Source organism: Microbispora sp. NPDC046973, from assembly GCF_040644495.1.
Classification (GTDB): Bacteria; Actinomycetota; Actinomycetes; order Streptosporangiales; family Streptosporangiaceae; genus Microbispora.
Window position 1 is genome coordinate 57,672 of sequence record NZ_JBEYWQ010000013.1, and the last position, 114,777, is coordinate 172,448.

The following is a 114,777-nucleotide window of genomic DNA, read 5'->3' on the forward strand; positions in this document are numbered from 1 at the left end:
CCGCGCCGGATACCTCGGAGTGGAGTTCTTCTTCGTCCTCAGCGGCTTCGTGCTGACCTGGTCGGCCCCCGCGGGCGACACCCCACGGCGGTTCCTGCGCCGGAGGTTCGTCAAGATCTACCCGAACCACTTCGTGACGTGGTTCGCCGGACTGCTGCTGATGCTCTGGTACGGCCGGCAGGTCTCCGCGGGCAACACGGTGCCCAGCCTGCTGCTCGTGCAGAGCTGGTCGCCGGACCTCAACGTGCTCGGCGGCACCAACGGCCCGAGCTGGACCCTCGCCTGCGAGCTGCTGTTCTACCTGTCGTTCCCCTGGCTGCATCCGCTGCTGAAGCGGATCCCGGCGGCCCGCCTCTGGGTCGCGGCCGGGCTCGTCACGGCGGCCGTCGGCGCGGTGCCGCTGCTGGCGCAACTGCTGCCGGACACCCCGATGTCGCCGTTCCAGCCGGTCTCGTGGTGGAAGCAGTGGTTCGTGTACTTCCTGCCCGCCCCACGGCTGCTGGAGTTCGTGCTCGGCATCCTCATGGCGTTGATCGTACGCAACGACCGGTGGATCGGGCTGGGCCGGGTGCCGGCGCTCGCGCTGGTCGCCGCCGGCTACGCGCTGATGGTGCTACTGCCCGACGCGTACGGCCTCGTCGCCCCGGCGGCGCTGCCCCTGGCCCTGATGATCGCCGCCTGGGCCCACGGCGACACGCACGGCCGGCGGTCGCTGCTGGCCGGCCGGCTCATGGTGTGGCTCGGCGAGGTGTCCTTCGCCTTCTACATCGTGCACTTCCTCGTGTTCGAGTACGGCCCGATGGGCCTGTCGACCCAACCGGCCGCGGCCCGCGCCGGCACCGTCCCGCACACCCTCGGGGTCGTCGCCGTGACGTTCGCGCTGAGCCTGGCGTTCGGCTGGCTGCTGTACACCCTGGTCGAACGTCCCGCCATGCGGCGCTGGCGCAGCCCCCGGCGGGCCGGCGCCCCGGCCGCGGCACCCGATCCGACCGAACCCGCTGCCGTCACCACGACCCTCGGGAGCACCCCATGACCGCGATCCCCGGAGCCCGCGCGGTGCACCACGTCGCGTACACCGTGCCCGACCTCGAGCAGGCCGTCCGCTTCTTCGTCGACGTCATCGGCGCCGAGCTCGTCTACCGGCTCGGCCCGGTCGAGGATCCCGGCGGCGACTGGATGACCCGCAAGCTCGGCGTGCACCGCGACGCGTCGCTGCGCATCGCGATGCTGCGGCTCGGCCCGGTGACGAATCTGGAGCTGTTCGAGTACAGCTCCCCGGACCAGCGCAGGGAACTGCCCCGCAACAGCGACTGGGGTGGCCATCACCTGGCGATCTTCGTCGACGACGTGGACAAGGCGGTCGAGCACCTGCGGCGACACCCTGGCGTGACGATCCTCGGCGAGCCGGAGACGATCACGGAGGGTCCCATCGCCGGCGACCGCTGGGTGTACTTCACCACCCCGTGGGGCATGAGCATGGAGCTGATCAACATGCCGCCCGGCATGCCGTACGAGCGGGAGACCGAGGCACGGCTGTACCGGCCCGACGGGCGCTGGGACGACCGATGACGTACAACGAGCGCGTCATCGAGGAGTTCCGCGGCAACGGCGGGGTGGTGGCCGACTTCGCGGGCATCCCGCTGCTGTTGCTGACCACGACGGGTGCGCGGACCGGCAGGAGCCGCACGACCCCCCTGGTGTACCTGCCGGACGGCGACCGGCTGGTGGTGTTCGCCGCCAACGGCGGCGCCGACAGATCCCCAGCCTGGTACCACAACCTCATGCGGGCGGGCACCGCGGTCGTCGAGGTCCCCGGCAGGCGCTACCGGGTCCACCCCGCGCTCGTCGGCCCGCCGGAACGCGACGACCTGTGGCGACGCCAGATCGAGCGCGTTCCCCAGTTCGCGGAGTTCCGGGCGGCCACGACCCGCGACATCCCCGTGATCGCCCTGGAACCGGCGGACGACTGAGCCGGCCCCGCGGGGCGAGGCTCGGCTCCCGGCCTGCCCGCCGCACCTTCAGGCGGGCAGGCCGAGTTCGCGGGCGATGAGCATGCGCTGCACCTCGCTGGTGCCCTCGCCGATCTCCAGGATCTTCGCATCCCGGTAGAAGCGGCCGACGGGGAACTCGTTCATGAAGCCGTAGCCGCCGAAGATCTGGGTGGCGTCGCGGGCGTTGTCCATCGCGGCGTTGGACGACACCAGCTTGGCGATCGCCGCCTCCTTCTTGAACGGCATACCGGCCAGCATGCGCTCGGCGGCGTGGTAGTAGGCCAGACGGGCCGTGTGCACCCTGGCCTCCATATCGGCGATCTTGAACTGCAGCGCCTGGTAGCGGCCGATCTCCTGACCGAAGGCCCGGCGCTCCCGCACGTACCGGAGGGACTCGTCCACGCAGCCCTGGGCGAGGCCCACCGACAGCGCGGCGATGGCCACCCGGCCCTCGTCGAGAGTCTGGAGAAACTGCGCGTAGCCCCGGCCGCGCTCGCCCAGCAGATTCTCCTCCGGCACCCGGCAGTCGGCGAACGACAGCTCCCGGGTGTCCGAGGCCGACCAGCCGACCTTGGAGTACTTCTTCGACACCGTGAAGCCGGGCGTGCCCGACGGCACGAGGATCGTGGAGATCTCCGGTCTGCCGTCCTCCCTGCGGCCGGTGATCGCCGCCACCGCGACGACGCCGGTGATGTCGGTGCCCGAGTTGGTGATGAACGCCTTCGAGCCGTCGATCACCCATTCGCCGCCGTCGAGGACGGCCGTGGTGCGCATGCCGCCCGGCACGTCGGACCCTCCGCCGGGCTCGGTCAGGCCGAACGCCCCGAGGATCTCCCCCGCCGCCATCTTCGGCAGCCACCGCTGCTTCTGCGCGTCCGTGCCGAACCGCAGGATCGGCATCTCGCCCAGCGAGACCGCCGCCTCCAGGGTGATCGCCACCGAGGAGTCGACCCTGGCCAGTTCCTCCAAGGCCAGGCACAGCGCGAAGTAGTCGCCGCCCATGCCGCCGTACTCCTCCGGGACGGGCAGGCCGAACAGGCCCATCGCACCCATCTTGCGGACGATGTCGTACGGGAACTCGCACCGCTCGTAGTAGTCCCCGATGACGGGGGCCACCACCTCGCGGGCGAACTCCTCGACCGACTTGCGCAGTTCGACGTGCTCGTCGTTGAGCATCTAGATCTCCTTGGCGAGAGCCTGGACGACGCGGGAGGGACTCGGCCGGCCCAGGATGCCGGCGAGCCAGAGGCTGGTGGCGGCCAGCGACCTGACGTCCACCCCGGTCTCGACGCCGAGACCGTCGAGCATCCAGACCAGGTCCTCGGTCGCGAGGTTGCCGGTGGCGCTCTTGGCGTACGGGCAGCCGCCGATGCCGCCGGCGGAGGAGTCCACGACCGTGATCCCCCGCCTGATCGCGGTGAGCGTGTTGGCGAGGGCCTGGCCGTAGGTGTCGTGGAAGTGGACGGCCAGCCGGTCGGGCCCGACGCCGGCCTCGGCGAAGGCGTCGAGCAGCGCCTCGACGTGCCGGGGCGTGCCGACGCCGATCGTGTCGCCGAGCGACAGCTCGTAGCAGCCGAGGTCGAGCAGCCTGCGCCCGACCCTGGCGACCTGCTCGGGCGCGACCGGCCCCTCCCAGGGGTCGGCGAAGCACATCGACACGTACGCCCTGACCCGCATGCCGTGGGCGAGGGCCCGTTCGACGACGGGGGCGAACATCTCGAACTGCGACTCGACGGTCCGGTTCAGGTTGCGTTGCGCGAACGACTCGGTGGCGCTGCCGAAGATCGCGATGTCGGTCACCCCCTGCTCGAGCGCGCGGTCGAGACCCCGCTCGTTCGGGACGAGCACCGGGTAACGGACTCCCGGCACCCGCGGCAGGCTCTCTAGCAGTTCGCCCGCGTCCGCGAGCTGGGGGACCCACTTGGGGTGGACGAAGCTCGTCGCCTCGATGGTCGTCAGCCCGGCCTCGGCCAGCCGCCCGATGAACTCGCGCTTGACCTCGACGGGCACGACGGCGGACTCGTTCTGCAGGCCGTCGCGCGGGCCGACCTCGTAGATCGTCACTCGCACGGCGTCACCCTCGCCACGACCGCGTCCAGCTCCACCGTCTGCCCCGGCCGGGCCCGCAGCTCGGCGAGCACGCCGTCGGCCGGCGCCGTCAGGGTGTGTTCCATCTTCATCGCCTCCACGACGACCAGCGGCTGCCCCGCGGTGACCCGATCGCCCTCCGCCGCCTTGACGAGCAGCACCGTTCCCGGCATCGGGCTGCGTACGACCCCGTCGCCGGCGAGCGCCCCGCCCTGCCGGTCCTCCGGGTCGCCGGGTTCGTGCCGGGTGACGGGCCATGCGCGGCCGCCCTCGGCGAGCCACACGGTGTCGCGGTTCCGGACCACCGCGTACCTCCGGGTGACGCCGCCGAGGGTGACCGCCACCCCGTCGGCGCCGGTCCACTCAAGCCGCGCACGGCCGAGTGAACGATCGTTAACTTCGATCTCCGCGTCGCCCGCGGCGCCCCGCACCCGTACGGGCACGCCGAGCCGGTGCACGGTCCAGGCGGGCTCCCCGACGCGCCAGCCGTCCGCCACGTCCCACGGGTCGCCCGTCGCGCGTCCGGAGCCGCCGAACCCGGCGTGGAAGACGAGCCCGGCCGCCGCCAGCACCTCGTCCGGCGTCTCGCCGCTCACCAGGTCGCCGAGCCGCCGCTCGACCAGTCCGGTGTCGAGCCGCCCGGCCGCGACCTCGGGGTCGGCCAGCAGCGCGCGCAGGAACCCGATGTTCGTGGTGACCCCGAGGATCACGGTCGAGGCCAGCGCCCGGTCGAGGGCCGCGAGCGCGCCCGCCCGGTCGGGAGCCCAGGCGACCGCCTTGGCCAGCATGGGGTCGTAGTCGCTGCCCACGGCCATGCCGCCGGTCAGCCCGGAGTCGAACCGCACGCCCTCCCCCGCGGGCTCGCGCAGGGCCAGGATCCGGCCGCCGGTCGGCAGGAAGTCGCGGGCGGGGTCCTCGGCGTAGACGCGGGCCTCGACGGCGTGGCCGCGCGGGCGCACCTCGTCCTGCCCGAACGGCAGCAGTTCCCCCGCGGCGATCCGCAGTTGCAGTTCGACCAGGTCGAGGCCCGTGACCATCTCGGTGACCGGGTGCTCGACCTGCAGCCGGGTGTTCATCTCCATGAAGAAGAAGTCGCCGGGGCGGGAGCCGGGGACGATGAACTCGACCGTCCCCGCGCCGACGTAGCCGACCGACCGGGCGGCCTGCACCGCCGCCGCCCCCATGCGGGCCCGCGTCTCGTCGTCGAGCAGCGGCGAGGGCGCCTCCTCGACGATCTTCTGGTGGCGCCGCTGCAGGCTGCACTCGCGCTCGCCGAGGTGGACGACGTTCCCGTGGCCGTCGGCCATGATCTGGATCTCGATGTGCCGGGGACGGTCGACGAACCGCTCGATCAGCAGGGTGCCGTCCCCGAAGGCCGCCGTCGCCGTACGGCGGGCCGACTCGACCGCCGCGGCCAGGCCGTCGGCGGACTCGACCCGCAGCATGCCCTTGCCGCCCCCGCCCGCGGACGGCTTGATCAGCACGGGGAAGCCGATGCGCTCGGCGACCTCGGCCAGGTCGTCGTGCGGTTCGGCGCCGCCGGGCACGACCGGCACGCCCGCGCGGGCGACGGTCTCCTTGGCCCGGATCTTGTCGCCCATGGCCTCGATGGCCCCGGCCGGCGGGCCGACGAACACCAGGCCCTCGGCCGCGCAGCGCTGGGCGAACTCGGCGTTCTCGGCGAGGAAGCCGTAGCCGGGGTGGACGGCCTCGGCGCCGCTCGCCCGGGCCGCCTCGATGATCGCGTCGATGTCGAGGTAGCCGCGCGGGAGCCGTACGGCGAGGTCGGCCTCGCGCACGTGGCGCGCGTCGCGGTCGGCGTCGCTGTGGACGGCGACGGCCCGCACGCCCAGGGCGCGCAGCGTACGGATGATCCGGACGGCGATCTCGCCCCGGTTGGCGATCAGGACACTGGAGAACATCACGAGAGAACCCGACGCAGTGAGCGGAGTGAGCGGCGAGGAACGAGCCGCTCGCGAAGCGAACGAGGAGCTGGTGAACGAGTCATCGACACTGCCTCACATCCGGAAGACGCCGTAGCCGACGGGTTCGAGGGGGGCGTTCGCGGCGGCGCCGAGCGCCAGGCCGAGGACGGTCCTGGTGTCCGCCGGGTCGATCACCCCGTCGTCCCACAGGCGCGCGGTCGAGTAGTAGGGGTTGCCCTGGTGCTCGTACTGGGCCCGGATCTCGTCCGGGTCGGCGTCGCCGACCATGGTGAGCACGGTGGCCGCCTGCTCGCCGCCCATGACGGAGATGCGGGCGTTCGGCCACATCCACAGGAAGCGGGGCGAGTAGGCGCGGCCGGCCATCGCGTAGTTGCCGGCGCCGAACGAGCCGCCGATGATCACGGTGAACTTCGGCACCCGGGCGCAGGCGACCGCCGTCACCATCTTCGCGCCGTGCTTGGCGATGCCCCCGGCCTCGTACGCCTTGCCGACCATGAAGCCGCTGATGTTCTGCAGGAACACCAGCGGGATCGACCGCCGGTCGCACAGCTCGATGAAGTGCGCCCCCTTGAGCGCCGACTCGCCGAACAGGATGCCGTTGTTGGCCACGATCCCCACGGGGTGCCCGTGGATCCTGGCGAATCCGGTGACCAGGGTCGGGCCGTACTCTGCCTTGAACTCCAGGAACCGGCTGCCGTCGACCACCCGGGCGATCACCTCGCGCACGTCGTACGGCTGGCGGGTGTCCTGGGGGACGATGCCGTACAGGTCGCGGGGGTCCCACAGCGGCGGCTCGGCGGGCGCGACCTCCCAGGGGCGGGGGCTCTTCGGTGCGAGCGTCGACACGATGTCCCGCACGATCTTCAGGGCGTGCGCGTCGTCCTCGGCGAGGTGGTCGGTGACGCCGCTGACGCGGGCGTGGACCTCGCCGCCGCCCAGTTCCTCGGCCGTGACGGTCTCGCCGGTGGCGGCCTTCACCAGCGGCGGCCCGCCCAGGAAGATCGTGCCCTGGTTGCGGACGATCACGGCCTCGTCGCTCATCGCCGGGACGTACGCGCCGCCCGCGGTGCAGGAGCCGAGCACGGCCGCGATCTGCGGGATGCCCCGCGCCGACATGGTGGCCTGGTTGTAGAAGATGCGGCCGAAGTGCTCGCGGTCGGGGAAGACCTCGTCCTGCTTCGGCAGGAAGGCGCCGCCCGAGTCGACCAGGTACACGCACGGCAGGTTGTTGTGGAGGGCGACCTCCTGGGCGCGCAGGTGCTTCTTGACCGTGATCGGGTAGTAGGTGCCGCCCTTGACGGTGGCGTCGTTGGCCACGATCACGACTTCGCGCCCGGCGACGCGTCCCACGCCGGTGATGATCCCGGCGGCCGGGGCCTGGTCGTCGTACATGCCGGTGGCCGCGAGCGGGGACAGCTCCAGGAAGCGCCCGCCGGGGTCGAGGAGCGTGTCGACGCGGTCCCTGGGCAGCAGCTTGCCGCGCTGGACGTGCCTGGCCCTGGCCCGCTCGGGGCCGCCGCGCGCCGCCGTGGCGAGCCGTTCCCGCAGGTCCGCCACCAGGCGTTCGTTCGCCTCCGCGTTGCGCTTGTACGGCTCGCCGCCCGGGTCGCACCGGCTCTCCAGCACCGGCCAGTCACTCGTGCTCATGCTCGGATGTTAATCATCGTTAACAGACTCCGTCTACTATGGTGCCGTGAAGACCGGGAGGACCGTGAAGACCCCTACCCGCAATCGGCGGGCCGAGATCCTGGAGGCGGCCGCGGACCTCTTCGCGGCGCGCGGCTTCCACGGCGTGTCCATCGAGGACATCGGCGCGGCCGTGGGCGTGTCGGGGCCGGCGCTCTACCGGCACTTCAGCGGCAAGGAGGCCCTGCTCACCGAGATGCTGCTCGACATCAGCGAGCGGCTGCGCGAGCAGGGGGCGCGGCTGGCCACCACCGCCGACCCGGACACCGCGGAGGCCGCGCTCGACGCGCTGCTGTCCGGGCACATCGAGTTCGCGCTGACTCACCCCGCGCTCATCCGGGTCCACGAGCGCGAGCTCGACAACGTGCCGGAGCAGGCCCGGCGGGCCATCCGGCGGCTGCAGCGGCTCTACGTCGAGGAGTGGGTAACCGTGCTGTCCGAACTGCACCCCGCGTGCCCGCCCGCGCGGCTGCGCGCCGCGACGCATGCGGTCTTCGGCCTGCTCAACTCCACCCCGCGCAGCGCCCGTGAGCTCGCCCCCGAGGCCATGGCCGACCTGCTCCGCACCATGGCCCGCGCCGCGCTGGCGCGGCTTTGACCGCCTGACCGGTCAGGCGAGCAGCCGGCGGGCGGCGCGTTCGATGTCGGACTCCGACAGCAGGACGGTGTCGGCGGCGGGGCCGAGCGGCACGAAGCTGTCCTGTGAGGTCACCCGGGCGATCGGGCCCCGGAAGCCGTTGTCGACGAGCGCCGCGATCACGCTCTCGGAGACGCCGCCGCTGCGGCGGGTCTCGTCGGCGATCAGCACGCGGCCGGTCAGTTCGGCCGCGCGCACGAGGTCGTCGACCGGCAGCGGCGACAGCCACCGCAGATCGAGCACCCGGCAGCCCATGTCCTCCGCTGTGAGCTTGACCGCCGCCCGCAGGCTCATCCGCAGGCCGTTGCCGTAGGTGACGATGGTCAGGTCGCGGCCGTCTCCGTAGGAGCGGGCGCGGCCGACCGGGACGTGCGTCTCGGCCCAGCGCGCCGGCGGCGCGTACGGCGCGAGCCAGCCGCCGTCGCCCTCCTCGAAGAGATCACGGGTGTGGTACAGCGCGATCGGTTCGAGGAACACGCAGACGCTGCCGTCCGCGCGGGCGGCGGCCAGGCAGGTGCGCAGCATCGCGGCCGCGTCGTCGGGCCGCGCCGGAGACGCGACGATCACGCCGGGAATATCGCGCAACGCGGCAATTGAGTTGTCATTATGGAAATGTCCCCCAAAGCCCTTTTGATAGGCATATGAGGCGACTCGAACGACCAGGGGATTGCGATACGCGCCCTGCGAGAAGAACTGCATGGTCGACGCCTCGCCGCGAATCTGGTCAAGCGCGTTGTGCAGGTAGGCCAGATATTGGATCTCCGGCACCGGCAGCAGCCCCGACACCCCGGCCCCGAGCGCGAGGCCGAGGATCGCCTGCTCGTCCAGGAGCATGTCGAAGACCCGCTCGGCCCCGAACCTGCGCAGCAGCCCGCGCGTCACGCCGTACACGCCGCCCTTGCGGGCCACGTCCTCGCCGAACACCAGGACCCCGGGGTCCAGCGCCATCTCGTCGGCCAGCGCGCGGTTGACCGCCTGGGCGACCGTCAGCCTGCCCTCCTGCTCCGGCAGCGTGGCGAAGGCCCTCTCGCGCGCCTCGGCGGGCGCGGACCGCACGGCCTCGGCGGCCACCGCCTCGGGACGGCGCGGCGCGAGCGGGGCCATCACCTCCGCCGCCGTCGCCAGCCGGGGCCGCCGCGCGCACTCCGACGCCAGCTTCAGCACGTGGTCGCGCTCGGCCTCGTAGCGTGCGAGCAGTTCCTCGGGCTCGGCCAGGCCCGTTTCCACCAGCAGCCGCGCCGTACGGACGAGGGGGTCGCGGTCCAGGTCGGCGGCGATCTCCCGGCGGGTGCGGTAGCCGATCTCCACGTCGGAGCCCGCGTGGCCCATCAGGCGCACGGTGCGCAGGTGCAGGAACGCCGGGGCGCGGTTGACGCGCACGTGCTCGACGGCGCGCAGCGCCACGTCGTAGGTCTCGGCCACGTCGCAGCCGTCGGCCTGGAAGTACTCCAGCAGAGGGTGCCTGGCCTGCGCGACCCATTCCGGCGGCGTCTTCACGCTGATGCCGAGTCCGTTGTCCTCGCACACGAACAGCACCGGGATCTGCAGCCCGCGGAAGCGGCCGTACGCGGCGGTGTTCAGCCCGGTCAGCGCGGAGGCGTGGTTCATCGACGCGTCGCCGAAGCTGCAGACGGCGACGGCGTCCCCGGGCCAGGGCGAGGGCAGGCCGAGCACGCGGGCCCGCTCGATCGCGAAGCCGACGCCGACGGCGCGCGGCAGGTGGCTGGCGATCGTGGAGGTCTGCGGGATGACGGCGAGACCGGAGTGGCCGAACACCTTGTGCCGGCCGCCCGCGATCGGCTCCTCGGCCGACGCCGTGACCCCCAGCAGCACGTCGCGCAGGCCCTCCTCGGCCAGCCGCCCCGCCTGGGCCGAACGGGTCAGGTAGAAGGCGCCGGACCGGTAGTGCAGGAGCGCGGGGTCGTCCACGCGGAGCGCGGCGGCCACGGCGGCGTTGCCCTCGTGCCCCGACGACCCGATCGTGTAGAAGCCCTCGTCGCGCTCACGCATGAGGCGGGCGGCGACGTCGAGGAGCCGGCTGCCGAGCTGCACGGCGAACAGTTCACGGCACCGCGTGCCCGTCAGGCCCGTGCCCGGCCGCACCGGCAGGTCCGGGTCCCGGGAGGGTCCGGGGGTCAGCGCCCCGACGGCCTCGGCGAAATGCGTCTCCACAGCGTCCCGCACCACACGGCCGATTATGTCGCACGATGCACGCTCCGTCCCGCGCAGTGGCAACTCCGTACACGATCGGTTATGGATCTTGCCTTTGACACAAATCGATGACGATAAGTCAGCGGGCTCAACCGTCGCCGGTGTTCGCCCGTCTACTCGTTATGAATGACGTGGCACCCTCAGGCCGCGTTCAACCACCGGGAAGGATGGTTCACCGGAATGTTGAAACGCATTCATGCCGCGATAGCGGCAGTGGCTCTGGGAGGGGCGGCCCTCGTCGCGCTCCCGGCCACCGCCGGCGCGGCGACGGCGGCGGGTCCCGGCGACCTGACCGTCTCCCCCAGTCCCGTCGTCGTCGCCGGCGGCGCGGGCACCACGGCGACCTTCACCTACACGGCGTCCGAGGAGGGCGCGGCGAGGCTGGTCGACCGCGACGGCCGCACCGTCAGCCTGGATCCCGACCCCACGGGTCCCGGCGCCTACACGGCCAAGTACGGCTTCACCTTCAGGGACGAGCCCGGCGCCTGGAAGCTGGAGGTGCGGGCCGGCGGCGGCACCGCGAGCAAGGAGTTCCAGGTCCACTGGACCACCGACCTCGACTTCGACGCGGCGCCGGACGTCGTCGACCGGGGCGACCCGATCAGGCTGACCGGCGCGCTGACCTACCGGGACGGCGGCGGCCGGCAGGCCTACGACGGGCAGCGGGTGTACATCGCCTTCAAGCCCGCCGGCGGCTCCTACAGCCGGGTCGGATCGGTCACGACCGACCGGCACGGCCGCTTCTCGGTCGAGCGCAGGGCGGACGGGACCGGCTGGTGGCGCGCCGAGTTCGAGGGCGCCTCCGACGCCGAGCCCGCGACGAGCGACAGCGACCGGGTCGACGTCAGGGCCCAGGCCAGCCGCACCCGGATCACCGGATTCGACGCCTCCCCCGAGCCCGTCGACGCCGGTGACACGCTGCGCCTGCGCGGCCGGCTGGAGATCTCCGGCTTCGCCGGCTGGAGCGGCTACCCGGGCCGGCAGGTGAAGATCCTGTTCAAGCCGGCCGGCGGTTACCGCTGGCAGTACGTCACCTCCGACTGGACCGACTCCTACGGCCGCTTCTCGGCGGACGTCACGGCCAGGACCTCCGGCTGGTGGCGGGCCGAGTTCGAGGGCGCCGGCGGGGCGGGCTACTCGGCGAGCGCGACCGACTACGTGACGGTCCGCGCGCCCCGGCCGACGCCTCCGCCGCCCACGCCCAAGGCCGACACCCGGGTCGTCCAGTTCAACGCCGCTCCGGAGCCGGTCCGGTATCACCGGTACCTGACCTTCCGGGGCAAGCTCCAGGCGTGGGACGACGGCTGGGAGGGCTACGGTCACCAGCGGGTGACCGTGTGGTTCAAGAAGGCCGGCGGCTCCTGGCACTACGTCAAGACGCTGTGGACGAACAGCACCGGCAAGTTCTGGGGCACGACCAAGGCGTCGGCGTCCGGCTACTGGAAGGTGGTCTTCGCCGGGAACGGCGAGGCCGATCGCTCCACCAGCCGGAGCGACTGGGTGCGCGTGAAGCGCTAGAGGATTATTGAGCCGGCCCGGGGCGTGCCGCACGCCCCGGGCCGGTTCACGCCCGCGATCGCCGGACGGGCGCGACGGCTAGAGTTTCGGCGATCACGGCGAGCGCTGCATCGGGGGCGACGGTTGGACGCGTTGATATTGATCGCCTTCGTGGTGACGGCCGTCGTGATGGTCGCGGCCTTCGCACTGGCCGCCCGGCGGCTTCTCGGACTGCGTTTCGGGACGGTCCGCACGCTGCTCGGCGCCGCCCTCGCCGTCCTGCTGGTCGGCCCGGTCTCGCAGGCCCTGGTCGGCCCGGTGGTGGGGAACCAGGCCGGAATCACCCCGCTGTGGTTCATCATCCTCGCGTTCGCCTGCGCGCTGCTGGCCTCGATGGTGTTCCTGGCGATCGCCGAGGCCCTCGTGCCGACGGGATCGATCCCGGGCCCCCTGGAGGCGGTGACCGCGATCCGGCGGCGAGCAGGACGATCACGACGCTACCTGCGCATCACCCGGATTCTCGTCCGCCACGGCCTCGGCCCCTATCTGCGCGGCCGCGACCCCGACCTGGGCGCCCCCTCCAGCCGCTTACGGCTGGCCCGCTCGCTGCGCGAGGCGCTCGACGAGGGCGGGGTCACGTTCGTGAAGCTGGGGCAGATCCTGTCCACCCGCGGCGACCTGCTGCCGCCCGAGTTCGTCGAGGAACTGCGCCTGCTGCAGGACCGGGTCGAGCCCGCGCCCTGGGAGGAGATCGAGCGCGTCGTCACCGGCGAGCTGGGCGGGCCGGTGGAGGAGGTCTTCGCCTCGTTCGAGCGCACGCCGCTGGCGGCGGCGTCGATCGCGCAGGTCCACCTCGCGCGGCTGCGGTCGGGAGAGGAAGTGGTGGTCAAGGTCCAGCGCCCCGGGATCGCCCCCGTGGTGGAGAGGGATCTGGACATCGTGGCCCGCCTCGCCCGCACGGCGGAGCGGCGCACGCGCTGGGCCCGCGGAGTGGGGCTCGGCGACCTCGCCCGAGGCTTCGCCGAGGCGCTGCGCGAGGAGCTCGACTTCCGGGTCGAGGCGGCGAACATGGCCGCCGTAGCCGCGACGTCGAAGGACGCGGCCGTACGGTCGCCCGTGCCCCATCCGCGGCTGAGCGGCCGCCGCCTCCTCGTGATGGAACGGCTGGACGGCGTTCCGCTCGCCAGCGGCCGGGACGGCCTCGGCCCCTCCGAACGCGAGGAGGTCGCCAGGACCGTGCTGCACGCGCTGCTGGAGCAGATCCTGCTGAACGGGGTGTTCCACGCCGACCCGCACCCCGGGAACATCATGCTGCTGTCCGGCGGGGGCGTCGCCCTGCTGGACTACGGGTCTGTCGGACGTCTCGACGGCACCCTGCGGGCCGCGCTCCAGCGCCTGCTCGCCGCGCTGGACCTCGCCGACCCCGCGGGCGTCGGCGACGCCCTGCTTGAGCTGGTGCCCCGCCCGGACGAGATCGACGAGCGCGAGCTGGAGCGCGAGATCGGCCGCTTCATGGCCCGCCACCTGGTGCCCGGCATCGCCCCGGACTCCCGGATGTTCGCCGACCTGTTCCGCCTGGTCTTCGCCCACAAGCTGTCAGTGCCGCCGGAGGTGGCGGCGGTGTTCCGGGCGCTCGGGACGATCGAGGGCACGCTCACCGGCCTCGCGCCCGGGTTCGACATTGTGAAGGAGGCGCGGGACTTCGCCGGCCGCCGCCTGTCCCCGCCCGGCAGCCGGGAGGAGATCCGCACCGCGGTGGTCCAGGAGGCGGTGCGCCTGCTGCCCCTCCTGCGGCGGCTGCCCCGAAGCGTGGACCGCATCGTCGGAGCGGCGGAGAGCGGCAGGTTCAGCGTCAACGTGCGGCTGTTCGCCGACGCCCGGGACCGGCGGCACATGACCGGCCTGCTGCACCAGGCCCTCCTGACGGTGCTGGCCGCCACCGCGGGCATCATGGCCGTGCTGCTGCTCGACTCCGAGCGCGGGCCACGGGTGACCCCCGCCGTCACCCTCTACCAGCTCATCGGCTACAACCTGCTGGTGGTGAGCGCCGTCCTCGCGCTGCGCGTGCTCGTGGCGATCTTCCGTGAGCGCCGGGAGGAGTGAACCCGTCAGCGGGTCGAACGTATGCGCATCAGAGCCAGTCGCGGCGTTTGAAGACCAGGTAGAGCGTGAGACAGACGACCCCCATGAGCATGATCGCCACGGGGTAACCGAGCAGCCAGTGCAGCTCGGGCATGTGGTCGAAGTTCATCCCGTAGATCGTGCCGACCAGCGTCGGGGCGAACAGGATGGCCGCCCACGCCGAGATCTTCTTGACCTCGTCGCCCTGGGCGATGCTCGCGGCCGTGAGCTTGGTCATCTCCTCGTTCTGCTGCTGGCTGACGAGTGTGGAGTTGACGACGAGGATGTCCTGGAGCATCTGCCGGAAGCCCGCCACGCGCTCGGTGACCGTGATGGCGTGGTCGGACACGTCGCGCAGGTAGCGCTGCAGCTCCTCGTTCACACCGTACTTCGGCGAGCCCGCGATGAAGCCGTCGAGCATCGGGACCAGGGGGCTGGCCGCCCGCTGGAACTCGATGACCTCCCGCGACAGGCTGTAGATGCGCCGGGGCGCGGCGGGGTCGCCGCCGAAGACCTGCACCTCGATCTCGTCGATGTCGTTCTGCAGCCCGGCGACCACCGGCGCGTAGCCGTCCACCACCGCGTCGAGGATCGCGTACAGCACGGCCTGCGGCCCCTGGCGGAGCAGGTCGGGGTCCGACTCCATGCGCCGGCGCACCTTGGACAGGTCGGGCGCCTCGCTGTGCCGTACGGTCAGCACGAAGTCGGGGCCCACGAAGACGTGCAGCTCGCCGAAGGCGACCTTCTCGGGCTGGTCGAGGTACTGCGCCGCCCGCAGCACCACGAACAGCGTGTCGCCGTACCGGTCGGCCTTGGGCCGCTGGTGGGCGACGATGGCGTCCTCGATGGCGAGCTCGTGCAGGCCGAACTCCTCGGCCGCCTTGATCAGCTCGGCCTCCTCCGGCCGGTAGAGGCCGATCCACGCCATCGCCTTCGGCCGCGAGCGCAGCGAGGCGATCGCGTCGCCCAGGGAAAGCGGCGAGTCCACGCGCTCACCGTCGACGTACACCGCGTTGTCGATCACGCTCTGCCTGAACGTCTCCCCCTCGTTCGCACGGGGGTCCATGGAGTGCTCGGGAGCCTGCTCCGGTTTCGCCCTCATCAGCCCACTCAATCCGCGCAGTCCACGCATACGCCGCTCAGCCACACCTAGAAGGTAACCGCCCTCGTACGGGGCGCCGGCCCCCGCCATCCGGCGTGGGCACGCTCCGGGCACCCGCGCGTCCCGTCCGTTTCCGGCTAACCGAAAATCCAGGCCACGCCGTCACCGCCGGAGAAAGGCGGGAAGAAAAGCCGACCGTTGAAACTCGAACCAAAAAAGGCTCTTGACCGATTTCTCATCGGCTTCGTACCATCCCTACAGGGCTGGGACGGGGGACGTCGACAGCCGAAAACGGGGCCTTACCCCTTCTCCTGCATCGCGAGAGGAGGTGTGTCATGAAGTCCTACGTGAAGCCGGTCGTCATCGAACTCCGCCGGATGGTGGTCGACGGCGGCCACTGATGTGAAACGTACGCACCACTCGCTCTCGCCATCGGAGAGGAGGTGTGTCATGAAGTCCTACGTGAAGCCGGTCGTGATCGAGCTGCGCCGCATGGTCGTCGACGGCGGCCACTGATTCGCTGACCCCGACTCTTTATCCGGCATACTTCCGTCGCAGGATATGCCGCAGTGAAACCCCCGTCCCAGCCCATCCAAGAGGACCAAGTGATCACTGCAGCCGAATGCAAGACCTATGCCGAGTTCGTCGAGAAGTACCAGTGGTATGTCTACCCGGTCCTCTCCGCCCGCATTTCGCGGATTCACGGCCTCGGCTCGCGGGCCGAGGTGGCGATCGACATGGGCACCGGCCCCGGTCACCTGACCGCGTACCTCGCCAGGGACCACGCCGACGTCGTCCACGCGGTCGACGTCAACCCCGCGATGCACGAGATCGCCAGGGCCACGTGCGAGCGGCTCGACCCTCCCGGCAAGGTCTTCTTCGACCTCGCCGACGTGCATGACCTGCCCTATCCGGACGGGCACGCGGATCTCGTGGTCTCCTACTCCTGCTTCCACCACTGGGCCGACCCCGTACGGGGCCTGGAAGAGTGCCTGCGCGTCCTGCGGCCCGGCGGACTCCTCTACCTGACCGACACCGACGGAGCCCGGCGCGACGCCGGCTCGATCATCAAGGAGACGGTCGTCGAACCGGAGTATTTCCGATTCGTGGCCGAGGCGTTCGAGGAGAGCGTCGACCGCTCCGCCGTGGCCGCACTCGTCCAATCCGCAGGAGTGTCGGAATTCACGCTGCGGGATTTCGTCCTGGAGGAGGAGGACGTCATGGCGGCCATCGACGACTTCCCGCCCGGCCGGCCACTCCCGGCGGTGAGCGAAAAGGAGCTGGGAGCAGTTTCCTGGGAACTCGTCATCAGAAAGACCCGCTGATCGCCGTCCACAATGAAAGGACCGTTCCGTGGCCATCACCGCCGACACGATCGTCGCTCCGGCACCCGGCGTCGAACCCCGGAGATATCTCAAGGGAATGGTGATCGACCCGGGTATCTCCCTCAACGAGGTGGCCTCTTTCATCTTCAGTCAGTTCGACGGTGAAAGGTCGCTCAAGCAGGTGGCCGAAGCCGTTACCCGCGAATATCAGATAAGCCTCGACGACTGCCTTCCGGACGTGATCGGCACCGCCTCGGAGCTCGTCGAGTTCAACGTCGTGAAAATCGTGTCGCCGTGACGGCCGGCGGCATCGACTATCAGTCTCTCGCCCGTTCGCGCGCGAACGGAATGGTCAACTACATCGCCTTGCTGATCGCGCTCGCGAGGGACACGGGCCGAAGCGCGGAGGACCTGGCCCAGTGGGTTCAGCGGCCGTACGAGGAGCTGGGCCTGTACGCGGAGCTGGCGCGGCTCCCGGCGGAGGAACGGCTCAAGCTCGCGGCCGAGCGCTTCGCCACCGGCCGCCGGCTCCTCTACGACGAGGTCGACGTGACGGAGCTCGCGGACAGGCCGGGGTACCGGATCCGCAGTCTCGTCTGGTACGCCGACCGGCAGCTCGAGACCGCCGCGTTGTTCGGCGTCGCGATCGAGGAGATTCGTTCCTACGCGGCGCTGCTGGCCACGCGGCAGCTCTCGCTGCAGGGCATCCGCGCGGTGGTCACCCCGGCCGGCTCCTACGAGATCGCCGAACTCACGCCGGACGACACGGAAGGGGCGTAGATGAGCGCCCGGACAGGACAGGAAGCCGGGATGCGAACGCCCCGCCCGGCCCGTCTCATCGTGCTGGCGACCTCGGCGGCCGTGATCGCCAGCGTGATGAGCACGTCCATGCTGAACCTCGCCCAGCCGGACCTCGTCCGGACCTTCGGGGTGGGATACGAGTCGCTGCAGTGGCGGCACGTCGTCTTCTGGACCGCCCTGGGGGTCGGCATGCCGACCCTTGGCCGGCTCTGCCGATCCGTACGGCCCCGCACGCTCATCCTCACGGGACTCGCGTTGTTCCTGGTCTCGGCCGTCGGCAGTGCGACCACCCGCACCTTCGGCCTGTGGCTCGGCTGGCAGGCGCTGCAAGGGCTGGCGGACGCGTTCATCGTCCCCGCGCAGTCGGTGATCATCCGCCAGGTCCTGCCCGAGGAACGGCGCGGATGGGCCTTCGGCATCATGGCGTCGGTGATCGCGGCGGCCAACGTCGTGGGCCCGGGGATCGGCGGGCTCATCCTCCAGTTCGGCGCCTGGCCGATGATCTTCTGGTTCATGTGCGCCGTCGGGATCCTAGCGGCGATCGCCTCGCTCGTCCTGATCCCCGCGAGCCCTCCCGAGGGCGGCGGCACCGCGCGGCTCCCGCTGGCCGCGGCCGTGCTGTTCGCCGCGATGGTCGTCGGCGTGCAGGCGCTGCTGATGCCCGGCGAATGGGCGTCCGGCCGCGGGTACGCGTGGCTGTCGGTGCTGGCGGTGGCGACCGCGTGTTTCCGCCTGCTGGAGAGCCGCGCCGCCGACGACCGGCGCTTCGCCCCGCGTTCCCTGTTCCGGCACCGGGACTTCCTGGTCGCGATGGCGCGCGGGTTCGTCGTCTTCACCGCGGTCAACGCCGTCTTCTTCTTCCTGCCCAGCCACCTGCGGGAGTCGGGGCGGCTTCCGGCGGCGCTGGCCGGGTCGCTGCTGCTCGCCTCGGCGATCATCCGGGTGTCGCTCGGCGGGTGGGGCGGACGCCGGTCCGACGCCGACCTGTCCAGGTCCCTGAGCGTGGGAGTCGTGCTGGTCATCGCGGCGATCCTGCTGTTTCTGCCCGGCGGGCCGGGCACGATGCTCTACCTGGCGGTCCCCGCGCTCGTCCTGTCGTCGGTGGGCTCCGTCCTCCTCACGCCCGGCCTCAACAAGCTCGGGATGCGCGCGATGCCGGAGGGCGACACGGGAACCTTCGCCGGGTTCTTTCAGCTCGCCCAGTTCCTCCCGGGCGGGCTGGCGGGAGCGGCCTTCGGGCGGCTCGTCGAGGACGGCCGGACGGGCGGCTTCGACACCGCGGGATATCGATGGGTGCTCGTCATCTCGGCGCTGCTTCTCCTGCTGGCCCTGCTGCTGGCGCGCCGCGCGGAGCGCCGGTCGGATCAGCGGCCCGCCGGAGCGCTCGCGGCACGGCCGTTGGCGGTCCAGGAGGTGGAGTGATGTGCGGCATCGCGGCCGTGTTCGCCATCGGCCGGAGTGTCCTGGACGACGAGGACCGGGCGGCGGCCGACCGGATGATCCGTGCCATGGCGCACCGCGGACCCGACGGCGACCACGCGGCCGACGGCGCGGGGCACGCGCTGCGGTTCGCGCGGCTGGCCGTCTTCGGGCTGGCCGACGGGCGGCAGCCGTTCGCCTCCCCGGACGGCCGGCTGCTCACCATGGTCAACGGGGAGATCTACAACCATGCCGAGCTGCGCGCGCGTGATCCCGGGCGGCCGGTCACCGGCACGTCGGACTGCGCCGTCGTCCACGACCTGTTCCCCGAGCACCGGGAGAAGGTCTTCCCGATGCTGCGGGGGATGTACGCCGCGTGCCTGCTCGACCGGGAGCGTCACGAGCTGCACCTGGTCCGGGACCCCTTCGGCGTCAAGCCCCTCTACTACTCCCGGCTGGGCGACCGGATCCACGTCGCGTCCGAGCTGAAGGGGCTGTTCGCCGGCGGCACCCCGGCCACCCCCGACTGGGGCCGGGCGCTGCGCGACTCCTCGTTCACCATCACCGGCGGCGTCTCCACGCAGACCGACCAGACGTACTTCCTGCACGCGCGCACGGTGCCCGCCGGCGGCGGGGTGACGATCGACCTCCGTACGGGTGAGGAGCGCGCGTGGGAGCACTGGCGGCCCCCGGTCGAGGTCGTCCCCTCGCCGGTCGCGACGAGCGAGCCGGAGGCGTACACGCGTGAGTACCGCCGGCTGTTCGAGCAGGCGGTGCGGCGCTCCTGCATGACGGAGACGCCGATGTCCGTCTTCCTCAGCGGTGGGGTGGACTCCGTCGCCGTGGCCGCGCTGGCGGCCAGGGAACGGGAGCTCACGGCGTGGACCGTGCTCAGCCCGAGCACCGTCGAGAGCGGCGACTTCGCCGCGGCCGTGGACACCTCGCGCAAGCTCGGGATCGACCTGCACTGGGTCGACACCTGCGACGTCGAACGCGGCCTGACCGCGCAGGACTGGCTGTGGGTCCTGCGGTGCGCCGAGACGCCGCTCGCGGGACCCGAGCAGTTCTACAAACTGCTGATGCTGGCGTCGGCCAGGGCCGCCGGGATGGATTTCAAGGCGATACTCACCGGCCAGGGCAGCGACGAGTTCAACGGGGGCTACTCCACGGTCGTCAACCTCGCCGGGGACGGCTCGTGGGCGGGATTCGAGGCGGCGCTCACCTCCCGCGTGCGGCGTTCCCTGCTCGACGCGCTCCCCGGCTCGTACGGCTCGCTGGAGGAGGCCGTGGGCCCCTGCCTGCGCACGGAATGGCTGGCCGAGCGGCTCGGCGGGCGGGCGGGCGATCCCTACGACGGCTACATCCTGGGAAAGGCGGCCGATCTCCAGCGGTTCAACTGCTGGCACGAGGACCGCGTGGCCTCGGCGTACGCCGCGGAAAGCAGGCCGGTCTTCCTCGACGTCGACCTGGTGGAGTTCTCGATCCGCCTCCCGGCCCGCCTGCGCCCGGTTCTCCTCGACGACAAGCGGATACTCCGCGACGCCGTACGCGGCCTCGTGCCGCCCGAGATCGCCGAGCGTAAGAAGGCCCCGTTCTTCTACGCCGCCGACCGCACCGTCGCCCTCGCCATGCTGCGCAACCTGCTGGCCCGGCACGGGGACACCCTGGTCGAGGCGGCGACGGCCGGAGCCGTCTCCGGGACGGTCCTCGACCCGGACGCGCTGCGGTCGGCGATCCGGCACGCCCTCGACCATCCGCTGGGGGCGGGCCTGGAGCAGGTCCTGCGCCTGATCTCCCTCGGCGCCCTGGAGACGGTGCTCGCCTCCCCCGAGGGGCACGCGCGGCCGGCCGGCGGCACGCTCTCGGCCCCCGCGTCGTCCCTGTCCGCCTCCCCCGGCGTGGACGAGGAGACCTCACGGGCCCGGGTGCGGGAGTCACGGCCGCGGATCGGCGCGGACACCGTCGTCGGCCTCCTCGGGGACGTCGTCCTGCTGACCCCCCACGGCCCGGGACAGGACGCGCAGGAGACGCTCCTGATCGCGCGGGCCGGCACGATCGAGTACGAGGTCACGCGGGACGCCGATCCGGCGCTCTTCGACGTGCTGCGCGCTTTGACCGCGCCCCGGACGATCGCCGAACTGGCCGGCTCGACCGGCTTCCCTCAGGAACAGGTCGAGACGGCGGCCGAATCGCTGCTGCGCTACGCACTCGCCGAACTCACAGAAAGCTGAGAGGCCATGAACGACAGCACCGAGGCGCTCGACCTCCTCTTCGAACCGGTCGGCGGCATCGAGAAGTTCCGGCAGGAGTACTGGCCGGACAGGTTCGTCACGGCGGAGGGCTCCCCCGAGCGCCTGGCCGCCCTCACCGGAGGACGGGCCATGACCAGCCTGGAAGACGTGCTCGCGGTGTACGACAACCCGGTCATGGTGGTGGGTGCCTGCGTCGTCGACGCCACCGGCGGGATCACCGACCGATTCCTGGTCCCCCCCGGCGAGGCGCTCGCGTGGTACGAGCAGGGGGCCGCCCTGGAGATGGACTTCGCGCACTTCTTCCTGCCCGGCATGTCCCACCTGGTGTCCGCCGCGCGGAAGTTCTTCGGCCTGCCGGGGGGCACTGTCGCCAAGGGCATCGTCTACGCGGCCAAGCACGGCGGCGGCTTCCCCGTCCACTTCGACGCGTACGTCAACTTCGTCTTCCAGGTGGCCGGCGAGAAGGTGTGGCGGGTCCGGGAGAACGAGAACACCACACTGCCGATCCAGCACTACGACCTGGCCCAGTATCCGTACCTGCCCGAGGGCGTCCAGCGTGTCTGGACCGGTGAGCCGCCCGCCGAAGGGCTGCCCGACGGCCGGGAGGTCGTGCTGCGCCCCGGCTCGATGCTCTTCCTCCCGCGTGGCCTGTGGCACTGCACCGCCTCGGGCGAGGCGACGCTCTCGATCAACATCACGCTCGGGCAGCCGACCTGGCTCGATCTCGTCCAGCACGCCGTCCGGCGCAGTCTGCTCGACCTCGACGAGTGGCGCGAGCTGGTCTGGACGGACGCGGACGGCGAGCTGACTCCCGGCGCCCGCGCCACAGTGGAACGCGCGCTGCGCGAGGCCGGGTCGCGGCTGTCCCGCCTCACCCCGGAGGACCTGCTGCGGGAACGCGACCAGGCGCTCGATCCCTACCAGGAGACCCAGGGCTCGTTCCGCCGCTCCCTCGGGTTCGCGCGCATGCTGAACGCGGTGCCGCCCGCGGCACCGTCTCAGCCGTCACGTCAGAGGAGCAGTTCGAGTTCGAGTTCGTGACGGATCGGGATGCCGTCGGCGTGGGTGGGAATGGAGGGCTTCAGCCCGCGCGCGGCCTCGACCGCGTCGCGGTGGACCGCCACCAGGTCGAACCCGTACCGCTGGTAGAAGCGCAGGGCGTGGGTGTTCTCGTTCGTGGTGATCAGCCAGAGCCGCCTGACGCCCTCGCGCACCGCCTCGGCGCGCACCCCGTCCAGCAGGGCCCGCCCGACACCCCGCCCGGCCTCCACCGCGTCGAGCGTCACGATCTCCCATTCGGCGTCCGACACCGCCCGGTACGTCAGCAGTCCCACGGGCCGCCCCTCCATCTTGGCGAGGAACGCTCGCTGCGCGGATGCGTCGATGAGCTCGCCGTGAACGGCGACGTGGGGGCCGCCCCACGACTCGGCGAGGATGCTCCTGACGGACTCCGCATCCGCGGGCTCCGCTGGACCGACGCTGACGGCTCGCTCGGCGGTGGGCATGCCCGGAGTGTACCGATCAACGCCGGCCGGGTGGTGCGCGCGTCCGCGGCCAGGGGGCGGCGGGCCGTACGATCTCCGGGTGAACCCCCTGAAGGCCGTGTGGAACCACCTGACCGCCACCCAGATCGCGCCCCCGCTCTGGCTGGTCGTCCTGTCCGGGTTCGCCGCTCTCGCCGTCGTCGCCTACCCGGCGTCGTGGCACATCTCCCGCGGCATGATCACGATCGCGCACGAGGGGGGCCACGCGCTGGTCGCGGTGCTGACCCGGCGCAAGCTGCGGGGCATCCGCCTCCACTCGGACACCTCGGGCGTGACGCTCACCCGGGGCAGGCCGACGGGGCCCGGCATGATCGCCACAGCCGCGGCGGGGTACGTCGCGCCCTCCCTGATCGGGCTCGGATCGGCCTGGCTGGTGTCCGGCGGGCGGATCACCATGCTGCTGTGGGCCGTGCTCGCGCTGCTGACGTGCATGCTGCTGATGATCAGGAACTTCTTCGGCGCCGTGTCGCTGCTCGCCGTGGGCGGCGCGGTCTTCGCACTGTCGTGGTTCGCCCCGCCCCACGTCCAGTCGGCCTGCGCGTACGTCGCCGCGTGGTTCCTGCTGCTCGGCGGCGTACGGCCGATCCTGGAGCTGCAGACCAAGCGCCGCCGCGGCCGCGCCCCCGACTCCGACGCCGACCAGCTCGCCCGGCTGACCCGCGTGCCCGGCACGCTCTGGGTGCTGCTGTTCCTGGTCGTCTCCGCCGCCGCGCTCGTCTACGGCGGCTATCTCCTCACCGCCCGCTGGCTGCCTCTCTGAGCTGCCGGCCACCGCGACGGCTTCCCTGCTGCAGGGTCGCGCGAAGGCGATCGAGTCACCTCGCCTGGGACGATGCGGTGGACCTGTTCGAGCGGCGCCGGCTGCCGAGGGGAACGTACGAGAACCTGTACGAGGAGGAGTACATCCGGGTGCCGGGTCCCGCCGTGCCGGCCTCCCGCTCACCACGACCCGCAACGCCAGATCCAGCCGCCGAACTCCAGCCGGCCGTCGCCCTTCTCCTGCCCCGTCAGCCAGCCGACGGCGCGGGGCGGATCGAGCACCTCGACCTTGTTGACCACCTGGTAGTCACCGTGTGGATGGTCGGCGTGATGCATGTCCATCCGGAAGAGCTGCCCCACCTCGGTCAGCGGCGCCTGGTTGACGGCTTCCCGAACCCAGCCGGTGCCGTCGATCGCGGAATGGGTCGTCGGGTCGGCCAGCACCGCGAACACCTTCTCGGCGGGCGCGGCGACAGTCAGGGTGGCGCTCACGTTCTCCTGGTCCACGGTGTGCACGCTCCTCGTCAGCTCGGTCATCTCGGCTCGGTCCTCTCATCTCCGGCTTCCTGCTCCAGACGTGCCTGTCGCGTCCGCAGACCTCCGGGCGCAGTCCGGCCTCTCATCGTGACCACGAACCGGCGCGGCGCCATTCGACACCACCCGGAAAAAATCAGGCGACGTCATCGCCCCGGCCGCCTGCGAGGACGGACGCGAGCGCGGCGGCGGTGATGTTGCGGCCCGAGACCACCGCCACGACCCGTCCGTACGCGGTGACCTTTCCGGCGAGCAGGGCGGCGACCGGCGCCGCTCCCGCCCCCTCGGCCACGTGTCCACGCTCGGCGGCCAGGTAACGCAGTGCGGCGCGGATCTCGTCCTCGGTCACCGTGACCAGTCGATGCACATGTCGCGCGACGAGATCGACGGTGACCGATCCCGGCTCGATGTTCCCGGCCAGTCCGTCGGCGAGGGTCGGGCCGGCCTCGACGGGCACGCGACGGCCCGCGGCGACCGCCGAGGACACGGCGGTGGAGGCCGCGGCCTCCACCCCGACGACACGTACGTCCCCGCGGCCCGCCGCCCACAGCCCCAGTCCGGAGGCGAGCCCTCCGCCGCCGACCGGGCACACCACGGTCAGCGGCCCGTCGAGCTGCTCGTCCAGCTCGTGCCCGATCGTGCCCTGACCCGCGATGACGTACGGATCGTTGTAGGCCGATACGTAATAGCACCCCGGCGCCTCGGCGAGTGCGAGCGCGTGTTCCTCCGCCTCGTCGAAGCTCTCGCCGGTGCACACCAGGTCGACGTTCAGGCGGCGCAGCCGGTCTGTCTTCGCGGCCGAGGCGGTGCGCGCGACCACCACCGTGGCCTGGCGGCCGAGTGCGTTCGCGGCGAAGGCGACGCCGAGCCCGTGGTTGCCGGCCGACGCCGTCACCACACGCGATGCGGGGGCGGCGGCCACGGCGCTGAGCGCGCCGCGGACCTTGAACGACCCCGTGGGCTGCAGGCCCTCCAGCTTCAGCGTGGGGTCGCCGGGCGTGCCCGCGCCCAGGTCCAGCGGGGTGGGGCGCAGGTGGGCCCGGACCACCTGCCTTGCGTTCTCCAGGTCGTCACGCCGGGGGATGACGACGTCTCGTACCGATCGGTTCTGGCCCATGTGCCGATCATGTGCGCGGTCCGCTCATCGCCGCAGCCCGCTAGGTCCTTTACATCGTAGATTCGTCCGCTGTGTCGCGGATGAGGGCGATGTCGTCGGGGTCGGCCGACCGGCCGCTTTCGGCGGCGGCCTGGGCCACGAGAAGCTCGCCGGTGTGGGCCACGTGGGCGCGCATCGCCGCGGCGGCGGCGTCCGGGTCGCCCCCGAGGACGGCGGCGAGGATCGGCTCGTGCTCCGCGGCGACGTCCGCCAGCGAGCGGGAGCGGTCGACGGTGGAGGCGCCCAGCGTCGCCGTGGCGTCCCTGAGCCCGGCGACGACCTCGGCGAGGCGCCGGTTGGCCCCCGCGGCCAGGATCGCGTCGTGGAAGGCCCGGTCGTGCCGCATGAAGCACGGCTCGTCGTGGTCGGCCGCCGCGGCGCGCATGGCCTCCAGCTCCTCGCGCAGCGTGCGGGCCAGGCCGGAACCGGCGTGGCGGGCCGCCCTCCTGGTCGCCGGCACCTCGAGCAGCAGCCGCAGGTGGAAGACCTCGGCGATCTCCCGGGGATCGCGGCGCAGCACGCGGAAACCCCGGCTCCGCTCGAACCGCACCAGGCCGGCCTCCGCCAGCCGGAGCATCGCCTCGCGTACGGGGGTGCGGGAGACGTCGAGCTGCTCGGCCAGCCGGTACACCGAATAGAGCTCTCCGGGCCGCAGCTCCCCCGAGTGGATGGCCTCCCTGACCGCCTCGATGACCTGCTCGGTGAGACTGGACGTGCCGGCGACCGCTCGCACCGTCTGACCACCCTCCGGAGGGTCGGGCCCGCCCGCGTACGGCGGCGCATTGACATGCAGCATGCTACATGTCAGGTTGCCCATCGGATATCCCGCGCGTAGGCCCCCGGACTGTGTGCCCTCATGACCCTCTCGAGTGAAAGGCCCAGCGATCTTGATCGTCCCGAGCAATCCCGAGTCCGTCTTCACCTACGGCGCGCCGGCCCTGAAGTTCGGCCTCGGCGCGTCCGCCGAGATCGGCTTCGACCTCGGGCAGTACGGCGTGCGCCGCGTGCTGGTGGTGACCGACGCGGGCGTGGCGGCGACGGGCGCTCCGGCGCGGATCGCCGAGCAGATCGCCGGTTTCGGCATACACGCGGAGGTGTACGACGGCGTACACGTCGAGCCCACCGACGAGAGCGTGCTCGCGGCGATCGGGCACGCCCGTGCGAGCGGCCCGTGGGACGCCTTCGTGGCGGTCGGCGGCGGGTCGAGCATCGACACGGCCAAGGCCGTCAACCTGCTGACGACGAACCCGGGCGAGCTGATGGACTACGTCAACGCGCCGATCGGCGCCGGGCGCGCCCCCTCTGTTCCGCTCAAGCCGCTGGTCGCGGTGCCCACGACCACGGGCACCGGCTCGGAGAGCACCACGATCTGCGTGCTCGACGTGCTCGGCCTGAAGGTCAAGACGGGGATCAGCCACGCCCGCCTCCGTCCCGTGCTGGCCGTCGTCGACCCGGACCTCACGATGACGCAGCCTCCCGAGGTGACCGCCGCGGCGGGAATGGACATCCTCTGTCACGCCCTGGAGAGCTACACCGCCCGGCCGTACACCTCCTACGAGCGCAGGCGGCCGGAGGAGCGCGTGCCCTACTGCGGGTCGAACCCGGTGGCGGACATGTGGTCGGAGCAGGCGATCCGGCTGCTCGCGGGCTCGTTCCGCACCGCCGTACAACACGGCGACGACGCGGACGCGAGGGGCGCGATGGCGCTGGCGGCGACGTTCGCGGGGCTCGGGTTCGGCAACGCGGGCGTGCACATCCCGCACGCCAACGCCTATCCGATCGCGGGCCGGGTGAAGGACTTCCACCCGCGCGGCTATCCCGGCGGCGAGCCGATGGTGCCGCACGGCATGGCCGTGGCGCTGACCGCTCCGGAGGCGTTCCGGTTCACCTATGAGGCGGACCCGGCGCGGCACCTGCGCGCGGCCGAGCTGCTCGATCCCTCGGCGGCGAAGCCGGACGAGCCGGCGGAGTTCCTGCCCGGCGTGCTGACCGCGCTCATGCGCGACATCGGCATCCCGAACGGCATCGGCGGCGTGGGATACGCGGAGGCCGACGTACCGGCGCTGGTGGAGGGGGCCATGAAGCAGCAGCGCCTGCTCACCACCTCCCCCAGGCCGGTGCGGGAGGAGGACCTCGCCGGCATCCTGACCCGTTCGCTCGCCCTCTGGTGAGCCCGGCGCGTCCGGCCCTCTCCCTCACCCGCCGCTCCGGCGGGTCCTCGGCGGTGACCGGCGCTCAGCAGTGCTTGCTCAGCGACATGCGCTCGATCAGGGGGTACAAGCTGGGGTCGAAGCGGCCCTCGGCCAGCCACCGATACTTCCGCGGGTAGGCGAGGGGCAGGTTCTTGACGAACTTGGTGCTGGTGCTGCCGGGTACGTGGATGTCGGCGAGCAGTGCGCCGTTCTCGTCCTTGAGATGCGCCCACATCAGCCAGGCGTCGTCGCCTGACAGACTGGTGAGCGTAGCGTCGAAACGGGCCGTGCCGTCCGGATAGAGGGTCCACGTCGGGGCCGTCCAGCCGGCGCCGCCACTGTACATCTGGCATTCGCCCGCGATCGAGCCGTTCTTCCAGGTGAACGTCTTGTAGGCGGGGGACGCGCCGGCCGGGCCGGCGGGGAGCGCCAGACCGAGGGCGAGGGCGCCCACGGTTACAGCCATGACCGTGCTCCTGCGGATGCTCTTCATCACGTCTCACCTCTCGTCGGCGGCTGTGCCGCCCGGGCTGTCAGGCGGAGCCCCGTGGTGGGTTCCGCGGGCCTCGCACGCCATTGATAGGGCCGGGCGGTTGCAGAGTGCTTGACCTTCTCTTACCGGTGACCGCTCCTGCCCCTGACCCGGGCCGTCGGACTGCAGGAGCGCGGGCGGGGAGGTCAGCCGGCGGGTTGCGGTCCTCGAGATGAGGGCGTCGTGCCGGTTGTGCGCCTCACGGCCGACGGCAGGCGGGACCGCCGGAACCGATGGGAGAGGCGCGGAAGGTCAGCGGTGCGACAGGGTGGAGCCGGAGCGGCCCTTGACCACGCGCAGCTGCGCGGGGATGCGCACCCGAAGCTCGGCGACGTGGCTGACCACCCCGACGGCCCGGCCACCCTCGCGCAGACCGTCGAGGATGTCGAGCACATCGTCGAGCGTCTCGTCGTCGAGCGTGCCGAAGCCCTCGTCCACGAAGAGGCTGCCGATCTCCGCGCCGCCCGCCTCGGCGGTCACCACGTCGGCCAGGCCCAGCGCCAGGGCGAGCGAGGTGATGAAGCTCTCGCCGCCCGAGAGCGTGGCCGGGTCGCGTTCCACGCCGGTCCAGGCGTCGAGCACCCGCAGACCCAGCCCGCCGCCCGACCGGCCCCGGTCGCCCGCGGACCGGCTCAGGTCGTGCCGCAGCAGGTAGCGCCCGCTCGACATGCGGTCGAGGCGCTCGTTCGCCGCGTCGACGACCTGGCGGAGGCGCTCGCCCAGCACGTACGCCGACAACCTCATGTGCCACCGGTTGTCGCCGGACGTGCCGGTCGCCAGCTCGGCGAGCCGGCGCGCAAGGCGGTGCCGCTCCTCGGCCGGCCGGTAGGCGCGCAGCGCGGCGTCCAGCTCGCCGGCGAGCCCTGTGAGCTGGTCGAGCCTGCCCCTCGCCCGGTCGCGCGCCGAGGCGCGGGCGGTGTGGTCCCGTTCGGCCCGCTCGTGGCCGGCTTCCAGCTCCGGCAGGTCCGCGGCGGGCCGGGCCGCCGCCGCGACCAGTTCGGGGTCGGCGAGCAGTCCCTCGACCGTGGCCCGCTCGGCGTCCAGGTGTCCCAGGCGCTCGGACATCGCCTCCCGGTCCTCCGGCGTGCGCACGGCGGCCGTCGCGTGCTCCACGCTCGCGAACCCCTCGCCGGTGGCCGCCCTGGACGCCTCGGCCAGCGCCGTCTCGCTCTCGCGGTCCGCGGCCGCCGCCTCGGCCGCCGCCTCGGCGGCCTCCCTCAGCAGGTCCGCCTCCTCACGCAGCCGGTCGAGCCGCGCGGCGAGCGAGGGGTCCTCGCCCCGGGCGGCGTCGATCACCTCGGCCAGCCTGCGCTCGTCGGCCTCCAGCCTGTCCCGGTGCGCGCGCGCCTCGGCGAGCGCCGCACCGGTGCGCGCGGCCCGCGCGCCCAGCTCATCCAGCTCGGCCGCGAGCCGGGCGGCGCGGGCGCTCAGTTCCTCCTCGGCCGCGGCCAGGGAGCGGGCGCGTTCCAGGTCCGCCTCCGCCGTCGCGAGGTCGCCCTCCAGGGCGGCGGCGAGCCGCTCGCCCTCCGCGAGCAGGGCGTCCCGCCTGGTCCTGGTCTCGGTCAGCAGCCCGGTCAGCTCCGCCGCCCGGTCGCGGGCCGACTCCAGCTCCGCCGCGAGCCGCCCGGCCTCCGCCTCGGCCGCCGCGATCGCCGTCTCGGCCGCCTGCAGCCGCGCCAGCTCCTCACGGGCGTCCGCGAGGGCGGCGGACGCGTCCACCTGGGACAGGTCCGCGGCGCGTGCCGTCGCGTCGCCGAGCCGCGACGACAGGGCGGCGACGGTCGTCTCCGCCTCTTCGCGGGCCCGCTGCGCGGTCTCGAACGCCTCCTGCGCCTCCTGCTCGTCGTCCGCGGTCGCGGCCCGTCCGGCGGGTGCGGCGGGACGGGGGTGCTCGGTGGCGCCGCAGACGGCGCAGGGCGCCCCGGCCACGAGCCCGGCCGCCAGTTCTGCGGCCATGCCGTCGATCCTGGCCTGCCGGACCTCCTGGAGCCGGTCGCGACGCTCCTGGGCCAGGTCGACGGCCGCACGCCGGTCGTGCTCGGCCACCTCAAGCTCGGCGGTCAGGGCGTCGCGCAACCGCGCGGCCTCCAGCCGCTCCCCCGCCATCTGGGCGGCGGCCTCCAGCGCGGGGACGCGCGCGGCCATGTCGCGTAGGCCCCTGAGCCGCTCCTCGGCGCCGCCCAGCAGCTCCGGCAGCTCGGCCTGCGCGGCCAGTGCCCGCGCCTCGTCCTCGGCGAGCCGCGCCAGGTCGGCGTCCAGCAGCGCGGCCTGCCCGGTGACCTCCCGCAGCCGGAGCGCGGCGTCCCTGGCGGCCGTCAGGCCCGGCAGGCTCGCCGCCGCCGTACGTGCCCGGGCGAGCCGTTCATCGACGTCGAGCCGCTCGGCGGGCAGGGCCGCCAGCCGCCGCGTCAGCTCCGACTCCTCCCGGGCCAGCTCCGCCAGCCCGCGTTCGGCGTCCGCGCGCTCGCTTCGCACCTGCCGCAGGCGCGCCTCCTCCGGGAGGATCTGGCGCACCCGGGCGACCTCGTCGCGGCGCTCCCGCTCCAGCACGGCCAGCCGCTCCGGATCCGGCCGCTCGGTGTCCATCCGCTCGGTGTCCATCCGCTCGGTGTCCATCCGCTCGGTGTCCGGCCCGTGCGGGCCGGACCCGGCGACGCCCTCGGCTCCCGGCCACACGACGCCCGGGCGCGTGACACCGGGCCGCGTGACACCGGGGCGCGTGACACCCGGCCGCTCCGCGCCCGGCTCCCCGTCGGGCCCCGGCCCGAGGCCGGGAAGCGCGCGGAGCACGGCGTCGGCGGCCACCCGCCTCGCCTTGGCGGCGGCCTCCGCCCGCTGGGCGGCCTGCCGGATCAGCGGCGCCACCCGGTCGGCCCGCGCGGCCTCGTCGAGCATCGCCTCCAGGTCCGACCGCTCGTCCGCCGCCGCGTCGAGTTCCTGCCGCCGGGCGAGGGCGGCGGCGTGCCTGCGCTGCCGGTCGGCCAGGGCCCGGCCCTCCTCCAGCCGGGCGCGCGCCGACAACAGCGCCTCCTGGCTCGCCGCGCCGGCCGCGACCGCGCCGGCGAGCGCGCCGCGGGCGAGGTCGAGCACCTCCTCCGCCCAGGCGGCCGGGTCGTCGGCGTCCTCGGGCAGCGGCAGGCCGTCGCCCGCCGCACCGCGCATGCGATCGAGCACCGACTCGACCCGCTGGCCCAGCTCCTGCGCCTCCCGCCACGTGCGCGTGCGGTGGTCGGCCAGCCACCGCTCCACGTCGCTGAACACGCGCACCGAGAAGAGCCGCTCCAGCAGCTCCCGCCGCTCCTCGCCGCCGGCCCGCAGGAACTTCGCGAACTCGCCCTGCGGCAGCATCGCGACCTGGCAGAACTGGGCCGCGGTCATGCCCGTCAGCGTGTTCACGAAGTCGCCGGCCTCGTCGCTGCGGGTGCTGCGGACGATCCACTGCCCGCCGGGCTCGGTCAGCTCCTCGATCCGGGCCTTGGCCTTCTCCTCGACCTGGCCGGAACCCCGCAGCTTCGGCCGCATCCAGGCGGGCGAACGGGTGATCCGCAGCCGCCTGCCCCGGATCGTCAGCTCCAGCGTGACCGACGGCCCGCGGTCGGGCGGCGCGTGGTCGCAGCGCAGGCTCCTGGCGCTCTCCCGCTGGCCCGGCACCCTGCCGTACAGGGCGTAGCAGACGGCGTCGAGCACGGTCGTCTTGCCGGCGCCGGTCGGCCCGTGGATCAGGAACAGGCCCGCCTCGCCGAGCGCGTCGAAGTCGACCTCCTCCGTCCCGGGGAACGACCCGAAGGCGACCAGGCGCAGCCGATGCAGCCTCACCGGACCTCCTCACTCGTCCAGGTCCGGGCGGTCCGCCGGCGCCCACCGATTCGCCCGATTCGCTCGCTCATGCGCTCTCCTTGATGCGGCACGCCTCGACCGCCTCCTGCAGCAGGCGCCGTTCGTCGTCGTCCGCGGGCTCACCGCGGACCTCGCGGACGAAGTCGAGCGCCACCTCGATCTCGGCCCGGCCGGCGATCCTCGCCCGGCCCGCCGGTCCCTCCGCCACGCCGTCCGGCTGGAAGGCGAGCGCCAGCGTGTGCGGGAAGCGCCGGCGCAGGCGCTCCATGGCCTCGCGGGGTCGCACCGGATCGGTCAGCGTCACCTGTAGCCAGTGGTCCTCGTACCGCTCGAAGCGGCCGTCGGTCAGCAGGTCGTCGATGCGGCCCCGCACCGTGCTCACCGGCCGGGGCACCGGGGCGGGGACGAACTCCGTCCGGCCGGTGCCGAGGTCGGCCAGCCAGGAACCCTTGGTGTGGCCGGCCTCGGAGAAGGAGTAGGCGATCGGCGAGCCGCTGTAGCGGACCGTCTCGCTCATCACCTGACGGCCGTGCAGGTGCCCCAGCGCGGCGTAGTCGACCCCGGAGAACGCGCTCAACGGCACGTGCGCGACCCCGCCGACGCTGATGTCCCGCTCGCTGTCGCTGGCCTGTCCCCCGGTGACGAACGCGTGGGCGAGCACGACCTTGCGCGCCGCAGGATGCGCCCGCACCCGGTCCATCGCGTACGTGACGGCGGCGGTGTGGCTGCGCTCGGCCAGCTCCCACGGCCCCCTGACCAGCTCGGGCTCGAGGTAGGGGATGCCGAAGAACGCCACCTCGCCGATCACGACCGGTTCCCAGGCCCGTGCGGGGTCGGTGCGCAGATGCACCCGCTCCATGAGGTCGGCGCCGAAGCCCAGCCGTACGGCGGAGTCGTGGTTGCCGCTGATCAGCACGGTGTGCACGCCGAGGGCCTTGAGCCTGGCCAGCGCCTCGTTGCACAGCGCGACCGCGTCGACCGGAGGCAGGGCGCGGTCGTACACGTCGCCGGAGACCACCACGACGTCCACGTGCTCGGCACGCACGGTCTCGACCAGGTGGTCGACGAACGCGGCCTGGGCGCCGAGCAGGCTCTCGCGGTGGAACGACCGGCCGAGGTGCCAGTCGGAGCTGTGCAGGACACGCATGTCGCAGGAAGCTAACAGGTCCCGCCGACAAACGCGGCCACAACCGCCCCTCTGGTGCATGCCGCAAAGGAGGAGTAATGACTTAACCTGGGTTCGGTATCACGAGTACGCATGGGGGAGCGGCCTCATGAACGTCGGCCGGGGCACTCTCGGGGTGATCGCCGGTGTGCTGATGGTGATGCTCGCCGCCGTCGGCCACCTGCTCTCCCCACCGGCCTTCGATCCCCCACCCCTGTCCACTTCGCCCCAGTTTCGCGACATACCTCCTCAGCCCGCCGCCGAAATCCGGCCGGTCGCACGCACCGACCGGTTCCGTACGGAGACGCTGCTGGTGCCGGCGAAGAACGAGACGCTGAAGGCGACGATCAGGGCGCCGCTGTCCCCGGGACGCCACCCCGCGATGGTGTTCGTGCAGGGCTCGGGGTCGGGCGACGGCGGGGAGTTCACCCAGCAGGCCGAGTGGCTGGCCCAGGCGGGCATCGTCACGCTGGCCTACGACAAGCGGACGGTGGGCTACTCCTTCCGCAGCCGCGACTTCGGCCTGCTCGCCGACGACGCCCTGCGCATGCTGCGGCTGCTGCGCGGCCGGCCCGACGTCGACCCCGCGCGAGCCGGCCTGTGGGGCGTCAGCGAGGGCGGCTGGGTCGTCCCGATCGCCGCCGCGCGCGATCCGCAGGCCGCCTTCGTGGTCCTGGTCTCCTCTCCGAACGTCTCGCCGCTGCGCCAGGTCGCCTGGGCGCTCAACGAGCAACTGCTGCGCCTGCACGCCCCGACCGGCGTACGCGACCTGCTCACCCGGGCGATGGGCGGGGTCGGCTTCGACTTCCTGCGGTACGACGGGGTGCCCGCCCTGCGCGGGATCACCCAGCCCGTCCTCGCGCTGTACGGCACCGACGACCCGTCCATCCCCTTCGTGGAGAGCACCGAGACGCTCACCGGCGCCCTGGCCGAGGGCGGCAACACCGACTACACCATCCGCTTCCTCGCCGGGGCCGACCACGCGATGCGGATCCGCGGCGGGCCGTTCGCGGCGGACTACCTGCCCACGCTGGCCAACTGGATGAAGGACCTGCCGCGTACTGCCAGGCCCTCGGTGGCGATCGCGGGGGCGACCCCGGTGCAGCGCTTCGAGGCGGCCGACGTGCCGGCCGCGCCGTGGTGGGGGGACAGCACGATCCTGTGGCTCACGCTCTGCCTCGCCGCGGTCGGGTACGTCGCGGCGCCGGTCACCGAGATGGTCGTCCGGCTGCGCGGGCGCGACCTGCGGTTGCAGGCGAGGGTGCAGCTGTGGCCGGCCATCCGGCGGCGGCTGCACCGGATGGCCTGGACCGGCCTCGGGGAGCTCGTCGCCGTCCTGGCGTTCATCACGCTCATCGTGCTGTTCTCGGTCAACCAGGCCGGCGCCTGGCCCGCCGTGCAGGCCGGATGGCTGGTCGTACGCCTGCTCGCCCTCCTGATGCTCGTGCAGACGGTCACGACGTTCGTGGCGGTGCTCGGCGGCCTGCGGGACGGCTGGGAGCCGACGCCCTGGCAGAAGAGCGTCCTCGCCGGCGTGCTCGGCGGGACCGCGCTGCTGCTGCTGACCGCCGCCTACTACGGCCTGTTCGCCTTCCCCTGGTAGGTCGAGCCCCGGGTCGAGCCTCGGTCAAATGCCGGTATGGACTGCTCCGGCTCGGGCAGGTCACGGGTTTTCCGCGGCCGGTGTCGCTTCAATTGACGCGTGGTCACCCCTGATCTGGCACCCAGGAACGGCGCCCCGCCGGCGCCGCGGCGCAGCGGGCCGGCGTTCAAAGCCGCCGCGCTCATCGGCTGGGTGGCGCTGTCGGCGGTGCTGCCCGGCGCGGCGCACCTGCGAGCGGGCCGGTGGCGCACCGGGCTGCTCCTGCTCGGCGGCTACCTGACCGTGGTCGTCGCCGTCGCGTGCGTGGCCGTCGGCGCGGACGCGGGCCTGGCCGGACGCGCGCTGGGCTGGCTGGGCCAGATCTCACTGGTGTTCGCGGCCTGTGCCGTCGCCTGGTTCTGGCTGGTCGTCCGTTCGTACGTCGTCCTGCGTCCCGGGCGGCTGCCCCGCAGGGAACAGATCCTCACCGGGCTGGTCGCGGGCGTGCTCGCGGTCGTCGTCGCGGTGCCGTTCGCGATCGCCGCCCGGTACGTCCGCGTCTCCGAGCAGACCCTCGACTCGCTGTTCGCCGCGCCGGGCGGGGCCGGCATGACGGGCGGCGCCGTACGCAGGGACGACCCGTGGGCGGGCCGCGACCGGGTCAACGTGCTGCTGCTCGGCGGCGACTGGGGCGAGAACCGGATCGGGATGCGCACCGACAGCATCAACGTCGCCAGCGTGGACGTGCGGACCGGCAACACCGTGCTGCTCGGCCTGCCGCGCAACCTGGAGCACGTCCGCTTCCCCCCGGGCAGCGCCATGGCCGCCCGGTTCCCCTTCGGTTTCCAGCTCCCGGAGTATCACCCCGGCTGGCGTGAGGACCTGCTGTTCTCCGTGTGGCAGTACGCCGACGACCACCCCGAGCTGTTCGGCGGGCGGCGGCACATGGGCGCCGAGGTGCTCAAGGAGACGGTCGGCCACATCCTGGGCCTGCGGATCGACTGGTACGCCCTGGTCAACATCTGGGGCTTCGCGAAGATGATCGACGCCCTCGGCGGGCTCGTGGTGACGGTGGACCGCGACATCGTGTACGGCCTGCACAACGAGGGCACCGTCAGGGCGGGCACCCGGCGGCTGAACGGCGCCGAGGCGCTGTGGTACGCCCGCTCCCGCACCTTCAGCGACGACTTCGACCGGATGCACCGGCAGCGATGCGTCCTCGGGGCCCTGCTCTCCCAGGCCGACCCGGCCACGGTGCTGACGCGGTTCACCGAGATCGCGGCGGCCACGCGCAGGATAATCGGCACCGACGTGCCCCGGCCCATGCTGGAACACCTGGTGCCGCTGGCCTGGAAGGTCAAGCACGCCGCGATCACCAGCCTGCAGTTCGTGCCGCCCCTGATCAATACCGCCTATCCCGACTGGGACCGGATCCGGCTGCTGACGGCAAAGGCGATCCGCGCCTCGGTCCACGCCCAGGCCGGCCCTTCCGCCACGCCGTCCGGCTCTGCGCCCGTTCTGGGGCCGCACCGGCACCGGCACTTCCCGCCGCCCTCCCCCACTCCGGTGCTCTCGCCTCCGGGGACGCCGAGCCCCATCGACGACGGCTGCGGGGCGCCGCACACGGCGATGGGGCGCTGAGCGCCCGGCGGCGTACGGGCGGGGACACGCCTCCCGCCGGACACGCGGCTCAGCTCGCAGGTCGGGCAGGCTCCTCGTCGCGGCGTTCCGCGGCGCCCGTCTCGTACGACCCGATCAGGCGGGCCAGCTGACGGCCCGGACAGGACCCGCGCGGGGGCCCGCTGGGTCGCCGAGCACGGCGCAATCCACATCACCGGTGGCGTCACCGTGCCGCCGTCGGGCATCGGCAAGCCCGGATCGTCCACCTTCTACAGCGGCTCCCGGGCGCCTTTCGAAGCCGCCCGCCCCACCCTCGAAGTCCTGACCCGCACCGACTTCCGGGGTGAGGACCCCGGACTGGCCGCGCTGTTCTACCAGATCGGCATGGTGATGTTCTGGACGTCCATGCTCAGCTACTGGCAGGCCGTCGCGCTCGCCGACGCCAACGGCCTCACCGCAGCCGACATCCTGCCGCACGCCACCGAGACCATGGCGTCGTTGCCGGGCTTCCTGGCCTTCTACGCGGCACGCATCGACGCCGGCAGGCATGACGGCGACGTGGACCGCCTGGCCATGGGCACCGCCAGCGTCGAACACGTTCTGCACACCAACGCCGACGCGGGCGTCGACACGACCCTTCCGGCCGCCGTCGCCGACCTGTTCCGGCGCGGAATGGACGCCGGACACGCGACCGGCAGCTTCTCCAGCCTGGTGGAGCTGATGAAGAAGCCGGCGGCGTGACCGGTGAGAGGGAGGTTGCTGTGAGGTCACCCGTTCGGTGAGGGCCGGTGGGCGGCTGCGAGTCGGGGCCGGCGGGCTCCGCTGAGGGCCCGACGCCGGCCGGCTCGCGGATCAGACGCGGAACGACTCGCGGGCCATGCGGCGCACCCGGTCCTCGTCCACCGTGTGCCCGAGACCGGGCTGGGTGAGCGGCACGGCGACGACCCCGCCGGACGCGCCGACCGGCGGGAGCACCACCTGGGCGCTTCGCGGCGGCTCGGCCACGTCGCTGGGCAGGGAGCAGCCGGGCAGGCTGGCGACGGCGACCGTCGCGGCCCGGGCCAGCCCCGCGCCGAGGCCGCCGGCGCAGACGATGTCCCACCCGGCCTCCACCGCGTGGTCGTGCGCGAGCCGTACGGCGCCGAGCGAGCCGAACTTCGCGGGGCGCAGCAGCAGTGCCCGGCCCGCGTTGAGGCTCACCGCCTCGTCGAGCTCGGACACGGAGGTCACCTCGACCGCGACCGCGGCCGACACCCGGTCCTGCAGGTCGGCGCTGGTCAGCAGGTCCTTGAAGGGGCGTTCGATGGCCACCACGCCGTAGGCGTCCAGCGCCTCCAGCTGCGCGATCTCCGTGTAGGCGCCGCGCCCGTCCACGGCGATGGCCAGGCCGGGGTAGGCGGCGCGCACGGCGCGCAGCGGCTCGACGTCCCAGCCGGGGTGGACGTCCAGCGTCACGTGGCCGTAGCCCGCGCAGACGTGCCGGTTCACCCGGGCGACCATGCTCTCCAGGGAGCGGTCCGCCGACAGCCTGACGGTCGCGATCAGCGACGTGCGGGTGCCGCCGAGGGCGTGGGCGAGCGGGACGCCGTTCATGCGGCCCCACAGGTCCCAGCAGGCCATGTCGCCGGCCGCGCCGCCGGGGATCTCCCCCAGCTCCGACGGGTGCTCCCAGTCGATTCCGACGAGCGCGGGCAGGGCCCGCTCCAGCGGGCCGGCCTCGGCGGGATCGACGGCCTCGCCCCAGCCGACCATGCCGCCGTAGTCCGTGATCTTCACCAGGACGGTCTCCGGACGCCTGCCGTACGGCAGCGTCATCCTGAAGACCTCCAGCTCCCGGACACGCGGCACTCGGATCCCCTCGCTTCTTCCCCCGGATCCCGCCGAAGGCCGTCCCGGCGGCGCCTCGGGTGCGCTACGTCCGGCCGGCCTGCTCTGCGGCGGGATTTCCGGGATTCCCTAGACCTCCATGGTGCCCGCTTCGCGGCGGTGCTCGAAACGGCCGCCGACGAGAGTGGCCGTGCCCGCCATGACGACGAGCAGGCCCAGGCACGTCACGTAGACCCAGGGCCGGCCTCCGTACGCGGCGAACAGGGCCCCCGTGATCGCGACGGCGACGACGGAGAAGACCGACTCGCCGATGCTCAGCGACGCGCTGTTGCGGCCCTCCTCCCCCGGCGCGGACAGCTCCAGCACCAGCACCGACAGCGTCGGGAACACCATCCCGATGCCCAGGCCCGCCACCACCCAGCCCGCGAAGACCACGACGGCAGGCGTGGCGGGGATGACGATCAGAGCGGTGACGCAGATGCCGGCGGCGATCAGCGTCGCCCCGAGGCGGATGGTCAGCGCCCGCGCGTGGGGCCTGCGGCCCTGGATCCACGAGCCGAGCGACCAGGCGAGGGCCCCTCCGGTGAGCGCGAGCCCGGCCTCGGCCGTGTTGAGGTGCCGCTCCTGCACCAGCATCAGCGGGACGAACACCTCGGCGGCGAAGAACGACCCGGCGGCCAGGCCGCGCAGCGCGATCACGGTGGGCAGCCCGCGGGCCGCGCGCAGCGTCCCCTTGGGCAGCAGTTTCGGCAGCGCCAGCGCGAGGACCGCCAGCCCGGCGGCCGCAAGGACGACCCCCGCGCCCGCCGCGCCGCTGCCGTACTGCAGCAGGGCCGCGCCGATCGCGGCGCACACGCCCCAGGCGAACCGGGGCAGGAAGGCCCGGCCCATCGGCTCCCTCGGCTGCCCGTCCGTGGCGGGCAGCCCCCGCCACATGATCAGCGCGGCGGGGACCGACAGCACCGCCACGCCCAGGAAGATCAAGCGCCAGCTCCAGGTCTCCGCCACGAAGCCGGTGACGGCCGGGCCGACCACGGACGGCAGCACCCACGCCGCGGCCAGCGTGGAGAACACCCTCGGGTGCATGGCGGAGGGGTACGCCTGGGCGACGAGGACGTACAGCGCCACGTTGAACAGGCCGCCGCCGAGCCCCTGGAGGAAGCGCCCGACGAGGAAGACCTCCATGGCGGGCGCGAACCCGGACACGGCCAGCCCGGCGACGAATCCCGCCACTCCCGTCCACAGGGCGGGGAACGGCCCTCGTGCGTCGCTCCACCGCCCGCCGACCACCGTGGCGATGACGTTGGCCGCCATGCCGCCGCTGAACGCGAGGCCGTACAGGTGGTAGCCGTTCAGCTCACGGCCGATCAGGGGCATCGCGGTGGCCACCGCGAGATACTCGAACGCCACGAGCATCACCAGGGCCACGATCCCGACGCTCAGGGAGCGGTAGCGCTGGCTGAAGACGGCTGGGGCGGTCATTACCGAAGACATGATACGGACATTACAAATCACCGTCCTGGCGCGGAAATGCGACCTTGGTCGTAGGACCGGCGCTCGATGGCGGCCGCCATGAGGCCGGGGAAGGCGTCCGGCGTGCAGGCGAAGGCCGGCACGCCCAGCGCGGCCAGCGCCGCCGCGTTGTCGTGGTCGTACTGCGGCGCCCCCTCGTCCGACAGCGCGAGCAGCACGATCACCTGGACCCCGGCGGCGGTCATGGCGGCGATCCTGCGCAGCATCTCCTCCCGCGGCCCGCCCTCGTACAGGTCGCTGATCAGCAGGAAGATCGTGTCAGCCGGCCGGGTGACGAGGTTCTGGCAGTAGGCCACCGCCCGGTTGATGTCGGTGCCGCCGCCGAGCTGGGTGCCGAACAGCACCTCGACGGGGTCGTGCAGCCGGTCGGTCAGATCGGCCACGGCCGTGTCGAAGGCCACGAACGAGGTCCTGAGCGAACGCATCGAGGCCAGCACCGCGGCGAAGACGCCCGCGTACACCACCGAGGCGGCCATCGAGCCGCTCTGGTCGACGGCCAGCACGACCTCCCGCTGGACGGCCCGCTGCCCGCGGGCGTACCCGACCAGCCGGGACGGCACGACGGTCTTCCGCTCCGGGAGGTAGTTGCGCAGGTTCGCCCGGATCGTACGGTCCCAGTCGACCTCGGCCGCCCTCCTCGGCCGGTGGGTCCTGGCCGAGCGGTCGAGCGCGCCGCTGACGGCCGTCAGGGTGCGCCGCGTCAGCCGCGCCTCCAGCTCCCGCACGACCGTGCGGACGACGGCCCTGGCCGACTCGCGGGCCCGCTCCGGTATCAGCCGGCCCAGCGACAGCAGCGTGCCCACCAGGTGCACGTCGGGCTCGACGGCCTCCAGCATCTCGGGCTCCAGCAGCAGCCGGGTCAGGTCGAGCCGCTCGATGGCGTCCTTCTGCATGACCTGCACGACGCCGGCTGGGAAGTACTCCCTGATGTCCCCCAGCCATCGGGCCACCCGCGGGGCGGACGCGCCGAGTCCGGCGCCGCGCCGTTCCTGCCCGTCGTAGAGGGCCGTGAGCGCGGCGTCCATCCGGGCGTCCGCTCCTTCCAGCGTCCCCTCCGCCGCGCCGCCCAGCACCAGCCGCCAGCGGCGCAGCCGCTCGTCCTCACCGTCCATCAGGGCCTCCCGTCCGGCTCGCGTCCCAGGATGTCGCGGACGGTCCGCACGGCCCCCGCCGCCAGCCCGTCGTCGTAGTCCGCCCCCTCGTCGCCGCCCGGCGAACCGGGACGCGGCGCGGCGCCGGAGCGGACCCGCCGGCCGATCATCCGCCGCTCCGGCGCCGGGAACGCCCCGAACGTGCGCCGCAGCAACGGCAGCGCGTCCACGAACGCCTCGGGCGACAGGCCGGTGAGCCAGGAGTCCACGGTGGCGAGCAGGCGCGGGTCGTGGACGAGCAGCAGGCCGCCATCGGACAGGAAGCCCTCCATCCAGGCCGCCGACCGGGCCGGCGGGTTGCCGGGCGACATCGACCGCGCCATGCGGGCGGCCACGTCGTCCTCCAGTGCCTCGGCGTCGAACAGGATCCGTACGATCCGGCCGTCGAGCAGCCCCGGCAGGTCGTCGCGCCGGGCGATCCCGGCCAGCGTCGCGAGCCACCGGCCGCTCCCCATCAACCCGGCCGCGGTGTGGACGCCGTCCATCAGCGCCGCCATCTCTCGGGCCGCGTCCTCGTCCAGGCCCGTCAGGGCGGGGGACAGCCCGGCGCAGATCCGTGCGAGCATCGACTCGGTGACGCCCGCGAGGCCCTCGGTGCCGCGCACGTCCCCGTATCGGCCGGCCCGCACGAGCGCGGGCAGCGCCCCCATGAGGTGGCGCACCTCGCCGTCGAGCGCCGCCCGGTCCTCGATCCGTCCCAGGACGTACGGCAGCGCGCCCGGCAGGTGGGCGAGCAGGCAGCGCTCGACCAGCGCGGCCAGCTCGGACAGGCCGGCGCCGCCCGCGAGGTCGCGGACGCGGGCCGTCGCCGCCGCCTCGACCGTGATCCCCCACACGGCGGCCTCGATGAGGGCCACGTCGAGCTCCGGACGCCACTCCAGCGACCAGGACTCCTTGAACGTCCCCTTGCTCCGGGCCCGCCGTGGCGTCCCCCAGGGCACATCCAGCAGGGCGAGCCGGTGCAGCAGCCGGCTTCGGCCGAGGTCGAGCGGCCTGCGCAGGTCGAGGTCGTGCTCCCCGGCCATGGCCTCGGGCTTCATGCGCAGCCGGCGCTGCTCGTCGCGCAGGTCCCGCCGCAGCGGCACCATGGGCGTGGCGTCCGGCACCCGCCCGAGCCGCTCCCCCACGACCATCCGCCGCTGGACCAGCTCGACCGGCAGCTCGTCGCCTCCGCACAGCACCGCCCTGACAGCCTCGGTGACCTCCGACAGCCCGGCGAGCGGCCTGCCGCGCAGCACCGCCAGTCCCTCGGCCAGCCGTACGGCCTCGATGACGTGCGCGGAGGAGACGGGCAGGTCCTCCTCCCGCAGGATCGCGGCGGCGCGGGCGAGCCAGCGCTCCACCGGGCGGTCGGGCGCCGTGAACAGGTGCTCGTACCACCCGGGCGCGGCGACGCCCGCGCCGTAGCCCGCCCCCGCGGCGAGCCGTCCGTGCGTCCACGGCACCCACGTCATCTCGACCCTGACCTTGGGCAGGCCGCGCAGCAGCCGCTCGTCCTCCGCCGCGGAGGGCAGGCGGCCGGGCCCGTCCGGCGAGTTCGGGCCGGGCCCGGCGGTCAGGCCGGATCCGCGGGCGCGGCCTCCGGGCGGGGCCGGCGTGGGCGGGGTCAGCGCGGGCAGGTGCCAGGCCCCGCAGACCACCGCGATCCGGGCGAAGCCCTCCCGGGCCGCCTTCCGCAGCGTCCTGCGCATGTACGCCTCACGCCGGGCCTCGACTCCCTCCGCGACGTGCCCCTCGCGCACGGCCCGCATCGCCTCGGCGACCACGTCGAGCGTCCCGGCCTCGCCCCGGTGCTCGACCAGGTCCTCCCACCACCGCTCCGGGTCGTCGTACCCCGCCGCACGGGCGAGCTCGCCGATGGGATCGCGGCGCACGGGATCGGCGTCGAGAGCGAGGCTGTGCGCGGCGGGCAGGTCGCAGAACCGCGCCTCGACGCCCGCCCGGGCGGCGTAGGCGATCGCCTGCCACTCCGGCGAGAACTCCGCGAACGGCCAGAAGGCGGCCCGCGACGGCTCCCCCGGCACGTACGCGAGCAGCGCGACGGGCGGGCGCATGCCGGGGTCGGCGGCGAGCGCCACCAGGCCGTCGGCCTCTGGCGGGCCCTCGACGAGCACCAGATCGGGCCGGATCCTGTTCAGCTCGTCACGCACGGCCCTGGCCGATCCCGGCCCGTGGTGCCGCACCCCCAGCACCGACAACCCCGGCACCGGCACCTCCCGCACCGGCGCGCCCGGCCCGGACGAGGCGCCGGCGGCGATGTCAGCCGGCATCGCGGCAGGCCCGGTAGAAGTCGCGCCAGTCGTCGCGGTCGCGGACGACCGTCTCCAGGTATTCCTGCCAGACCACGCGGTCGGACACCGGGTCCTGGATCACCGCCCCCGCGATGCCGCCCGCGACGTCGGCCGGGCGCAGCACGCCGTCCCCGAAGTGGGCGGCGAGGACGATCCCGTTGGTGACGACCGAGATGGCCTCCGCCGTGCTGAGCGTGCCGCTGGGCGACTTGACCTTGGTCCGCCCGTCGGAGGTCACGCCCGCGCGCAGCTCCCGGAAGACCGTCACCACGCGGCGGATCTCCTCCAGCCCGGTCACGGTCTCGGGCAGCTCCAGGGAGCGGCCGAGCTGCGCCACGCGCCGGGCCACGATGTCGACCTCCTCCTCCGTGGTGGCGGGGACCGGCAGCACGACGGTGTTGAACCGCCTGCGCAGCGCGCTCGACAGGTCGTTGACCCCGCGGTCGCGGTCGTTGGCGGTGGCGATGACGTTGAAGCCCTTGGCCGCCTGCACCTCCTCCCCCAGCTCCGGGATCGGCAGCGTCTTCTCCGACAGCACGGTGATCAGGGCGTCCTGGACGTCGGACGGCATGCGGGTGAGCTCCTCGACCCGGGCCAGCCGTCCCTCCGCCATCGCGCGCATGACCGGGCTCGGCGTCAGCGCCCGGCGGGAAGGGCCCTCCGACAGCAGCCGCGCGTAGTTCCACCCGTAGCGGACGGCCTCCTCCGCCGTGCCGGCCGTGCCCTGCACGAGCAGGGTCGAGTCGCCGCTGATCGCCGCGGCGAGGTGCTCGGACAGCCAGGTCTTGGCCGTGCCGGGCACGCCGAGCAGCAGCAGCGCCCTGTCGGTGGCGAGCGTCGCCACCGCGACCTCGACGATCCTGCGCGGGCCGACGTACTTCGGCGTGATCTGGCCGCCGTCCCCCAGCACGTAGGTCGTCACCGCCCAGGGCGACAGCCGCCAGCCCGGAGGGCGTGGCCGGTCGTCGGTCTTCGCGAGAAGCGCCAGCTCGTCTGCGAACTGGTCCTCCGCGTGCGGGCGCAGAACGCTGGTCATGCAAGCTCCTTGAGCATGTCGAATCGGAACCGCAGGGTCGCGGCGAGTTCGGGGACCTCCCCGGCGTGCTCGTGCATGGCGGGGTCGAACCGCTCCCCCGCCAGCCGGATGAGCTCCCCGGCGTTCCACGGCTGCGACCGCGTGGTCTCGACGATCTTCTTGAGCACCGCCCTCGCCAGCCGGTGCCCCCACGGCCGCGGCACGCCGCCCAGCATCATCACCATCTGGCCGTCCACCGGATGTCCCGCCACCAGCTCGGCCGCCCGGTGGGACCGCTCCTCCGGCGGGAGCACGGCCAGCAGGTCGGTCAGCGGCTCGGCCTCGAACAGAGCACGCGCCCACGTCGCGTCCCGCTGCAGGATGGCGGCCCTGGTCCAGCCCATGCGGACCTCCCGCTCCCAGTCGCCGATCCGGGCCCCGGCGATCCGGTCCGGCGGCATGCCGAGGTGACCCGGCCAGAACGACAGCGGCGTGTGCGCCACCACCTGCTGCAGCCACCAGCCCCGCGTCTCCATCCCGGCGGGCGGCCGCGCCCTTACGCCGTCACGCTCCATCGCGCCGTCGCAGGCGGGCGGCGGCTCCGCCCGGAGCCCGGAGCCGTTCGCGGTCACGAACCGGCGCGCCCGCGCGGTCATGCGGAGGGCCAGCCGCGACCGCGGCAGGCGGGTGAGGAGGTCGGCGGCGGCCTGCCGCACCTCGCGGCGCCGGTCGTCGAGCACCGCCTCCAGGAACGGCTCGTCGGCCATGCCGAGGCCGTCGGCGAGGATCGTCACGAAGACGGCCCGGTCCTCCGGCGTCTCCGCGCTCCAGCCGCGTTCCAGCAGCTCCCGCGCGGCGGCGGGGTCGCGGCGCCGCAACGCGGTCAGGAAGGCGCGCCTGTCGCCGCTCGTGCCGAGCTCCCACACCTCGTCGGGCGGCACGTGCGCCGGCTCCGCCAGCAGGTAGGCCCAGGCGGAGTTGAGACCGGCGAGCCAGCGCCCCCGGGCTCCGGTGACCGCCCCCAGGCAGGCGCGGATCGAGCGGTCCCGCGCCCCGAGGTCGAGCAGCTCGGGGATCATCTCGGCCGGGACCCGCACTCGCCGCGCGGCGGCCGTCTCCAGCCACTCGGTCAGCAGCCTGCCCTGCTCCCCCGCGAGCATCCGGGCCAGCCGTTCCGCGGCGGCGCCGGGCACGCGTGGCAGCGTCTCCGCCGCCGCGGGGGCCGGCGGCCTGCCCCTGCCCGGCCGCCGCCCCGCGCGCATCCGCACCACCTGCTCGGCGGCCAGCTCCAGCAGGCTCTCCGGCGGGACGGCGCGGCGGTCGGCGCCCACCAGCGCGGTGGACACCAGTTCCTCCCACGGCACCTGCCCGGCCTCCCACCCGCCGGGAACGGCCCGTGTCATAACCGCACCACCCCACCGTCCTCGTCCCAGGCCGTCAGCGGGAGCAGCCCGCGCGGCGTCCATTCGGCGGCGACCGTCACCGGCCGCCCGCCGGAGACGGCCAGCAGCCGCCACGGGACGCCCACGGACGGATGCAGCGGCAGCGCGTTCCCCTCGTCGTCCGCGAGGCCGTCCGGGCAGGGAACGGCCCCGGCAAGCACCAGAGGCCAGGAGTCGGTCCAGGGATCGGCCGCGAGCACCTCCGCGATCAGCGCGGGCGCCTGGGAGACCTTCGTCCCCGGGGGCGGCCCCGCGTCGACGTGGCCCCGCCGCTCGGCGATCAGGGCGCGCAGCGGCGACGCCCCCGGGTAGAAGGCCAGATCGGCGTCGATCGTCGTGCCCGGCGGCGGAAACGACTCGAGCGGCTGCCCGACCGGCGAGAACGACAGCACCATCGCCAGGCGGCCCGTCGTGCGCCCGGCCAGCCACACGCGCCGGGCGACCAGCCGGTCCTGCTCCTCGTCCCGGCAGCCGACGACATCCCAGTGGTCCCGCACCGCCGGGGTGGCCAGGACGGACTCCCTGGTGACGGGGAAGCCGACCCGCGCCCGCACGGTCTGCCGCAACGGCTCCGCCAGTGCGGCGGCGCGGCGATGGGCGACCGCGAGCAGACGAAGCAGCGCATACTCCCCGAGCAGAAGGCCCGGCCAGTCTTCGGCGCCGAGCACCCGCGGGAGCCGGGCGACCGTCCCCGCCACACCCGGCGCCTGCGCGTCGACCAGCCGCCTGGCGAGGTCGTCCCAGTCGGCCGGCCCCGTCTGGCGTGCCTGTGCGATCCCCTGCCCGATCTGGTCGGCCAGCCACCGCTCCAGCTCCGACAGGCCGGCCGCCACCCTGCTCTCCCGCTGCTCGGCCTGGGTGCGCCTGGCCGCCGCGTGTCCCCCGGCGCCTGCACCGGTGGTCCCGTCGGGAGCCGCCGCCGGCGCCTGCTCCCGGCTCCGCCGTTCCATCACGCGCCGCAGACTAGCCACGGCCTCCGACATTTAGCCCTACTCGTGGAGCCGGCAGAGGCCGCCGGGGATCGGCCGGCCGAGGAGCAGGTGCACGAGCGCCGCGACATGCGGCCGGGAGAACACCCGCCCTGCCCGCGGGCTCCTCGGCGGCACCGGTTTCCCGCACGGCGCTCCGTCACAGGCCCGCGAACTGTGTCACCGGACGAGACCGGGGTCCACCGCGCCACCGGGCAGCCGGTCTCGCTGCGCCACGTCCTGGTGGACATGATCGCCGAGTACGCACGCCACAACGCGGCCCAGGCCGCCTCTCCGAGCGAGAAGTCCTCGGGGAGCCGGCGGTCGCCCTCCTCGTCGCGGACGGCCCAGCGCGCGGGACCGTGGAGCGCCGGTGTGATCGGGGAGGTAACCACGGACACGCCGCATCAGTGTGCTTCACGAGCCGACGAGGTTTTCTCATCGGCAACTGCTGCGGCCCATCGTGGTATGAGCCGGCCCGGGAGGGAAGGCCCCGCTCCCGCGCGGGCGGTTCCCCGAGCCCTTCACCGGGATCGGCGCCGACCTTCGCCGAGAGCGGCACGGAGTGGCCCGACAGGGAAGGCTCCGGTGCGGCGGAGCCGCCGCACCGGAGCCTGCTCACCAGAAGGAAACGATCAACGAGCGGGGATCGCGGCCCCGGGCGTCAGCTCCGCGTCCACTTCTGGTTGTTGCCGCCCCAGCAGGAGTACAGCTGGATCTGGGTGCCGTTGCTCGTGCCCTGCCCGACGGCGTCCAGGCACAGGTTCGACTGCACACCGACGATGGTCCCGTCGGAGTTGAGGCGCCACTTCTGGTTGTCGCCGCCCCAGCAGGAGTAGATCTGGACCTTGGCGCCGTTGCCGGTGCCGGCGGCGTCCAGGCACTTGTTGCCGTAGACCCGCAGCTCCTGGGCGGAGGTGTAGCTCCACTGCTGGTTGCTCTGGCCGTTGCAGTCCCACAGCTGCACCTGCGTGCCGTCGGTGGTGCTGGCGTTCGGCACGTCCAGGCAGCGGCCGGCGGCGACGTTCTTGATCTGGCCGCCGCCGCCGGACGGCGGGTTGCTCGGAGAGGTGGTGGGGTTGCCGGTGGGGGTGGAGCCGCCGATGGTGATGTTGGAGTTCCCGCTGCTCTGGTAGCCCTCGGTGGCGAGGATCTGGTAGTCGTGGCTGCCGAGGTTCATGCCGTAGCGGGCCCAGGCGTCGAAGTGGTTGCCGACCGTGATGCTTCCGCCGGTCCTCTTCTGCTGGCGGACGCTCCAGTACTGGTTGAAGGTCTTGTTGCCGTCGATGGAGGGCGCGTTGTAGCGCGTCGTCTCATAGATGTCGTAGGTGCCGCCGTCGGTGGTCACGGTGCCCTTGTACGTGCCCGTCGGCCGGTAGGTGCCCCAGTTGTCGACGATGTAGTACTCCACCAGCGGGTTCCTGGTCCAGCCGTACAGCGACAGGTAGGCGTTGCCGGAGGGGTTGAAGCTGCCCGAGTAGGTCACGGTCCTGCGCCCGCCGGGATTCCACCCCTTGCCGGCGACGAAGTTGCCGGTGTTGCGCCAGGAGGTGCTGTAGTTGCCGCCGGACCCCAGATCCATGGAGACCGTGCCCTGGCTGTCGGTCCAGAACGAATAGAAGTATCCGTTGTTGGTGCCGGTCTGGTTCGTGGTGACGGCGGCGTGGGCGACGCCGGGCAGCATCGCCACGGCCGCGGCCAGCGCCACGGCGCAGGCCCGGACGACGAGCAGCCTGACGCGGCCGCGTCTGCGGCCTGTCCGGTGAACGGGAGCGTCGATCATGCGCACTTCCTCCTTAAGAAGGCTGACGCGGGCCAGGCACCGCGGGCTGGGGACGGCCGAAGTGACGGCCACCGCACCGGCGCCGCGACGCCGAAACTATCGGCATCGCGGCGAAAGTATCGGACCACGCGGGCGAGCCGTCAACGTCACCCGAAACGCCGCCGAAACGTCCTTTTCACCCGGCATTGCACGACAGGAGGCATTCAGCCTGGTGGACAGCTATGCGGATGTGATCGAACCGCTCGACGGACAGGTCGGCGGACGCTGAAAAGTTCACGGCTTCCCGGATTACGCTTCGAGACCGGATGCGGCGGCGTGCCGTGCCGGGGCGCGCGGACAGCGGGACCGGTTCTGTCAGGGCCGCGTGTCATACTCACCTGCGTGGTTGCGCGTACGCCGCAAAGGGTGCTGATCGGGCGTTCCGCCGAGCTCGATCGGCTCCTAGGCGTGCTCGACGCCGCCGCGGCCGGGCTCGCGGGGGTCGCCCTCGTGGGCGGCGACGCGGGGATCGGCAAGACGCGGATCGTCACGGAGCTGTGCGACCTCGCGCAGCGGCAGGGCTTCGTGACGCTCACCGGCCAGTGCGCCGAGCTCGGCGACGCCCTGCCCTACCTTCCGCTCGCGGACGCCCTGCGCGGGGCCGCCGCCGACGCCGACAGCCCGGTCGGTCCGGCCGTCACGGCTCGTCCCGCGCTGCGGCGGCTGCTGCCCGGCGACGAGGCGGGCCCGGCGGAGGCGACCACCGGAGGGCTCGCCCAGCAGCGCCTGTTCGGGTCGGTGCTCGACATGCTGTCGGAGGTGGCCGGGCGGCAGCCGGTCCTGTTCGTGTTCGAGGACCTGCACTGGGCCGACCGCTCGACCCGCGACCTGCTGGTCTTCCTCACCCGCATGCTGCAGCGCGAGCGGGTCTGCCTCGTCGGCACCTACCGCACCGACGACCTCCACCGCCGCCATCCGCTGCGCCCGGTCCTGGCCGAGCTGCGGCGGCTGCCGCTGGTCACCTCCGTCGAACTGCCGCCGCTCGGCGACGACGAGATGGCGGAGTATCTCGCCGTCCTCGACCGGTACGGCGAGGGCCCCCCGGGGCCGGGAACCGAACGCCGCCTGACGACCGTGATCGAGCGCGCCGGGGGCAATCCGTTCTTCGCCGAGGAACTCCTGGCGGCCGGCGCGGAACGGGCGCGGCTGCCCGGCACGCTCGCCGACCTGCTGCTCGCCCGGGTGGAGACGCTGTCGGACACCGCGCGCCAGGTGCTGCGGGTCGCCGCGGTGGCCGGCCGCCGGGTCGGCCACGACCTGCTGCGCGACGCGACCGGGCTCGGCGACCTGCCGCTGGAGGACGCGCTGCGCGAGATCGTCTCGCAGCGGCTGCTCACGGCGGGCAGCGACGGCTACACCTTCCGGCACGCGCTTCTCCAGGAGGCCGTCTACGACGACCTGCTGCCGGGCGAGCGGACCCGCCTGCACACCGCGTTCGCCGCGCTGCTCGCCGAACGCGGCGGCGCCCCCGCCGAGCTGGCCCATCACCATCTCGCCGGGCACGACCTGCCGGGCGCACTGCGGGCGTCGGTGGAGGCCGGGGGGCTGGCCGCCGGGCTCGGCGCGCCGGCCGAGGCACACCGGCACTTCGAGCGGGCACTGGAGGTCTGGGACCAGGTGCCGGAGGCCGAACGGCTGGCCGGGGAGAGCCGGGCGAGGATCGCGCTGGCCAGCGCCGCGGCGGCGGCAGCGGCCGGTGACTACCACCGGGCGGCGGAACAGATGCGGCGGCTGCGCCGTGAGGCCGGCGACCCGGTCCTGATCGCGGAGACCGGCGAGCGCCTGTCCTACTATCTGGCGGACGCGGGCGGCGACGAGGCCGAGGCGATCGAGGCCGCCCGGGAGGCGGTGGACAACGCGCCGCACAGCCCGCTGCTGGCCAGAGCCCTGGCCACCTACGCTCGCGCCCTCTTCCGGCAGTACCGCGACGAGGAGGCGGCGGCGACGGCTTCCAAGGCGCTGGAGGTCGCGGAGGCGACCGGCGCCCGCGACGCGGAGGTCAGCGCCCTCATCTCGCTCGCCCTGATCGAGGAGGAGTTCGGGAGCAGCGTCGAACAGGCCGTCGACCTGCTCACGCGCGCCACCCGCCGCCCCTCGGGCGACCTGTCCATCGATCTGCGGGCGCGCTTCAACCTCGCCCGCATCCATTACGAGAACGGCGCCCTCGCGGTCGCCGCCCGCATCACCGAGGACGGCGTACGGCTGGCCGGGGAGACCGGGCTCACCTGGAGCACGTTCGGCACGGACCTGCGTTTCCTGCACTATCTGGTGCACTACGCGGACGGCGACTGGGACGCCGCGGAACGGCTGGCGGGAGGGTTCGGCGTCCGGGTCGGCACCCGGGCCGAGGCCCAGTTGTCGTCGTTCGCCCTCTTCGTCGAGGTGGGCCGGGGGCGCCCGGGCGCCGACGAGAGGCTGCGGTGGCTGTCCCGCTTCTGGCCGGACCCGCTGATCGCTTACATGGCGCGCGGCATGGCGGCCGAGCAGGCGCTGTGGCGCGGCGACCCGCACACCGCGCTCGACCACGTCGACGCGATCGTCGCGGCGCTCGAGCCGTTCGATCCCAGTCTGATCCGCATCGCGGCCACCGGCCTGCGGGCGCTGGCCGACCTCGGCCGGGCCGGCGAGCCCTGCGACGACCTGCTGCGCCGGGCGCGGTGGGCGGCGGAGAACGGGCCGAACGGCCCGCGCGGCCGGCTGGGGCCGGAAGGAGTCGCCTGGCTGGCCCGCGCGGAGGCCGAGTGGCACCGCGCCCACGGCACGGAGGATCCGCAGGTCTGGCGGCGCGCCACCGAGGCCTTCGGCTTCGGCTTCGTCTACGAGGAGGCCCGCTCGCGGTGGCGCCTGGCCGAGAGCCTGCTGCGGACGGGCGACCGCGCGGGGGCCCGCGCTGAGTGGGAGCGCGCGGTGCGCGTCGCCGCCGCGCTGGGGGCCCGGCCCTTCCTCGAGACGCTCAGAGGAGTCGGGACGCGGGCCGGATTCCCCGACCCCACGGCGGCCACCCCCACGGACTCCACCGCCGCCCCCGACGGCGGCGCGCAGGAGAGCGCCGCCGGTGAGGCGCCGGGGACGGCACGGGAGCCGGGGCGGCTGTCCACGCTCACCGCGCGCGAGCGGGAGGTGCTGGCCCACGTCGCGAACGGCCTGGCCAACCGGGAGATCGGCGAGCGGCTGTTCATCTCGCAGAAGACGGTGAGCGTGCACGTCTCGAACATCCTGGCCAAGCTCGGCGTGACCAGCCGCACCCAGGCCGCCGCCGTCGCCCTGCAGGAGGGTCTGTCGCCGGGCGCCGCGGACGGAAATACTGTGTAATCGAGGCTCGGCACCAGCAACACTTCCGGAGGTCAGCGGTGGCTCGGCAAATCGTTTCCGTCGTCGCGGGTGAGGAGCTGTCTTCGGGCACGCCGTACGAGTCCGTCAACCCGGCGCGGCCCGCGGAGACGGTGGCGACCGTCCTGCTCGCCGGCGCGGACGACTTCGCCGGCGCCTGCCGCGCCGCGGCGGCGGCTCAGCGGGAGTGGGCGCGCGTCCCCGCGCCGGTGCGCGGACGGGTGATCGCCTCGATCGGCCGCCTGGTCGAGGCCAACACCGAGGCGCTGGCCCGGCTCGTGACCGAGGAGATCGGCAAGCCGTACGCCGAGGCGCTGGGCGAGGTCCGCGAGATCGTGGACACCTGCGACTTCTTCCTCGGCGAGGGCCGCCGCCTCTACGGGCAGACCGTGCCGTCGGAGATGCCCGACAAGAGCCTGTTCACCTTCCGTGTCCCGGTCGGCGTGGCGGCGGTCGTGACGGCGGGCAACTTCCCGGTCGCCGTCCCCTCGTGGTATCTGGTCCCGGCGCTGCTGTGCGGCAACGCGGTGGTGTGGAAGCCCGCCGAGTACGCCGCGGCCTCCGCGCACGCGCTCTACCGGCTGTTCGCCGCGGCCGGACTGCCCGACGGCGTGCTCAACCTCGTCTTCGCCGACGGCGGCCAGACCTACGAGGGCCTCGACCGCGCGCTCGGCGAGGGCACCGTGCAGAAGGTCGGCTTCACCGGGTCGAGCGCGGTCGGCCGGGCCGTCGGCGAGCTGTGCGGGCGGCACCTGCAGTCGCCCTGCCTGGAGCTCGGCGGCAAGAACCCGATGGTCGTCATGCCGGACGCCGATCTCGACCTCGCCGCCGAGGGCGCCCTGTTCTCCGGCTTCGGCACCGCCGGTCAGCGGTGCACCTCCCTCGGCACGGTCATCGTCCACGAGGACGTCCACGACGAGTTCCTGCGCCGCTTCACCGCCGCCGTACGCGACGCGAAGGTCGGCGACCCGAACGGCGACGTGCTGTACGGCCCACTGCTCGACCACAAGTTCGCCGAGCGATACGAGGAGTACCTGGGCTGGATCCAGCCGCACCACACCGTGCTGCCGGGCCCGGTCGGCCGGATGGACGGCGAGGGCCTCTACTACCACCCCGTGGTGGTGGACGGCGTCCGCCCCGACGACCGGCTGTTCCTGGAGGAGACGTTCGGCCCGATCGTGGGCGTGACGACGTTCGCCACCCTCGACGAGGCGATCGACCTGGCCAACCGGCCGGGGTACGGCCTGTCGTCGTCCATCTACACCACCGACCCGAAGGCGGTGTTCCGGTTCCGCGAGGGCGTCTCGGCCGGCATGGTCAGCGTCAACAACTCCACCTCCGGCGCGGAGGCCCACCTGCCGTTCGGCGGGAACGGCAAGTCCGGCAACGGCAGCAGGCAGAGCGGCATCTGGGTGCTCGACCAGTTCACCCGCTGGCAGGCGATGAACTGGGACTACTCGGGCCGCCTGCAGAAGGCCCAGATGGACGTGGCGGAGATCACGCCCGACCTGGCCTTCCGGCTCTGACCTGGAGGACCGCACGCCGCCCGGTGAACGCACCGGACGGCGTGCCGTCACACCTCTCGCCGGAGTGCCTCAGACCATCGGCCGGTCACTCGTCACGTGGGGAACGTTTCCCGCCGGTGCTCAGTCGCCGTCCGGGTCGCAGGGGAAGCTCGCCGCTCCGGCGGTCATCTTGATGCCGCCGAGCAGGTGCTTCAGGAACAGCGGGTCGCTGTAGGCCTCCTTGGTGTGGCCCATGCCCGTGTACCAGGCGCGCCCACCGTCGTAGTTGTGGCACCAGGCGATCGGGTGGTCGCCCATGGCGCCGGAGCCGGGGTTGTAGGACGTCTCGTCGAGTTCGGCGAGCACGCGCACCCCGGCGTCGCGCGGGTTCGTGCGGTAGTTGTACCACTCGTCCCAGCGGGTCCAGCGGTTCGGCAGCCCGCGGTTGGACGCCGCGCCCTGGCCGACGATCTTCACCGTCGCGTACTGCTGCGCCGGATGGTTGCGGAAGTAGGCGCCGACGAGGCCGCCGTACCAGGCCCAGGTGTAGCCCGAGTCCCCGGCGGCGTGCACGCCCGCGAATCCTCCGCCGTTCTCGATGTAGCGCTGGAACGCCGCCTTCTCCTCCGGCTGCCCGAGGGGGTCGCCGGTCGTGGACATGAAGACGACGGTCTGATACTTGGCCAGGTTCGCGTCGGTGAACTGGCTCGCGTCCTCCGTCACGTCCACCGTGAAGCCGTTCTCCTGACCGAGCTTCTGGATCGCCGCGACACCGGCGGGGATCGAGTCATGACGGAAGCCGGTGGTCTTGGAGAAGACCAGCACGCGGAACGCCGAGTCGTCCGCGCCGGCCGCGTGCGCGCTGACGCCGGCGAACGCCGGCGCGACGATCGCCGACAGCGCCGCCAGAGCGAGAAGTCGCTTACGTGACATGGTGAGAGTCCTCCATCTCGTGCGCCCTGGACGTCGCGACCCACGCAGGGGGGTGGTGGGGCTACGGGTCCGGTGACGAAGGCGGGGTCGCGCGCCGGGAGGCGGCCACGACCTCAAGTGGGCGCCAAGTTACCGTCTTTGGTCACGAGTTGGAAGAAGTTACGTCCAAGTTTCAATGACTTTCGTTTGCGGTAGGACAAAGTCGTGGCCGAATCAGAACTACCGCCGGACAGTCCGTTCGCCCAGGTCCCGCCGCGGCCGGGATTGGTCACCGCCGGCCGTGGAAGGTGCGCCGCAGGTCGTCCACCCACTCGCCGGGAATCTCCCAGGGGATGAAGCGGCCGCCGCGGTCGTGGACGTTGAGGTTCACGAGGTTGTACCAGCCGGCGCGGTCGCCGTCGAGGAAGTGCCGCACCCGCTGGTCCGTGCTCACGCCGGGCGGGTTCTCGTATCCGACGAAGGTGATGCCGGTGGGGGCCTCGACGGCCGGCTGCCGGTCGTGGGACGGGGTCCAGGGGTAGCGGTTGTTGTTGGCGTAGGTCCGCACCGAGGTGCCGATCGAGTTGGTCACCCAGAAGATCATGGCGTGGGTGAGCAGGTCGTCCTTGGTGAAGACGGTCTCGACGTCGCCGCCGTTGTCGCTCCAGTTCACCCAGCGCTCCAGCACCCAGGCGAGCATCCCGGCGGGTGAGTCGGACAGCCCGTGGGCGAGCGTGCTCGGGGCGAGCATGTGCGCGGCGAGGTGGACGGCGAACCGCCTGTCCATGGCGACGACCTGGGCGTGGACGGCGGCGGGCAGGCCGTCCGGGATGGGCTTGCCGCCGCTGAAGTCCCAGGCCCTGTCGCCGTTGAAGAACGTGAGCTTCTGACCCGACCCGATGTGGATGGCGTGCAGCTCGCCGGCGTACTTGTGGCCGAGCTGCCCGGTCACCAGGGCTCCGACGTCGCAGCCCGCCGCGCCGTACCTTTCGTAGCCGAGGGTCTGGGTCATCAGCGTGTGCCAGAGGTCGGCGACCTTCCAGAAGTTCATGTCGGGGTGGTCCGGCAGCGGGGTGGAGAACCCGAAGCCGGGGAACGAGGGCACGATCACGTCGAACGCGTCGGCCGGGTCGCCGCCGTACGCGCCGGGGTCGGCCAGCGGATCGACCACCTTGGACCAGTGCCAGAACGTCCAGGGCCAGCCGTGGGTGAGGATCAGCGGCGTGGGATCGGGACCGGCGCCCGGCCTGCGCATGAAGTGGACCGGCACACCCTCGACCTCGACGCGGTAGTGCTCGTAGGCGTTGATGGCGGCCTCGGCCGCCCGCCAGTCGTACCCGTCGCGCCAGTAGTCCACGAGTTCGCGCAGGTAGGCGGCGCTCACGCCGTAGCGCCAGTTGTCGTTGCCCGCGTCGTCGGGCAGGCGGGTCAGCTCCAGGCGCAGCCGCAGGTCGGCGAGGACCTCGTCGGGCACGTGGATCGGCGCGGGCTCCAGCGGGAACGGCCGGGTCGCGGCGGACGGCGTGCTTGTGGCGGAAGGGGTGGACGGGGTGGTCGTGGGGCGCATCGTTCATCTCCTCGCACTGTCGCGCGGCGTGTCCGTGCCGGAGTCGCTCTCACCGGCTCCCCGTTCGATCGGCGGATCCCCGATCGCGGTGGAGTGCAGTTCGACCATGCGGGCCAGCGCGGGCAGCGCCGCCGCGACGGCCGCCCGCTCCGCCGAAGTGAGCCGGTCGGCGAGCTCGGAGAGCCGGGCCACGCGCTCGGCGCGCCGTCCGTCCACGATCGCGGCGCCCGCGGCCGTGACGTGGACGAGGACCGCCCGGCCGTCCGACGGATCCGGGTGGCGCTCGACCAGGCCCTCGCGCTCCAGCTTGGTCACCATCTGGGTGATCGCCGACTGCGTGACCTGTTCGCTTCCGGCGAGTTCGGTGAGCCGCTTGGGGCCGCCGCCCGCGAGCGTGTGGAGCACGGACAGGGTCGTGAAGCTCAGCCGCCGCTCCGCGGGCAGCCGGATGTGCATCCGGGTGAAGTCTTCGAGCACACGGGTCAGGCGGGCGATGCTCAGCTCGCTGATCTCAGGCACGGCCAAACTGTATCAGTAACTTAATTAAGTTGCTAATGCATCCAGATTGCCCCGGAAAACGCCGATCCCCGGCGGGCACTCCGCCGGGGATCGGATCGCGAAGGCGTCTCAGGCCTCCGGGCCTCGCCTGCCGTCGTAGCCGAGCAGCCGCATGGCGACCTCGGGGTCCATGGCCGCCGCGAGCAACTGCGCGCGTTCGGCCGCCCGGTCTCTGGCCTCCTCGGCCCGCCGCCGCCCCGCCTGGTGGGAGCGGACCAGCAGGACCGCGACCGCGATGCCGCCGATCACCGCGACCAGCGCGACGGCCAGCAGGACGGCCGTGCCTGCGGGCACGCCCCCGACGGCGGCGGCGCCCCCGGCGCCGGCCGCGCCCCGCGGCGATGCGAACAGCAGCACCCCCAGCAGTGTGAGCAGCACCACCGCCACGACGACGCCGACCGCCCACAGCGCGCCGTACGACGTGCGGGACGGCGCGGTGTGCGACGGCCCGGGCGGCGGGGCCGGGGAGAGCGGTGGCGGCGTGCCGTTCCACGGCACGAAGTCCGGCTGCTCCGGACCGGCCGCCTGCACGGCCGGAGCGTGCCCGTTGCCTCCGGCCAGGCCGTTCGGCGGCGGGGCGACCAGCACCGGCGCGGCGCCGCCCGAGGACGCCGCCACGACCGACGCCTCGATCACCCGCGTCCGGGGCAGCGGAAGCTCGACCGGGACCTCGCTGTGCGCCTTGTGGGCCGCCACCGCGGCCGTGTGGTACGCCTCGATCTCCTCGTAGAACTCGTCGGAGGTGTAGACGGTGCCGTCGATCAGCGGGCCCATCCTGCCCTCGATGACCGCGACCACGTCGTCACCGTTGAGCGTCTTGTGCTGTTCGAGCGCGTGCGCGACCGCCAGCACCTCGCGGCGGTGCTCGCGCAGCAGCTCGGCCGTCTTCTCCAGCAGCCGGCTGAGGTTGAACTCGATCCGCTCGGGGAGCATGTCGGGCACCATCTCGTCGCGCCGGCCCGCCGGAGTGCCGGTGAAGCCGATGCCGCCGCCCCCCGGCTGCGGCTGGGCCGCCTTGCCCTCGCGCAGGCCAAGCTCCTGCAGGGCGGGCAGCGAGGCGACGCCGATGCCCATGCCCCAGTAGGCCTCCATCAGCCCGGTGATGGCGGTCGCGTTCTGCAGGTCGCTCGAGACGCCGGAGGAGTTGTCCTCGCCGAAGAACATCCGCTCCCCCGCGAGTGAGGCGAGGGAGACCATGATGTCGGCCTCGTACTCCGACTTCCACCGGGTGAACTGGTCCTCCGGCTTGATGCTGGCCACCATGCCGAGGTAGTCGGCGCCCTTCTCGATCGTCGCGAGGTCGACCTCCAGGTGGTGCTGGGTGCGGTACGCGACGACGGCGTGGCATGCCTCGTGCACCGCGACCGCGTGCCGCTCACGCTCGATGTACTCGACGTCCTCGGGCGGCCCGAGCTGCTTGAGCCGCTTGGCCCGCATGACGTCCGACCAGGTGATGGTCTCCCGGCCGTCGCGGATCGCGGTGATCAGCGACTCGTTGACCAGGTCCTTGATCGTCGCGCCGGTCGCGTACGGCGTGATCGTGGCGAGCTTGTCGATCTGCTCGTCGGTGAGCTGGTGGCTGACCTTGTCGAAGTAACCCTTGTACGTGCGGATCCGGCCCGCCTTGGAGGGATAGCCGACCTTGTAGATGCGGTCGATGCGGCCGGGCCTCAGCAGCGCCTCGTCCAGGGCCTCGGGCAGGTTGGTGGCCATCATGATGAGGATGCGGTATTTCGGCGGCGGCTTGGGCCGCATGCCGAGCAGCCTGCGCACGTAGCGGTTGACGAAGCCGCGCGGCTTCTTCAGGCCGGAGATCTCGGTGAGCAGCGCCTCCAGCGTGCCCATGCCGCCACCGCCGCCCATGCCCCCGCCGTACACCAGGCGGTTGACGAAGGCGCCGGTGCGCGGCATCCGCGCGGGTGCGGCCTCGGCGGCCGGGCCGGCGGCGTGCCGGCCGAGCACGGTGCGGGTGTGCGGGTCGAGGTAGGCGAAGCCGTGGCAGCCGGAGTCCTGGAACGGCGCCGGCGCCGACCTGCCCCAGCCGCCGGGCCCGCCCTGCGCGAGCGCGCCGCGGTTGCCGAGCGAGTCGGCCTCATCGAAGAACACGATGACGCCGCCGTACCGCAGGGCCAGCTTGCGCAGCTTGCGGAACAGCGACTTGACCTTGAGGACGCCGACGCCGAAGAACATGTTGATGAACGCGCCCGGGTCGACGAACACGTACGGCTTGCCGGTCGAGCCGGCGACCGCCTCGGCCATCAGCGTCTTGCCGGTGCCGGGCGGTCCCCACAGCAGGATGCCGCTGGGCACGTAGCCGCCTCTGGCCTCGATCTCGTCCGGCTTCTCCAGGAAGACGATGTTCTCCTTGACCCGTTCGACCACGTGGTCCTGGCCCCAGACGTCGGAGAAGCGCGTCTTGATGTCGTCGGGGTAGTAGACGTCGACGCCGCCCCGCGACAGGAACCAGAAGATGGCGACGAACTGCCCCACCGCGAGCACCATGAGCAGCACGATCTGCAGGACCATGGGGAGGAAGCCCCACACGGTGGCCGGCACGCTGTACAGCGCCTCGAGCGGCGAGACCTGCTGCACCTTGCCCAGCACCAGCGCGATGACCGCGATCCAGACGACCCACTTGATCGCGCGGGCGATGCGGTAGCGGTTCCAGTCGTTGAACCTGCGGTGCGTCCAGCGGTTCCAGCCGCCGAAGATCTTCTGGGTCCAGAACCGGTGGTAGCCGGCCGAGCGCTCACTGATGAGGAAGTGGATCTGCCGGACCAGCTCGACGCCCGCCAGCCACAGGACCCAGGACGCCTCCCTGACGGTCATAACGAAGGCGTCGTAGAGGGAGATGATGCCCTCGTACGTCGCGATCTGGTTCCAGAGCAGCACGCCGAACGCGACGGCGAGCAGGATCAGGAACTTGGTGCGGTCCCACAGCGGCAGACGTTTCCTGGTGCGGGGGTCGCGGTCCACCGGACCCGACCCCGGCTCGCGAAGCCCCTCGTGGTGCTTCGGTGGGAGGGCCGTGCTCATATGAGGGGCTCCTTCACGGGTTGATGAGGTGCTTGACCTTGAAGGACTTGACGACGCCTTCGATCTCCGCGGCCCGCTTCCGGTAGCACGCGGGCGAGCAGCGGATCAGGAGAGTGGAGACCGTCGTCCCGTCGGCCGACAGGTAGGCGGTCTTGTCGAACGTCTGCACCGGCCCGTCCAGCAAGCTGTAATTGAAGACGCTGTGGACTCCCCGCACGCCGTCCGCGACCGGCAGCACCTCGTCGTCCAGCAGCTCGAAGCCCGACAGACCCTGCGCCTCCAACTGCTGCCGCTGCTCCTTGGGCACCGCCACCGGCATCAGAGCGGAGTTGCGCAGCTCGTTGAGCGACACCGCGTTCTGCGCGTCCTCGCTGAGCTTCTCCACCCTGGCCAGCACGAACGGCTCGTCATCGGCTCCGGCCGAGCCCTGGAGCAGATGGCCGAGTGACGGATTGGCGTGCGCGTCGAAGGCCTTCGTCCACACCGCCTGCTTCGCGAGCTGCGCGGTGGCCGACTCGGCGTCGCCGAAGAACTCCTTGTCGAGCGTCTTCTGGTCGATCTGCCGCCACGACGCGGGGACCTTGAAGTAGGTGCCGCCCGAATCGTCGCGTACGTAGGTGTATTCGGGGCCGGCACAGCCGGACAGCACAGAGGCGGCCACCGCCGCCCCCACGACCGTTCCCACCACCCCGGTCCTTACCCGTGGTCTTTCCACCAGGGCCCAACCTCCGCTTTGCGGGTCTACGAGGTAGTAGTGCCCGTTTTCCAACTTTCCTTCTCAACGGTAAATCTGCGATGGGCCGGAAAACTAGACCGAATCTTTCTCGGATCTTGGCTCTTCCTGTTATACGAAGGCGGCACGCGTCGCCGGCCGGCACCGGCGCCTGCCCCCGGTGGCCCTCTGATGCCGATACCCAATGGACGACCGGCGAAAGCAGGCATGACCCAGGGAAGACCTGCGCCGTGAGATCGGACGGTGCCGGATGAGCAGATCGTGTAACACCTGACTGCCTCGAACACGACAACTTGATGCATGCCGTCAGGAATCACCGTGGGAAGGCTGGCGCACATGAAGCAGGTCTACGAAGAAGACGGCACCGGCGAGGGGCCGGACGGCTTCTTCGGAGTGACGGCGGAGCGCATGTTCTCCGAGGTGTGGTCCCGGCAGGTGCTCACGGTCAGGGAACGGCGCCTGCTGCTGATCGGCCTGCTCGTCGGCCAGGACATGGACGACATGCTCGAACTGCACCTCGACACCGCCCTGCGCTCGGGCGAGCTGACCCCGGCCGAGCTGCGCGAGACGGTCGTGTTCCTCACCCTGTACGCCGGGTGGCCCCGGGCCGCCCGGCTCAGCGCGAAAGTGGAGGAGCTGATCAGCCGCACCGCCGAGGTGTGACCGCCGCTACGGGGCGGACGAGGGGACCCGTGCGATGGGTACGCTGCCGTCATGCCCACCGCACTCATCACCGGCGCGACCGCCGGGATCGGCGCCGCCTTCGCGCGCCGCCTGGCCGCCGACGGCTTCTCCCTGGTCCTGGTGGCCCGCGACGAGGAGCGGCTCGCCGCCTCCGCCGAGGCCCTGCACAATCGGTACGGCGTGCCGGTCGAGCCGCTGTGCGCCGACCTGACCGCCGAGGAGGGGATGGCGGCGGCCGAGGAGCGGCTGCGCTCCGGCGTCGACCTGCTGGTCAACAACGCCGGGTTCGGGCACCCGGGCGGCTTCCTGGACACCCCGGTGGAGGACGAGGTCCGGATGCTGCGGCTGCACTGCGAGGCGGTGCTGCGGCTGACCCGGGCGGCCCTGCCGTACATGATCTCCAAGAGGCGGGGCGGGGTGATCAACGTGGCGTCGGTCGCGGCGTTCCTCCCCGGCGGCACCTACAGCGCCACGAAGGCGTGGGTGGTGAACTACAGCGCCTCGGCGGCCAACATGGTCGACCGGCACGGCGTGCGGGTGATGGCGCTGTGCCCGGGGTTCGTGCGGACCGAGTTCCACGACCGGGCCAAGCTCGACATGTCGGGCCTGCCGCGTTTCGCGTGGCTGTCGGCCGACCGCGTCGCCGCCGACGCGATGCGCGACCTGGCCCGCGGGGCCTGGGTGAGCGTCCCGTCGGCCCGCTACAAGGCGGTCGCGGCGCTCGCCAGGCTCCTGCCGCTCAACCTGGTCGGCCGCGTGGCGCGGCTGCGCTACCGCTGACTCACAGCCGTTCGACGTTCGGGCCGCGGCAGCGGCCCCGGGTGTCGAAGACGAACCGGCTGGCCCGCTGGACCAGGTCGTAGTCGTAGCAGTCCTGCCCGCCGAGAACGACGACCGCGTCGGCCCTGGCCAGCTCGGCCGCGTCCGGCTCGACCACCTCGACCCCCGCCGGTACGACGAGGTCGTCGGCGCTGGAGTCCGCGGCACGGGGGTCGGCCGCCCGCACCCGGGCGCCGAGCCGGCACAGCGTCTTGGCGACCTCGACCGGCGACAGCCCGAGCAGCAGGATCCTGCTGCCCCTGATCGAGCGGCACCTGCGGTTGAGCGCGAGGCACAGCCGGTCGACCACGTGGGCGGGCATGTGCGCGTTGACGTCGTTGGCCGCCTCGACCAGCCGGAATCCCCGCCCGACGCCGCGCCGGATCCCCCACGGCAGGTAGGCCGGATCGAGCGGCAGGCAGGAGTCCTCGACCCCCGGGCCGGGCGCCACGGCGGCCTGCCCGAAGGGCGTGGTGGCGGCGGCCTCGACCGCCTCCCACACGTCGACGCCGAGGTGCGCGGCGAAGATCGACAGCTCGTTCGCCAGGGCCGCGCCCACGTGCGCGCGGGCGCTCTCCAGCAGCGCGCACAGCTCCGACACCCGCGGCGAGGAGACCGGCACGGTCTCCCGCACCAGCCTGCCGTAGAAGTCCGTCACCGCCCGCAGCGAGGCCGCGTCGACGCCCGAGACGACCTTGGGCGTGTTGCCGAGCCGCCAGCGCGGGTTGCCCGGCTCGGCCCGGTGCGGGCTGTGGCCGAGGTGGAAGTCGTCCCCCGCCCGCAGTCCCGACCCCTGTTCGAGCAGCGGCCGTACGAACTCCTCGGTGGTGCCGGGATAGACGGTGCCCTCCAGCACCACGGTCGCCCCCGGCCGCAGGTACGGGGCGATCCGGCCGGCGGCCGAGCCTAGCGGACCGAGGTCGGGCGCGCCGTTCCGCATCCGCACGGGCGAGGTGAGCACGCAGACGTCGAACCCTGAGGCGTCGGCCGCGTCGACGCCGGCCGCGTACCGGCCGGAGGCGTGCGCGGCCGCCAGCACGGCCGCACCGACGCCCTCGGCGCACGGCTCCCCCGCGTTCAGCCGCTTGACCCGCCACGCGTCCTCGTCGAGGCCGACGACGCGGAATCCCGCCTCCACGGCGCGCATCGCCAGGGGCAGCCCGGCCGGGCCCTGGCCCACGACCACCAGCTTCTCCGCCACGCTACGACTGTAGGAGCGACCCCGCCGCCGTCCCCGGGATTGGCGGACGGGACGGCTGTAAGGCTTGGGTACGGATAGGGAAAAGTCTCTTCCGGCGGCGTCCGGGCGCCCCGTCGGCGGTGGGACCGCGGACTAGCTTCTCCGACATGATCAGGGAGGAGCCAGCATGAAACCGGACGACCGGATTCGTGTCATGGAGATAATCGCCCGGATGAACGTGAGCGGTCCCGCCACCCAGGTCACCGGGTTGTGCGAGCGGCTCAGCCCGGTCGAGTTCGACCACCGCCTGTACACCGGATACGTCGACGGCGGCGAAGGCGACCACCTGCAGCTTCGCGACGCGACGATCCCGGTCCACCGGGTGCCGGGCCTCGGCCGCGCGATCAAGCCGGCCGACGACTACCGGGCCCTGTTCCGGCTGACGAACGCGATGCGCGAGTTCAGGCCGCACATCGTGCACACCAGGACCACCAAGGCGGGCGCGCTCGGCCGCCTCGCGGTGCGGCTGTCGGGCGTCGGGGCGGCCCGCGTGCACAGCTACCACGGCCACCTCCTCGACGGACAGCTCTCCCGCCTGCGGCGGGCCGTCTACGTCCGCACCGAGCGCCGGCTGGCGAGGATGACCGACCGCCTCGTCACGGTCGGCGCCCGGGTGCGCGACGACCTTCTCGCGGCCGGGATCGGCCGGCCAGAGCAGTACGTCGTCATCCCGCCCGGCGTCGGGCTCGCCCCCCTGCCCGAACGTGCCCGGGCCCGCGCCGCGCTGGGCGTACCGCTGGACGCGCCGGTCGTGGCGTACGTCGGCCGGCTGAAGAAGGCCAAACGGCCCGACCGGCTCGCGGAGGTCGCCAGGGCGGTCCTGGCCCGCCTGCCCGGCGCCCGGTTCCTCGTCTGCGGCAGCGGCGAGCTGAAGGAGGAGGTGGAGCGGGCCGTCATGCCGATGTGGGAGTCCTTCCGGCTGCTCGGCTGGCGGCGCGACGTCGAGACCGTGTACGCCGCGGCCGACGTGGTGCTGCTCACCTCCGACAGCGAGGGCACGCCGCTGGCGCTCGTGGAGGCCGGCATGGCGGGCCTGCCGGTGGTGGCCACGCGCGTCGGCAGCGTCCCCGAGGTCGTCATGGACCGTCGCACGGGGTTCCTGACCGAGCCCGACCCGGACGAGATGGCCGACCACGTCGTGCGACTGCTGGTGGACCCCGGCCTCGCGCGGCGGATGGGCGAGTCGGCCCGCGCCTGGACCGGGCGGGCGTTCTGCGTGGACCGGCTGGTGGCCGACACCGAGGCTCTCTACCGGGCGCTGCGCGGCGCGACGCGGTCGGAGGTGGGAAGCCGATGACGCCCCTTCCGGCGCTGGCGCCCGTGCTCGCGGGAGCGGCCGCCTGCCTGCTGTCGGTCTCGGGCCTGCGCCCGGTCCGCCGTGCGGTTCCCTACCTGACCGGGATGACGCTTGCGGCGGCCACGGCGGCTGCCGTGGTGGCGGCGTGCGGCGCGCCGGACCGGCGGGTGAGCGCGGTCCTGCTGGCCGCCGGGGCGGTGGCGCTGCTCGGGCTTATCGCGGACGTGGGCGCGCTGCCGCTCGTCACGCGGCTCATCGTGGAGTCGGTGGCGGCCGGCGGGGTCGTGCTGTGCGGGGTGCAGGTGACGCTGACGGGCGACTGGCTGGACGGCCCGGTCACCGTGATGTGGATCGTCGCGATGACCAACGCGTACGGGCTGCTCGATCGGCTCGGCGGCGCGCTCGCCGCGGTCGCCGCCGTCACCGGCGCGTTCCTCGCCGGGACGGCGCTGGTGCTGGGCGACCCGTCCCTCGCGGTGCTCGCGGCCGCCCTGGCCGGGGCGTGCCTCGGTGCCCTCCCGTACGGCAGGGCGGCGGGCAGGGTCCGGCTCGGGCCGTCCGCCTCGCTGTTCACCGGGTTCGTCCTGACCTGCACGGCTGCCGGGCTGACGGCCGGGCGCGGCACGGCCGTGATCGCGGCCGGGCTGCTGCTGCCGGCGCTGGCCGCCATCGCGGGGGCCGGGGCGTACGCCGTACGCCGGCCGCGGCGCGCGGGCCGGCCGGTGGGATCGGCGCGGAAGGCGGCGCCCGCGCTGTGCGGTGTCTCGGCCGGCACCGGGACGGCCGGGCTCGCGGTCGCGCTCGGCTGGGTGCCCGCGGGCGCCGTGGCCGCGAGCACCGTGGCCGCGGTCACCGCCGCGACCGCCGCCGCGCTGTTGTGCGTCGCGCGCATTAGGCGCGGCTTCTTCTCCGCACGCCTCCGGAGCGATCTCCACGCGTATCCGAAGCGGGCGTGGACGTCCCTGGGAATGCCGGCCGGTGACGACCGGCCGCGCGGACGCGTGCCGCGCCCGCGCTCCGCCGGGACTCCCCCGCCGCCCTTCGTGCGGCGGGGGTGACCGGGGTCAGCGGCCGATGTTGGCCTCGTGGCCGATGGACAGGCCCGAGTCGACGTCGAAGAAGTGCAGGTTGTGCGTGTCGACGACCAGCTCGATCTCCTGGCCCGGACGGACGTGGCTGCGGGCGTTGACACGCGCGGTCCACAGCGACTTGTCGCCGGTCAGCGGCAGCGTCGTCTCCTCGTCGTCGCCGTCGTGGGCGGCGGCCACGGTGTCCTTGTGCTCGACCGGCGGGGCGTCGATCGTGAACAGGACGTTGATCTCCGAGCCGAGCTCCTCGGTGACGTTGGCGCGGACCGGGATGCGCACCCACCCGGCGCTGTTGCCGCTGGCCGAACCGGCGTCCTCGAAGTCGGAGGGCCGGATGCCGAGGATGATCTTGCGGCCGATGTAGCGGTCGAGGCCCGGCTTCTCGGCGAAGGTCGAGTCGGGGACGGGCAGGCGGTAGCCGGCGAAGGCCACGGCCGCGCCGCCGTTGTCGCGGATCAGCTCGGCGTAGGTGAAGTTCATGGCCGGGGAGCCCATGAAGCCGGCGACGAACAGGTTGACCGGGTCGTCGAACAGGTTCTGCGGGGTGTCCACCTGCTGGAGCACGCCGTCGCGCAGGACGCAGACGCGGTCGCCGAGGGTCATGGCCTCGACCTGGTCGTGGGTGACGTACACGGTGGTGACGCCCAGGCGCTCGTGGAGCTGGTTCAGCGAGGCGCGCATGGAGACGCGGAGCTTGGCGTCCAGGTTGGACAGCGGCTCGTCCATGAGGAAGGCCTGGGGCTCGCGGACGATGGCGCGGCCCATCGCGACACGCTGGCGCTGACCACCGGACAGAGCGGCCGGCTTGCGCTTGAGGTACTGCTCCAGGCCGAGCATGCGGGCGGCCTCGTTGACCCGCTTCTGGATCTCGGGCTTCGACATCTTGCGCAGCTTGAGGCCGAAGGCGAGGTTCTCCTCGACCGTCATGTGCGGGTACAGCGCGTAGTTCTGGAAGACCATCGCGATGTCGCGGTCCTTCGGGGGAAGGTGGTTCACGACACGGTCGCCGATGACGATCTCGCCGCCGCTGATGTCCTCCAGGCCGGCGATCATCCGCAGGGCGGTGGACTTGCCACAGCCCGACGGGCCGACCAGCACCATGAACTCGCCGTCCTTGATCTCCAGGTTGAGGCCGTTCACGGCCTTCACCCCACCCGCGTAGATCTTGTCGACGTTGTTCAGAACGATAGAAGCCATGCCAGTCCTTCGCGCTTCCGAGACAACAAGAGGAAGTGGATACGTTTTCAAGACTGTCCCGTGAAATACCGCCTATTGTCAAGATATCGGCGATACAACCCATGGAATCATGATGGAATCGTTTCCATGAGCGGTCCAGTGCAGCGACGGATAACCATCAAGGAAGTGGCGGAGGCGGCCGGGGTCGGGGTGGCCACCGTCTCCCGGGTCCTCTCGGGCGGCTCGGCGAGCGCCGAGACCCGCGAGAAGGTGCTCGCCGCGGCGGCGCGGCTCGACTACCGGCCGAGCGCGCTGGGACGCAACCTGAGGCGCCAGCGGACGGGCGGCATCGGCCTGCTGGTCCCCGACATCACCGACAGCTTCTACGCGCGCCTGGCCGACGGCGTGCTGTCGTGCGCCCGCTCGTACGGCGAGCCCGTCACGGTGGGGGTCACCGGCGACGACCCCGAGCGGGAGGCCGAGCTGATCGGCACGCTCATCGAGCAGAGCATGGACCGGCTCATCTCGGTGCCGTCCGGAGACGGCGAGATGTGGGCGCCCGCGCTGCGCGCGGGACTGAACGTCGTGTTCGCCGACCGGCGGGTGCGCGCTGACGTGCCCAGCGTGGTGCCCGACGACCGGGCGGGGGTGCTGACGGCCGTGGAGTACCTGGCCGGGCTGGGCCACCGGAAGATCGCCTATCTCGGCCGGCACGGGCAGTCGCAGCGGGTGGCCGCGTTCACCGCCGCCATCGCCTCGCTTGGCCTGCCCGCCGACCGGGATCTGGTCGTGCACGCCCGGTCGAGCCGCGACTCCGCCTACGCCGCCGCCGCGGGCCTGCTGCAGCACCGGCCGGACGTCACCGCGGTGATCGCGGGCGGCAACGTGCTCGGCGAGGCGGCCGTGCTGGCCGCCCGCGAGCTGGACGTGCGCATCCCCAGGGACGTGTCCCTCATCATGTTCGACGACGTGCCCTGGGCCGAGCTGTGCTCCCCGCCGCTGACGGTGATCGCCCAGCCGGCCCAGGACATCGGCTACCGCGCCGCCGAGCTGGTGCTGCGGCAGGGCAGGCGTCCTCCTGCCGTCACGCTGCCCACCAAGCTCGTCGTACGGGCGAGCTGCGGGCCCAAGGTCTCGGCCCCTAGGAGATGACCTTCTCGATCGCCTCGGTGATCTCCGGAGCCTCGGGGACGACGCGGGGGCGGAACCGGGCGACCACCTGGCCGTCGGCGGCGACCAGGAACTTCTCGAAGTTCCACTGGATGTCGCCCGCCTCGCCCTCCGCGTCGGGGGTCTCGGTCAGCTCGGCGTAGAGAGGATGCTTGTCCGGGCCGTTGACCTCGGTCTTCTCCAGCAGCGGGAAGTCCACGCCGTAGGTCGTGGAGCAGAACTCCTTGATCTCCTCCGCCGAACCGGGCTCCTGGCCCATGAACTGGTTGCAGGGCACGCCGACGACGGTGAACCCCCGGCCGGCGTACGCCCGCTGAAGGGCGACCAGGCCCTCGTACTGCGGGGTCAGCCCGCACCTGGACGCCACGTTGACCACCAGGGCGGCCCCGCCGCCCAGCAGGTCGCCGAGGGTCGTGCTCGCACCGTCGATCGTGGTCACCGGAATCTCGAGAACGCTCATGTCCGCACCCTAAACGAGTCTCGCGCCCGATCTCGCCGCAGGGCACGCCGCGCCGCGCACGGTAACCCGCGCCCCCGCGAAGGGTCGGCGTTGGGGGGCGGATCGGCAAAGAACCGTCCGCGGCGTGCCGCGAATGCCGCCGGGGAAGCGGGCGGCCGTATTTCAATCCGCGTGAGGACCCGTCGCGGTGCCCCGCCGGAAGCTTTGACGATCCGGTGCGGGCCGAGCGGACGGCGGCGCCCACGCCATGGGCGCGCGGCCGCGCGGCGGGCGCACGCGCGCCCGCCTTCCGCACGCGACCCGACGACAAGGACCGATTTGGACAGCAGAAGCGTTCTACGCAACACAGTCGCCGCCGTCATCGCGGCCACCGTCGCCGGTGGCGGAAGCGGAGTGGCGTGGGCCGGCGAGTGGGCCGCCCTGGGGGGGACCGGGGAGACGGAGCTGACCGGGGAGAGCGTGCGGCCCGTCACCCACGTCGGAGTGTGGACGACGCGGGCGGCGGCGCAGCCGCCCCGGTTCCGCCGGGCGCCGGCGAAGATCCGCAGCAAGGCGTACGCCTTCCGGCTCGTCACCCGCAACACCTGGTCGGGCGAGCAGTTCCAGTGCCTGGACAGCCTGTGGACCAGAGAGAGCAACTGGGACCACCGGGCCTACAACCAGGGCTCGGGCGCCTACGGCATCCCGCAGGCGCTGCCCGGGCGGAAGATGGGCTACGTCGCCGGCGACTGGCGGTTCAACCCGCAGACCCAGATCAGGTGGGGGCTGCGATACATCAAGGGCCGATACGGCTCGCCGTGCGGCGCCTGGGGCCACTTCCGGTCCCACAACTGGTACTGACCCGGGCGGAGGCGCCCGGCGGCCTACTGCCGGGCGCCTCCACGACCGGCCCGCTCGCCGCCCCGCTCGCCGGCCCCGCGCCCGGCCTGCGCGTCCGCCCGCGCGGCGGCCCGCACGGCCATCGCCTGGACCAGCAGTTCCAGGCCGAACTCGAACTCCTCGTCGTGGTCGCAGGAGTCCAGATGCGGCCGCAGCTCGCTCACTACGGGAAACAGCGCCGGATCCACCTCGGCGATGCTCGCGTCGGCGCGTACGGGGGCGAACGTGGGGGTCACCCCCACCTCCCGCAGCAGCGAGCCGACGACGTACGCGATGAACATCCGCAGCATCCGGACGGCCTCCCGGCCGTCGAAGCCCGCCTCGCGCAGCGTCGCCAGGGCGCGCTCCACCGGGAGGAGGCCCGCGGTCGAGCTCAGCTGCCTGCTCACCACGACCATCGTGGAACGGGGGTAGTGGTGGGCGATGCGCCGGAAGGCACGCGCCTGGATGCGCACCCGCTCGGTCCAGTGGGCCGACGGGTCGTCGGTGAAGCCGATCCGCGACAGCACGTCCTCGGCGACGGCGTCGAGCAGCGCGGCCTTGCTGGGCACGTGGTTGTACAGCGACATGACGCCGACGCCGAGTTCCGCGGCGATCCTGCGCATCGAGACGGCGTCGGCGCCCTCTCTCTCGATGAGCTCCACGGCGGCGGTCACGATGCGGTTCCGGTTGAGCATGACCGAATCCTCTCTCGCCGCGCACGTCCGTCCGTCCATTGACGTACGTACAGCGTACGTGACACGCTCGCAGGGACACGTACGGTGTACGTCAAGGGAGGTCCCCCCGTGTCGACCCACGAGCTCTACACCATCCCCGCCGAGCTGTCCACGTGGGACGTGGAGATGACCGGAGCCGCCCGGTTCACCTGGGAGTACGACGACGGCAGGGACCGCATGCTCGCCCTCTACCAGAGGGGCAAGGACAAGCAGTGGGACTCGGTCAAGCGGATCGACTGGGACCTCGAGGTCGACCCCTGCGACGTGCTCGGCATCCCCGACACCACCCTCGCCATCTACGGCTCCCCCCTGTGGGACCGCATGGACCGCCGGCAGCGCGACAAGGTGCGCAGGCACAACGCCGCCTGGCAGTTCTCCCAGTTCCTGCACGGCGAGCAGGGCGCGATGATCTGCTCGGCCCGCATCGTGGAGTCGGTGCCCGACCTCGACTCCAAGTTCTACGCCGCCACCCAGACGATGGACGAGGCGCGGCACGCCGAGACGTACGCGCGGTTCCTGCAGGAGAAGGTCGGGCTCGCCTACCCCATCAACGAGCACCTCAAGGCCCTGCTGGACAGCACGCTGAACGACTCGCGGTGGGACATGCCCTACCTCGGCATGCAGGTGCTGATCGAGGGCCTCGCCCTCGCCGCGTTCGGGGTGATGCGCGACATCACCACCAAGCCGCTGCCCAAGCAGATCCTCGCGTACGTGATGCAGGACGAGGCCAGGCACGTGGCGTTCGGCCGGATGGCGCTGCGCGACTACTACCGGAACCTGTCGGAGGCCGAGCTGCGCGAGCGCGAGGACTTCGTCATCGAGGGGTGCTACCTCATGCGCGACCGGCTGCGCGGCGAGGAGATCTGGGAGACCATCGGCCTGTCGCGGCAGGAGTCCGCCGAGGCCATGGAGTGCGTGGACCGGTCGGAGTACCTGCGGCTGTTCCGCGCGCTGCTGTTCAGCCGGATCGTGCCGTGCGTCAAGGACATCGGCCTGTGGAGCCCCCGCCTGCAGAAGGCGTACGCCGACATGGGCGTGCTCGACATGGCCGGGCAGAGCCTCGACGCGCTGATGCGGCAGGATGAGGAGATCGCCGAGCGGCTCGACGCCGAGCGCTTCGCCCGCGAGGAGGAGGAGCGGGCGGAGGAGGTCGCCGAGACCATCGCCGCGGCCGGCGACTGACCGCGACCGGCGACTGACCGCGGCCCGCATCGTGATCGACGCGACCGCGGACCCCGGCGGGGTCGGGGTGATCGGCGGGATTCGCGATCCTTGTCCCCATCTGTGGGGGATCCTTGCCATACTCCGTCTTCGTGACTGAGGAGTTGACGCAGAGTGGCCGCGGGTCCCGCCGGATCGTGGCCGGGGCGATCGGCCTGGTCGCCTTCCTGCTCGCCGGCCTGGGTGCGTACGCCGTCGCGTCCACCGATCGCAGGCAGGACACGAAATACTGCGGCCACGACTGCGTCCCCGGCCTCAGGATCGGCACCGTGGTCGAGGCGCTGCGGGACCAGGGGCACACCTGCGCCGACAAGAGGCAGTTCTGGTCCTGTGAGCTGAGAATCGGCAAAGTGCGGTTCGAGGCGGACCTCTTCCGCGCCCGCAACGTGGCGGACTTCTACGAGTACATCAGCAAGGTCGAGGCCAGGATCGTCAACCCGGACAGCACCACGGCGGCGGCGGGGTTGGACTACATGTCGTGGTTCGCGATGCTGCCGCACCGTGACGATCCCTCGACGGTCGGGAAGGTCGACGGCTGGCTGGCCGAGCAGATCGCGGGCGACGGGGATGTGACCTTCATTCTCGACTGGGAGTACACGCTGGAGCGGGAGGCGAACACCCGGTCCATCGAACTCACGATGAAGAGGAGATATTGATGCCCGCTCCACCCGGCTGGCCGTACTCTCCGGACGGCAGGTTCTGGTGGGACGGCACCGCCTGGCAGCCGGTGCGGACGCCGCCCCCCGGGCCTCCCGCGCAGCAGGGCCTCGCCGTGCCGCCGCCTCCCGCGCAGCAGGGCCTCGCCGTGCCGCCGCCTCCCGCGCCGCAGGCGGCTCAGCCGTACGCCGTGCGGCAGGCGCCCCCGTACGCGCATCCCGGGACCGGTGCTCCCTCGCCGGCCCCGTCCGGCGTGGCCCCCCGTCCCCGCCGCTCGGGAACCGCGGTGTTCGTCCTGGTCACGATGGGGACGCTGATCGCGGCGCTGGTGCTGGGCGGGGCTGCCGGCGCCGCCGTGGGCCTGGCGACCGCCGAGCCGGTGACGGACGCCCCCGCGCCCTCCTTCCCGAAGAGGTTCCCCACGGCGAAGCAGCGGTACCTGCCCAAGGTGACGTTCAACATGATCGCGGGGAACTGGCTGCAGGCGGCCAATTCCTGGAGATGCGCGAGGTCGGCGGCGCCCGACCCGCTGACCGGCGCCAAGAGGGGAGTGATCTGCCGCCCCGGCGACGCCGCCAGGCTCCACATGTCCGTCCAGATCTGGTTCGACGGGCCCGACAAGGTGCTGTCGGTGAAAGCCCGCTGCGATCTCGGCCTCGGAGCGAAGGCGTGCACGAGCCTGTTCTCGATGATGGCGGATGCGCTGCTGTCCCCCGACCGGACCCTGCGCGAGCAGGCGGAGGCGTGGGCGGGAAAGAACGCGGACAAGGCGGCGGTGACGGCCATCGGCGGCGTGCGGCTGGAGACCAGCCCGCGCCCGCACAGTATGGAAGCCGTACCGGCGATCTGAAGCCACGATTCCCCGCGGTGATCTGTCACCCGGCGTCACGGCGCAGGGAGCGGGGGCGGCGGGAGCGGCGTCCGCTCCGGCCCCGCAGGACCGGCGGGTTCACATGGCCAGCACCAGGACCAGCGCCGCGGCGGCCACGGCCAGCGCGCCCGCCCAGGCGATGCGGGCGTCCAGCCGGTGGTCGAGCGGGCGCCCGTGCCGCAGCGTCCGTTCCAGGGCGCGGTGCCGCTTTCCGGTGCGCAGCAGCAGGACCGCCCCGGCCAGGGCGGCCGCGGTGAACGGGACGGCGAGGCCGGGCAGGTCGTGCCGGACCGCGATCCCCGCCGCCCCGACGGCCGAGCCCGACATCGTCACGGCCGTGCGGACCCAGGCCAGCCGGGTCCGCTCGCTGTGCAGGCCCGGTCTCGGCTCGCCGCTCACGCGCCGCTCACCGTGCCAGGAGGATGAGGAGCAGGGCCAGGACGGCCACCGCGGCCACGCCGTACCCGAACATCGGGGCCAGGGCGGGCGGCGGGAGTGCGCGGTCCTGCCGGAGCGCCCGGTCGATGTGCCGCCAGCGGGGATAGGCCGAGCCGGCCGCCACGGCGGACAGCAGCACGAGCACCACGGCGAGCAGCGTGCGCACCCACGCCACGAAGACGCCCTCGGGGACGACCGCGATGGCGATGCCGCCCGCGCTCAGCGCGAGGGAGGTGCTGATCCAGGTGAGGAACGTACGCTCGTTGGCGAGGACGAAGCGGGGGTCTGGTTCGTTCTCTTCCATACGAGAACGCTATTTCTGCCCCTTTTCCCCTAGATTTGCCGGGTTGCCAGTTCTACGGGAAAGCTGCCAGTTCTCCGGGAGTCAGGACGACGCCACCCGCGTCGTCGTGGCGACCAGGCGCCGCAGCCTGTCCTCCGACTCCGACCCGGGCTCGGCGGCGAACAGGTCCATCCCCTGCAGCTCCGGGTCGCCGGGCAGGCCGACGAGCTCGGCGGACAGCCGCAGCTCGCCCACGACCGGGTGGTCGAGGACGTAGTCGCGGTGTGTCGCGACGGCCACGTGGTGCTCGTGCCACAGTCTCCCGAACTCGGGGCTCTGCCGGCAGATGGTGTCGACGTGCTCCATGATCTGCGCGTTCCGCGGGTAGCGCGCGGCCAGGACGCGCAGCTGGGCGACGTGCTCCCGGGCGAGCCGCGGCCACCCCTCGCCGTGCATGCGCCTGATCTCCTCGTCCAGGAAGATCAGGTGGGCGATCGTCCTGCGCTCCTCCGGGATAGCGGCGAAGTCGGCGAAGACGGCGGCCGCCGGCCTGTTCCAGGCGACCACGTTGGCGTGCCGTCCGAGGACGAGCGCCGGGGTGAGCACCAGCGAGTCCAGGACACGCCGCAACCCTGGCCTGATCGGGGCCTGCGCGACGTCGTGGCACCTGTGCGCCGGGCGGGCCAGCGCGTGCAGATAGGCCCGCTCGTCCCCGGTGAGCCGCAGCACGTCGGCGATCGCGTCCAGCACCTCGGCCGAGACGTTCCTGCCGTTGCCCTGTTCCAGGCGCGTGTAATGACTGACGCTGACCCCGGCAGCCAGCGCCAGCTCCTCGCGGCGCAGGCCGCGCACGCGCCGCGTTCCGTTGCCCTTGTAGGGCAGGCCGACGTCCTCCGGCCGCACCCGCGCTCTGCGGGACTTGAGGAACTCGCTCAACTCGACCCCTCGATCCACGATCGTCCAGCCTAGGCAACTTTTGAGTAGTCAGAACTCGGGGCTGGCTGGGGTCCGCGGCCGCGATCAGGCTGCCCGCATGAGATCCGTGATCCCTCTCGTGCTTCTCGGCCTGGGCAGCTCGATCACCGCCCTGGACTTCACCGTCGTCTACGTCGCGCTGCCGCAGATCGCCCGCGAGGCGGGGTTCTCCCCGCACGCGCTGCAGTGGGTGGTCAGCGGCTACGCGGTGCCCTTCGGCGGCTTCCTGCTGCTCGGGGGCCGCCTGTCCGACCTGGTCGGCAGGCGGCGCATGTTCGTGACCGGCCTGCTGCTGTACGGCGTCGCCTCGCTGCTCGGCGGGCTGGCCTCCTCCCCCGCACCGCTGGTCTGCGCCAGGGCGCTGCAGGGGCTCGGTGGAGCGGTCCTGATGCCCGCGACCCTCTCCCTGGTCGTCACCATGTTCCCGGAAGGACCCGCGCGCAACCGGGCGATGACCGTCTGGGCGACGTGCGGCGCCGCCGGGCTGAGTCTCGGCGCGCTGCTCGGCGGCGTCCTGACCGGCGCGTTCGGCTGGGAGTCGGTCTTCTTCGTGAACGTGCCGCTGACTGCGGTGGGCGCCGCCGCGGCGTTCACCGTGCTGACGCCGGACGGAAGGCGGCGGGCCGGCGGACTCGACCTGCCGGGAGCCCTTACGGGCACCGCGGGCGTCACCGGACTCGTGTTCGCCGTCGCGCAGGGCCCCCAGTGGGGCTGGACCTCCCCCGGCGTCCTGGCGTCCGCCGCCGCGGCGGCCGGACTGCTCGCCGTCTTCCTCGTGGCCGAGGCGCGCGGCCGCGACCCGTTGCTGCCGCCACGGCTGCTCGCCAACCGGCACACGGCCGCCGCGGCCGGGGTCATCCTGGTCTACGGCATGACCCTGCAGTGCGTGCCGTACTTCCTCACGCTGCACTTCCAGGACGTGCTCGGCTACGACTCCGTCGAGTCGGGCCTGGCCTTCCTCGGACCCACCCTCGCGATCACGGCGGGCAACCTGGCCGCCGAACGGCTCATCCCGCGCCTCGGGCTGCGCGGCACGCTGATCCTCGGCATCGCCGTGGGGGCGACGGGTACGGCGCTGCTGGCCTGGCGTCTGTCGGCCGGCGGGTCCTACCTCGGCCTGATGGCCGGCGTCGCCGGGTTCGGGCTGGGCGCGGGCCTGTGGTTCTCCACGATGTTCATCCTCGCCTCGACCGGCGTGGCCGCGCGGGAGCAGGGCGTGGTCTCCGGCCTGTCCTCCACCGTCCTGCAGGCGGGCAGCGCCGCGGGCCTGGCCGCCTTGGTGGCCGTCTCCGGTCGCGCGACCGCCGGCCTGACCGGGGAGGCGCTGCGCGCCGCCACCGCCGACGGTCTGCGCTCTGCCGTCCTGGTCGCCGCCGTGGTCTCCGTGATCGGTGTGGCGGTCACGCCGGCGCTGCGCCCGGCCGGAAGGGATCAGTCGACCCTCGTAGACCACACCTGAGCGAAAGGCGCGGTGCGGGCGGCCGGGTCAGAGGCAGGCCCGGCTGACCTCGCGCAGGTAGGTCGCGCCGTCGGTGGCGACCTTCTGCGCCGCGTCCACCGCCGCGTTGGCGTCGTCGACATCGAGCTTCTGGAGGCTGTCGGCAAGCCCTTGAAGGGCGTCCCTGAGCGTGGTGTCGGCGGCCTTGTTCGCCATGTCCTCCAGGTCAGCGGCGCCATCCTCGATCTTCTTGCGCATGGCGGCGGGGTCGTCCACGACCTTGCCGATCTCGCTGATGGTCTGGCTGATCAGCCGCGTCGCCTCGGCGCACGTCTGCGCCTTGTCCGCACTCGCGCAGCCGGAGGCGAGCAGGACGGCGGCCGCGCAGGCGGCGGCGAACGGGAGGAGTCGCATGCCGATCACCCTACCCAACCGCGGCCCGCCCGCCGCGGAGCCGAAGCGGGGGACCTCCGCGTCCCTCCGCACTCACCCCTGAACCTTCGGCGTACCGCAGGGAGGTCCTGCGCGCTCACCCCGTCATCACCTCGCCGACGACCCCGCGGAAATACCCCGCGACCTCGCAGGCGAAGGCGGTCCTGGACACTCCGGCCCGGCACAGGGCGTCGCCGTGATCGAGGGCGACCACGGCCAGCACGCCCGCAAGCAGCGACCACCACAGGGCCGAGGCGACCACCCGCGACAGCCGGGAGGACCTCCGGAAGGACCGCCGCAGCCATTCGCGGTGGAAGGGCACGTGGCGCAGCTCGTCGGCGAGGATCCGGCCCGCGACCTCGGAGGCGAGCAGGTCACGGGCGCCGTCGCGCACGGCCCGGTAGTAGCCGAGCGCGACCACCTCGGCCAGCATCAGGACCATCAGCTCCGTGCGCAGCCCGAGGAGCCGCCGCAGCCGGACGAAGGCGGCGTCGGTCCAGTGGCCGGAGATCGTCGCCGCACCCGCCGCCTCCAGGAGCCGGCCCAGCAGGCGGGCGTGCTCGCACTCCTCGGCCACGAACAGGCGGACCGCCTCCGCGTAGACGGGGTCGCCCGCCCGGCGGGCCTTGTCCATGAGGCGGGCGCCGTCGCCGTCCTCCCCCACTTGGAACCGCTGGAGGCTCCGTACGAGGGCGGGCTCCAGCCGTGCTCCCGCGCTCCAGTCGGGGTCGCCCCATGTGCGCCGCAGCAGCGCCGCGCCCTCGAAGTCGCGTAACCAGGCGGTGAAGTCGCCCGTGTCGACCGTCGTCGTCATGGCCCACGAACCTACGGAAGCGGTGTGCAGATCCCGAGGGGGAGTTTGTAGAGGTTCGGCGTACATGGCCCCCGGCCCCGGGCGGAGCCGGGCACCCGACGCGCCCCGTAGCATCTGCGGCATGGGGAACTGCGAACACCTGCTCGTGACGGCCGACCCTGAGCCGCTCACGCCCGAAGGCTGCCAGGAGTGCCTGGAGCGCGGCATGCGATGGGTCCACCTGCGCAAGTGCCTGGAGTGCGGCCACATCGGCTGCTGCGACTCCTCTCCCGGCAAGCACGCCACCGCCCACTACAAGGAGACCGGCCACCCGGTGATCCGCTCGTTCGAGCCGGGAGAGGACTGGCGCTGGTGCTTCATCGACCAGCGCCTGAGCCAGTAGACCGCGCCCTGAGCCCGCTCAGCCGCGTTCGAGCGTCGCCTCCTCGAAGTCGAGCTCCTGCATGACCCGGTGGAGGACCTCGTCGTCGATGCGCCGCTCGTCACGCAGCCGCACGAACACCTCGCGTTCCGCGGCGAGCATCTCGCGGCGCAGCCGCCGGTAGAGCGAGGCGGGCGTCTCCTCGCCCTCGGGGCCGGTGCCGCCGCCGAGCCGCTCCCAGGCGTGCATGGCCCGGCGCTCCGCGCGGGTGCGCAACTGGTCGACGACCTCTTCGTGGACGTCCAGCACGCCGTCGGAGGTGAGCTCCTCCAGCCGCGCCAGGGCCGCGGCCGCGGCGGCCTGCTGGGCGCCCGCCTCCGCGAGGTCGTCGCCGTACCGCTCCCGGGCGGTGGAGACGCCCAGCCGCCTGATCAGCCACGGGAACGACAGCCCGTGGACGATCAGCGTGCCCACGACGATCGCGAACGTCAGGAACAGCAGCAGGTTGCGCTGGGGAAAGTGCACGGGCAGGGCGAAGGCCGCGGCCAGCGACACCACCCCGCGCATGCCCGCCCAGCTCGTCAGCATCACGTTCTGCCACGACGGCGTCTTGGGCTCCCGGGCGCGCACCCGCTTCGACAGCATCCGCGGCAGGTAGGTGCTGGGCGGCACCCACGCGATCCGGACCAGGACCACCACCAGGAACAGCACGATCGCGTACGTCGCCAGCTCCCCCGGCCGCTGGCCGTCCAGCCCGGCGATGATCGGGCGCAGCTGCAGGCCGATCAGGGCGAACACGATCGACTCCAGCACCAGGTCGGCGACCTTCCACACCGCGTCCGACAGCAGCCGCGTGCCGTAGGTCGTCCGGCTGAGCTCGTGGCCGAGGTAGATGCCGACGATCACGACGGCGATCACGCCGGAGGCGTGCACGGCCTCGGCCGCGAGGTAGGCGGCGTACGGCACGAGCAGCGAGACCCCGTTGGCGATCAGCGCGTCGTCGAGCCGCCGCAGCACGAACCCCGCGAGGTAGGCGATGGCCAGGCCGATCGCCACGCCGAGGCCGGCGGCCAGGAGGAACTGCCCGCCGATGTCGAGCAGGTCGGCGGCCGCGCCGGTCACCGCGCCGACCGCGACCCGGTAGGCGGTCAGGGCCGTCGCGTCGTTGAACAGGCTCTCGCCTACGAGGATGGTCAGCGCGCGTCGGGGCAGACCGAGCCTGCGCCCCACGGCGACCGCCGACACCGCGTCGGGAGGGGCGACGATCGCGCCGAGCGCGAAGGCCGCCGCGAGCGGGAGCTGGGGGACGATCGCGTGCGCGACGAAGCCGACCACCAGGGTGGTCGCCAAAACGAGCCCGACGGCCAGGAGGCCGACGGGCCTGGCGGCGTCGCGCAGCCGCAGATATGAGCTGTCCAGCGCCGCCGAGTAGAGCATCGGCGGCAGGAAGACCACCAGGACGATGTGGGGGTCGAGGCTGTAGTCGGGAACCCCGGGCACATAGGAGGCGGCCAGGCCGGCCACCACCAGGAGCAGTGGAGCCGACCAGTCACGCCATCTGGCCAGGGCGGCGACGCCGAGGGCGCCGGCCGGGAGCAGGAGGAACTGCAGTGCCGTTGATGTGTCCATCAAACGACGAGGTTACTTACAGCTGGAACTCCCGCTGACCGGGGCCCTCACCACCCCCGCGAGCTCTCCCAGCCTTCCCCGTCCTCGTCCGACCACGGGATCGGAGAGTCCGTCGCGGGCTGCCCGCCGCGCCGGGCCCCGCGGCGCTCGTGCTCGGCGTGCTGGTCCGGGGCCTGACCGGCAGGCCACTGGTCCGGCCGCAGGCGCTCGCCCGTCGTGTAGAGCGGCGGTTCGCTCGCGTACTGCTCGTGCGGGTACTGCTCGTTGACGTAGGGCCGGACCGCGCCGAGGCCCAGGGGATCGCTCGGGTCGACCGCCCCGGGCTGCTGCCCCGCCGGCTGCCCTGCCACGGGCTGCGGGGCCTGCGGCTGCGGGCCCGGGCGGTAGGCCGGCTGCGGGCCGGTCTGGGCCGAGGACGCGACGAGGCGGTCCTGGGTGGGCGTGCCCCGGGCGACGAGCACGTCGTTGGGGCCGAGCGCGGCCGGCGCCGGGTAGGCCTCGGGGGCCGGGGCGGGCGGCGGCACCGGCGGACGGGCGTACTGCCCGGTCCCCGGATAGTCCGGGTACTCGTAGTCGGGCTGGGCGGGCTGCTCGGGGAACCCGGCGTCGTACGACGCGCGGCGGTCCCGGGCGGCGTAGCCGTTCTCGCCCTGCGCGTAGCCGTCGCGGGCTCTGCCGTACCCGTCCGGGGCGGCCTGGCCGTAGCCGTCGGGCGCGGCGGCGTGGCCCTCGTCGACGGCGTACCCGTCCCGGGCCTGGCCGTACGGGATCTGGGCCGCGTTGTGCGGCACGCCCTGGGGTGCGCCGTAGGGGTCCTGCGCCGCGTATCCGTCACCGGGCTGGCCCGCGTACCCGTCGGGAACGGCGTAGGCGTCCTGGGCCCGCGCCGGGTACGCCTCCGGCGCCTCGGCCGCGTACGGGTCGTGGACCTGCGTGGCGTACGGGTCGTGCACCTGGGTCGCGTAGGCGTCCTGCCCCTGGTCCTGCGGGTGCGGAGGGTATGCCTCCTGGGGGGCGTAGCCGTCCTGGCCCGCCATCCCCTGCCGGGGGAACGGCCCCGTCCCCGCGTCCTGCTCCTCGCCGCCCGCCTCGGCGAAACCCTCGTCCAGGGTGTCGATCAGCCGTCCCACGTCGTTCATGGGCATGCGGAAACTGGCCGTGCACATCTCGCCCCGCCACAGGCTCAGCACCAGCGTGCCGTCGTGCCACGTGACCCGCAGCACACGGTCCTGGCCTCGCGCGTCGAAGAACACCTCGCCGAACGATGGCAGTGGGACAACTTCCGACATGGCAGACATAGTGCCTTTACCTGCCCTTTTCCGTCCACTCGATCTCGGGAACCCTCGCGAAACTTCCGTTTCGTCCCTTTTCGACCTCACTGGGTAGATCGCCGTTGACCTTGAGAGCACTGACATCTCAGTGTGCCATGCGTGCCGGGAGGGAGTTCCTGGAACGCCAGGATGTGGTGAGGCGGACACGCACCGGATGTCGGTGGCACCGGGTAGCGTTCTTCCGTGCCCAAGGACCGTCCCGAGCTTCCGCCCGTCGAAGAACTCCTCACCGCCGCGGTGACCGCGGTGGGCGGCGTCGAGCGCCCGGGGCAGGTCAAGATGGCGCAGGCGGTGCGCGACGCCATCGAGAGCGAGGAGCACCTCGCGGTGCAGGCCGGCACCGGCACCGGCAAGTCGCTGGCCTACCTCGTGCCAGCGATCAGGCACGCGGCCGAGAGCCGCGAGGCCGTGGTGGTGTCCACCGCCACGATCGCGCTGCAACGCCAGCTGGTCGACCGCGACCTGCCCCGGCTGGCCGATGCGCTGGAGAGCCTGCTGCCGCACCGCCCCGAGTTCGCGATCCTGAAGGGCCGCCGCAACTACCTGTGCCGCCACAAGATGGCCGCCGGGATGCCCGAGGACGAGGACGACCAGCTCTTCGACCCGCGCGAGGTCAGCGCCACCGGCCGGATGGTGCAGCGCATCCAGGAGTGGGCCAACGAGACCGAGACCGGCGACCGCGACGAGATCGTGCCCGGTGTGAGCGACCAGGCCTGGCGGCAGTTCTCCGTGACGGCCCGGGAGTGCCTGGGGGCCCAGCGGTGCCCCAGCGGCGCCGACTGCTTCGCCGAGCTCGCGCGGGAAAGGGCGGGCGAGGCCGACGTCGTCGTGACCAACCACGCGCTGCTGGCGATCGACGCCATGGAGGACTTCGCGGTCCTGCCCGAGCACGACGTGGTCGTGGTGGACGAGGCGCACGAGCTGGTCGACCGGGTGACGTCGGTGGTCACCGGAGAGCTGTCGGAGAGCACCGTCAGCCTCGCCGTGCGCCGGGCCGGGCGGCTCATCGAGCAGGGGGTGGCCGACCGGCTCCAGGAGGCGGGCGAGGACCTGCGCGCCCTGCTGGCCGTCGCCCCGCCCGGCCGCGTCGACACGCTGCCGCAATCGCTCGGGATGACGCTCGCGCTGGTGCGCGACGCCGCCTTCGCCTGCATCACGGCCCTCGGGCCGCGCAACAAGGATAAGGACGACCCGGAGAACGCCGGGCTGCGCAAGGCCGCGTTCACGGCGCTGGACGAGGTGCACGACACCGCGCAGCGGATGCTCGACGCCTTCGGCCCGGCGGCCGGCGGCGACGAGGCCGGAGACGACGCGGAGGACGCCGGGGACTCCGGAGACTCGCGGGACTCACGGGCTTCGGAGCGCGGCGCGAACAGCGGGGCCGTGGACGCCCGGTCCGAGGAGGTCCACCGGGCCGAGGTCGTCTGGTTGGAGGAGGGGCGCGGGCGCGTTCCCCCCACCCTGCGGGTCGCGCCGCTGTCGGTCGGCGGCATGCTGCGCGACAAGCTGTTCGGCGACCGCACCGTCGTCCTCACCAGCGCCACGCTCGCGCTCGGCGGCTCGTTCGACAGTCTGTCGCGCCAATGGGGCCTGCGGGCCGGGGAGTGGACCGGCCTCGACGTCGGCTCGCCGTTCGATCACCCGCGCCGGGGCATCCTCTACGTCGCCACGCATCTCCCCCAGCCCGGCCGCGACGGCCTGCCCGAGGCGTACGTCGACGAGATCGCCGAGCTCATCGAGGCGGCAGGCGGCCGGACGCTCGGCCTGTTCTCCTCCATGCGGGCCGCGAAGGCCGCCACGGAGGCACTGCGCGAGCGGCTCGACGTGCCGCTGCTCTGCCAGGGCGACGACTCCACTTCGCAGCTCGTCAAGCAGTTCGCGGGCGACCCCGCCACCTGCCTGTTCGGCACGCTGTCCCTGTGGCAGGGCGTCGACGTGCCCGGCCCCTCGCTGACCCTGGTGATCATCGACAGGATCCCGTTCCCGCGTCCCGACGACCCGCTCGCCTCGGCCCGCCAGCGGCACGTGGCGGCCACGGGGGGCAACGGCTTCATGGCGGTGGCGGCCACCCACGCCGCGCTGCTGCTGGCGCAGGGCGCGGGCCGGTTGCTGCGGTCGATGGACGACCGGGGCGTCGTCGCCGTCCTCGATCCGCGGCTCGCCACCGCCCGTTACAGCGGGTTCCTGCTCAACTCGCTGCCGCCCTTCTGGCGCACCACCGACCCCGCGAAGGTCCGCGACGCCCTGCGCCGTCTCACCGCCGGCTCCTGAGCGGGCCGGCGGAGGGCAGGGCGGCCTCCGGCCGAGCAGCCGGATGAACCTGCTCGTCGGCCCGCGGAACGGCGGCCGCCGCCCGGTCGAGTCCGCTGCACCCGGCCGGCACGCTCGGCCCCGGTCGCCGGGAGGAACGGTCAGATCGGCCGCGCCGGCTCCGATCACATCTTCGTGACCGCGCCGAACGTCTCTCCCGCGTTCAGGCGGCGTACGAGGTCGAGCACGGCGTGCGGCCCGCCGTTGGCGGTGACCCAGCGGCTCACCCGGCACGCCGCCTTCGCGTAGGTGCGCGCGTCCGCGCCGGCCGCCCGCAACCAGGCGTCCAGCGTCACCGGCAGCGCGGCGTCCGTGCTCACCAGGCAGCGGTCGGCCGCCGTCTCCGGCGCGAGATACCGCGGGTCACCGGAGACCAGGACGGCCAGCCCCTCGTCGAACCACTGCGGCACCTGCGCGCCGCCCGAGTCGAGCCGCGCGTGCAGTTCGACGTGCGACATCTCGTGGGAGGCGATCACCGGGTCCACACCCTCGGGTGACAGCATCACCGCGCGGTTCAGCACCGCGACGCCCCGCTCCCCGCCGCCGCCGATCCGGCGGTAACAGCGATCGCTGAGGCAGGCGAGGATCCGGGGGGAGGTCTGCCTGCCGCCGTAGAAGTCGCGGACGCGCCGCTCCGCCTCCTCCACGGTGGCGACCACCTGCCGCTTCCGGTCCGGCGGCAGGCTCGGCTCCGCGTAGACATCCGGGGCCAGCCGCTCCAGCCCGTAACAGCCGGGGCAGGTCGTGGCGGCGACCGACGGGAATGCCACCGCCACGACGGCGGCCGCCGCGATCGGCAGGGCCGCGAGCACGACCAGCAGCCACACCCGTCCGCGCCGGGGCACGCGCCGTCGTAGTCTCCAGGCCATCGTCACTCCCCTGTCTCGAATCGCGTCGGGTCCCGGAGCGGGAGCAGGGTCAGTGAGCAGGGGACGGGGTCAGCTGGCAGGGGACCGGGGTCAGCTGGCAGGGGGCAGCGGGCCGAGCTCGGGCCGCTTGGGGGCGAGGCCGTCGCCGGAGGACGTGCCGCGAAGGCGCCGCCCGATCCACGGGCCGAAGTGCTCCCTGAGCCACTGCATGTCCTCGCGGCGCTTGGCCCTCGGGTCCACCTTCTCGCGGGGCGGCCAGGTCTTGCGCCAGTCGTCCTCGCCCGGCACGCCCAGCACGTGCAGGACCCGGGCCGCGACCAGGCGGTGGCCCTCGGCGTTCATGTGCAGCCGGTCGTCGCTCCAGGCCCGCCAGTCCCGCAGTCCCTGCATCGACCACATGTCCACGAGGTGGCAGCCGTACAGGTCGGCGATCGAGCGGACGTGCATGAAGAAGATCGCGAACTTGCCGCGCAGCTGCCGCATGATCGGGGTGTCCCGGGGATCGGTCCCGGTGAACAGCACGACGTCAGCGCCGGTGGCCCGCAGGTCGCGTACGGCGGAGGCGAGCTTCTTGGCCATCTGGTCGGGGTCGGTGCCGGGGCGGATGAGGTCGTTGCCGCCCGCGCAGAAGCTGACGAGGTCGGGCTTCAGCCCCACTGCCACGGGGACCTGGTCGGCGATGATCTGGTCGATCAGCTTCCCCCGCACCGCGAGGTTGGCGTAGCGGAAGTCCGGTTCGAGCAGGGCGAGCCGCTCGGCGACCCGGTCGGCCCAGCCCCGGTAGCGGACCACCTCCCCCGGCGCCGGAGGGGGCGCGTCCGGGAGGGGGTCGTTGAGCCCCTCGGTGAAGCTGTCTCCGACCGCCACGTACGACCGGTAGCCCATGATCCCTTCTTTCGTCACTCGCCCATGTCCGCGATCGCGCGCAGCGCGAGCTCGTACGACCGCATGCCGAAACCCGCGATCGTGCCGGTGGCCACCGCCGCCACGACCGAGGTGTGGCGGAACTCCTCCCGCGCGTTCGGGTTGGAGATGTGCACCTCGACCAGCGGAGCCGTACGCTGCGCGATCGCGTCGCGCAACGCGTACGAATAGTGGGTGAAGGCGGCGGGGTTGAGGACCACGGGGGTCCTGCTGTCGGCCGCCTCGTGGATCCAGCTCACCAGCTCGGCCTCGTCGTCGGTCTGCCTGACCTCCACCGACAGGCCCAGCTCGCGGCCGGTCTCGCGGCACAGGGCCGCCAGGTCGTCGAAGGTCTGCGCGCCGTAGACGTCGGGCTCCCGGCTGCCGAGGCGGCCCAGGTTGGGCCCGTTCAGCACGAGCACCTGCCTCATCGGGCGACCTCCCGGTACGCGGCTTCGAGCAGTTCCTCCGACGGGTTCTCCAGGCGGGCGGGCCTGGCGATGTCGTCGAGCACGACGAACCGCAGCACCGCTCCCCTGGCCTTCTTGTCCACCCGCATGTGCTCGCGCAACCGGGGCCAGGCGTCGGCGCGGTAGGAGGTGGGCAGCCCGACCGACTCCAGGATCGCGCGCGTGCGGTCCACGACGTCGCGGCCGACGCGGCCGTCGAGCCGGGACAGCTCGGCGGCGTAGACCAGCCCGATGGCCACGGCCTCGCCGTGCCTGATGCGGTAGTCCTCGACCCGCTCGATCGCGTGGGCGAGGGTGTGACCGTAGTTGAGGATCTCCCGGATGCCGCTTTCCCGCAGGTCCGCCCCGACGACGTCGGCCTTCACCCGGATCTTGCGCTCGACCAGCTCGCGGGTGTGCTCGCCTTCGGGAGTGCGGGCGGCGGCGGGGTCGTCCTCGATCAGCATGAGGATCGTGGGGTCGGCGATGAACCCGCCCTTGATGATCTCGGCGAGGCCCGCGACGTAGTCCTCGCGCGGCACGCTCGCCAGCGTGGCCAGGTCGCACAGCACGCCCTTCGGCGGATGGAAGGACCCGACCAGGTTCTTGCCCTCGGGGGTGTTGATGCCGGTCTTGCCGCCGACCGCCGCGTCCACCATGGCCAGCAGCGTGGTCGGCACCTGCACGACCTGGACGCCGCGCAGCCACGTCGCGGCCACGAACCCGGCCAGGTCGGTGGTCGCCCCGCCGCCGACGCCGACGACCGCGTCCGAACGCGTGATGCCGTAGCGGCCGAACGCCGACCACAGCTCGGCCGCGACGTGGACCGACTTGGCCTCCTCGCCGTCCGGCACGGGCAGGGCCACGACCTCGAACCCGGCGCCTTCCAGGGTCTCGCGCACCGGCCTGGCGATCTCGGGCAGCCCGGCGGGGTGGATCACGGCGACCGTGCGCACCTTCGCGTCCAGCAGGCCCGGCAGCTCCGGCAGCACATCGGTGCCGACGACGACGTCGTAAGGGCTGTCGCCCCGCACGGTGATGCGTGTCGCGGTCACAGCGCCGCCTCGATCTCGGTCACCACGTCGTCGGGCTCGCGGCCGTCGGTGGCGACGGTGATCGCGGCGAGGCCCTCGTAGATCGGGCGGCGCTGCTCCATCAGCTGCCTCAGCCGGCTGCGCGGGTTCAGCACCAGCAGCGGCCGGGCCGAGGCGAGGCCGACCCGCTTGACCGCCTGGTCGAGCCCGACCTGGAGGTACACGACCCGGTGGCCGGACAGCAGCTTCTGGGTGTGCTCGTGCAGGATCGCGCCCCCGCCGAGCGCGAGCACGCCGGGATGCGTCTCCAGCGCGTCGCGCACGGCCTGCGCCTCCAGCTCGCGGAACCTCTCCTCGCCGTCCTCCACGAACACGTCGCTGACGGTCTTGCCGGCGACGGCCTCGACGTCGGCGTCGGTGTCGCGGAACGGCAGGCCGAGGCGGTCCGCGAGGAGCCGCCCGACCGTGGACTTGCCCGAGCCGGGCGGGCCGATGAGGACCGCGGCGGGGCCTTGGGACGCCGATTGCATGATCACAAACCCTATTACTTGATGACCAGGGACGACAGGTAGCCCGACACGTTGCGCGCGACCTCCTCGACGGAGTCGCCGCCGAACTTCTCCACAGCGGCGTCCGCGAGCACCAGCGCCACCATCGCCTCGGCGACGATCGCGGCGGCCGGGACCGCGCAGACGTCCGAGCGCTCGTGGTGCGCCTTGGCCGGCTCGCCGGTCAGCACGTCGACCGTGGCGAGCGCGCGGGGCACGGTGGAGATCGGCTTCATCGCGGCGCTGACCCGCAGCGGCTCGCCGTTGGTCATGCCGCCCTCGACGCCGCCGGCCCGGTTCGTCAGGCGGCGCACGCCCTCGGGGGTGTTCTCGATCTCGTCGTGGGCCCGGGAGCCGGGGCGGCGGGCGGTCTCGAAGCCGTCGCCGACCGCGACCCCCTTGATCGCCTGGATGCCCATGAGGGCCGCGGCGAGGCGGGCGTCGAGGCGCCGGTCCCAGTGGGTGTAGCTGCCGAGGCCCGGCGGCAGGCCGTAGACGACGACCTCGACCACGCCGCCGAGGGTGTCGCCCTCCTTGTGCGCCTTGTCGATCTCGGCCACCATCGCCGCGCTCGCGGCCGGATCGACGCAGCGCACCGGGTCGGCGTCCACGGCCTCCATGTCGCCGGGGCCGGGCAGCACGTCGCGGGGGGCGACGGCCTCGCCGATCGAGACCACGTGGCTGACGATGTCGACGCCGAGGGCCTGCTTGAGGAAGGATCGGGCCACCTGGCCGAGCGCCACCCGGGCCGCGGTCTCCCGGGCGCTGGCCCGGTCGAGCACCGGCCGCGCGTCGTCGAAGCCGTACTTCTGCATGCCGGCGAGGTCGGCGTGACCGGGACGGGGCCGCGACCGCGGCGCGTTGCGCGCCTGGCCCTCCAGCACCGCCGGGTCGACCGGGTCTGCGGCCATCACGGTCTCCCACTTCGGCCACTCGGTGTTGCCGATGCGGATCGCGACGGGCGAGCCGAGCGTGCGGCCGTGCCGTACGCCGCCGGAGATCGTCACCTCGTCCTGCTCGAACTTCATCCGCGCCCCGCGGCCGTATCCGAGACGGCGGCGGCGCAGCGCCTCGGCGAGGTCGGCGGTGGTCACCTCCACCCCGGCGGGCAGGCCTTCCAGGATCGCGAGAAGCTCGGGGCCGTGTGACTCCCCGGCAGTCAACCAGCGCAGCATGGTGACAAGTCTTCCATGTGCACCCGACTGCGACGTCCCCCTGACACCCCCATGACCGTACGCGGATGCCCCCAGACCGGGAAACAGCACGTGCTACCCGCCGGGGGAAGCCCAGGGGAAAGCCGCGGGAAAGGCCTCGGGAATGGTCCCGGGAAAGGCCACTGCCACGAGCGCCCCCGCGAGCATGAACGGGCCGAACGGGAACTCGGTCGTGCGGGTGGCCCTGCGGGCCAGGAGCAGCCCCACGGCGTACAGCGCGCCGAGGACCTGGCCCGCCATCCCGGCCACGACCGTGGCCTGCACGCCGAGCGCGCCGGTGAGCAGGCCGATCAGCCCGGCCAGCTTCACGTCGCCGAGCCCGAGGCCCGTGGGGCGGGCGAACCACAGCACGGCGTAGACGGCGCCGAGCGCGCACCCCGACGCCACCGCGGGCAGCAGGCGGCCCGACGGCGCGAGCAGGGCCAGCAGGATCGGGTACGACGGCAGCATGATCGCGTCGGGCAGCCGCCAGGTTCTCCGGTCGATCTCCGCGAGCGCGGCTCCGGCGGCCACGGCGTACAGCCACGCGGCGAGCACCCAGCCGTCGTGGACGCGCCAGGCCACCAGCGCCGCGGCCAGCGCCGTCGCGCCCTCGACCGCGTACGGCGGGCGGGGCAGCGGCACGGTGCGGGCCGCGGCGGCGAAGGCCCTCCGGGCCTCCCCGCCGAGGCTCTCGCGCCGGTCGCCCGGCTCCGCGCCGAATCCGGCGGCGATCGCGCGCGCGTACGCGCCGGCGATCAGACCGAGGACGGCGGCGGCGAGGACGACGAGGGACACGCGGCCGACACTAACGCCCACACGCCGCCGAGGGCCGGGGTGCGGGCTCCCCTGTGGACGACCGCGTTCCTGTGGACGACGAGCCAGGCGTCACGCGGGCGGCGGCCGAGGCCGCTCGGGCACGGCGTCTCCGCCGGCGGCCGAGACCGCTCAGGCTCGACGGCGACTTCACCAGCGGCCGCGGCTCCGCCGGCGATCGAGGCCGCTCAGGCGCGGCGGCGGCTCCACCAGCGGCCGCGGCGCTTCTCCTCCGGGGTCCCCAGACGGGCCACCGTGGCGCCCGGCACCTCGCGCGCGAGACGGTCCACGGCCGAGGCGTCCCTCTTGGCGTCCTCCACCGTGGCGAGGGCCTGCAGCATGCCGCCCTCGATCACGAACGGGACCGGCCCGGCCACGTCCACCACCACGGCGGCGGCGCTCTCGTGCCGCGCCGCCTGGCACACCTGCGGGGCGGTGGCCTGCACCGGCCGCGCGTCCGCGCGCCACCTGCGCATCGGCTCGGTCCCGGTGAAGGCGAGCACGGCCTCACGACCGTCCTTGCCGACCAGTTTCGGGAGGGCCATCTCGCTCTCCTTCTCCTGGCGCAGGCCGTGCTCCCCCACTTCCGACTCGGTGAGCAGCGCGACCACGGGCACCAGCAGCCTGGTCCCGGCGAGCGCCGCCAGGACGTCGGCCGCCGTCGCCGTGCCGGCCTGGAACGCCGTCAGCGCCGACGCGACGGACGCGTCGGTGCCGCCGTCGTCGTCGGGGCGCAGGGGCTGCGGAATCGATGGCACGTCTCCCGACCCTACCCCCGGCCTCGGCTGGGGCGTCAGCCCAGGTCGGCGATGGCGATCACCGGGCCTCCGCCGGACGGGCCCTGGTGGACGGCCGCCACGGAGACGAACACGGCCGGGTCGCCGGTCACGCTCGCCGCCACCCCGCCGACGGTCGCCTTGATCTGGCGGTGCCAGTGGACGTCGGAGTCGTCGAGCATGATGTTGCGCCGCCCGCGTACGCGGCCCGACGGGTCGGCCTCGCACTTGATGAACAGGTTGACCAGCCGGTCGCCGAGGTCACTCGGATGCGGGCGCTCGGGCAGGTCGACACCCGCGCCGCGGATGGCCTCCCAGATCCCGTCGGCGTCCAGGGCGTCCTTCATGACCGAGTGGCCGGCGCGGTAACGCCCGCCGATCCCGCGTACGTTGCCCACCACGACGATCTGGGCCCGGTCGAGCTCGACGCCGCTGGAGCACGAGGCGACCGACGAGTAGAGCGACAGGTCCTTGTGGATCTGCTCGGCCGAGGGCATCTCGATCTCCCCGAGCGCGACCGCGATGCCGAGCGCCGTGGTGGAGTTGGAGATGTCCATCGACTTCAGCGTGTCCTCGGTCACGACCGTCTGGCCGCGCTCCTTGGCGTCGGTGATCGTGGACAGCGTGAGCAGCGGCGTCTTGGTCTGCACGTAGTGGACGTCGGCCGGGTCGTCGATACCGGCGGTCTTCATGGCCTCGCGCACTCCGGCGGCCACCTTCTCGACCATGGCGGGCCTGCCGATGTCCTCGGGGAGGATGACCTCGCTCATCGCCACACCGACGCTCACCCGCGGCTCGTCGGTCTGTACGGCCGTGGCCGGATCGACGGTCGCGAAGATCGTCGCGTGCGGGCTGAGCACGCCGTCGGTGCCGCCGGACCACACCAGGGGCACCTGCGCGACCTCCTCGGCGGTGCGCGTGCCCTTGGCCACGAGCACCTCGCGGAAGGCCCGGTCGGCCAGGATCCGCGTGTAGTCGTTCACGCCGCCGTTGCCCTCGGTCTTGCCGATCACGGCCAGCACGCGGTCGGCCTCGATCACGCCGTCGTCGATCAGCCTCGCCAGCCCGGAGGCGTCGGTGACGCTCTCGATGGGAACCTTCCGTACCTCGATCGGATCCGGCACTATCTCTCCACCCCTCTGTACACCCTCGTACCGATATTTCCTGACAGCGCGGCACCGATGTGGTGCAGCGAGGTGATCACGGCCCGTCCCCCGGTCTCCTCGGCGAAGCACAGGGCGGCCTCGACCTTGGGTCCCATGCTGCCTCCGGCGAAGTGACCGGCCGCCTGCAACTCGCGCAGGGCGGCGACGTCGATCTCCCCGATCGGGCGGGCGCGGGGCGTGCCGAAGTCCACGGCGGCGTACGGCACGTCCGTCGCGATCACGAGATCGGTGGCGCCGACGGCGACCGCCAGCGCGGCGGCGGCGAGGTCCTTGTCGATCACGGCCTCGATTCCGGCCAGCGTGCCGTCCTCCCGGCGCACGACCGGCACTCCCCCGCCTCCCGCCGCGACGACCGTGAATCCGGCGTCGATGAGCGCGACGGCGGCGGGGGCGTCGAGGATCTCCACGGGCCGCGGCGAGGCGACCACCCGCCGCCATCCGCGGTCGAAGCGCCGCCACACCTGGCCGTGCTCCTCGAAGCGGCGCGCCTCGTCCTCCCCGAAGTACCGCCCGATCGGCTTGACCGGGTCCCGGAACGCCGGGTCGGCCGGGTCCACGAGCGTACGGGTGACGACCGCCGCCACCCGGGCGTGCCCCAGCTCGCGCTGCAAGGCGTTCATGATGAGCGTGCCGATCGTGCCCTGCGTCTGCGCCACGCACCAGTCGAGCGGGACGGGCGGCACGACGTGGGCGGCGAGCTGGTTCTTCAGCAGGAGGTTGCCGACCTGGGGGCCGTTGCCGTGGGTGAGCACCACCTCGTGCCCGGCCCTGCTGAGCGCCGCCACGTGGGCCATCGCCTCGCCGATCGCCCGCTGCTGGTCGGCCGGGGACGCGCTCCCGTCGGGAGCCGTCATGGCGTTGCCGCCCAGTGCGATCAGTACGCGTCCGCCCACATCCGGAAACTATCCAGCCCCACCCGGGCCTTCATTGGCGAGTCTCGCCCACCCCTGCCGCATCCATGGGCAGATTTCACCAAGCTCGGCATGCGAGCCGGCGCCGAGCGGCGAGGCCGTGTCCGCCTGTCCGGGCGCGTGGCCGTCCAGCCCACCGGCCGGCACCCATGCGAGGCGAGTTCTGCCAGAATGCTCGCCACTGCCCCCCTTTTCCTGGAGATCCGCATGGCCACGCCTCAGGTGCGTCCCGGGCTCACGCACGAGCGCGTCGGCGTCTTCGCCGACGCGATCTTCGCGATCGCCATCACGCTGCTCGCGCTGGAGCTTCCCCGGCCGGAGGGCGAGGACTTCCAGCGGCTGGGCGCGTTCTTCGGCGACCACTTCGGCTCCTTCATGGCCTTCGCCATCGCCTTTCTCATGCTCTGGTTCGCCTGGCGGGCCCATCACACGCTGTTCGACCAGATCGAGCGGGTGTCCCAGCCGATGCTCCTGCTGCACATCCCGCTGCTGTTCTTCGTGGCCTTCCTGCCGTACACGACGTCGATCTTCGGCGAGACCAACGCCGGCCACCTGCCGGCCGAGGCGAACGGCAGGGCCCTGGCGACCGGCCTGTTCGCCGGCAACGAGGCCATCCTGCTGCTCGCGCAGGGCGCGCTGTTCACCCTGGTGCTTGCGCAGCGCCTGCACCGGCCGGACGCCGACCTGCGACGCCTGCGCGGCAACGCCGGCGTCTACTGGGCCATCGGGATCTACTGGCTGCTGACCGCCGTGGCGAGCGCGTGGGCGGTCACCGCGGTGCCCTTCCTGTGGCTGGCGACCCCGCTCGTCGCCGCCGGCACGGTCCGGGTGCTCAGGATGAGACGGTGAAGCCGCGCGACACGTCCGCGATCTCTCGGCCTCGGTGAGCTTCCCCGACGCCACCGCGATCACGATGTCGTAGGCCTTCCTTCTCGGCGCCGCCGGAGGGCTCGGTCTGCTCGTCGGCCTACGCCTGGTCGCCGCCGAGGCGGCGCAGGCGGGTCACCGCCTCGTCGATGACCTCGTCCCGCTTGCAGAAGGCGAACCGCAGGAAGTGACGGCCCCGTGCGGGGTGGTCGTAGAAGACCTGGGTCGGGATGGCCACCACCCCCGCCAGTTCGGGCAGCCGCCGGGCGAGTTCCAGGCCGTCGTCGAAGCCGAGCGGCCGTATGTCGGTCTGCACGAAGTAAGTGCCCGCCGGCCGGAGCACGTCGAAGCCGGCCTTCGCCAGCCCCGTCACGAGGCGGTCCCGCTTGGTCTGCAGGGCCGCCCGCTGGGCCGCGACCCACTCCATCTCCTCCCGCAGGGCGTACGCGACCGCCACCTGCCAGGGGGCGTTCGCGGTGTAGGTGAGGAACTGCTTGACCGCCTGCACGGCGCCCGCGAGCGGCGCCGGAGCGCATACCCAGCCGGTCTTCCAGCCGGTGACGCTGAAGGTCTTGCCCGCGGATGAGATCATGACCGTGCGCTCGCGCATTCCGGGCAGCGTGGCGAGCGGAACGTGCTCGACGCCGTCGAAGGTGAGGTGCTCGTAGACCTCGTCGGTCACCGCGATGAGGTCGTGCTCCAGGCAGACCCGGGCGACGCACTCCAGCTCCTCGCGGGTGAACACGGTCCCGGTCGGGTTGTGCGGCGAGTTCACCAGGATCACCCGGGTGCGGGGCGTGATCGCGGCCTCCAGCTCGGCCGGGTCGAACGTGAACCGCCCCGCGTCGACACGCAGCGTGACCGGCCTGCGCACGGCCCCCGCGAGCGCGACGGCCGCTGCGTAGGAGTCGTAGTAGGGCTCGAAGACGACCACCTCGTCGCCCGGTTCGCAGAGCGCGAGAATCGCCGCGGCGATGGCCTCGGTGGCGCCGACGGTGACGAGGACCTCCCCGTCGGGGTCGTAGGCGAGGCCGTACCACTGCTTGCGGTGCTCGGCGACCGCCTGCCGCAGCTCGGGGAGGCCCGGTCCGGGCGGGTACTGGTTGAGACCGCTCCGCACCGCCCCGACCGCGCGCTCCAGCATGCGCTCCGGCCCGTCCGTGTCCGGGAAGCCCTGGCCCAGGTTGATCGAGCCCGTCTCCACGGCCAGCTTCGTCATCGTGGCGAACACGGTCGTGCCGAACTCCCGCATCCGCCGCACCAGCGGCTCCCTCACGGCCCTCACCCTATCCGCCGTCGCCGAGGGCCCGCACGCGCCAACCGGCCTTCCCTGGGGCGTCCAGTGATCATCCCATAGGCCCCAAAAGACTCAATGAGCACTGATACCTGTTCTAGCAGGCAATCGGACACGTCAAGGAATAAAACGCCCGACATTGGCAAGTTCCAGTAGCGCAAATATCGTGCGTGCCACTTTCCTTAATGTTCTCCTGTTAAGATTCCCGGGTTTGGGTCCCGTCGGGCGTAGGCGTGTTCACCTGGGGATACATAGCAGGCGTCCCCTGCGCCACGGGGTTCAATATCGACTGCTCTCATGCCCAGAAACAGGTGCCGCTATGCACAACGACGCGACGTTTGCGACACACGCCGCCGATGTCACCGCTTCTCCGCTCTCCATGCTGCCGGACGATCGCCCCGGGGAGACTTCGAGCGAGTTCAATTCGTCCATCTGATTTCGCTCGCTCGTAATGCGTCCGCCCATCGTGCCGTTCCGGCAATTCGTGCTCAAAGTGGCGAGCAGGTGTGATTTGGCCTGCGATCACTGCTACGTGTACGAACACGCCGACACCAGCTGGCGGGGACGGCCGATGGTGATGTCCGACGAGACCGCCGTCCGGGCGGCGGAACGGATCGCGGAGCATGCGGTCGAGCACCGGATCCAGACGACGCACGTCGTCCTCCACGGAGGCGAGCCCCTCCTCGCCGGAATCGAGCGGCTCCGGCGATTCGCGCGTACGCTCCGCCGGGCGGTCGAGGGCGTCTGCGACCTCGATCTGCGCATCCACACCAACGGCGTGCTCCTGTCCCGCGCGTTCTGCGACATGTTCGCGGACGAGGGTGTCAAGGTAGGCGTCTCGATCGACGGCGACCGTGTGGCGAACGACCGCCATCGGCTCTACGCCAACGGCCGCAGCAGCTACGACCAGGTCGTCCGGGCGATCACCCTCCTGCGGGACCACTACCCGCATCTGTACGCCGGGCTGCTGTGCACGATCGACGTCCGCAACGATCCTGTCGCGGTCTACGAGGCGCTCGTCGCGCTGCGCCCTCCGCGCGTCGACTTCCTGCTGCCACATGCCACCTGGGACAACCCGCCGCTGCGGCCCGCCGGGCAGGAGACCGCCTACGCCGACTGGCTGATCGCCGTGCACGACCGGTGGCGCGCTGACGGCAGGCCGGTCCCGGTCAGGATGTTCGACTCGATCATCCTGACCGCGTCGGGCGGGGACAGCCAGACCGAGTCACTCGGCCTGCGGCCGTCCGACCTCGTCGTCATCGAGACCGACGGCTCCTACGAGCAGGCCGACTCGCTGAAGACCGCCTATGACGGCGCGCCCGCGACCGGATTCGACGTCTTCTGTCACTCGCTGAGCGAGGCCGCACGGCACCCCGGCTTCGCCGCACGCCAAGGGGGACTCGACTCCCTGTCCGAGGAATGCCGCCGCTGCCCGCTCGTCGCCAGTTGCGGCGGCGGCCTCTACGCGCACCGCTACCGGACGGGCTCGGGCTTCGCCAACCCCTCGGTCTACTGCGCGGACCTGTTCCGGCTGATCTCCCACCTGGTCGCCGACGAGCGGCGGCGCCCGGCGACTCCCGTCCATCGGCTGCCGGTCGCCACAGTGGACGCTCTGGCGTCGGGGAACGCCGGGGCGGACGACATCGCCCGTCTGCGGGCTCCTCAGCTCAGCAGAGCCCGCCTGGCGGCGCGCCGCGCGGCGTCGGTCGTGTCGGACCAGGAGTCCTGGTCCGTCCTGGTGGAGGCCGAGCAGGCGGACCGCGCCGCGGTCGACGACCTGCTGAGCCATCCCTACGTCCACGCCTGGGCGGCGCGCTGCGCGGCTCCCGGCCCCGTCCCGCTCACCGCCGCCGACGCCGGTCATCTCGCGGCCGTCGCCGCGGTCGCCGCCGTACGGACCGGTCTGGCGGTGAAGGTCACGGTGCCGGTCATGGGGACCTTCGTCCATCTGCCCGGACTCGGCCGGATGCGCGCAGGCGCACAGGACCGCGCCGAGGTGGACGTCCACGACGGGTCGTTCGCGCTGCGCGTCGACGGCCGATGGCTGTCGGAGGACAGCCGCCTCTGGGAACCGGTCCGCCCGATCGAGGCCGCCGGACTCCATCTGCTGCTCGACGACGTCGATCCGTACCGCGACTGCTACGGCATGCCCGTCGAGGACCGCTTGACCGGCGAGGCAGCCGCCGCACTGGGCGAGGTCGTCGGCGCGGCGCTGGCTTCGCTGACCGCGGATAAGCGCGCCGCCGTACGCGCCGGTCTGCGCGTCGTGACGCCCTTGCCGAGTGGTGCGACCGGGGCGTCGAGCCGCGCGGCCTACGGTGCGGTCGCCCTCCCGCTCGGCGCCGATCCGGCGACGACCGCCCGGCTGCTCGTCGAGCACTTCCACAGGGCCCAGCTCGGTGGGCTGCTCGACCTGCTCGACCTCGCCGCCGGCGACGCAGACCTGGAGCTCCTGCTGTCCGACGCATACGGACTGCTGTCCGTCGCCGGACTCCTCGACGATGAGGAGATCGCGCGGCTGAGGACGGCGATCAGCCGGATCACCGGCGGCGTGCGCTCTGCCGTGGGACGTCGATTCGCCGCGGGGCTCGCGGAAGCCGCCGCCCGCCTGCCTCTGCCCGCGGGTTCACGGCAGAGGTGAAGCGATGCCGGGCCTGCTTCTGTCCGCCCTCGCGTTCGTCGCCCGGCTCCTCTCTGTCTTCACCCCCCACGTACGGCCTGCCGCGCTGAACGCGATCCCCGGCCGGGCGGACCTCACCCTCGGACGGGACACCCTCGTTCAGGCTCTGCGGCGGCTGGGCCTGCGGTCCGGCCAGACCGTGCTGGTGCACGCCTCGCTCCGCAGCATCGGCAGGATCGACGGAGGCGTCGCGACACTGGCCGACGCCCTGATGAAGGTCCTCGGCGCCGGGGGCACGCTCGTCGTCCCCACCTTCACGTCCGGCAACTCGGACACATCTCGCTCCTATGTGCAGGCCGTTCAGGGGATGACCGAGGAGGAGACGAGGCGGTACCGCGACGGCATCCCCGCCTTCGATGTGAGGCGGAGCTCCGCGATCGAGTGCGGAAGGCTGTCGGAGCATGTGCGGCTGCTGGAGAACGCGGTCCGCAGCGAGCATCCGCAGACCTCCTTCGCCGCGGTCGGCCCCGGCGCGGAGTGGCTCATGGCCGACCACGACCTCAGGTGCCACCTCGGGGAACGGTCGCCGCTGGCCAAGCTCGCGAAGACGGAGGCGGTGGTGCTGCTGCTCGGCGTCGGTTTCGACAAGTGCAGCGCCTTTCATCTGGCGGAATACCGCTACCGGCCCGACCCGCCCGAGGTGCGGTACGGATGCGTGGTGCAGGTCGGCGGACGACGCACCTGGACCCATTACGACGACGTGGTGCTGGACGACCGTGATTTCGCGGAGTGCGGCGCCGCGCTGGAGCGAACCGAGAAGATCAGGCGGGGCCGGGTCGGAAAAGCGGACAGCAGGCTCTTCTCACTTCCGATGGCCGTGGCTTTCGCCGAAAGATGGCTGTCCGAAAAACGAGGACGAGCAGAGGAATAATGCGAAATTCCTGTCACTCCTGGGGCGAGAGCCTATAGTGAAGTGACCGGCGGAACGCGGGAGGTGCGGTGGCTGGTACCTCGGGTACTGGAGGCCATCTCCCGTATTTCTTCCTCAGTTACGCGCGCACACCTCGCACCCATCCCGACGACGAGAACCCCAACCTCCCCGTGGAAAAGCTCTACAAAGAGCTGTGCCGGGAGATCCTGCAGCACACGTCCCTGCCCGCGGGCGTTCCCCCGGGCTTCATGGACATGGACATCCTCCCGGGCGTCGAGTGGGACAAGCGCCTGGCCAAGGAGCTGGCGACCTGCAGGGTCTTCGTCCCCCTCTACTCTCGTCGCTACTTCCGCAGCGAGCAGTGCGGCAAGGAATGGGCCGCCTTCGACCTGCGCAGGCGGCTGCATCTGGACGGACGGCGGGACATTCCCGAAGTGATCGTTCCCGCGTTCTGGGTTCCGGTTCCGGACTTCGAACTGCCGGATATGGTCAAATCTATTCAATTCACTCATCCGGATCTGGGGACGCACTATCTCGAACGAGGCCTCTACGGCCTGATGAAGATCAGGAGATACCGCGACCATTACAAGTCCGCCGTGGACGCGCTGGCTCAGCGCATCATCGAGGTGGCCGAGGGAGTGCGGCTCCCCCCGATCACGCCGTGCGATTACGGCAGCATAAAGAGCGCCTTCAACCGCGACGAGGAACGCCGTTTCCTGATAGCCGTCCTCGCCCACACGACGGCCACGCGTACGGCACCGCGGGACGCGCGGTTCTACGGGTCCTCTCCGTGCGACTGGAATCCCTACCATCCGGAGGACCTCCGCCCGGTGGCGCAGATCGCCGCCGACATCGTGCGGCACCTGGGCTTCGAACCCGACGTCGGGACCTTCCTCCACCATCACGACGAGCTGCTGGGCGCGGGGGCGCCGAGTTGCCCGGGCATCGTGCTGCTCGACGTGTGGACGGCCCTCGACCCGCAGTTCCGCCCGTTACTCGAGGCCTTCGACCAGGCCGACAAGCCGTGGGTGGGTGTGGTCGTGCCGTGGAGCGGCACCGACTCCCAGACCGGCCAAAACGCGGCGGAGTTGCGCGCCGCCCTGCACGCCCTCCTGCCCGGGAAGCTGGCGCAGGGCCGCCCGGCCGCACGGCGGGCGGTGAGCGACACCTCCACCGTGGCCGGCTTCGAGACGGCGCTGCGGCCGGTGGTCGAGTCCGCGGGCAACTCCTACCTGCGGCACGGACGGGTGTTCCCGCCGCAGGTGCCCGGCAGCGGCCGCCCGCGGCTGTGGCCGCTCACGCCGGACGACCCCACGCACGAGGACCGCGCATCCGAGGACCCCGCGCCCGACGAGCCGCCAGGACGGAAGGGGAGGCAATGACCGAGTTCCGGGACGGCCACATCGTCACCTTCTACTCCTACAAGGGAGGGACGGGAAGGACGATGGCGCTGGCCAACACGGCCTGGATCCTCGCCTCCAACGGCCATCGCGTGCTGGTCGTGGACTGGGACCTGGAGTCTCCCGGCCTGCACAAGTTCTTCCGGCCCTTCCTCGATGGCGAGCTGATCAGCGGCACGGCCGGCGTGATCGACCTGATCAAGGACTTCGCCTGGGCGGCCACCCGTCCCGACCCGCGTCCGGCCGACTGGCACACCCGGTATGCGAGCGTGGGACGGCACGTCGTCTCGGTCGAGTGGCCCCACTTCCCCGGCGGCGGCTCCCTCGACTTCCTGCCCGCCGGGCGGCAGAACCGTGACTACTCCTCGCTGGTGTCCACCTTCGACTGGGACAACTTCTACGAGCGGCTGGGCGGCGGGCAGTTCCTCGACGCCCTGCGAGTGGACATGCGGCGCGGCTACGACTACGTGCTCATCGACAGCCGCACCGGTCTGAGCGACATCGCCGACATCTGCACGGTCCACTTCCCCGACACCGTCGTGACCTGCTTCACGCTGAGCGACCAGAGCATCGAGGGGGCCGCGAGGGTCGCGGCGGAGATCGCCGAACGGTTCCCCGACCGGCGCATCAGGATCCTGCCGATCCCCATGCGCGTGGACGACGCGGAAAAGGAGAAGCTCGACGCCGGCCGGGCCTTCGCCCGCAGCCAGTTCGAAGGGTTCCCCAGCGGCGTCGGCCAGGACCAGGCCGGCAGTTACTGGGGCGCCGTCGAAATCCCCTACAAGCCGTTCTACGCCTACGAGGAGACCCTGGCGACCTTCGGTGACGCGCCCGGCTCCCCCGGCTCGCTGCTGGCCGCCTACGAGCGGCTCGCGGGCGTCATCACCGGAGGCCGGGTCTCGTCCCTTCCTCCGCTGGACGAGGACCTGCGGCTGAGCTACCGGGAGCTGTTCGTCCGGCGCCGCCCGTCGCTGTCGAACGACGTAACTTTGAGCTACGTCCCCGAGGACCGGTTGTGGGCGGAGTGGATCGCCGCCGTGCTGACCCAGGCCGGCATGCGGGTCCGTACGCAGGGTGGCGTCCGCGAGGCGGATGAGAGCGGGCAGGCGCGGACGCCGGACGCCGCGGGCCGCACGGTCGCGCTGCTGTCCCCCGCCTACCTGCGCTCCCGGCAGGCCCGGGAGACCTGGCACGCCACCGAGGGGCCCACCGGGCTGTCCCCCAACCTCCTTCCCGTCCGGGTGTCGGACGTCCGGATCCCGCAGTTGTACGCCGACCCGCCCGCGCTGGACCTGTTCCGGCTGGACGAGCAGCACGCGGCCGCCGCGCTGCTGCGCGCCCTCGACCGCCCGGCGGGGGCCGATGCCACCGGGCAGGGAGCAACGCCGCGGTATCCCGGCATCCAGCCGGCCATCCTCAACCTGCCGACCAGGAACGCCGCCTTCACCGGCCGTGGCGAGACGCTGGAGCGGCTGCGCGACCAGCTCGTCGGCGGCAGCCAGGCCGTGGTGACCCAGGTGCAGGAGGGCCGCACCCAGGCTCTGTTCGGACTCGGCGGCGTGGGCAAGACCCAGCTGGCCATCGAGTACGCCCACCGTTTCATGAGCGACTACGACGTCGTGTGGTGGGTGTCGGCCGAGCAGCCGGAACTGCTGAACGGAGCGATGGCCGATCTGGCCGAGCGGCTGGGCATCAGGATCGGCGACAACCTGGCGGAGGCGGCGCTGGCCGCCAAGGACGCGTTGCGGCGGGGCGAGCCGTACGCCCGCTGGCTGCTCATCTTCGACAACGCCAACAGCGCGGAGGACGTGCAGACCTACCTCCCGGGCGGCTCCGGGCACGTGCTGATCACGTCGCGGAGCCAGACCTGGTCTCAGATCGCCAAGCCGCTGGAGATCGACGTCTTCACCCGCGAGGAGAGCCTGGAGCACCTGCGGCGCCGGGTGGCCGACCTCGGCGACGACGACGCCGACCGGGTGGCCGCCGCGCTCGGCGACCTGCCGCTCGCCATCGAGCAGGCCGGGGCGTGGCTGCAGGAGACCGGCATGAGCGTGGACGAGTACGTCGACAAGCTCTCCAAGCAACCCGTCAGGACGCTCGCGCTCGGGGACTCCCCGACCTACCCGACCCCGGTCGCCGCCACATGGAACGTGTCGTTCCAGCGCCTGCGGGAGAAGTCGCCCGCGGCGGTCCGGCTGCTGCAGCTGCTGGCCTTCTTCGCCGCGGAACCGGTGTCGCTGTCCATGCTGTACGGCGACGAGACCGTGCGCTGCCTGGTCCCATACGACGACTCGCTGCGCGAGAAGATCATGATCGGGCGGCTGGTGCGCGAGCTGAACAGGTTCGCCCTCGCCAAGGTCGACCAGCGCAACAACTCGGTGCAGGTGCACAGACTGGTGCAGGCCGTGCTGCGCGACCAGATGGACGACGACGAGCGCGAGCGCACCGTCCACGAGGTGCACCGCATCCTCCTGGGCGCCCGCCCGCGCGAGGGCGACACCGACGACCCCGGCAACTGGCCGCGGTATGACGAGATCTGGCCGCACCTCGCCCCGTCCAATGCGGAGGACTGCGACGAGGAGCAGACCCGGCAGCTGCTGATCGACCGCGTGCGGTACCTGTATCGCCGGGGCGAGTTCGACCGGGCGCTGAACCTCGGCCGCCGCCTGGAGGAGCTCTGGATCAGGAAGCTCGGCGACTACGACCGGCAGACGCTCTACCTGCGGTTCCACATGGGTAACGTGCTGCGTTCCCAGGGCAGGTATCGCGAGGCGTGCGATCTCAACCGGGCGATCCTCGCCGACCAGCGCCGGGTCCTGCCCGACCCGCATCCCCACACGCTGCAGACCGCGGGAAGCCTCGCGGCGGACCTGCGGGCCCTCGGCGAGCTGGCCGAGTCGCTGCGGATGGAGCAGGAGACCTACGCGCGCACCAAGGAGCTGTTCTTCGACGACCACCCCCGCGTCCTCGCGGCGGCCAACAACCTGGCCGTCGCCCTGCGGCACGTCGGCGACATCGGCGCCGCGCGCCGGCTCGACCAGGAGACCGCGGACAAACGCCGTGAGGTGCTCGGTCCCGCCCATCCCTTCACACTCCTGTCCGAGACGAACCTCGCTCTGGACATCCGCGAGGCCGGAGAGTACGCGAAGTCGGCCGACCTGCTGCGCGAGACGCTGAACAGCTACGCCGAGGTGTCCGGCCCCGAGCTCCCCGACACGTTGAACACGGCGCGCAGCCTCGCCGTGTCCCTGCGGGAGACCGGAGCGCTCGCGGAAGCGCGGCGGCTCACCGAGACGACCTACGAGCGCTGTCTCCAGCGCTTCGGCCCCGATTCGCCCGACACGGTCGCCTGCAAGCTGAGCCTCGCCTGCGACCTCGCCGCTGCCGGCGACAGGCGGCGGGCGTTCGAACTCGCCTCAGAGGTCAGGGCGAGCTACGAAAGCAAACTGGGGGCGGACAACCCTTACACCCTCATCGCGGCCAACAACCTCACGGTCTACCTGCGGCACCTGGGGGAGCCGGCCGAGAGCCGGGCGCTGGGCACTCGGACCCTCGCCACGCTGCGGCGCAAGGTCGGGCCCGATCACCCCTTCTCGCTCGCCTGCGCCGTCAACGTGGCGAACACGCTGGGGGACCTGCAGGACCACGCCGAGGCCGAGAAGCTGCAGCGGGACACTCTCGACCGGCTGCGCGCGGTTCTCGGGCCCTACCACCCCACCACGCTGATCTGCGAGGCCGACCTGGCCGTGACCCTGCGCGACGTCAGGCGGACCGACGAGGCGCGGGTGCTGCGCGAGCCCCTGCTCGTCCAGCTCCGCCGGATCCTCGGGGAGGCGCACCCGATCATCGCCGCGGTGCTGGACTGGCGCCGCGTCGACCGCGAGCTGGAGCCCCTCCCCTGGTGAGGGGTCGTGTGACCGTGCGTGCGACCGGGCAGGCCTGAATGATCAGGCCGCCCGTCCGTCCCTGGCGAGCCAGCCCAGCAGGTCGGGCAGCACGTGCAGGGCATGGAAGTGCGCCGCGCCCCGCTGGATCCGCACCGTGGCGGTCGGTATCCGCCTGGCCAGCCAGCGGGAGTGGCTGACCGGTGAGAACACGTCGTCCTCGCCGTGCCACAGAAGAGTGGGCACCCTGATGTCGGCGGGGTCGAACCCCCACGGCGAGCAGAAGGCCATGGCGTCGTCGATCCAGCCGTACGCGGAGGTGCGCACGGCCTCCGCGTAGTTCTGCACCAGCATCGTCCGGATCCCGGCGTCCGCGATGACGCTCCTGTCCGACTCCGGCAGCTCGTCGTAGAGGGCGTTCACAAGCCGTACGGGGTCCTCGCGGATCTCGGCGGCGGTCGGGCCGAGCCGCGCCGCGAGCCGCGCCCGCCCCTGCATGGCGGTCATGTACTCCGCCACGTTGCCCTCGGCCATGCCATCGAACCAGTCGAGGCCCTCCGCCTCCCGGGGGGCGAGCCCGACGAGCACCCCGGCCCGGGTCACCCGGTGGGGGATCAGGGCGGCGCAGGCGAGCGCGTGCGGCCCGCCGCCGGACCGGCCCACCACCGCGAAGCGGTCCAGGCCGAGGTGGTCCGCGATGGCGGCCACGTCCGCGGCGACGTCCCCCACGCTGCGGCCCTCGTGCCGGTCGGAGTCGCCGTACCCCGGGCGGTCGTAGGTGATGAGCCGCACGCCGAGCCGATAGAGCAGACCTTCACGTGGGAGGGGGCCGATCCGGCTGCCGGGCGTCCCGTGGAGCAGGAACACCGGTCTGCCTCCGTGGATCTTTCCCCGCTGCGCGACCGCGAGGCGCCGCTCGCGATCCGCCGACCACACCCCGTCCGTCAACGCCGGGCCCTCCGTGTCGATCGTCGAAGGATCTAAGGCCCAGCATCCTCCGAACCGGTGTAAGGCGAAAGAGCCCGGCGGCCTCGGAACGGCAACACCTTTCATGGGACGGACCCTGGAGCGCTCCCTTTTAACGGGTTATTTTCGGTAAAGGCACGTGCCGCCCAGCGAAGGAGAGGATTTATGGCCTTTCCCGCGAGCTACGTGGTGCGTGCGGTATTCGCGGGCCTGGCGGTGGCCGCATTGGTAACAGGATATATAGGCCTTCACACGTATGCGGAAACACTGAATCTGCCTTCGGCTCCCCTTGACCTCCTCTACTGGGACCTGCAACTGTTCGTGTTCGACTCCGCGCCGCTCGACGAGCCGAAACCGCTGCCGTCCCTGCTGGAGTTCGCCCGTTTCGCCGCGCCCGGCGTGACGATCTACACCCTGGTCGACGGAGCCCGCCTGCTGTTCGCCGCCGAACTGCGGCGGTTCCGGGCGCGCAGGTCGAAGGAGCACGTGGTCGTGTGCGGCACGGGGTCGCCGGCCCTGGCCCTCGTGGAACGGCTGCGCGCGACGAGCACGCGGATCGTGATGATCGGCTCGGCTCCGGCGGCCACCGCCGCCGACCGCAGGGTGCTCTACGTCAGCGGCGACGCGCGCAGCCCCGCGACCCTGCGGGCCGCCGGGATCCAGCGGGCCTCCGTCCTGTACGCCTGCGAGCCGGACAGCTCGGCCAACACGGCGATCGCCCTGGCGGCGCACGGCGTGGCCAGAACGGGCGGCAGGCGGCCGCTGTCGGCGTACGCCCTGATCTCCGATCCCGACCTGTGCGCCGCCCTGCGGGCCCGCCGGCTGAGCCTTCCCGGCAGGCCCCGGCTGCGTCTCGACTTCTTCAACCTGGACGAGCTCGCCGCCCGGGTGCTCCTGGATCGGCATCCGATCGTGAACGAACAACCGGTCGTCGTCATCGGGCTCGACGCCTTCGGCCGCAGCCTGCTGGTCGAGATGGCGCGCAGGCGGCGGCTGACCCCCGCGCCGTACCCTCTGCCGGTGACGATCATCGACGCCGACGCCGCGCGGACCGTCGAGGCCGTGTGCCGCAGATTCGAGTTCGTGACCGAGGTGTGCGCGCTGACCACGCACGACGCGCCGCCCGGCGACCTGCCTCTGGGAGAGCTGCTGCCGTCCGAGCCGCCCCAGCGGGTGTTCGTGTGCCACGGCGACCAGGACCTCGCGCTCAAGACCGCGCTCACCTCGCTGCGCCTGTGGAACTGCGGGCCGGGCTCGCTCGTGGTGCGGGTCGAGGAGGCCGGCACATTCAGCCGGGCCTTCGAGGACGTGCACCTGCTGGAGGGGCTGTCCGGCGCCCTACGGGTCTTCGCGGTCAACGAGGAGGCCGGCGATCCGCGGCTCATCGGGGAGGACCTGGTGGAAACGCTCGCCCGGGCGATCCACGACAGCTACGTCGCGGAGAACACCGCGCGCCGCCACGTGCGAGCGACCAACCCGTCGCTGGTGCCGTGGGAGAGCCTGCCGTCGCACCTGCGGGCGGCGAATCGGCGGCAGGCCGAGGACATCGGCCGCAAGCTGACGAGCATCGGCTGCGCCCTCGCTCCCCGCGTGGAGCCCGAGCTGCATTTCTCCTTCAAGGACTACGAGATCGAGCAACTTGCGATGATGGAGCACGAACGGTGGCTGCGGGACCTGGTCGCCGACGGATGGACCCGCGGCCCGGTCCGCGACGAGGCGAACAGGAGACACCCCGACCTGGACAGCTGGGACAACATCTCGGACGCGGCGAAGGAGAAGGACCGCGACACCGTGCGCAACCTGCCGCGCATCCTGGCCACCGCCGGTTTCCAGATCGTGCGGGTCGGCTGAACGAGTGAGGGGGATGACCACGATCGCGTTCACCGGCCACCGGGGCCTGCCCAGGGACACGGCCGACCGGATCCGCCACGCCCTGCGGGCCGTGCTCGCCGACCGGGACCGGCCGCTGGTCGGCGTGTCCTGCCTGGCCGAGGGGGCAGACCAGCTCTTCGCCCGGGAGGTGCTGCGTGCCGGCGGCGACCTGGACGTGATCGTGCCCGCCGCCGGATATCGGGAGAGCCTGCCCCGCGCGGCCCGAGCGGGATACGACGACCTGCTGTCGCTCGCGCGGCACGTGCACCGGATGCCGTTCGAACGGCCGGAGCCGGTGGCGTTCATGGCCGCCTCGATCTTCATGCTGGAGCGGGCGGACGAGCTGCTCGCCGTCTGGGACGGGCTGCCGGCGCGCGGGTTCGGCGGCACGGCCGACGTCGTCGCGCACGCCCGCGAGCAGGAGATGCGGGTGCTGGTGCTCTGGCCGCCCGGCTCGCGACGGGACTGACAGGAGGGACTGGCGGGTGAGCGTGGCGGCGGGCAGGATCCGGCGGGTCGACGCGCTGCGCGGGTTCGCGGTGTGCGGGATCATGCTGGTCAACGCCTGGCAGCAGAGGGTGCGGCAGGGGCCGGCCTCGCTGGACTGGGTGATGGAGAACCTGTTCCAGAGCCGCTTCTACCCGATGTTCGCGTTCCTGTTCGGGGTGTCCTTCGCGCTGTTCCTGCGCTCGGCACGGCTGCGCACGCGGCGTCCGCGCGTCGTCATGCTGCGGCGCCTGGCCGTGCTCGCGGCGCTGGGCGCGGCGCACGTCCTGATCGACCCCGGCGAGGTGCTGCTGCCGTACGCGCTGCTGGGGGTGGTCGTCCTGCTTCCGGCGAGCCTCCTGCCCCGGGCGGCCGTGCTGCTGGTGGGCTGCGGCGTCCTGGTCGCCGCCGTGCTCGACCCCCATCCGTACGTGCTGATCACCGCGCTGTTCCTGCTCGGCCTGGCCGCCGCTCCCGGGGAGAGGGCGAGGGGGGCCGGGCGCCTCGGCGGGACGGACGGCCTGGGCAGCGGGCCGTTCCTCGGCGTCGTGTGCGGGACGGCGGCCCTGCTCGCGGCCGGGCTGACCTGGTGGTGGAACCACGCGCCGCCCGGCGGCGGGATCTACCAGGCGGCGGCGCTGTGCGGCGCGGTGACGTACGCGACGGCGTTCCTGCTGCTCGCCCGGCATACGGCGGTGTTCGAGGCGCTGGGCCGGATGACGCTGACCAACTACGTGACCGGCACGACGGTGATCGTGGTGGCGATGCCGCTTCTGGAGGCCGACCGCACGGGGATCGCCGTCGTGGTGCTCGCCGTCGTCACCGTCGCCGCCCAGGCGTTCTTCTGCAGGTGGTGGCTCGCCCGGCACCGGTACGGCCCGCTGGAATGGGTGTGGCGCACGCTCACCTGGTGGGGCACGTCCCGGGGCACCTGGTGGGGCGTGGCGGCGACCGGGCAGACTGTGATCCGTGACCCGCGTAGCGCTGTGCCAGATCCCCGTCGACCACGACCCGGAGACCAACCTCTCGACCGTTCGTGATGCCCTCGCCCGGGCGCGGGGAGCCGACCTCGCCGTGTTCCCCGAGGCGACGCTCGCCCGGTTCGGCCCGGGAATCCTCGAGACGGCCCAGCCGCTGGACGGCCCGTTCGTCACCGGCCTGGCCGAGGCCGCGCGCGAGCACGGCACGGCCGTCATCGCCGGCGTCTTCGAGCCCGCCGCGGACGGCAGGGTCTGGAACACCGCCGTCGCCCTGCGGGAGGACGGCTCGCTCGCCGCGGCCTACCGGAAGATCCACCTGTTCGACTCCTTCGGCGCCAAGGAGTCGAAGCTGGTCGCGCCGGGGGACGCGCCGGCGGTCGTGGAGCTGGCCGGGCTCAGGATCGGCCTGATCACCTGTTACGACGTCCGCTTCCCCGAACTGGCCCGCGCGCTGGTCGACCAGGGCGCGGACACGTTCGCGGTGATCGCCGCCTGGGGCTCGGGCCCGTTGAAGGAGGACCACTGGACGACCCTCGTCAGGGCCAGGGCCATCGAGAACACCACCTGGACCATCGCGGTCGGTCAAGCGCCCAACCCCGCCATACCGGACGGGTTCGGTGTCGGCCGCAGCATGCTCGTCGATCCGATGGGCGTCGCCCGGCATGACCTGGGCACCGGCCCCGGCGTGCTGATCGCGGAGATCGACGCGGCGTGGACCGAGACCGCGCGCGCGACCCTCCCCTCCCTCGAACATCGCCGGCTCGGAGTCAGCAGATCGTAAACTTGGCCCCATGAGCGAGCCGGGACACAGGACACGGATGCAGAAGGTGGTTCCGCCGCGGCTGCTCGTGCCGTACCTGTCGGGCCGTCGCACGATCATCTCCGGCTACGTGTACCGCGTGCAGGACTGCGACCGCCTCACCACCCCCGCCGCGCTCGTCGAGGCCCTCGACCTGTGCTTCGACGGATCGGAGCTGACGCCGGACGTGCCCGAGCTGTACATCATGCGCTGGGACGCGCGGGACATCGACACCTACGTCGTCCCGTACGGCCCGCACATGGGCGGTGATTGGAGCGATGCACCGCCCTTCACCGGGAACGGCTTCACCGCCTCACGCGAGCAGGTGGTGCCGCAGTTCCACACGATGCCCATGCCGATCCCCGCGGGCGCGGAGATCGTCCACCTCACCGCGGGCGGTGAGCGTCCCTTCGCCGGGTACGACGGCCTGACCTGGCGGCCGGCCCGATGAGCGAGATCGAGCCGGTCGGCCTGGGATTCGTCGCCCGCTACCGCGACCGGGACTACGCCGCCGCGGTCGGGCCCGGCGGCGACGACGTGGTGCTGTTCAGCGAGACGCCGCAGGAGGGGTTCACCGCCGCGGGCGGCTACTGGCGGCTTCGGGTGAGCCGGGCCGCGCTGGAGCGGCTGACGCTGCTGCGCACGGTCGGGGCGTTCGGCGGCGAGCCGTGCCTCGTGCTGGACGAGGACGACGGCGGCGACGGCGGGGAGGGCGGCCTGCACATCGCCTACACGGGGCACAACGGCCTGAAGGCCGAGGCGCTCGGCTACTGGCTCGTGGACCACGGCGCCTACGAGGTGGTCGTGCCCCGCGACGAGGTCCACGCGATCCGGGTGGAGCGCGTGCCGGTGCCGCTCACCGCTGACCGGGCGGACGGTCACGAGAGCCCGTGAGGACGCTGGCGAGGCAGGATTTTCCGAAGCCCGGCGAGTGAGGGTGGGGCGGCCGGTTCAGCAGCCGAGCGACCGGTAGCGGGCGAAGCGGGCCGCCATCCGCTCCCCCGCCGGGCGGTCCAGCAGGCCCGCGATCTCGTGTTCGAGCGTGCGGCCGACCCTGCCGCAGAACTCCTCCGGCTCGTACGCCGCGTCGGGCCGTTCCGGCACGATCCTGTCCACGACGCCGTCCCGCCGCAGGTCGGCGGCGCGTACGCCCTGGGCGGCGGCGATCTCCGGAGCGAAGTCGACGGTCCGGTACAGCAAGGCCGACGCGCCCTCCGGCGGGAGCGGCGAGAGCCAGGCGTGCTGCGCGCAGACGACCCGGTCGGCCGGGAGCAGGGCCAGCGCGGCGCCGCCCGCGCCCTCCCCCAGCAGCAGGCACACGGTCGGCGCGTCGAGCATGACGAGGTCGGCCAGGCAGCGGGCGATCTCGGCGGCCAGGCCGCCCTCCTCGGCCGCCTTCGACAGCTCGGCCCCGCCAGTGTCGACGACCGTGACCAGCGGCAGGCGCAGTTCCCCCGCCAGCCGCATGCCGCGCCTGGCCACCCGCAGCCCGGCCGGGCCGAGCGTGCTGCCCGTCCGCTGCCGCCGCCGGTCCTGGCCGAGGACGACGGCGGGCGCGGCGCCGAACCTGGCCAGCGCCAGCAGGAGGCCGGGGTCGCGCTCCCCGGTGCCGGTGCCGTGCAGCGGGGTCACGTCGCGTGCGCCGTGTTTGAGCAGTTCGCGCACTCCGGGGCGGTCGTCGCGGCGCGAGCGGGTGACGGCTTCCCACGCCGGCACCGGTTCGGCCGCCTCCTCGGGTTCCGGGCCGGGGTCCAGGCCCGCGCGCGGGGCGCAGAGCACGGCCAGCGCCCGGATGGCGATCTCCCGCGCGTCCTCGGCCGAGACCACGGCGTCGACCAGCCCGTGGGAGTAGAGGTTCTCCGCGACCTGCACTCCCTTGGGGAACGGGTAGCCGTGCAGCGACTCGAACACCCGCGGCCCGAGGAAGCCGATGAGCGCGCCCGGCTCCGCGGCCGTCACGTGCCCGAGCGAGCCCCACGAGGCGAACACCCCGCCCGTGGTGGGGTGGCGCAGGTAGACGACGTACGGCAGGCCGGCGGCGCGATGGGCGGCGACCGCCGCGGTGATCTTCACCATCTGGGTGAAGGCCAGCGCGCCCTCCTGCATGCGGGTGCCGCCGCTGGCCGGTGCGGCGAGCAGCGGCAGGCGCTCGGCGGTGGCCCGCTCGACGGCCCGGACGAGCCGCTCGGCCGCCGCCACCCCGATCGAGCCGGCCAGGAAGGAGAACTCGCAGGCGACGACGGCCACCCGGCGTCCTTCGAGCGTGCCCTCGCCGGTGACGACCGACTCGTCGTACCCCGTCCTGGCCCGGACGCGGGCGAGTTCGGCGGCGTACTCCGACCCGGGCGCGGCCCGGTCCCGCGGGGGCTCGTCCCACGACTTCCACGAGTGCGGGTCGAGCACCCGCGCGATCAGCGCCCGCGCGTCCGGCCTGCCCCCGCCGGCTCCGTTCATGGCGATCGCCGCTCCCGTTCGGCCAGCCAGCCGAGCACGGCGTCGTTGTCCTGGCCCAGGCCGGGAGGCGCGGCATGACCGTCGTCGGAGGCTCGGCCGTCGAACCGCAGCGGGGGGCCGGGCAATTCAATCTCGCCCAGCACGGGATGGTCGACGGTGACGAGCAGGCCCTGCGACCGGACCTGGTCCCAGGCGTACACCTCGTCGATCGACCGGATCGCGCCCGCGGGCACGCCGATCTCCCGCAGCGCCGCGAGCCAGTGCTCGCGGTCGTGCGCCGCCAGCGCCTTCTCCATCTCGGCGATCAGCTCTTCCCGATGGGCGAACCTATCCCTGTTTGTCGCATATTTCGGCATTTCGGGATCGATGTCCAGCAGCTGGGCCACCTTGCGCCACTGCCCGTCGTTGGCCACCGCGATCTGGATCATGCCGTCGGCGCAGCGGAAGGCGCCGTACGGGGCGATGGACGCGTGGTGGTTGCCGCCCGCCCTCGGCACCGTGCCGCCGACGGTCCAGGCGGTGCCGTGGTAGGAGTGCACGCCCACGACCGACGCCAGCAGGGACGTCCTGACGACCGTCCCGCGACCGGTGCGCTCGCGCTCGTACAGCGCCGCGACCACGCCGTACGCGCCGTGGATGCCCGCGAGCAGGTCGGCGATCGAGGCCCCGACCCGGTACGGCTCCTCGGGCGACGGCCCGGTCAGCGACATCAGCCCGGCCTCTCCCTGGGCGATCTGGTCGTAGCCCGGCCGGCCGCCCTCGGGACCGTCGTGGCCGAAGCCGGTGATGGACAGGATCACCAGCCGGGGATTGAGCGCGTGCAGGCGCTCGGCGGAGAACCCGAGACGGTCGAGCACGCCGGTGCGGAAGTTCTCCACGAGCACGTCGCTCTGCCGTACGAGCCGCTCGACGAGGTCGCGGCCCTCCTCGGACTTCATGTCCACCGTGATCGACCGCTTGTTGCGATTGGCCGCGAGGAAGTATGTGGATATGTCGTGGTCCGGGCCGACGAAGGGCGGGCCCCATCCGCGCGACTCGTCCCCCGACGGGTGCTCCACCTTGATCACGTGGGCGCCCAGGTCGCCGAGCATCTGCGCACAGTGCGGCCCGGCGAGGGCCCGGGACAGATCGAGGACGACGATGCCGCTGAGAGGTCCCTGCACGGCCAGCCTCCACGGGGGTCGCTACGGAGAACGTCCTTCGGTCTCCACCGGCAAGCCTGCCAGGTCACCCCGCCGGCACGACAGCCCGGTCCGTGCGCCCTGCCATCCCGGGCCGACCACCTCGGCCGGCTCTGCCGCGTCAGTGGTGCGTGCGATGGCCGCGCCACTGGTCCATCAGCCGGCGCAGCCGCTGCCGGTTCTGCGGATCACGCGCCATGGTCTTGGCCTTCTCGACGTTCTCCCGACCCTTGGGGGTCTGCAGGTAGTCCCTGATGCGCTGGACGATAGAAGCCATTTGTAACTCACCATCCCGTTTGTGCCGTTACTAAACGGCTACCCACGGAAACCGCCGCCAATCACCGGTGCCGTGGGCGCGCGCCACGTCCGCCGACGCGTTCGGACGGATGCTCGCCACCGCGTCCGGCGCGTACGACGAGAGGGACGGAGCCCACAGCGACGTCGCGGCGCGATTCGCCTTCGCCGTCGTCACCGGGACCTCGGGGGTTCCGCTTCGCCCCGCCCGCACGCGTCCGCCTCGCCGAGATCGCGGGCGCGTACGCCACCGAGATGACCGAGGGCGCGAACCTCGGCGACTCCAACCAGCTGCTGCCCAGCGCGTTCGGGCCGATCGAGTCGCGCGTGCCGGGACTGTAAGCGCCGCTGCGACGGGCCTGGTGCCAACCCGGAGTACGACGACCTGCGGACCGCGCTCGGGACGGTCCGGGAGCACGGTCACGTCCTGGAGACGGCTCCGGACCGGGCCTGCGCCCAGTTCGGCGGTGAACCGGTGTGGGCGGGCCAGGCCGCTCGCGCCTTCGCCGGAGAGCTCGACGGCCGCCGGGCACGGATGAAAAGCGCCGTTCAGCACGTGATAGCCGAACTCGAGGCGGAGTTGCGCGCCACGCCCGCCAAGGTCTCCCGCTCCGCCGCGATGAGCGGCTGAGGCCGAGCACAGGCGCGCCGCTCCGGCAGCGCGCGTCAGACCGTGTCCACCTCCGCGTGCGGGAGACCGCCGGAGAGCTTGGGGTATCCCGGGCCGCGGTCGAAGAAGGCGGCGGGGCGCGTCTCACGCAGCCGCTCCCGCAGATGCTCGGTCGCCTCCGCGTCCACGACGACCTCGTCGACGGCCCCGGCCTCGCGTGACACCGACACCACGACGCCGTAGTCCTCGCGGGCGCCCTCCACCGAGACCTTCCCGTCGCGGACGTCGGCGGCCACCCTCTCCGCCGGCCGGTCGTACGGCGAGCCCCAGCCGCCTCCGCCGGTCGTGCGGATGCGGATGACCTGCCCGGCGCGTACGGGGAAGTCGTCGACCAGGCCCTCCATCTCCACGCCGTCCACCGTGACCTGGAAGGGCCGGCCGGCCCGGCCGCCGTTGACGCCCCAGCACGACAGGATCGAGCGGTCGGCGATCGACATGAAGGAGGCGTCCCGCAGCATGCGGATGTGCTTGTCGTAGCCGAGGCCGCCGCGGAACTCCCCCGGCCCGCCGCTGTCCACGGCCAGGCCCAGCCGCTCGACCCGGAACGGCCAGCGCGCCTCGGCGAACTCCACCGGGATGTTGCGGCTGTCGGGCACCACATGGATGGTGTCCTCCCCGTCGGCGTACCAGCGGCCGCCCGAGCCGCCGCCGAGCACCTCGCGCATGAGGTAGGGCCCGTCGTCCGACTCGCCGTACACGCCGGTGTAGCGGATGGTCTCCTGGTCGGCGGGCATGCGGCCGCCGGTCGCCTTGGCCAGCACGCCCGCCAGCACGCCGAGCAGGCGCAGGATCACGAACGTACGGGCGTTGGTCGGCGCGGGGAAGATCGGCGTCAGCAGCGTGCCCTTCTCCGGGAAGACCATTCTGATCAGCGGCACGACGCCCTCGTTGACGTCGAGCTCGGCCATCCGTTCGGGCGTGTCTGCGAGGTTGCGCAGGATCGGCGCCAGCCACTTCTTCAGGAAGACGCCGTCGGCGTAGTCGCCGGCGTGGTTGATCGGCCCCTTGGCCTGCGGCGAGGTGCCGGTGAAGTCGATGGTCAGCGGGGTGTCCGCCGAATGGTCGACGGTGAGCGTGATGCGCTGGGTGTGCAGGCGCGGCTCGTCCACGCCGTCGTGCTCGGCGTAGTCCTCCCAGACGTGCACACCCTCGGGGATCTTCGCGAGCAGCTCGCGGCGGAACGTCTCGGTCGTCTTGCCGACGATCGCGTCGAAGCACGCCTCGACCGCCTCCCGGCCGTACCGGTCGAACAGCTCGCCGAGCCGCCGTGCGCCCATGAGGCAGGCCGAGCACTCCGCGTCGAGGTCCCCGGCGAGGGAGTCGGGCATCCGGGAGTTGCGGGTCATGATGGTGAGCGCGGCGCGGTTGGGCACGCCCTGGTCCCACAGCTTGATCGGCGGGACCATCAGGCCCTCCTCGAACGCGCTGCGCGCGTGCGACGGCATCGATCCCGGCACCGCGCCGCCGATGTCGTCGTGGTGGCCGAACGCCTGGACGAACGCGACGACGTCGCCCTCGTGGAAGACCGGCACCGTCACGCACAGGTCGGGCAGGTGGCCGATGCCGCCCTCGGACAGGTAGACGTCGTTGTGGAAGAAGACGTCGCCCGGCCGCATGGTGCCGATCGGGAAGTCCCGGACGATCGGCTGCACCAGCGCCGAATAGGAGCGCCCGGTCAGCTTGCGCAGCCGCGCGTCGTGGATGCCCGCGCGGAAGTCGTGCGCGTCGCGGATCATCGGCGACCTCGCCGTACGCGCGATCGCGGTCTCCACCTCCATCTCCACCGAGGCGAGCGTGCCCTCCACGATCTCCACGAGCACGGGGTCGGCGGTCCTATCGGTCATCGCTCACCACCACGAGGTTGCCGTAGTCGTCCATGGTCGCCGTGAAGCCGGGGTGCACCGGCAGGGTCGAGCCGTACTCCTCGACGACGGCCGGGCCGTGCACCACGGCGCCCGCGCCGAGGTCGGCCCGGCGGTAGATCACGGTCCGGCCCCACTGCTCGTAGTACACGTCGCGGGTCGCGACCGGGCTCGGCTCGTCCTCCTGGAGGGGCCTGCGGGCGATCTTCGGCCGGGTGATCGGGCCGATGCCCGACACCCGGAGGTTGACCCACTCGACGGCGTGGCGGGGGTCGTCGCGGTAGCCGTACCCGTAGAGCCTCTCGTGCTCGGCGTGGAACCGATCGGCGACCACGGCGAGCCACGCCTCGTCCACCGGACCGTCGGGGGCGGGCACACGCACCTCGTACGCCTGGCCGTAGTAGCGCAGGTCGGCGCTGCGCGCGTACACGTGCTCGGCGAATCCCTCGCGGTCGAGCGCGGCGGCGGCCTGGGCCTCCAGGTCGGCGAAGATCTCGCCGAGCGTCTCCGGCGAGGGGTCGCGGGCGACGTGCGTGCGCACGTAGTCGTTCTTCACGTCGACCGTGAGCAGGCCGAACGCGGAGACGTTCCCGGGGTCGGGCGGGACGATCGCGGCCCGCAGCCCGAGGATGTCGATGAGGCGGCAGGCCAGCAGCGGCCCGGAGCCGCCGAAGGCGACCATCGGGAAGTCCCGCACGTCGAGGCCGCGCTGGACGGTGATCTGCCTGATCGCGTTCGACTGGTTGAACGCGCTGATCTCCAGGATCCCGGTGGCGCAGCGTTCCGGGGTCAGTCCCAGCCGGGCCGCCAGCGCCTCGACGCCCGCCCGCGCCGCGGCGACGTCGAGGGGGATCTCGCCGCCGAGCAGATGCGGGGGCACCCGGCCGAGGAAGACGTGCGCGTCGGTCACCGTCACCTCGGTGCCGCCCCTGCCGTAGCAGATCGGCCCGGGGTCCGCGCCCGCCGACCTCGGGCCGACCTTCAGCGTCCCCTCGGGGGAGATCCAGGCGATGGACCCGCCGCCCGCCCCGACCGTGACGATGTCGATCATCGGGATCTTGCACGGGTAGCGGCCGATGCTGCCCTCGGTCGTCAGCGACGGCTCTCCCTCGACCACGACGGCCACGTCGGTCGAGGTGCCGCCGCCGTCGAGGGTGATGGCGCTCGGGTGCCCGGCGGTCCCGGCGATCAGCGCCGCGCCGAGCGCCCCCGCGGCCGGGCCCGACAGCACGGTGGTGATCGGCTGGTGCACCACCTCGGCCGCCGACAGCACGCCGCCGTTGCTCTTCATGACGGAGAACGGCCGGCCGAGCCGCTCCGACAGGTTCTCGATGTATCGCCGCATGATCGGCTTGACCGCCGCGTCCACCAGCGTGGTCACCGACCGCTCGTACTCCCGGTACTCCCGCAGCACGTCGCTCGACAGCGACACGACCGCCTCGGGGTGCTCACGCCGCAGCACCTCGCGCATCCGCCGCTCGTGCTCGGGGTTGGCGTAGGAGTGCAGGAAGCACACCCCGATCGCGGTGACGCCCCGCTCCCTGAACCACCGCGCGACGTCCGCGGCCTGCTCCTC

General features: G+C 72.6%; 97 protein-coding genes (2 of these 97 running past the window's edge). 43 read left to right on the plus strand and 54 right to left on the minus strand.

The window, feature by feature from the left end; translation table 11 throughout:
* The 3 genes in view from ABZ860_RS23555 to ABZ860_RS23565 are tightly spaced (each overlapping or abutting the next) and all read left to right on the plus strand, a layout consistent with a single transcriptional unit that may run on beyond the window.
* Positions 1 to 1,033, plus strand: partial view of an acyltransferase gene (locus ABZ860_RS23555; RefSeq protein ID WP_357223699.1) — the 3' portion only. Its footprint begins 161 nt before the window's first position; 1,033 of the gene's 1,194 nt are visible here — the last part of the coding sequence; the start codon falls outside the window, past its left edge; its stop codon occupies positions 1,031 to 1,033.
* Positions 1,030 to 1,569 (plus strand): VOC family protein, encoded by a 540-nt coding sequence (locus ABZ860_RS23560; RefSeq protein ID WP_357223701.1) that lies wholly within the window; start codon positions 1,030 to 1,032, stop codon positions 1,567 to 1,569. The genes ABZ860_RS23555 and ABZ860_RS23560 overlap by 4 nt, the downstream gene beginning before the upstream one ends.
* Positions 1,566 to 1,970 carry a nitroreductase/quinone reductase family protein gene (locus ABZ860_RS23565; protein WP_357223703.1) on the plus strand — a complete coding sequence of 135 codons (405 nt, stop codon included), beginning with the start codon at positions 1,566 to 1,568 and terminating at the stop codon, positions 1,968 to 1,970. Before ABZ860_RS23560 ends, ABZ860_RS23565 begins: the two co-directional genes overlap by 4 nt.
* A gap of 48 nt (positions 1,971 to 2,018) precedes the next feature.
* On the opposite strand, the gene ABZ860_RS23570 is transcribed toward ABZ860_RS23565, so the two are convergent.
* The 4 genes from ABZ860_RS23570 to ABZ860_RS23585 form a co-directional block, all read right to left on the minus strand.
* A complete protein-coding gene (locus ABZ860_RS23570) occupies positions 2,019 to 3,167 on the minus strand; it encodes an acyl-CoA dehydrogenase family protein (RefSeq protein ID WP_357223706.1) in 1,149 nt (382 codons plus the stop codon).
* Entirely contained in the window at positions 3,168 to 4,061 is an 894-nt protein-coding gene (locus tag ABZ860_RS23575) for a hydroxymethylglutaryl-CoA lyase (RefSeq protein WP_357223709.1), read from the minus strand.
* Positions 4,052 to 6,001, minus strand: coding sequence for a biotin carboxylase N-terminal domain-containing protein (locus ABZ860_RS23580; protein ID WP_357224096.1), 1,950 nt, complete (start codon positions 5,999 to 6,001; stop codon positions 4,052 to 4,054). The genes ABZ860_RS23575 and ABZ860_RS23580 overlap by 10 nt, the downstream gene beginning before the upstream one ends.
* A gap of 96 nt (positions 6,002 to 6,097) precedes the next feature.
* On the minus strand, positions 6,098 to 7,672 hold the full coding sequence (locus ABZ860_RS23585) for a carboxyl transferase domain-containing protein (protein WP_357223711.1): 1,575 nt from the start codon (positions 7,670 to 7,672) through the stop codon (positions 6,098 to 6,100).
* 46 nt (positions 7,673 to 7,718) lie between these two features.
* Between ABZ860_RS23585 and ABZ860_RS23590 the strand changes: the two genes are divergently transcribed.
* Positions 7,719 to 8,309, plus strand: a complete 591-nt coding sequence (locus ABZ860_RS23590; RefSeq protein WP_357223714.1) for a TetR/AcrR family transcriptional regulator — start codon at positions 7,719 to 7,721, stop codon at positions 8,307 to 8,309.
* A 12-nt stretch (positions 8,310 to 8,321) separates the two neighbouring features.
* Here ABZ860_RS23590 and ABZ860_RS23595 read toward each other — a convergent pair whose 3' ends face one another.
* A complete protein-coding gene (locus ABZ860_RS23595) occupies positions 8,322 to 10,535 on the minus strand; it encodes a thiamine pyrophosphate-dependent enzyme (protein WP_357223717.1) in 2,214 nt (737 codons plus the stop codon).
* A gap of 237 nt (positions 10,536 to 10,772) precedes the next feature.
* Between ABZ860_RS23595 and ABZ860_RS23600 the strand changes: the two genes are divergently transcribed.
* Together ABZ860_RS23600 and ABZ860_RS23605 are read left to right on the plus strand one after the other, a co-directional pair.
* Positions 10,773 to 12,077, plus strand: coding sequence for a hypothetical protein (locus ABZ860_RS23600; RefSeq protein WP_357223720.1), 1,305 nt, complete (start codon positions 10,773 to 10,775; stop codon positions 12,075 to 12,077).
* Positions 12,078 to 12,200: 123 nt separating this feature from the next.
* The gene (locus ABZ860_RS23605; protein WP_357223722.1) at positions 12,201 to 14,159 is read left to right on the plus strand and encodes an AarF/UbiB family protein; all 1,959 of its coding nucleotides are present in this window, start codon (positions 12,201 to 12,203) and stop codon (positions 14,157 to 14,159) included.
* 28 nt (positions 14,160 to 14,187) lie between these two features.
* Here the strand turns inward: ABZ860_RS23605 and ABZ860_RS23610 are convergent, their stop codons facing one another.
* Positions 14,188 to 15,279 carry a magnesium and cobalt transport protein CorA gene (locus tag ABZ860_RS23610; protein ID WP_357223725.1) on the minus strand — a complete coding sequence of 364 codons (1,092 nt, stop codon included), beginning with the start codon at positions 15,277 to 15,279 and terminating at the stop codon, positions 14,188 to 14,190.
* Positions 15,280 to 15,884: 605 nt separating this feature from the next.
* Here ABZ860_RS23610 and ABZ860_RS23615 point away from each other — a divergent pair.
* From ABZ860_RS23615 to ABZ860_RS23640, 6 genes are read left to right on the plus strand one after another with little or no spacing between them, the layout of a single operon-like run.
* On the plus strand, positions 15,885 to 16,604 hold the full coding sequence (locus ABZ860_RS23615; RefSeq protein ID WP_357223727.1) for a class I SAM-dependent methyltransferase: 720 nt from the start codon (positions 15,885 to 15,887) through the stop codon (positions 16,602 to 16,604).
* A gap of 28 nt (positions 16,605 to 16,632) precedes the next feature.
* Positions 16,633 to 16,902: a PqqD family protein gene (locus tag ABZ860_RS23620; protein WP_357223729.1), complete on the plus strand. Its 270-nt coding sequence runs from the start codon at positions 16,633 to 16,635 to the stop codon at positions 16,900 to 16,902.
* Positions 16,899 to 17,384 carry a hypothetical protein gene (locus ABZ860_RS23625; RefSeq protein WP_357223732.1) on the plus strand — a complete coding sequence of 162 codons (486 nt, stop codon included), beginning with the start codon at positions 16,899 to 16,901 and terminating at the stop codon, positions 17,382 to 17,384. Before ABZ860_RS23620 ends, ABZ860_RS23625 begins: the two co-directional genes overlap by 4 nt.
* Before the next feature lie 30 nt (positions 17,385 to 17,414).
* Positions 17,415 to 18,827 (plus strand): MFS transporter, encoded by a 1,413-nt coding sequence (locus ABZ860_RS23630; RefSeq protein ID WP_357223734.1) that lies wholly within the window; start codon positions 17,415 to 17,417, stop codon positions 18,825 to 18,827.
* Positions 18,827 to 21,055, plus strand: coding sequence for an asparagine synthase (glutamine-hydrolyzing) (gene asnB, locus ABZ860_RS23635; RefSeq protein WP_357223737.1), 2,229 nt, complete (start codon positions 18,827 to 18,829; stop codon positions 21,053 to 21,055). The genes ABZ860_RS23630 and asnB overlap by 1 nt, the downstream gene beginning before the upstream one ends.
* Positions 21,056 to 21,061: 6 nt before the next feature.
* The gene (locus ABZ860_RS23640) at positions 21,062 to 22,117 is read left to right on the plus strand and encodes a cupin domain-containing protein (RefSeq protein ID WP_357223740.1); all 1,056 of its coding nucleotides are present in this window, start codon (positions 21,062 to 21,064) and stop codon (positions 22,115 to 22,117) included.
* On the opposite strand, the gene ABZ860_RS23645 is transcribed toward ABZ860_RS23640, so the two are convergent.
* Positions 22,087 to 22,581 carry a GNAT family N-acetyltransferase gene (locus ABZ860_RS23645; protein WP_357223743.1) on the minus strand — a complete coding sequence of 165 codons (495 nt, stop codon included), beginning with the start codon at positions 22,579 to 22,581 and terminating at the stop codon, positions 22,087 to 22,089. The two genes, ABZ860_RS23640 and ABZ860_RS23645, sit on opposite strands and share 31 nt — an antisense overlap.
* A 79-nt stretch (positions 22,582 to 22,660) precedes the next feature.
* Here ABZ860_RS23645 and ABZ860_RS23650 point away from each other — a divergent pair, with 79 nt between their 5' ends.
* Positions 22,661 to 23,380, plus strand: coding sequence for a M50 family metallopeptidase (locus ABZ860_RS23650; RefSeq protein ID WP_357223746.1), 720 nt, complete (start codon positions 22,661 to 22,663; stop codon positions 23,378 to 23,380).
* Between the two features lie 179 nt (positions 23,381 to 23,559).
* Here the strand turns inward: ABZ860_RS23650 and ABZ860_RS23655 are convergent, their stop codons facing one another.
* From ABZ860_RS23655 to ABZ860_RS23665, 3 genes are all read right to left on the minus strand, one after another.
* Positions 23,560 to 23,916, minus strand: coding sequence for a hypothetical protein (locus ABZ860_RS23655; RefSeq protein ID WP_357223749.1), 357 nt, complete (start codon positions 23,914 to 23,916; stop codon positions 23,560 to 23,562).
* A 133-nt stretch (positions 23,917 to 24,049) separates the two neighbouring features.
* Entirely contained in the window at positions 24,050 to 25,030 is a 981-nt protein-coding gene (locus tag ABZ860_RS23660) for a pyridoxal-phosphate dependent enzyme (protein ID WP_357223752.1), read from the minus strand.
* 49 nt (positions 25,031 to 25,079) lie between these two features.
* Positions 25,080 to 25,865 (minus strand): GntR family transcriptional regulator, encoded by a 786-nt coding sequence (locus tag ABZ860_RS23665; protein ID WP_357223755.1) that lies wholly within the window; start codon positions 25,863 to 25,865, stop codon positions 25,080 to 25,082.
* 91 nt (positions 25,866 to 25,956) lie between these two features.
* Between ABZ860_RS23665 and ABZ860_RS23670 the strand changes: the two genes are divergently transcribed.
* Complete coding sequence (locus ABZ860_RS23670; protein ID WP_357223758.1) at positions 25,957 to 27,240, plus strand: hydroxyacid-oxoacid transhydrogenase; 1,284 nt, start codon at positions 25,957 to 25,959, stop codon at positions 27,238 to 27,240.
* A 64-nt stretch (positions 27,241 to 27,304) separates the two neighbouring features.
* On the opposite strand, the gene ABZ860_RS23675 is transcribed toward ABZ860_RS23670, so the two are convergent.
* The 3 genes from ABZ860_RS23675 to ABZ860_RS23685 all read right to left on the minus strand — a co-directional run bounded on the left by ABZ860_RS23675 (position 27,305) and on the right by ABZ860_RS23685 (position 32,777).
* The gene (locus ABZ860_RS23675) at positions 27,305 to 27,727 is read right to left on the minus strand and encodes a DUF6294 family protein (RefSeq protein WP_357223761.1); all 423 of its coding nucleotides are present in this window, start codon (positions 27,725 to 27,727) and stop codon (positions 27,305 to 27,307) included.
* 318 nt (positions 27,728 to 28,045) lie between these two features.
* Complete coding sequence (locus ABZ860_RS23680) at positions 28,046 to 31,609, minus strand: SMC family ATPase (protein ID WP_357223763.1); 3,564 nt, start codon at positions 31,607 to 31,609, stop codon at positions 28,046 to 28,048.
* A 67-nt stretch (positions 31,610 to 31,676) separates the two neighbouring features.
* Positions 31,677 to 32,777 (minus strand): exonuclease SbcCD subunit D, encoded by a 1,101-nt coding sequence (locus ABZ860_RS23685; RefSeq protein ID WP_357223766.1) that lies wholly within the window; start codon positions 32,775 to 32,777, stop codon positions 31,677 to 31,679.
* Positions 32,778 to 32,904: 127 nt separating this feature from the next.
* Between ABZ860_RS23685 and ABZ860_RS23690 the strand changes: the two genes are divergently transcribed.
* The 3 genes from ABZ860_RS23690 (at position 32,905) to ABZ860_RS23700 (ending at position 36,738) form a co-directional block, all read left to right on the plus strand.
* Positions 32,905 to 34,398, plus strand: coding sequence for a prolyl oligopeptidase family serine peptidase (locus ABZ860_RS23690; protein ID WP_357223769.1), 1,494 nt, complete (start codon positions 32,905 to 32,907; stop codon positions 34,396 to 34,398).
* A 99-nt stretch (positions 34,399 to 34,497) separates the two neighbouring features.
* Positions 34,498 to 36,018, plus strand: a complete 1,521-nt coding sequence (locus ABZ860_RS23695) for an LCP family protein (protein WP_357223771.1) — start codon at positions 34,498 to 34,500, stop codon at positions 36,016 to 36,018.
* Positions 36,019 to 36,225: 207 nt separating this feature from the next.
* Positions 36,226 to 36,738 carry a hypothetical protein gene (locus ABZ860_RS23700; RefSeq protein ID WP_357223774.1) on the plus strand — a complete coding sequence of 171 codons (513 nt, stop codon included), beginning with the start codon at positions 36,226 to 36,228 and terminating at the stop codon, positions 36,736 to 36,738.
* Between the two features lie 111 nt (positions 36,739 to 36,849).
* Here ABZ860_RS23700 and ABZ860_RS23705 read toward each other — a convergent pair whose 3' ends face one another.
* From ABZ860_RS23705 to ABZ860_RS23740, 8 genes are all read right to left on the minus strand, one after another.
* A complete protein-coding gene (locus ABZ860_RS23705; RefSeq protein WP_357223777.1) occupies positions 36,850 to 37,845 on the minus strand; it encodes an enolase C-terminal domain-like protein in 996 nt (331 codons plus the stop codon).
* 108 nt (positions 37,846 to 37,953) lie between these two features.
* Positions 37,954 to 39,306 (minus strand): MFS transporter, encoded by a 1,353-nt coding sequence (locus tag ABZ860_RS23710; protein WP_357223779.1) that lies wholly within the window; start codon positions 39,304 to 39,306, stop codon positions 37,954 to 37,956.
* 29 nt (positions 39,307 to 39,335) lie between these two features.
* Positions 39,336 to 40,469 (minus strand): VWA domain-containing protein, encoded by a 1,134-nt coding sequence (locus tag ABZ860_RS23715; protein WP_357223782.1) that lies wholly within the window; start codon positions 40,467 to 40,469, stop codon positions 39,336 to 39,338.
* Entirely contained in the window at positions 40,469 to 42,778 is a 2,310-nt protein-coding gene (locus tag ABZ860_RS23720; protein WP_357223785.1) for a DUF5682 family protein, read from the minus strand. The genes ABZ860_RS23715 and ABZ860_RS23720 overlap by 1 nt, the downstream gene beginning before the upstream one ends.
* A complete protein-coding gene (locus tag ABZ860_RS23725) occupies positions 42,768 to 43,835 on the minus strand; it encodes an AAA family ATPase (RefSeq protein ID WP_357223787.1) in 1,068 nt (355 codons plus the stop codon). The genes ABZ860_RS23720 and ABZ860_RS23725 overlap by 11 nt, the downstream gene beginning before the upstream one ends.
* Complete coding sequence (locus tag ABZ860_RS23730; protein ID WP_357223789.1) at positions 43,832 to 45,217, minus strand: DUF5691 domain-containing protein; 1,386 nt, start codon at positions 45,215 to 45,217, stop codon at positions 43,832 to 43,834. Before ABZ860_RS23730 ends, ABZ860_RS23725 begins: the two co-directional genes overlap by 4 nt.
* A complete protein-coding gene (locus ABZ860_RS23735; protein ID WP_357224098.1) occupies positions 45,214 to 46,206 on the minus strand; it encodes an SWIM zinc finger family protein in 993 nt (330 codons plus the stop codon). Before ABZ860_RS23735 ends, ABZ860_RS23730 begins: the two co-directional genes overlap by 4 nt.
* Before the next feature lie 682 nt (positions 46,207 to 46,888).
* Positions 46,889 to 48,007 carry a glycoside hydrolase family 11 protein gene (locus ABZ860_RS23740; RefSeq protein WP_357223792.1) on the minus strand — a complete coding sequence of 373 codons (1,119 nt, stop codon included), beginning with the start codon at positions 48,005 to 48,007 and terminating at the stop codon, positions 46,889 to 46,891.
* Positions 48,008 to 48,068: 61 nt separating this feature from the next.
* On the opposite strand from ABZ860_RS23740, the gene ABZ860_RS23745 reads away from it, so the two are divergent.
* From ABZ860_RS23745 to ABZ860_RS23755, 3 genes are all read left to right on the plus strand, one after another.
* Entirely contained in the window at positions 48,069 to 48,275 is a 207-nt protein-coding gene (locus ABZ860_RS23745) for a hypothetical protein (protein ID WP_357223794.1), read from the plus strand.
* A gap of 113 nt (positions 48,276 to 48,388) precedes the next feature.
* Positions 48,389 to 51,358, plus strand: coding sequence for an AAA family ATPase (locus tag ABZ860_RS23750; RefSeq protein WP_357223797.1), 2,970 nt, complete (start codon positions 48,389 to 48,391; stop codon positions 51,356 to 51,358).
* Positions 51,359 to 51,396: 38 nt separating this feature from the next.
* Positions 51,397 to 52,902, plus strand: a complete 1,506-nt coding sequence (locus ABZ860_RS23755) for an aldehyde dehydrogenase family protein (protein ID WP_357223799.1) — start codon at positions 51,397 to 51,399, stop codon at positions 52,900 to 52,902.
* A gap of 120 nt (positions 52,903 to 53,022) precedes the next feature.
* On the opposite strand, the gene ABZ860_RS23760 is transcribed toward ABZ860_RS23755, so the two are convergent.
* From ABZ860_RS23760 to ABZ860_RS23780, 5 genes are all read right to left on the minus strand, one after another.
* A complete protein-coding gene (locus ABZ860_RS23760; protein ID WP_357223802.1) occupies positions 53,023 to 53,814 on the minus strand; it encodes a ThuA domain-containing protein in 792 nt (263 codons plus the stop codon).
* A gap of 268 nt (positions 53,815 to 54,082) precedes the next feature.
* Entirely contained in the window at positions 54,083 to 55,360 is a 1,278-nt protein-coding gene (locus ABZ860_RS23765) for an epoxide hydrolase (protein WP_357223805.1), read from the minus strand.
* 3 nt (positions 55,361 to 55,363) lie between these two features.
* The gene (locus tag ABZ860_RS23770) at positions 55,364 to 55,879 is read right to left on the minus strand and encodes a MarR family transcriptional regulator (RefSeq protein ID WP_357223808.1); all 516 of its coding nucleotides are present in this window, start codon (positions 55,877 to 55,879) and stop codon (positions 55,364 to 55,366) included.
* A 108-nt stretch (positions 55,880 to 55,987) separates the two neighbouring features.
* Positions 55,988 to 58,954 (minus strand): AAA family ATPase, encoded by a 2,967-nt coding sequence (locus tag ABZ860_RS23775; RefSeq protein ID WP_357223811.1) that lies wholly within the window; start codon positions 58,952 to 58,954, stop codon positions 55,988 to 55,990.
* Positions 58,955 to 58,967: 13 nt separating this feature from the next.
* A complete protein-coding gene (locus ABZ860_RS23780) occupies positions 58,968 to 59,639 on the minus strand; it encodes a hypothetical protein (RefSeq protein WP_357223814.1) in 672 nt (223 codons plus the stop codon).
* 366 nt (positions 59,640 to 60,005) lie between these two features.
* Between ABZ860_RS23780 and ABZ860_RS23785 the strand changes: the two genes are divergently transcribed.
* Entirely contained in the window at positions 60,006 to 60,350 is a 345-nt protein-coding gene (locus ABZ860_RS23785; protein WP_357223816.1) for a carboxymuconolactone decarboxylase family protein, read from the plus strand.
* 51 nt (positions 60,351 to 60,401) lie between these two features.
* Entirely contained in the window at positions 60,402 to 61,151 is a 750-nt protein-coding gene (locus ABZ860_RS23790; RefSeq protein ID WP_357223818.1) for an SDR family oxidoreductase, read from the plus strand.
* Between the two features lies 1 nt (position 61,152).
* Here ABZ860_RS23790 and ABZ860_RS23795 read toward each other — a convergent pair whose 3' ends face one another.
* Positions 61,153 to 62,391 carry a nucleotide sugar dehydrogenase gene (locus ABZ860_RS23795; RefSeq protein WP_357223821.1) on the minus strand — a complete coding sequence of 413 codons (1,239 nt, stop codon included), beginning with the start codon at positions 62,389 to 62,391 and terminating at the stop codon, positions 61,153 to 61,155.
* Between the two features lie 166 nt (positions 62,392 to 62,557).
* Here ABZ860_RS23795 and ABZ860_RS23800 point away from each other — a divergent pair, with 166 nt between their 5' ends.
* Complete coding sequence (locus ABZ860_RS23800; protein ID WP_357223824.1) at positions 62,558 to 63,727, plus strand: glycosyltransferase; 1,170 nt, start codon at positions 62,558 to 62,560, stop codon at positions 63,725 to 63,727.
* Positions 63,724 to 64,785: a hypothetical protein gene (locus tag ABZ860_RS23805; RefSeq protein WP_357223827.1), complete on the plus strand. Its 1,062-nt coding sequence runs from the start codon at positions 63,724 to 63,726 to the stop codon at positions 64,783 to 64,785. Before ABZ860_RS23800 ends, ABZ860_RS23805 begins: the two co-directional genes overlap by 4 nt.
* A 6-nt stretch (positions 64,786 to 64,791) precedes the next feature.
* On the opposite strand, the gene ugpC is transcribed toward ABZ860_RS23805, so the two are convergent.
* Complete coding sequence (gene ugpC / locus ABZ860_RS23810) at positions 64,792 to 66,012, minus strand: sn-glycerol-3-phosphate ABC transporter ATP-binding protein UgpC (RefSeq protein ID WP_357223828.1); 1,221 nt, start codon at positions 66,010 to 66,012, stop codon at positions 64,792 to 64,794.
* Between the two features lie 126 nt (positions 66,013 to 66,138).
* On the opposite strand from ugpC, the gene ABZ860_RS23815 reads away from it, so the two are divergent.
* On the plus strand, positions 66,139 to 67,143 hold the full coding sequence (locus tag ABZ860_RS23815; protein WP_357223831.1) for a LacI family DNA-binding transcriptional regulator: 1,005 nt from the start codon (positions 66,139 to 66,141) through the stop codon (positions 67,141 to 67,143).
* Here ABZ860_RS23815 and ABZ860_RS23820 read toward each other — a convergent pair.
* Entirely contained in the window at positions 67,133 to 67,621 is a 489-nt protein-coding gene (locus ABZ860_RS23820; RefSeq protein WP_357223834.1) for a glutathione peroxidase, read from the minus strand. The two genes, ABZ860_RS23815 and ABZ860_RS23820, sit on opposite strands and share 11 nt — an antisense overlap.
* Before the next feature lie 318 nt (positions 67,622 to 67,939).
* Here ABZ860_RS23820 and ABZ860_RS23825 point away from each other — a divergent pair, with 318 nt between their 5' ends.
* Positions 67,940 to 68,461 carry a lytic transglycosylase domain-containing protein gene (locus ABZ860_RS23825; RefSeq protein ID WP_357223837.1) on the plus strand — a complete coding sequence of 174 codons (522 nt, stop codon included), beginning with the start codon at positions 67,940 to 67,942 and terminating at the stop codon, positions 68,459 to 68,461.
* A gap of 23 nt (positions 68,462 to 68,484) precedes the next feature.
* Here ABZ860_RS23825 and ABZ860_RS23830 read toward each other — a convergent pair whose 3' ends face one another.
* A complete protein-coding gene (locus ABZ860_RS23830; RefSeq protein ID WP_357223840.1) occupies positions 68,485 to 69,177 on the minus strand; it encodes a TetR/AcrR family transcriptional regulator C-terminal domain-containing protein in 693 nt (230 codons plus the stop codon).
* A gap of 108 nt (positions 69,178 to 69,285) precedes the next feature.
* On the opposite strand from ABZ860_RS23830, the gene ABZ860_RS23835 reads away from it, so the two are divergent.
* The 3 genes from ABZ860_RS23835 to ABZ860_RS23845 all read left to right on the plus strand — a co-directional run bounded on the left by ABZ860_RS23835 (position 69,286) and on the right by ABZ860_RS23845 (position 71,944).
* The gene (locus ABZ860_RS23835) at positions 69,286 to 70,398 is read left to right on the plus strand and encodes a ferritin-like domain-containing protein (RefSeq protein ID WP_357223842.1); all 1,113 of its coding nucleotides are present in this window, start codon (positions 69,286 to 69,288) and stop codon (positions 70,396 to 70,398) included.
* Positions 70,399 to 70,529: 131 nt separating this feature from the next.
* The gene (locus ABZ860_RS23840) at positions 70,530 to 71,093 is read left to right on the plus strand and encodes a hypothetical protein (protein WP_357223845.1); all 564 of its coding nucleotides are present in this window, start codon (positions 70,530 to 70,532) and stop codon (positions 71,091 to 71,093) included.
* Positions 71,093 to 71,944 (plus strand): hypothetical protein, encoded by an 852-nt coding sequence (locus tag ABZ860_RS23845; protein WP_357223848.1) that lies wholly within the window; start codon positions 71,093 to 71,095, stop codon positions 71,942 to 71,944. The genes ABZ860_RS23840 and ABZ860_RS23845 overlap by 1 nt, the downstream gene beginning before the upstream one ends.
* A gap of 99 nt (positions 71,945 to 72,043) precedes the next feature.
* On the opposite strand, the gene ABZ860_RS23850 is transcribed toward ABZ860_RS23845, so the two are convergent.
* From ABZ860_RS23850 to ABZ860_RS23860, 3 genes are all read right to left on the minus strand, one after another.
* Positions 72,044 to 72,364 (minus strand): DUF202 domain-containing protein, encoded by a 321-nt coding sequence (locus tag ABZ860_RS23850; RefSeq protein WP_357223851.1) that lies wholly within the window; start codon positions 72,362 to 72,364, stop codon positions 72,044 to 72,046.
* 7 nt (positions 72,365 to 72,371) lie between these two features.
* Complete coding sequence (locus tag ABZ860_RS23855) at positions 72,372 to 72,707, minus strand: DUF202 domain-containing protein (protein WP_357223854.1); 336 nt, start codon at positions 72,705 to 72,707, stop codon at positions 72,372 to 72,374.
* 81 nt (positions 72,708 to 72,788) lie between these two features.
* Complete coding sequence (locus ABZ860_RS23860) at positions 72,789 to 73,640, minus strand: helix-turn-helix transcriptional regulator (protein WP_357223857.1); 852 nt, start codon at positions 73,638 to 73,640, stop codon at positions 72,789 to 72,791.
* 79 nt (positions 73,641 to 73,719) lie between these two features.
* Between ABZ860_RS23860 and ABZ860_RS23865 the strand changes: the two genes are divergently transcribed.
* Positions 73,720 to 75,120 carry an MFS transporter gene (locus tag ABZ860_RS23865; RefSeq protein ID WP_357223859.1) on the plus strand — a complete coding sequence of 467 codons (1,401 nt, stop codon included), beginning with the start codon at positions 73,720 to 73,722 and terminating at the stop codon, positions 75,118 to 75,120.
* Between the two features lie 27 nt (positions 75,121 to 75,147).
* Here the strand turns inward: ABZ860_RS23865 and ABZ860_RS23870 are convergent, their stop codons facing one another.
* Both ABZ860_RS23870 and ABZ860_RS23875 read right to left on the minus strand, forming a co-directional pair.
* Positions 75,148 to 75,513 (minus strand): hypothetical protein, encoded by a 366-nt coding sequence (locus ABZ860_RS23870; RefSeq protein ID WP_357223862.1) that lies wholly within the window; start codon positions 75,511 to 75,513, stop codon positions 75,148 to 75,150.
* A gap of 115 nt (positions 75,514 to 75,628) precedes the next feature.
* Positions 75,629 to 76,345, minus strand: coding sequence for a ferritin-like domain-containing protein (locus ABZ860_RS23875; RefSeq protein WP_357223865.1), 717 nt, complete (start codon positions 76,343 to 76,345; stop codon positions 75,629 to 75,631).
* A gap of 121 nt (positions 76,346 to 76,466) precedes the next feature.
* Between ABZ860_RS23875 and ABZ860_RS23880 the strand changes: the two genes are divergently transcribed.
* Positions 76,467 to 76,727: a UBP-type zinc finger domain-containing protein gene (locus tag ABZ860_RS23880; RefSeq protein WP_357223867.1), complete on the plus strand. Its 261-nt coding sequence runs from the start codon at positions 76,467 to 76,469 to the stop codon at positions 76,725 to 76,727.
* An 18-nt stretch (positions 76,728 to 76,745) separates the two neighbouring features.
* Here ABZ860_RS23880 and ABZ860_RS23885 read toward each other — a convergent pair whose 3' ends face one another.
* Positions 76,746 to 78,335, minus strand: a complete 1,590-nt coding sequence (locus tag ABZ860_RS23885; protein WP_357223870.1) for a Na+/H+ antiporter — start codon at positions 78,333 to 78,335, stop codon at positions 76,746 to 76,748.
* A 47-nt stretch (positions 78,336 to 78,382) separates the two neighbouring features.
* The gene (locus ABZ860_RS23890; RefSeq protein WP_357223873.1) at positions 78,383 to 79,624 is read right to left on the minus strand and encodes a hypothetical protein; all 1,242 of its coding nucleotides are present in this window, start codon (positions 79,622 to 79,624) and stop codon (positions 78,383 to 78,385) included.
* A 225-nt stretch (positions 79,625 to 79,849) separates the two neighbouring features.
* Here ABZ860_RS23890 and ABZ860_RS23895 point away from each other — a divergent pair, with 225 nt between their 5' ends.
* Positions 79,850 to 81,937 (plus strand): ATP-dependent DNA helicase, encoded by a 2,088-nt coding sequence (locus tag ABZ860_RS23895; RefSeq protein ID WP_357223876.1) that lies wholly within the window; start codon positions 79,850 to 79,852, stop codon positions 81,935 to 81,937.
* A gap of 164 nt (positions 81,938 to 82,101) precedes the next feature.
* On the opposite strand, the gene ABZ860_RS23900 is transcribed toward ABZ860_RS23895, so the two are convergent.
* From ABZ860_RS23900 to arcC, 10 genes are all read right to left on the minus strand, one after another.
* Positions 82,102 to 82,845 (minus strand): hypothetical protein, encoded by a 744-nt coding sequence (locus tag ABZ860_RS23900; protein ID WP_357223879.1) that lies wholly within the window; start codon positions 82,843 to 82,845, stop codon positions 82,102 to 82,104.
* 90 nt (positions 82,846 to 82,935) lie between these two features.
* Positions 82,936 to 83,730 carry an SGNH/GDSL hydrolase family protein gene (locus ABZ860_RS23905; RefSeq protein ID WP_357223882.1) on the minus strand — a complete coding sequence of 265 codons (795 nt, stop codon included), beginning with the start codon at positions 83,728 to 83,730 and terminating at the stop codon, positions 82,936 to 82,938.
* Positions 83,731 to 83,744: 14 nt separating this feature from the next.
* Positions 83,745 to 84,179: a type II 3-dehydroquinate dehydratase gene (gene aroQ / locus ABZ860_RS23910; RefSeq protein WP_079314096.1), complete on the minus strand. Its 435-nt coding sequence runs from the start codon at positions 84,177 to 84,179 to the stop codon at positions 83,745 to 83,747.
* On the minus strand, positions 84,176 to 85,252 hold the full coding sequence (aroB, locus tag ABZ860_RS23915) for a 3-dehydroquinate synthase (protein ID WP_357223885.1): 1,077 nt from the start codon (positions 85,250 to 85,252) through the stop codon (positions 84,176 to 84,178). Before aroB ends, aroQ begins: the two co-directional genes overlap by 4 nt.
* Complete coding sequence (locus tag ABZ860_RS23920; RefSeq protein WP_357223888.1) at positions 85,249 to 85,761, minus strand: shikimate kinase; 513 nt, start codon at positions 85,759 to 85,761, stop codon at positions 85,249 to 85,251. Before ABZ860_RS23920 ends, aroB begins: the two co-directional genes overlap by 4 nt.
* 14 nt (positions 85,762 to 85,775) lie before the next feature.
* Positions 85,776 to 86,954, minus strand: a complete 1,179-nt coding sequence (aroC, locus tag ABZ860_RS23925) for a chorismate synthase (RefSeq protein ID WP_357223891.1) — start codon at positions 86,952 to 86,954, stop codon at positions 85,776 to 85,778.
* A gap of 93 nt (positions 86,955 to 87,047) precedes the next feature.
* The gene (locus ABZ860_RS23930) at positions 87,048 to 87,770 is read right to left on the minus strand and encodes an A24 family peptidase (protein WP_357223894.1); all 723 of its coding nucleotides are present in this window, start codon (positions 87,768 to 87,770) and stop codon (positions 87,048 to 87,050) included.
* A 206-nt stretch (positions 87,771 to 87,976) separates the two neighbouring features.
* On the minus strand, positions 87,977 to 88,546 hold the full coding sequence (locus tag ABZ860_RS23935) for an SseB family protein (protein WP_357223897.1): 570 nt from the start codon (positions 88,544 to 88,546) through the stop codon (positions 87,977 to 87,979).
* 35 nt (positions 88,547 to 88,581) lie between these two features.
* Positions 88,582 to 89,688, minus strand: a complete 1,107-nt coding sequence (locus ABZ860_RS23940) for a ring-opening amidohydrolase (RefSeq protein ID WP_357223899.1) — start codon at positions 89,686 to 89,688, stop codon at positions 88,582 to 88,584.
* Complete coding sequence (arcC, locus tag ABZ860_RS23945) at positions 89,688 to 90,623, minus strand: carbamate kinase (protein WP_357223902.1); 936 nt, start codon at positions 90,621 to 90,623, stop codon at positions 89,688 to 89,690. The genes ABZ860_RS23940 and arcC overlap by 1 nt, the downstream gene beginning before the upstream one ends.
* Before the next feature lie 225 nt (positions 90,624 to 90,848).
* On the opposite strand from arcC, the gene ABZ860_RS23950 reads away from it, so the two are divergent.
* The gene (locus ABZ860_RS23950; RefSeq protein ID WP_357223905.1) at positions 90,849 to 91,490 is read left to right on the plus strand and encodes a TMEM175 family protein; all 642 of its coding nucleotides are present in this window, start codon (positions 90,849 to 90,851) and stop codon (positions 91,488 to 91,490) included.
* A 118-nt stretch (positions 91,491 to 91,608) separates the two neighbouring features.
* On the opposite strand, the gene ABZ860_RS23955 is transcribed toward ABZ860_RS23950, so the two are convergent.
* On the minus strand, positions 91,609 to 92,784 hold the full coding sequence (locus ABZ860_RS23955) for a pyridoxal phosphate-dependent aminotransferase (protein WP_357223908.1): 1,176 nt from the start codon (positions 92,782 to 92,784) through the stop codon (positions 91,609 to 91,611).
* A 469-nt stretch (positions 92,785 to 93,253) separates the two neighbouring features.
* Between ABZ860_RS23955 and ABZ860_RS23960 the strand changes: the two genes are divergently transcribed.
* The 4 genes from ABZ860_RS23960 to fxsT all read left to right on the plus strand — a co-directional run bounded on the left by ABZ860_RS23960 (position 93,254) and on the right by fxsT (position 101,658).
* Positions 93,254 to 95,443 carry an FxsB family cyclophane-forming radical SAM/SPASM peptide maturase gene (locus tag ABZ860_RS23960; RefSeq protein ID WP_357223911.1) on the plus strand — a complete coding sequence of 730 codons (2,190 nt, stop codon included), beginning with the start codon at positions 93,254 to 93,256 and terminating at the stop codon, positions 95,441 to 95,443.
* 4 nt (positions 95,444 to 95,447) lie between these two features.
* Positions 95,448 to 96,353 (plus strand): AAC(3) family N-acetyltransferase, encoded by a 906-nt coding sequence (locus ABZ860_RS23965; protein ID WP_357223914.1) that lies wholly within the window; start codon positions 95,448 to 95,450, stop codon positions 96,351 to 96,353.
* Positions 96,354 to 96,421: 68 nt separating this feature from the next.
* Positions 96,422 to 97,735 carry a TIR-like protein FxsC gene (locus tag ABZ860_RS23970; RefSeq protein WP_357223917.1) on the plus strand — a complete coding sequence of 438 codons (1,314 nt, stop codon included), beginning with the start codon at positions 96,422 to 96,424 and terminating at the stop codon, positions 97,733 to 97,735.
* Positions 97,732 to 101,658 carry an FxSxx-COOH system tetratricopeptide repeat protein gene (gene fxsT, locus ABZ860_RS23975; RefSeq protein WP_357223921.1) on the plus strand — a complete coding sequence of 1,309 codons (3,927 nt, stop codon included), beginning with the start codon at positions 97,732 to 97,734 and terminating at the stop codon, positions 101,656 to 101,658. Before ABZ860_RS23970 ends, fxsT begins: the two co-directional genes overlap by 4 nt.
* Positions 101,659 to 101,700: 42 nt before the next feature.
* Here fxsT and ABZ860_RS23980 read toward each other — a convergent pair whose 3' ends face one another.
* Complete coding sequence (locus ABZ860_RS23980) at positions 101,701 to 102,585, minus strand: alpha/beta hydrolase (RefSeq protein WP_357223924.1); 885 nt, start codon at positions 102,583 to 102,585, stop codon at positions 101,701 to 101,703.
* A gap of 339 nt (positions 102,586 to 102,924) precedes the next feature.
* On the opposite strand from ABZ860_RS23980, the gene ABZ860_RS23985 reads away from it, so the two are divergent.
* The 6 genes from ABZ860_RS23985 to ABZ860_RS24010 are packed head-to-tail and all read left to right on the plus strand — an operon-like array spanning position 102,925 to position 107,634.
* Positions 102,925 to 104,454 carry a RyR domain-containing protein gene (locus ABZ860_RS23985; RefSeq protein WP_357223927.1) on the plus strand — a complete coding sequence of 510 codons (1,530 nt, stop codon included), beginning with the start codon at positions 102,925 to 102,927 and terminating at the stop codon, positions 104,452 to 104,454.
* Positions 104,455 to 104,467: 13 nt separating this feature from the next.
* Positions 104,468 to 104,944, plus strand: a complete 477-nt coding sequence (locus tag ABZ860_RS23990; protein ID WP_357223930.1) for a hypothetical protein — start codon at positions 104,468 to 104,470, stop codon at positions 104,942 to 104,944.
* Between the two features lie 16 nt (positions 104,945 to 104,960).
* A complete protein-coding gene (locus ABZ860_RS23995) occupies positions 104,961 to 106,001 on the plus strand; it encodes a DUF418 domain-containing protein (protein WP_357223933.1) in 1,041 nt (346 codons plus the stop codon).
* The gene (locus ABZ860_RS24000) at positions 105,931 to 106,722 is read left to right on the plus strand and encodes a carbon-nitrogen hydrolase family protein (RefSeq protein WP_357223936.1); all 792 of its coding nucleotides are present in this window, start codon (positions 105,931 to 105,933) and stop codon (positions 106,720 to 106,722) included. The genes ABZ860_RS23995 and ABZ860_RS24000 overlap by 71 nt, the downstream gene beginning before the upstream one ends.
* Positions 106,723 to 106,732: 10 nt before the next feature.
* A complete protein-coding gene (locus ABZ860_RS24005) occupies positions 106,733 to 107,191 on the plus strand; it encodes a hypothetical protein (protein ID WP_357223938.1) in 459 nt (152 codons plus the stop codon).
* On the plus strand, positions 107,188 to 107,634 hold the full coding sequence (locus tag ABZ860_RS24010; RefSeq protein WP_357223941.1) for a hypothetical protein: 447 nt from the start codon (positions 107,188 to 107,190) through the stop codon (positions 107,632 to 107,634). Before ABZ860_RS24005 ends, ABZ860_RS24010 begins: the two co-directional genes overlap by 4 nt.
* Positions 107,635 to 107,691: 57 nt before the next feature.
* Here the strand turns inward: ABZ860_RS24010 and ABZ860_RS24015 are convergent, their stop codons facing one another.
* From ABZ860_RS24015 to ABZ860_RS24035, 5 genes are all read right to left on the minus strand, one after another.
* The gene (locus ABZ860_RS24015; RefSeq protein ID WP_357223944.1) at positions 107,692 to 109,194 is read right to left on the minus strand and encodes a carboxyl transferase domain-containing protein; all 1,503 of its coding nucleotides are present in this window, start codon (positions 109,192 to 109,194) and stop codon (positions 107,692 to 107,694) included.
* On the minus strand, positions 109,191 to 110,357 hold the full coding sequence (locus ABZ860_RS24020; protein WP_357223947.1) for a CoA transferase: 1,167 nt from the start codon (positions 110,355 to 110,357) through the stop codon (positions 109,191 to 109,193). The genes ABZ860_RS24015 and ABZ860_RS24020 overlap by 4 nt, the downstream gene beginning before the upstream one ends.
* A gap of 139 nt (positions 110,358 to 110,496) precedes the next feature.
* A complete protein-coding gene (locus tag ABZ860_RS24025; RefSeq protein ID WP_357223950.1) occupies positions 110,497 to 110,652 on the minus strand; it encodes a hypothetical protein in 156 nt (51 codons plus the stop codon).
* A 683-nt stretch (positions 110,653 to 111,335) separates the two neighbouring features.
* Positions 111,336 to 113,183 carry a hydantoinase B/oxoprolinase family protein gene (locus ABZ860_RS24030; protein ID WP_357223953.1) on the minus strand — a complete coding sequence of 616 codons (1,848 nt, stop codon included), beginning with the start codon at positions 113,181 to 113,183 and terminating at the stop codon, positions 111,336 to 111,338.
* A protein-coding gene (locus ABZ860_RS24035) for a hydantoinase/oxoprolinase family protein (protein WP_357223956.1) crosses the window boundary here: on the minus strand, positions 113,173 to 114,777 show its 3' portion. The gene runs 441 nt beyond the window's last position; only the last 1,605 of its 2,046 coding nucleotides appear in the window; its start codon lies beyond the right edge, outside the window; the stop codon is at positions 113,173 to 113,175. The genes ABZ860_RS24030 and ABZ860_RS24035 overlap by 11 nt, the downstream gene beginning before the upstream one ends.

Bases quoted from the DNA above. Each gene is read 5' to 3' on its own strand.
- ugpC (WP_357223828.1), bottom strand. From the start codon at position 66,012: ATGGCTTCTATCGTTCTGAACAACGTCGACAAGATCTACGCGGGTGGG.
- asnB (WP_357223737.1), top strand. From the start codon at position 18,827: ATGTGCGGCATCGCGGCCGTGTTCGCCATCGGCCGGAGTGTCCTGGAC.
- ABZ860_RS23685 (WP_357223766.1), bottom strand. From the start codon at position 32,777: ATGCGTGTCCTGCACAGCTCCGACTGGCACCTCGGCCGGTCGTTCCAC.
- ABZ860_RS23865 (WP_357223859.1), top strand. From the start codon at position 73,720: ATGAGATCCGTGATCCCTCTCGTGCTTCTCGGCCTGGGCAGCTCGATC.
- ABZ860_RS23900 (WP_357223879.1), bottom strand. From the start codon at position 82,845: ATGGCCTGGAGACTACGACGGCGCGTGCCCCGGCGCGGACGGGTGTGG.
- ABZ860_RS24030 (WP_357223953.1), bottom strand. From the start codon at position 113,183: ATGACCGATAGGACCGCCGACCCCGTGCTCGTGGAGATCGTGGAGGGC.
- ABZ860_RS23805 (WP_357223827.1), top strand. From the start codon at position 63,724: ATGACGCCCCTTCCGGCGCTGGCGCCCGTGCTCGCGGGAGCGGCCGCC.
- fxsT (WP_357223921.1), top strand. From the start codon at position 97,732: ATGACCGAGTTCCGGGACGGCCACATCGTCACCTTCTACTCCTACAAG.
- ABZ860_RS23960 (WP_357223911.1), top strand. From the start codon at position 93,254: ATGCGTCCGCCCATCGTGCCGTTCCGGCAATTCGTGCTCAAAGTGGCG.
- ABZ860_RS23665 (WP_357223755.1), bottom strand. From the start codon at position 25,865: ATGCTGCATGTCAATGCGCCGCCGTACGCGGGCGGGCCCGACCCTCCG.
- ABZ860_RS23790 (WP_357223818.1), top strand. From the start codon at position 60,402: ATGCCCACCGCACTCATCACCGGCGCGACCGCCGGGATCGGCGCCGCC.
- ABZ860_RS23965 (WP_357223914.1), top strand. From the start codon at position 95,448: ATGCCGGGCCTGCTTCTGTCCGCCCTCGCGTTCGTCGCCCGGCTCCTC.
- ABZ860_RS23730 (WP_357223789.1), bottom strand. From the start codon at position 45,217: ATGACACGGGCCGTTCCCGGCGGGTGGGAGGCCGGGCAGGTGCCGTGG.
- ABZ860_RS23830 (WP_357223840.1), bottom strand. From the start codon at position 69,177: ATGCTCAACCGGAACCGCATCGTGACCGCCGCCGTGGAGCTCATCGAG.
- ABZ860_RS24025 (WP_357223950.1), bottom strand. From the start codon at position 110,652: ATGGCTTCTATCGTCCAGCGCATCAGGGACTACCTGCAGACCCCCAAG.
- ABZ860_RS23920 (WP_357223888.1), bottom strand. From the start codon at position 85,761: ATGCAATCGGCGTCCCAAGGCCCCGCCGCGGTCCTCATCGGCCCGCCC.
- ABZ860_RS23585 (WP_357223711.1), bottom strand. From the start codon at position 7,672: ATGAGCACGAGTGACTGGCCGGTGCTGGAGAGCCGGTGCGACCCGGGC.
- ABZ860_RS23740 (WP_357223792.1), bottom strand. From the start codon at position 48,007: ATGATCGACGCTCCCGTTCACCGGACAGGCCGCAGACGCGGCCGCGTC.
- ABZ860_RS23890 (WP_357223873.1), bottom strand. From the start codon at position 79,624: ATGTCGGAAGTTGTCCCACTGCCATCGTTCGGCGAGGTGTTCTTCGAC.
- ABZ860_RS23690 (WP_357223769.1), top strand. From the start codon at position 32,905: ATGAACGTCGGCCGGGGCACTCTCGGGGTGATCGCCGGTGTGCTGATG.
- ABZ860_RS23760 (WP_357223802.1), bottom strand. From the start codon at position 53,814: ATGTCACGTAAGCGACTTCTCGCTCTGGCGGCGCTGTCGGCGATCGTC.
- ABZ860_RS24010 (WP_357223941.1), top strand. From the start codon at position 107,188: ATGAGCGAGATCGAGCCGGTCGGCCTGGGATTCGTCGCCCGCTACCGC.
- ABZ860_RS23885 (WP_357223870.1), bottom strand. From the start codon at position 78,335: ATGGACACATCAACGGCACTGCAGTTCCTCCTGCTCCCGGCCGGCGCC.
- ABZ860_RS23675 (WP_357223761.1), bottom strand. From the start codon at position 27,727: ATGGCTGTAACCGTGGGCGCCCTCGCCCTCGGTCTGGCGCTCCCCGCC.
- ABZ860_RS23845 (WP_357223848.1), top strand. From the start codon at position 71,093: ATGCCCGCTCCACCCGGCTGGCCGTACTCTCCGGACGGCAGGTTCTGG.
- ABZ860_RS23610 (WP_357223725.1), bottom strand. From the start codon at position 15,279: ATGAGGGCGAAACCGGAGCAGGCTCCCGAGCACTCCATGGACCCCCGT.
- ABZ860_RS23855 (WP_357223854.1), bottom strand. From the start codon at position 72,707: ATGGAAGAGAACGAACCAGACCCCCGCTTCGTCCTCGCCAACGAGCGT.
- ABZ860_RS23990 (WP_357223930.1), top strand. From the start codon at position 104,468: ATGACCACGATCGCGTTCACCGGCCACCGGGGCCTGCCCAGGGACACG.
- ABZ860_RS23710 (WP_357223779.1), bottom strand. From the start codon at position 39,306: ATGACCGCCCCAGCCGTCTTCAGCCAGCGCTACCGCTCCCTGAGCGTC.
- ABZ860_RS23630 (WP_357223734.1), top strand. From the start codon at position 17,415: ATGCGAACGCCCCGCCCGGCCCGTCTCATCGTGCTGGCGACCTCGGCG.
- ABZ860_RS23815 (WP_357223831.1), top strand. From the start codon at position 66,139: ATGAGCGGTCCAGTGCAGCGACGGATAACCATCAAGGAAGTGGCGGAG.
- ABZ860_RS23800 (WP_357223824.1), top strand. From the start codon at position 62,558: ATGAAACCGGACGACCGGATTCGTGTCATGGAGATAATCGCCCGGATG.
- ABZ860_RS23765 (WP_357223805.1), bottom strand. From the start codon at position 55,360: ATGCGCCCCACGACCACCCCGTCCACCCCTTCCGCCACAAGCACGCCG.
- ABZ860_RS23735 (WP_357224098.1), bottom strand. From the start codon at position 46,206: ATGGAACGGCGGAGCCGGGAGCAGGCGCCGGCGGCGGCTCCCGACGGG.
- ABZ860_RS23660 (WP_357223752.1), bottom strand. From the start codon at position 25,030: ATGGGCCAGAACCGATCGGTACGAGACGTCGTCATCCCCCGGCGTGAC.
- ABZ860_RS23725 (WP_357223787.1), bottom strand. From the start codon at position 43,835: ATGACCAGCGTTCTGCGCCCGCACGCGGAGGACCAGTTCGCAGACGAG.
- ABZ860_RS23775 (WP_357223811.1), bottom strand. From the start codon at position 58,954: ATGAGCACGGCCCTCCCACCGAAGCACCACGAGGGGCTTCGCGAGCCG.
- ABZ860_RS23655 (WP_357223749.1), bottom strand. From the start codon at position 23,916: ATGACCGAGCTGACGAGGAGCGTGCACACCGTGGACCAGGAGAACGTG.
- ABZ860_RS24015 (WP_357223944.1), bottom strand. From the start codon at position 109,194: ATGAACGGAGCCGGCGGGGGCAGGCCGGACGCGCGGGCGCTGATCGCG.
- ABZ860_RS23570 (WP_357223706.1), bottom strand. From the start codon at position 3,167: ATGCTCAACGACGAGCACGTCGAACTGCGCAAGTCGGTCGAGGAGTTC.
- ABZ860_RS23560 (WP_357223701.1), top strand. From the start codon at position 1,030: ATGACCGCGATCCCCGGAGCCCGCGCGGTGCACCACGTCGCGTACACC.
- ABZ860_RS23880 (WP_357223867.1), top strand. From the start codon at position 76,467: ATGGGGAACTGCGAACACCTGCTCGTGACGGCCGACCCTGAGCCGCTC.
- ABZ860_RS24005 (WP_357223938.1), top strand. From the start codon at position 106,733: ATGAGCGAGCCGGGACACAGGACACGGATGCAGAAGGTGGTTCCGCCG.
- aroQ (WP_079314096.1), bottom strand. From the start codon at position 84,179: ATGAGGCAGGTGCTCGTGCTGAACGGGCCCAACCTGGGCCGCCTCGGC.
- ABZ860_RS23875 (WP_357223865.1), bottom strand. From the start codon at position 76,345: ATGACGACGACGGTCGACACGGGCGACTTCACCGCCTGGTTACGCGAC.
- ABZ860_RS23580 (WP_357224096.1), bottom strand. From the start codon at position 6,001: ATGTTCTCCAGTGTCCTGATCGCCAACCGGGGCGAGATCGCCGTCCGG.
- ABZ860_RS23870 (WP_357223862.1), bottom strand. From the start codon at position 75,513: ATGCGACTCCTCCCGTTCGCCGCCGCCTGCGCGGCCGCCGTCCTGCTC.
- ABZ860_RS23565 (WP_357223703.1), top strand. From the start codon at position 1,566: ATGACGTACAACGAGCGCGTCATCGAGGAGTTCCGCGGCAACGGCGGG.
- ABZ860_RS23950 (WP_357223905.1), top strand. From the start codon at position 90,849: ATGGCCACGCCTCAGGTGCGTCCCGGGCTCACGCACGAGCGCGTCGGC.
- ABZ860_RS23640 (WP_357223740.1), top strand. From the start codon at position 21,062: ATGAACGACAGCACCGAGGCGCTCGACCTCCTCTTCGAACCGGTCGGC.
- ABZ860_RS23905 (WP_357223882.1), bottom strand. From the start codon at position 83,730: ATGGGCTACCGGTCGTACGTGGCGGTCGGAGACAGCTTCACCGAGGGG.
- ABZ860_RS23720 (WP_357223785.1), bottom strand. From the start codon at position 42,778: ATGCCGGCTGACATCGCCGCCGGCGCCTCGTCCGGGCCGGGCGCGCCG.
- ABZ860_RS23820 (WP_357223834.1), bottom strand. From the start codon at position 67,621: ATGAGCGTTCTCGAGATTCCGGTGACCACGATCGACGGTGCGAGCACG.
- aroC (WP_357223891.1), bottom strand. From the start codon at position 86,954: ATGCTGCGCTGGTTGACTGCCGGGGAGTCACACGGCCCCGAGCTTCTC.
- ABZ860_RS23715 (WP_357223782.1), bottom strand. From the start codon at position 40,469: ATGGACGGTGAGGACGAGCGGCTGCGCCGCTGGCGGCTGGTGCTGGGC.
- ABZ860_RS23645 (WP_357223743.1), bottom strand. From the start codon at position 22,581: ATGCCCACCGCCGAGCGAGCCGTCAGCGTCGGTCCAGCGGAGCCCGCG.